This is a genomic window from Enterococcus sp. 4G2_DIV0659 (assembly GCF_002140715.2).
Classification (GTDB): Bacteria; Bacillota; Bacilli; order Lactobacillales; family Enterococcaceae; genus Enterococcus_L; species Enterococcus_L mansonii.
This window is the reverse complement of sequence record NZ_NGLE02000001.1, coordinates 809,044-922,500: the sequence shown is the minus strand read 5'-3', so window position 1 is coordinate 922,500 and position 113,457 is coordinate 809,044. Positions and strand designations below refer to the sequence as shown.

Below are 113,457 nucleotides of genomic sequence, written 5' to 3'. Positions count from 1 at the left end.
TTCGTTCTTTTTTGTTTTGTCTTAAGTAAAGAATACTTTATTATTTGATAGAATGAACAAAAGATGGAATAATAAGTATAAACGGAATTAAGTATCTCTATCTAACAGTTTTGTCACGTAATGAATCTATTTTATAGAACGATGGTTTTTTAAGATTATTATTTGATATAATATTTGTAAGTTGTTCGAACTAGGTCTTTAGATTGAGGGAGTTATCTTGTACCTGTGTTATAATAGTTTAAAGAGTTGGAGGAGACGCACCGTGAAAGTTTTATTGTATTTTGAAGGTGAGAAAATATTAGCTAAGTCTGGGATAGGTCGAGCATTAGATCACCAAAAGCGGGCACTTTCTGAAGTTGGAATTGAATACACATTAGATGCTACTTGTACAGATTATGATATTTTACATATTAATACATATGGGATCAATAGCCATAGCATGGTGAAAAAGGCAAAAAAAATGGGGAAAAAAGTTATCTATCATGCACACTCAACAGAAGAAGATTTTAGAAATTCCTTTATTGGATCGAATCAGGTGTCTCCGTTAGTTAAAAAATACTTAGTTAGCTTGTATTCTAAAGCAGATTATTTGATTACACCTACACCATATTCAAAAGATTTATTAGAAGGATATGGGATAAAGGTTCCAATTGTTTCAATTTCAAATGGAATTGATTTATCACGCTTTAAACACTCTGACGAAAAAGAAAAAAAATTTAGAGCGCATTTTAATATTCAGGAAAATGAAAAAGTTATTATTTGCGTAGGATTGTATTTTGAAAGAAAAGGGATTATTGATTTTGTTGAGATAGCTAGAAAGTTCCCTGAATATCGTTTCATTTGGTTTGGTCATACACCAATGTATTCAATACCCAAAGTGATTCGTACGATTGTTAAAGAAGAGCATCCTGAAAATGTAGAATTTCCTGGGTATATAAAAGGAGACATTATTGAAGGGGCATATTCTGCAGCAAATCTGTTTTTCTTTCCATCTTATGAAGAAACTGAAGGAATAGTCATCTTGGAAGCTTTAGCCAGCAAACAACAGGTTTTGGTGAGAGACATTCCCGTATATAAAGGTTGGCTCGAAAATAAAGTGAATTGTTACATGGGAAATACTAATGACGAATTTGCTTATTTGATCGAAACCTTAATTGAAGAAAAAACTCCAAATACTCGCGAAAATGGGTATGTAGTTGCAGAGCAAAAAAGTATCGAGCGAATTGGTCAGGAGTTAAAACAAGTCTATGATAAAGTAATGACTAATGAATATAGTGAGCGGAAAGAAAAGTCTGTTTAATAAAATTAGAGAAAATTGGAGGGAACATCGTGAAATTTGGTTTTTTTACAGATACATATTTTCCTCAAGTGAGTGGTGTTGCTACGTCTATTAAGACGCTTAAAGAAGAATTAGAGCAAAAAGGACATCAAGTGTATATTTTTACGACAACTGATCCTAATGCACAAGAATTTGAAGAAGATGTTATTCGAATGCCTAGTGTTCCTTTTGTGTCCTTTAAAGATAGAAGAATTGTAGTAAGAGGAATGTGGTATGCTTATTTAATAGCAAAAGAGCTCGATTTAGATTTGATCCATACCCATACAGAATTTGGGGCAGGTCTTTTAGGGAAAATGGTTGGTAAAAAACTTAAAATTCCTGTTATTCATACATATCATACAATGTATGAAGATTATCTTCATTATATTGCCAAGGGGAAGGTAGTACGTCCATCTCATGTGAAGTATTTTTCTCGTTTTTTTGCAAATCATACGACTGGGGTTGTTTGTCCAAGTGAACGTGTGATTGATAAATTAAAAGATTATGGTGTAACATCACCCATGCGAATTATCCCTACAGGAATTGATATTAAAAAATTTGAAAGACCTGATATTACTAAAGAGATGAAAAAAGATCTTCGTAGTAAATTAGATTTAACTGATGAACATATTATGCTATTATCGTTAAGCCGTATTTCTTATGAAAAAAATATTCAAGCAATTGTAAAAGGCTTACCTAAAATTATTGAAAAACTACCAAATGCGCGTTTAGTCATCGTTGGAGACGGACCTTATGTAGACAAGCTTCGTATGTTAGCAGATGAACTGAACGTAAGTGACAAGCTTCAATTTACTGGTGAAGTACCAAATGAAAAAGTAGCCATTTATTATAAAGCAGCAGATTATTTTGTAAGTGCATCAACATCTGAAACCCAAGGCTTAACATATACCGAAGCTATGGCTTCAGGCGTTCCTTGTATTGTTGAAGGAAATGCATATCTAAATAATTTATTCAATCATGAATCATTGGGTAAAACATTTGAAACAGATGATGATTTTACTTCAGCTTTTATTGAATACGTTGACTCAGAAATTGCTCCAGATGAGTCGATCTTAAAGGAAAAACTTTACGAAATATCGGCAACTCATTTTGGAAACGTCATGATTGAATTTTATGAAGAGATGATTGAATATTATGATCAACTTTTAGCAGAAAAAGAAGCTGCTGCATCTATAGAGAGAATCAAGGTTAAATTTACCTCATTAAGAAAATAAATGTAAAACTTCTATTCTTGGTTTATACTGATAGTAGAAGTTTTTTTGTATCGATAATAAATATAGGAGGTTAGATAAAATGCCGCAAATAGGATTTATTGGGACAGGTGTGATGGGAGCTGCCATCGTCAGAAATATGATGAAAAATGAGCTGAAAGTAAATGTGTACAATCGCACGAAGAGCAAGACGGATGAATTAGTTGCTCAAGGAGCGCTTTGGAATGAGACGCCAGCACAAGTGACTGCAAACAGTGATATTATTTTTACAATGGTTGGATTTCCAACGGATGTAGAAGAAATTTATTTTGGTGACAATGGTATTTTTGCAGAAAGTCTTTCAGGTAAAATACTTGTCGATTTAACGACAAGTACACCAACTTTGGCAGAAAAAATAGCGTTAAAGGCAAGTCAATTAGGAGGCATGGCCTTGGATGCACCGGTCTCAGGAGGGGATTTAGGCGCTGTAAATGGTACTTTGACGATTATGGTTGGTGGAGATCAAACAGCTTATAATGAAGTTCTACCTATCTTGAAGACATTCGGTAAAACTTTTGCCTTACATGGTTCTGCTGGAAAAGGACAACATACGAAAATGGCTAACCAGATCATGATTGCTGGAACAATGACTGGGATGACAGAAATGATGGTTTACGCTAATCAAGCTGGCTTGGACATAGATAAAGTTATTGAGACCTTATCAGGGGGAAGTGCAGCTAACTGGTCATTAAGTAATTACAGTCCAAGAATATTGAAGGAAAATTATTCTCCAGGCTTTTTTGTAAAGCATTTTATAAAAGATTTAAAAATTGCCTTAGACGAAGCTGAGAAGATGTCCCTTGAATTACCAGCGACTAAATTGGCTACAGATCTTTATGAAAAGCTTGCAGATAAAGGGTTTGAGAGCGATGGAACCCAAGCTTTGATCAAGTTATGGTGGGCAGATGGCAAGAGGCCAGATGTCAAAAATTAAAGAACAGCAAAAAAATATAAAAAAATGACAAAAAATCATGCAAGAAAGACAATGTTTTGATACAATGGTACAGAACTAGTTTGTAAAGGGAGGCCCATTTATGAAACATTCACAACTTGTGGCGATTATTAAACGACTTGAAGCAATGACTGAAGCAACAGACAATGAAATTCAAGTTCGTCGTTTTGAACGTGAAGGCGTAGAAAAATGCATCGTGAATTATGATAAATCTACTGAGACATTTGAGTTAACAGAATCTGATTCGCAACAAAGTTATCAATTTGATAATATTGATATTGTTGCAATGGAAATTTATGATTTAATTCAATAATTAGAAAAATTCGGTAAGTATTTAACAAATTTAATGACAATAATCAAAAATCCTGTGGCGTACATTTGTGTACGCCACAGGATTTTTTTATTTATATGACGGTCAATTTATCAAAAACGAGTAACAACTTTGACAGTTGGTCATTCTCTTGTTCGGCATGCATTTGCACTAGCAAATACTAACGCATCTTAGTTACTGCATCTTATAGCGATTGGATAATGCACTGAGTATTTTTTTAGAGCACTGTCTATAAACTAAAGGGAATGGCTTATTTTTGAGAGATTGATAGAATTTTTTTTATGGCTTGTCTTTTAAAGTTTCAGATATAGTAATAACATTGATAGTATGGAATTTAAAGCCTTTAGGTGTGTCGTATTGTTCCATAAAAATGAGTGGAATATTTTGCTTAAAAGTAATAGTTTTCATAATATCTTTTTCGTCCGTAGAGATTCTTCGAATAGTTAGCAGATTTTAGTAGTGGCTAAAATACCGATCTCTTCTTTTAGGAGACTGCCCTAGCTAAATTTGTTTGTCTAGCAGGCTTTTTAGGGGGGGAGGAACTTTTGCTACAAATAGTTCTATTTTAAAGATGTGCTTCTAGTTCTTCGTAAGTAAAAATCAAAAATTGTTTGATTTCCAAACTAAAGTAAATGATAGTGAATTCAGCCTAAACTGTCAAATGTTTTCTTGAAACTATGCCTAGAAAATATTTTTTTCACGGTAAAACGTTGATTGTTAAAGGTTTCTTATTTAAGAAAAATTAAAAAGTGAATATTTTACTTGCATTCTTTTTTCATATACGATATAGTTTGAACATCAAATGATTTGATAATCAAAGTATATGGATGGTGCACACACATGGAACCTAATTTAGAAACAGTCAATGATTATCTTGTTAGCGTCTTTAATGATATTTTGACCATTGAAGAATCTGAGCTAAAGAAATCACAATTCAACGACTTATCCATTACTGAAATGCATACAATTGAGGCTATTGGCATGTATCGAAAAAAGACTTCTTCTGAGGTAGCAAAAGAATTATCAATCACTGTAGGTACATTAACTGTAGCAATCAACAATCTAGTAAAAAAAGGATATGTTGAGCGAATACGCAGTGAAGATGATCGTCGTGTAGTCAAATTAGGCTTGACTAAAAAGGGGAAATTACTTTTTCGTGTCCATCAGCACTTCCATAAAGAAATGGTTAAGAATATCTTAAACGGAATGGAAAAAACGGAAGAGCAGGCATTACTTAAAGCATTAAAAAATCTTCATGATTTCTTGAAGGAATATAAATAAAAAGTGAGGATTAACATGGAACAACATGCAAAAATACTCTGTACTAGCCGATATGTTCCTGAAAATAAAGTATCAAATCAACTTCTTTCAACTATGATGGATACTTCTGATGAATGGATCTCTAGCCGGACTGGTATTCAGTCAAGAAATATTGTTATTGACGAAAATACGTCTGATTTATGTATCAAGGTTGCAGAAAAACTATTAGAGAAATCGGACAGAAAAGCAGAAGAGTTGGATTTTATTATAGTGGCAACAATGACACCAGATTATGGAACACCTTCAGTTGCTTGCTTAGTACAAGGAGGTATTTCAGCGACTCAGGCTTTTGCTTTTGACATAAGTGCTGCTTGCAGTGGTTTTGTCTATGCTTTAAGTTTGGGAGAGAAGTTGATTCGTACAGGAAAACGCTTAGGCATGATCATTGGCGGGGAAACTTTGTCAAAAGTCATTGATTGGCAGGATCGAAGTACGGCTGTATTGTTTGGTGATGGAGCAGCAGGTGTCTTATTGGAAACAAGCAATGAACCGCATTTTCTAAATGAAAAACTGCAAGCGGATGGTCAAAGGGCTAAATCATTGACTTCTGGTTATTTGGAGAATAAAAGTCCATTTTATAAAGGAGCTTCAGAAAGCTCAGGTTATTTACAGATGGCCGGTAGGGATATCTATGATTTTTCATTAAACGATGTGACGAATAACATTCAAGAAATTATAGAAGAGGATGTTGATTACTTGTTGTTGCATCAGGCCAACAAGCGCATCATTGAAAAAATTTCAAAAAAAATCAATGTTCCAAGAGAGAAGTTTTTAACGAATATGGAACATAATGGCAATACCTCTGCTGCAAGTATCCCTTTATTATTGGATGAATCAGTAGAACAAGGAGTGCTTCAATTAGGCTCCAAACAAAAAATTGTGTTAACAGGTTATGGCGGTGGTTTAACGTGGGGATCGATCCTCTTAACGCTGTAAATTCTGTAACTATATAAACTAAAAAAGAAAATTATTGGAGGAATATACACATGGTATTCGAGAAAATTCAAGCAATTATTGTAGAAGAATTAGGGAAAGAGCCTGAAGAAGTAAAATTAACAACAAACATTCAAGAAGAATTAGATGCAGATAGCTTGGACTTATTCCAAATCATCAACGAAATCGAAGATGCTTTTGATATAAAAATTGAATCTGAAGATGGTATCACTACTGTTCAAGATTTAGTAACATATGTAGAAAAACAAAAAGCAGAATAATCAAAGCGATTAGGTACAATCAAAGTTGGAGGAGCAAGGCTCTATGTGATTTTCAACAATTGCTGAAGGGTCTAGCTTTTTTACACCGTTCGTTGGAATTAAAAAGGCTGGTACTAAACTTATAGAGTTTTGTTCCAGTCCTTTTTTAGTTAATTATTTTATTTAATTTGAAGGATGTCGTTTATGCAATCAAAGATATGTGAGCTACTTGGAATTGAATACCCGATTTTTCAAGGAGGAATGGCTTGGATTGCTGATGCTTCTCTAGCTGGGGCTGTGTCTGAAGCTGGCGGACTTGGAATTATCGCAGGTGGCAGTGCGCCTAAAGAAGTTGTTCAGGCTGAAATTAGAAAGATCAAAGAAATTACAGACAAGCCATTTGGAGTGAATATTATGCTTCTTTCTCCGTTTGCTGAAGATATTGTAGATTTAGTTTGTGAAGAAAATGTTCCTGTAGTCACGACTGGAGCTGGGAACCCTGGCAAATATATGGCACGCTTTAAAGAACATAACATTAAAGTAATTCCAGTCATCCCTTCTGTTGCATTAGGTACTCGTATGGAGAAAATCGGAGCAGATGCAGTCGTTGTTGAAGGAATGGAAGCCGGAGGACATATTGGCAAACTGACAACGATGAGTATGGTGCCTCAAGTTGTAGATGCTTTGACGATTCCAGTGATAGCTGCAGGAGGTATTGGAGATGGTCGGGGTATGGCGGCGGCATTGATGTTAGGCGCTTCTGGTGTTCAAATTGGTACACGTTTTTTGGTTGCGAAAGAATGTACAGTGCATGATCAGTACAAAGCGAGGATTATTAAAGCAAGAGATGTTGATACAACGGTTACTTGTCAGCATTTTGGACATCCAGTTCGCGCAATCAAGAATAAGTTGACCAATGAGTATGATCGATTAGAAAAAATTGAACTAAGAAAAGAGAATCCTGATCTTGAAGAATTTGATCGATTAGGACAAGGTGCTTTGCGTAAGGCTGTTATAGAAGGCGATATAGATCACGGATCAATTATGGCAGGGCAAATCGCAGGACTTGTGAAAAAAGAAGAAACGGCGAAAGAAATTATTGAATCATATATTATTGAAACGAAAGAAATCATGACAGCGCGATGTACTCAATGGTTATAAAATGAATGCTTCTGTTATTGATTTTAAATATATAGTGCTGAATAGTCAGTTTTCGGAAAAAATAGACTTATTCAGCGTTTAAATCTACCTAGTTTTATGAGCGAACTCTTTGAAAAAAGTAGACTCGTTTAACTTTTAGAGTAAGGAGTAAAACAATGAAAACAGCTTTTGTATTTAGTGGACAAGGTGCTCAGTATATTGGGATGGGCAAGGAGTTATTTGATCGGGAAAAGATTGTTCGAGAGGTATTTCAAGAGGCAAGTGATGTGTTAGGTTATGATATGGCAGAGCTTTGTTTTACTGAAAATGATCGATTAAGTGAAACGATGTATACCCAACCAGCGATTTTGACAGTCAGCATTGCTATCTACCGTCTGTTACAATCAAAAGGCTATCAGCCAGATGTTGTTGCCGGTCTTAGCTTAGGGGAGTATAGTGCGCTTGTTGCTAGTGGAGCCATTTCATTTCAAGAGGCGGTTCAATTAGTCGCTAAACGTGGAAAGTTCATGTCAGAAGCTGCTCCAACTGGAACAGGAAAAATGGTTGCAGTAATGAATGCGGAGCGTTCTTTGATCGAAGAATGCTGCCAAAAAGCCAGTGAGCTGGGCATTGTTTCACCAGCAAATTACAATACACCTCAACAAATCGTGATTGGGGGCGAAACAGAAGCTGTGGATAAAGCGGTAGAATTATTAACAGAGGCTGGTGTTAAACGAATGATTCCGTTAAATGTTAGTGGACCTTTCCACACGGCGTTGTTAAAACCAGCTTCAGAAAAGTTAGCCGTTGAATTGGAGAAAATAGATTTCGCAGAAATGACGATTCCTGTGATTAGTAATACGACAGCACAAGTAATGGAACAATCGGCAATCAAAGAGTTACTAGAGCAACAAGTGATGTCTGCTGTTCGTTTTGCTGACAGTATTGAAACAATTAAAAAAATGAATGTTGATGCAATTATAGAAGTTGGACCAGGCAAAACATTGACTGGTTTTATTAAAAAGATCGATAAAGAAATTAAAACAGCTCGAGTAGAAGATGAAAAAACATTATCTGAAACCGAAGCATTATTACACGGGAGGTAAGAAATGGATTTAAAAGGAAAAAACGTATTTGTCACTGGAAGTACAAGAGGAATTGGAAAAGCTGTTGCTTTGGCTTTTGCTAAAGAAGGCGCAAATGTCGCCCTGAATGGACGTGGTGAAATCAGTTCTGAACAAATCAAAGAAATAGAATATTTCGGTGTGAAATGTATTGGTGTTTCAGGTGATATCGCCAGTTTTGATTCTGCAGGCGAAATGATTCAAGCTGTTGTAGACGGTTTAGGATCGATTGATATTTTAGTAAATAATGCCGGAATCACGAATGATAAATTATTGTTGAGAATGTCGGAAGATGATTTTACTCGTTGTCTTCAAATTAATTTAACAGGAACGTTCAATATGACCCAACACGCAGTTAAACGAATGATGAAACAGCGTAGTGGGAATATTATCAATATGTCCAGTGTCGTTGGTTTGACAGGGAATATTGGTCAAGCCAATTATGCAGCAAGTAAAGCTGGAGTGATCGGTTTAACAAAATCAGTCGCAAGAGAAGTTGCTGCACGTGGGATTACTTGTAATGCGATTGCACCAGGATTTATTGAAACGGAAATGACAGATGTTTTGTCTGATAAAATAAAAGAACAAATGAACCAGCAAATTCCATTGCAACGTTTTGGTCAAGTAGAAGATGTAGCGAACGCAGCAATCTTTTTGGCTAAAAGTCCATACATCACAGGTCAAGTTATAAATGTGGATGGTGGTTTAGTAATGCAAGGCTAATCAACAAGCTTGAAAGGAGCGATAGAAATGAATCGCGTAGTTATCACAGGTTATGGTGTAGCATCTCCAATTGGAAATGATGCTGAAACATTTTTAGAAAGTTTACAAACAGGAAAAAACGGGATTGGACCAATTACTAAATTTGCTGCAAATGAAACAGGTATTGCATTAGCAGCAGAAGTAAAGGATTTTCCTTTTGATAAATACTTTGTAAAAAAAGACGGAAAACGAATGGATTTATTTTCTCTTTTCGGTATTTACGCAGCATTAGAAGCAATGGAAATGAGTCGTTTGAATGTTGAAGAAATTGATGCCGATCGTTTTGGTGTGATGGTCGGTTCTGGTATCGGTGGACTCCAAACAATTCAAGATCAAGTAATCCGAATGCATGATAAAGGTCCTCAAAGAGTGGCACCTTTATTCATCCCAATGGCTATTGGAAATATGGCAGCAGGAAATATTGCTTTACGTGTAGGTGCAAGGGGAATTTGTTCTGCTACAGTGACAGCTTGTGCTACAGCGAATAACTCTATTGGCGAAGCTTTTAGAAATATTAAACATGGTTATTCAGATGTGCTATTAGCTGGAGGAACTGAAGCATCTATTACTGAAATAGGAATTGCAGGATTTGCTTCATTGACAGCTGTAACGTCAGCAGAAGACCCAAATAGAGCATCCATTCCTTTTGATAAAAACCGTAGTGGATTTGTAATGGGTGAAGGTGCAGGGATTTTAGTCTTAGAATCACTAGAGCATGCTCAAAAAAGAGGGGCTAATATTTTAGGAGAAATCGTTGGTTATGGTGCAAACTGTGATGCATATCATATGACCTCGCCTAGACCAGATGGAAGTGGGGCTGCTAAAGCAATGCAATTAGCTATTGAAGAAGCATCCATTGCTCCTGAAAAAATAGGCTATATTAACGCGCATGGAACAAGTACACCGTCAAACGATGTAGCAGAAACTAAAGCCATTCAAACAGCATTGGGAGAGGCCTCTAAAAATGTTCGTGTCAGCAGTACGAAAAGTATGACAGGACACGCATTAGGAGCAACGGGAGGCATTGAGGCTATTGCTACATTAAACGCTTTACAACATCAATTTATTCCACCGACCATCAATATTGAGCAACTTGATGAGGCTATTGAAATCGATATTGTCACAAATGAAAGTCAAAAACATGTCTTTGATTATGCATTAACGAATTCATTTGGTTTTGGTGGTCATAATGCGGTACTTTGTTTAAAACGTTGGGAGGATTAAAATGAATATCAATGAAGTGAAAGATTTACTAGCACAATTTGATCAATCAACATTAACTGAATTTGATCTTAAAGAAGGCTCATTTGGTCTTTATATGAATAAAAATAAAGTGTCTCAAAAAACAGTATCTAACGAACCAAAACAAGCAGTGGGCACGAATAGTGTAACGGTTCAAGAATCACCTAAAGAAACTGTTAGCCAAACTGTAGAAGTAAAAGAAACTGCACCACAAGCAGAAATCAAACCAGAAAACACCGAAGAAATCATTTCGCCGATTGTTGGTGTCGTGTATTTGAAACCAGCACCTGATAAAGAAAGTTTTAAACAAGTCGGCGACCCAGTTAAAAAAGGTGAGGTTGTTTGTATTGTTGAGGCAATGAAATTGATGAATGAAATTACTTCAACAGTAGATGGTGTGATTACTGAAATCTTGATACAAAATGAAGATGTTGTTGAGTTTAATCAACCTTTATTCCGCGTATCAAAAGGGGTGTAGCTATGAATATTGAAGAGATTAAAGCAATTATTCCTCATCGCTATCCCTTTTTGTTGTTAGATACAGTTGAAGAAATCGTTGTGGGAGAAAAAGTGATCGCAAAGAAAAATGTTACGATCAATGAACCATTTTTTCAAGGACATTTTCCAGGAGAGCCTGTTATGCCAGGTGTATTGATTCTTGAGGCATTAGCGCAAGCAGGTGCTGTAGCATTATTATCTATGCCTGATTTTAAAGGTAAAACAGCTTATTTTGGCGGTATTGACAAAGCCAAGTTTAGACAAAAAGTTGTTCCAGGAGATACGTTGATGTTAGAAGTAGAAATTATGAAAGTAAAAAAAATAGCCGGCATCGGCAAAGGGATTGCGACTGTGAACGGGAAAAAAGTAGCGGAAGCAGAATTGACCTTTATGATTGGATAGGTGAGCTATGTTTTCAAAAGTTTTAATTGCAAATAGAGGAGAAATTGCTGTTCGGATTATTCGGGCATGTCGCGAATTGGGAGTACAGACGGTAGCTGTCTACTCTGAAGCAGATAAAGAAGCATTACACACGCAGCTTGCTGATGAGGCTATTTGTATTGGTCCAGCGAAAGCTGCTGATTCATATTTAAATGTTCAAAGTGTATTAAGTGCAGCGATTGTAACAAATGCAGAAGCAATTCATCCTGGTTTTGGTTTCTTATCAGAAAATAGTCAATTTGCTGCGATGTGTGAAGAATGCAATATCACATTTATTGGTCCAAAAGCTGAAACGATTGATGCAATGGGAAATAAAATCAATGCACGTGAGTTAATGCAAAAAGCGAACGTTCCGGTAATTCCAGGAAGTACTGGTGTTATTAATTCTGTTGAAGAAGCGTTAGCGATTGCTGATAGTATTGGTTATCCTGTCATGCTTAAAGCGGCTGCTGGTGGTGGTGGTAAAGGGATTCGTAAAGTGTTAACTAAAGAAGAACTGCCACAGCATTTTACCTCAGCTCAACAAGAAGCAAAAGCCGCATTCGGCAATGATGATATGTATTTAGAAAAAATTATTTACCCAGCTCGTCACATTGAAGTACAAATTTTGGGTGATCATTATGGTCATGTTATTCATTTAGGTGAACGAGATTGCTCATTGCAAAGAAATAATCAAAAAGTTCTTGAAGAATCACCTTCGATCGCTATTTCACCAGAAAAACGCCAATTATTAGGAGAAACAGCTGTACGAGCTGCTAAAGCTGTTCATTATGAAAATGCTGGAACAATTGAATTTTTAATGGATCAATCAGGTGAATTTTATTTTATGGAAATGAACACCCGCATTCAAGTAGAGCATCCTGTGACAGAAATGGTCACAGGAATCGATCTTGTTAAAGCACAATTAAAGATTGCTTCAGGGGAAGAGTTATCATATACGCAAGAAGATGTGACGATTAAAGGTCATGCGATCGAGTGTCGAATCAACGCTGAAAATCCTGCGTTTAATTTTGCACCTTCTCCAGGGAAAATCAAAAACTTACTACTTCCAAGCGGCGGTATGGGCTTACGAGTGGATAGTGCGATGTATTCAGGATACACGATTCCACCTTATTATGATTCGATGATTGCGAAAGTAATCGTTCACGGGGATGATCGTATGGATGCTTTGATGAAGATGCAGCGGGCGTTAAATGAGATTGTGACAGAAGGAATTATTACAAACTCAGAATTTCAACTGGATTTGATCACGCATGAAAATGTGCTGGCTGGTGAATATGATACAAGTTTTTTACAAGAAACATTTTTACCAAATTGGGAACCAGACAGCGATAATTAAAAAGGAGCAGGTGTATGGCTTTATTTAAGAAGAAAAACTACATTCGAATCAATCCGAATCGCCCAAGCGACCAATCCTCAGCAAAAAAACCTGCAGTTCCGGATAACATGTGGGCAAAATGTCCTTGTTGCAAACGTACGCTTTATACAAAAGATATGGGGGCAGAAAAAGTCTGTCCTTATTGCGGTTATAGTTTTAGAATTGGTGCTTGGGAACGACTTGCATTGACTGTCGATGAAAAGAGTTTTGAAGAATGGGATACGGGTTTAGTAACGGAAGATCCATTAAATTTTCCAGGCTATCTAGACAAAATTGCCAAAATGCAGGAAAAGACTGAACTGCATGAGGCGGTTTTAACAGGGAAAGCTAAAATTGACGGGCAACCAATTGGTATCGGTGTGATGGATGCTAATTTTATTATGGGAAGCATGGGAACTGTTGTAGGGGAGAAAATTACTCGCTTATTTGAACGAGCAACAGAACAGCAGTTGCCAGTGATTATTTTTACTGCATCTGGTGGAGCGAGAATGCAAGAAGGCATTTTTTCTCTAATGCAAATGGCGAAAATCTCTGGCGCGGTTAAGCGTCATAGTAACGCTGGTTTACTTTATTTGACTGTTTTGACTGATCCAACAACTGGCGGAGTCACAGCAAGCTTTGCTATGGATGGAGATATTATTTTAGCGGAGCCGCAGAGTTTGATTGGTTTTGCTGGGCGTCGGGTTATCGAGCAGACGATTCGCCAAGAATTACCAGATGATTTTCAAAAAGCTGAATTTTTATTAGATCATGGCTTTGTCGACCAAATTGTGCCGCGAAACCAATTGCGGGAATCACTCAGTAATCTAATTAGACTGCATACAATGAAAGGGTGGAGATAGATATGGAGAAAACAGCCAATGATATTGTCACCCTAGCAAGAGCGCAGGATCGTTTTACAACATTAGAATATATTGATTCTATCTTTAGCGACTTTATGGAATTTCATGGTGACCGCTATTTCGGTGATGATTTAGCTGTTGTTGGTGGAATTGCGACATTAGATGAAAAACCAGTAACAGTTGTCGGGATTCAAAAAGGGCGCAATTTGCCTGAAAATATTGAACGTAACTTTGGGGCTCCTCATCCAGAAGGGTATCGCAAAGCGTTGCGTTTGATGAAGCAAGCTGAAAAATTTGGTCGTCCAGTGATTACGTTTATTAATACAGCGGGAGCTTATTGCGGTATTGAAGCGGAAGAACGTGGTGAAGGTGAAGCCATTGCTAGAAACCTGCTTGAAATGTCTGACCTACAGGTGCCAATTATTGCAATCATCATTGGTGAAGGCGGAAGTGGTGGTGCATTGGCGCTTGCAGTAGCTGATGAAGTTTGGATGCTGGAGCATACCATTTATGCTGTGTTATCACCAGAAGGTTTTGCTTCGATTTTATGGAAAGATGGTAGTCGTGCAAAAGAAGCGGCTGAATTAATGAAAATTACAGCGACTGAATTAAAGGAACTGACCATTATTGATCGTGTGATTCCAGAAGAAATGAATGGTGAAGCATTGGAACAATCGAAAATCAATAGGATGATCCAAAAAGCGCTTATCAGTCAATTATCTGAACTATCTAAATGTGAGATGGAAGAGCTAGTGGAAAAACGTTATCAGAGATTCCGAAAATTTTAAAGTGAATCAAAAATTACTTATAAAATCAATAAAAACATGGAACGGACAGAGGATTGTCTCGTTCCTTTTTTTATTGATTCTTAGTTGAGATTAAAAATGGGACATTATTATAAATATAACAAATATTTTAAGACCTGAAATACAATAAAATCAAAAGAAAAAATAGTTATAAATTTCATACCTTTTTAAGGGTTTAAACTACTGTTACAAAGAGCGAGTAAGGCTTTTTTTATTAATTCTATTTGATATTATAGATTTAGTTTAGTATAACTTACCAGATGTTAATAATGTAATAGAGAAAGAGAAGTAAGCGATGAAAAAGTTAGTTATTTTAGGCAGTGTAATGGGTGTATTATTATTTGGTGCATTTACTCAAGGAACACCTGGGGAAGCAACGACTGTAAATCAACCAGTAAAAAGTAAAATGATTTTTCTTAAGTCTGATATTCCTGAATTTCCGAAAAAAGATATTCAACAAACAAATGCATTAAAAAACTATAAAGGGGATTTAATCATTCTGGCTTCAATCAATCCAAATCCAAAGTATGAATTGAAAATTGGTGAAGTTGATATCAACGGGACAGGTTTTTACAATGTACAGCCTGTAACACTGAATAAAATTGATTCTAATCTTTCTTTGATTAATGTCTCAAAAAACTTAGGTGAAAGTGCGCTTATCATGTTCTACGTAGAAAAATCAAATCCTAATGTTACGGTGGATTATTTCTTTGTTAATGGAAGCATGATTAAATAGTTAAGGAAGAGAAGAGGAAAAAGTTATCGACAGATAATTTTTTCCTCTTTTTTCAGCTCTTAATTTAGTAGAGAAAGTTTTTAGTTGTGATTATGAGTGTCAGACGAATAAAAAGATGAAATTTTATTAAAAATAGCGTATAATCAAGAAGCGAATAACAAAATGGGGAGCCTGTATGTTGCTCCTCTTTTACTATTAAGGAGATAATATGTTTTCAAAATATAAACCAACGTGGATGGTTGATGCGATTTACAAAATCACACCGAACCAACTAAAAAAATTAGGAATCAAAGCTGTACTGACTGATTTAGATAATACCTTGATTGCTTGGGATAATCCAGATGGAACAGAAGAATTATTGACATGGATTTTAGAAATGAAAAATGCTGGAATTCCAGTCGTTGTGGTATCAAATAATAAGTCTAGTCGCATTAAGCGGGCAGTTGAAAAATTTGAATTAGACTATGTATCTAGAGCATTAAAACCATCAACTAGAGGGTTTAAAGAAGCACAAAAGAAACTAAATATGAAACCAGAAGAACTAGTGATGGTCGGTGATCAGATCATGACTGATATTCGTGGAGCGAATGCTGCAGGGATTAGAAATATCTTAGTTCGTCCAATCGTAGATACAGATGGATGGAATACAAGAATTAATCGTTTTTTTGAGCGAAAAATTATGAAACATTTGGCAAAGAAACATCCAGATATGATATGGAAAGGCGGACTAGAATGAGTGAACACGAAGCAATTCAATGTATTGGCTGCGGTGCAGTCATTCAAACAGAGCATAAAGAGGAATTAGGCTATACGCCAAAGGCTGCGTTTGAAAAAGGGATGGAGACAGGGGAGGTTTATTGCCAACGCTGTTTTCGTTTGAGACATTATAATGACATTCAAGATGTTCAATTGACGGACGATGACTTTTTACGTTTGTTGAATGAATTAGGAAAAGAAGATGCCTTGATTGTAAATGTTATTGATATTTTTGATTTCAACGGTTCATTGATTCCGGGATTGCATCGTTTTATCGGAAATAACCCTGTTTTGATGGTAGGAAATAAAGTCGACATTTTACCTAAATCATTAAAGAAACCTAAAATGATTCAATGGATGAAAGAACGTGCGCACGAAGAAGGTTTACGTCCAGTTGATGTATTATTGACTAGTGCCAAGAAACCTCAAGAAATGGAAGCTTTGCTTGATACCATCGAAAAGTATCGCGAAGGTAAAGATGTTTATGTAGTAGGTGTAACAAATGTTGGTAAATCAACACTAATCAATCAAATCATTAAACAAACGGCTGGCGTTCAAGATGTAATTACAACTTCCCAATTTCCTGGAACAACATTGGATAAAATTGAAATTCCGCTAGATGATGGTCACTTCTTGATTGATACACCAGGGATTATTCATCGTCATCAGATGGCACATTATCTTGGAAAAAAAGATTTAAAGATCATAGCACCTCAAAAAGAAATCAAGCCGAAAGTTTATCAGTTAAATCCTGAGCAAACATTGTTTTTAGGTGGGTTGGCGCGTTTTGATTTTATACAAGGAGAGCGCAGCTCGTTTATCGCATATGTATCAAATGATTTAATGATTCATCGAACAAAATTAGCTACAGCTGATGCATTTTATGAAAAACATGTTGGAGGTTTGTTGCAGCCACCTCGTCCAGATGAAGTAGCTGAATTTCCAGAACTTGTCCGATTTGAGTTTTCAATCAAGGAAAAGACAGATATTGTGTTTGCTGGACTTGGCTGGATTACTGTAACTGATCCATGTGTCGTTGCTGGATGGGCGCCAAAAGGTGTAGATGTTTTGAAAAGAAAAGCGTTGATTTAATTATAAGCGATAAGAGAGAAGGAAAATTAGTGGAATTAAGAGGAAAACAAAAGCGTTATTTACGTAGTCAAGCACACCATCTACAACCGATTTTTCAAATTGGAAAAGGTGGTTTGAATGCTGCGATGATCGTTCAAATCAATGAAGCGTTGGAAAAACGCGAATTGATTAAAGTCACATTACTACAAAATACCGATGAAATTGCAGAAGATGTAGCTGACGCACTGAAGGCCGAAATTCATTGTGATATCGTTCAAATTATCGGTCGTGTGTTGGTTTTATTTAAACCATCATCAAAAGAAAAATACCAAAAGATCTCTAAAGAAGTTAAAGCAATTTAAAACTTGGAGGTAAGAAAAAATGAGGACAAATACGAATGCTGCATTAAAAGCACAAGTAATTGTTGAAGAAGCTAAGCTTTTTCAAAAGCGTAAACAGGTAGGGATATTAGGCGGTAATTTTAATCCGGTTCATTTGGCGCATTTAGTCATGGCTGACCAAGTGCAACAGCAACTTGGCCTTGATAAAGTCTATTTGATGCCTACTTATTTACCGCCTCATGTAGATGAAAAAAAGACCATTGATAGTGAGCACCGTTTAGCAATGTTAGAATTAGCGATTGCTGATAATAGACATTTGGCGGTAGAGCCAATTGAATTGTTACGAAAAGGGAAAAGTTATACCTATGACACAATGAAAACATTAACTCAAAATAATCCTGATACCGATTACTATTTTATCATCGGCGGAGATATGGTAGAATATTTGCCAAAGTGGTATAAAATAGATGAGTTGCTGACCTTAACAAGCTTTGTAGGTATTCGCCGTCCAAACTATGGAACAATTACACCTTACCCAATTATTTGGGTGGACGTTCCACAAATGGATATCAGCTCAACAATGATTCGGCAAAAAGTCAAAAATGGTTGCTCAACGCGCTACTTACTGCCTGATAGTGTGATACACTATATAGAAGAAAAGGAGCTGTATGTAGATGGATTTTAGCGGAAAATACACCACGTTTAAACGGGAAGAATTAATGCAGAAAGTTCAGATGCATATGAGTGAACGGCGATTTAAGCATGTTTTAGGGGTAGAGGAAATGGCGATAGCACTTGCTGCTAAATATGGTGCTTCTGAAGAAAAGGCAAGTATTGCAGCACTAACTCATGATTATGCCAAAGAACGCCCCGATGAAGAATTTGAATTGATCATCAAACGAGATGGGTATGATCCAGAGTTACTAAATTATGGCAATGCGATTTGGCACGGTTTAGTGGGTGCTAGTATGGTTCAAAGAGAACTTAAAATTGATGATGAAGAAATTTTACAAGCAATTCGTCTTCATACAACTGGTGCTGCCAAGATGAGTCTACTGGATAAAATTATCTACGTTGCTGATTATATTGAACCAGGAAGACATTTTCCAGGTGTAAAAGAAGCCCGTGACATTGCATTAGTTGATTTAGATGAGGCTGTTGCTTATGAAACAAAACATACATTGATGCATCTTATTGAACAAGAACAAAAAATTTACCCTAAAACGATTGAAACATATAATTATTGGGTAGTAGGAAAGAACTGATAAAGCCTGTTGAGCTTTTAAAATTAGGAGGAAACGATCATAGATAGTCAAAAGATTTTAGAAATCGCTGTAAAAGCAGCTGATTCCAAACGAGCAGAAGAAATTGTCGCTTTAGATGTGCATGAGATATCACTTTTAGCTGATTACTTCATGATTTGCCAAGCAACGAGTGAACGTCAAATCAATGCCATTGTGGATGAAATTATTGAAAAAGAAGAAGAAGCAAAAGTAGAAGTGAAAAGAGTAGAAGGAAAAGATGGCGGTAAGTGGATATTGATCGATTTAGGAGATGTCATCGTTCATGTATTTCAATCGTCTGAACGTTCATTCTATAACTTAGAAAAACTTTGGTCAGACGCACCAATGGTTGATCTTCACGCTTGGGTCGAGTAATATGGCATACGAAACATTTGCTTTTGTTTATGATGAAGTCATGGATGATAGCTTGTATGATCAATGGTTAGAATTTTCAAAGCGTCATTTGCCAAAAGGAAAAATGGACGTTTTAGAAATGGCTTGTGGAACTGGGGCGTTAGCAGTTAATTTTGCTAAGGCAGGTTTTACTGTTACTGCATTGGATTTATCCGAAGAAATGCTGATGATGGCAAGTAAACGTGCCGCTGAAGAAGAGGTGCATGTGCAGTTTGTTCAAGGGAATATGATGGACTTATCTGAAATGGGTCAATATCATGCAATTACATGTTTTTCTGATTCATTATGCTACATGGCGAATCGCCAGGAAGTCCAACAAGTATTTGATGATGTGTATCAAGCATTAGAGGATGACGGTGTCTTTATTTTTGATGTACACTCGATTTATCAAGTAGATAAAGTATTTCCAGAATACAGCTATCATTATCAGACAGAAGAATTTGCCTTTTTGTGGGATAGCTATCCTGGCGAAAAAGAACATAGTATTGAGCATTTTCTGACATTCTTTGTGAAAGAACATGAAAAAGATGATGTGTTTATTCGTCAAGATGAATTGCATCAAGAACGAACGTATACGATGGAAAATTACTTAATGATGTTGGAAAGTGCTGGTTTTATGGATGTTGAAGTTTATGCAGATTTCACAGATGAAGCACCGACAGAAGAAAGCAAACGCTGGTTTTTTGTTTGTAAGAAGTAACCAAAAATAGGAAGCAAAAATGAGTGGAGGATGGGACAGAAGTGTTTAATCCCGAGAAATAAGAAGGAATTAACGAAAATTGCTCTTCAAATTTTTGTGAATTTCAGCTTATTTCCGAAGGGATTGCTTCTGCTCCCACCGTTTATTCGGATTTCACGTGGGTGGGATATGACTCGAAGAGTTATGTCCCACCCACTTTTTTTGTTTAGAATATGGTAGAATTTAAATAGAAACGTTACATCTAAAGGAGAATGAGTATGAAAAGCTGTGGCATTATTGTTGAATACAATCCTTTTCATAATGGCCATCAGTACCATGCCAAAATGGCACGAGAATTAAGTGGTGCAGAAGTTGTTATTGCTGTGATGAGCGGGAATTTTTTACAGCGAGGAGAACCAGCTATTATTGATAAATGGACACGGGCAAAAGAAGCATTGAATCATGGTGTTGATGTAGTGATTGAACTACCGTTTGCTTATTCAGTGCAATCGGCCGATTATTTCGCTAAAGGCGGGATTAAATTACTGCAAGCGTTACAGTGTAATTCGTTGTGTTTTGGAACAGATCATCAAGCAGATACGTCCTATGAAGCGTTTGGTAAATTTGTGTATCAACATCAGTCAGAAATTGATCAAGCCTATCAAATGATCAAAAATAATGGCATGAGTTACCCGCAACAAATGACCGAAGTTTTTCGCCAAATTTATCCAGAGACAAGCTTTGATTTTTCTTCGCCAAATCATATTTTAGGTCTGAGCTATGCCAAAGAGAACGCCTCTTATGAAAGACCCATGAGTTTGTATCCTTTAAAAAGAGAACAAGCAGGTTATCACGATCCAAAAATACATAAAGAATTTGCAAGTGCAACGGCTATCAGACAAGCTGTTTTTTCAAATGAGATGGAGTCCATTTCCTCAGTTTTACCACAGCAAGTGCTTTTGGATTTAACAAATACGGCATTAGTAAGTTGGTCGGATTATTGGCCTTTATTGAAATACAAATTAATCAGTAGTTCAATCGCAGAATTGCAAGAAATTTATCAAATGAAAGAAGGTATCGAATATCGCTTGCAAGAAGCAGCGAAAAGCTCGGATTCCTTTTTATCATTTATGGAAAAAGCAAAAACCAAACGTTATACATGGACTCGATTGCAGCGTCTGGCAACATATAGTTTAAATAATGTACGACAAGTAGATATAGAAAATACTTGGAATCAAAGCTATCTAAGCGTTCTAGGATTTACAGAAAAAGGACAACAATTTCTGAGTAAAGAGAAAAAAAACTTTCAGTTGCCATTGATAACGAAGGTATCTAAAGATTTACAGTCGCAGTTAGCCTTGGACATTCGTAGCGATCAAATCTACCAATTAGGTAATAAAGACATTTCTGAACAAAGATTCGGTCGTTTTCCGATTCGTCTACCGTAAAAGCAAAAAACACTTAACAAAAGTTCAATTGCCAAGTATAATAAGAAAGGCACTACAATCAAAAATAAAAATGGATGAAAGCGAAGTGAGAATATGGGTCGTAAGTGGGCAAATATTAAAGAGAAAAAAGCTGCCAAGGACGCAAATAACAGCCGAGTATATGCAAAATTCGGTATTGAAATTTACGTAGCAGCAAAATCGGGTGATCCTGACCCTCAAGCAAACCAAAAGCTACGGTTTGTTATCGAGCGCGCAAAAACATATAATGTACCAAAACATATTATCGACCGAGCAATCGAAAAAGCAAAAGGTTCAGGAGATGAGCAATACTCTGAATTACGCTATGAAGGATTTGGACCGAATGGCTCAATGGTCATCGTCGATGCTTTAACAAACAACGTAAACCGTACAGCGTCTGATGTTCGTGCTGCCTTTGGTAAGAATGGTGGAAATATGGGTGTCAGCGGTGCTGTGGCATATATGTTTGATCATACAGGTGTGATTGGTTTTGCAGGCGATGATGCAGATGACATTCTTGAATATTTAATGGAAAAAGACATTGATGTTCGCGATGTTACAGAAGAAGACGGTCAAATTATCGTCTATACGGAACCAGAAGATTTACATGCAGTACAAGAGGCGTTAAGAGAAAAAGGTATCGAAGAATTTTCAGTAGCAGAATTAGAGATGATTGCGCAAAATGATGTAGAATTAACAGGTGAAGATTTAGAAAAATTTGAAAAAATGATTGATGTTTTAGAAGACCTTGATGACGTTCAAAAAGTGTACCACAATGTCGATTTAGGTGAATAGGACTATCAACGAATAAAATAGTATGCAAAGTCTAGTGGGAGTTCCTCTAGGCTTTTTTGTGTTGGCCGAAAATCTATGTTTGAATGTGAGTGCATTCTAGATAAGAAGCCGAAATGATAACAGTAGAAATCTATCTAATGATATAAAAAACCCTTCATACACACACTATATGAAGGGAAACACAATATGAAAAAACTAAGAACAAGTATATATTAGCACTTTTGAATTAAATTCTCAAATATTTCGCATTTTCTTTAAAAAAATGAGAAAACGAGTGTTGCTATGAATAAATACAGCGCCTAAAGGAGAAATAGATTAAACCTGTAAAATATATTAATTTTATTATTTGATATTTATACTAGGTGATTCTAATTACTAATTAAATGTATTGGGTTTTAATAACTTATTTATTAAAAAATACATTAGTTATTTATATGTATTATATGTATTGATGGATTTTATTATTTATAGTGGGAAAACCAAATGAAAACCAATGTAAATAAGTGTTTAGTTTGGATTTTTTTTATTTTTCATAAATCAATAGTATTTTTTATCATTAATTATAATTGTATTTTTATCTGCATGATATTTATTTTTTTCAATTTTTTTCTAAAATAGTTAAAAAAGTGAAAAATATATTAGCGTAATATAGTGTAAAATGGTATACGTGCAAATAGGTTTATTATCGAAATAACATTCATTATATGGCTGAAAGCCAGAGTTAATTACATATATTTAGAAATGAGTGTTTATCTGTTATTCGAGAACTAGACTTATTTGTTGAGCATAGTGAATCACTCTGCTTTTTTGTTATGTATTTGAATAGTAGGAGGTGTTTTGGTGAATCGACGGATTTTTTTTAGATGGACAAAAGTGATAATATTTTTATTTAGTTTGATAATTATACTCTCAGCTTGTCAAAGTAAAAAAGAGAAGACAAACGAAAGTACATCAAAAAAAACAATAGAGACCACAATAGAGACAAAATCTAATGAAGCAACGATTATTGTTGAAGATTCTTCAAATTAAAGGTAGAAGGAAAGAAGGATGTATGAGGTGAACCAAAAACAAAAAGTTAAATTAGTAGAAAAGATAGCTACTTGGTTTATGTTACTAATTTTAATAACTCAAGTAATCACGTCTAGTTTATTTGGTGTTGTCGCGCATGCTGAATCATCAGTCGGAGATCTATTGTTAATAGATGAACAAGGTGTTCCAGTTACGAATATGACACTAGAAAAAGGGGAAGTAAAAGTTATTGGTGTGAAAACAACGAATAAAGAAGATACTTCCGTCCAAGTAAACCTTAATGGGTTACATTTAAACCAAGAACAAACAAATGAAAGAAATACAGGAAATCCAGTTTCAATCGCATATAGTGAAGAAGCATCAAATGTGATTGTTAGCTGGCAGACAAAGGCCTCTGTTGAATCAAAAGAAACATCTGCTGATGAACAGAGTACTGCAGACAGTGAACCAAGTGAATCGCTACCGGTACTGGAAGATCCAGTCACACAATTTGTAGATAATCAAGCTTGGTTAGTAATAGAAGCGACAGAAGCTGGAAGCTATCACGTGCAGGCAAGTTCTTCTAGAACGACTGGAGTTGGGGTGTCAGAACCGCTTGTTGTTACGGTTTCCGAGTTAAAAGAAAATGAAGCAGAAGTAATAAACAAAAGTTCAGAATCTCAAAACGAAAGAGATGTTGGTAAAAGTAATGATAATCTAAAAAAACAGATTATAGGTGATGAAGCTATATTTGCTTCTACAAATACCACTTTTGAAATATGGAATGAGACTACTCAAACTTGGTCAACTCAAGCAGAAGAAATCACTGATTCCTCACAATACAGTAAAGGTCTTAAATATCGCATTACTTGGGAAAACGATACTCTTGATAGGACTACATTCGTTCTAGGTTCAGATTGGGGAGAGGTAAGTAAAGCAGATACTACAGTAAAAGATCAAAATGATGTTGCTCAACTTAATACGACTAATATAAAACAAATTGTAATTCAACCGTCTAAAGTTGGAACAATATATACCATCGAAACTAAAGTCAATTTTAAATCAAGTGCTACAGACACTGCTTTTGAAAGTAGTTTTCAAGCTGCTGGGGATGGACAGTCAAATCTGTTTAAGCAACCACTGGAAATCAAAGTAGGAGCAAATAGTATTTATCAAAGTTCAATAGACACTAGAGCTGTTTTTCCTAATCCTGTTCCAATTGCTTTTTATGATACAACAGAAGGTTCAGCTTCTCATTTGAAAGGAAAAGATATTAAGTTTACGGTAACTTCTGGAAGTGGAGTCGTTCAAAATTACAGTCTTCTGGATGATGGTGATGAGAATGGCGTTGTGTTTCTAAATTTAGGTAAATTAGGTGAAGTATATACAATTAGGGTAACAGAAGCATTTGGTTTCTTAACTTCAGACGATGAGACGAGTAACTATAATTTTACGGTAGGATCTATTGGAAATTGGTACAATCCGGACGGAACAGCACCGCTTATAACTAGTTTTGGATTGAAAAAGATTGTTCCACAAGTTAAGACGGATATACACTATCAAGATAGTCAAGGCAATATTGTCAAAAAAGCTCATTTTAATGATATAATCACATCTCACCAAACGATTATTTATACAGAGGGAAGCCAGCCAGAAAAATTTAATTTTAGCTCAAACTCAACGAGCAAAAATATGGAACTTGTGGGAGATGTGTCGATCTACAAACTTGTAGACGGAAAGAAAGAAGCTCTGGTAAAGAAAGAGGCAAGTGAGATTTGGACAGGCAATAGTAAAACTGGTTATACTCTTTCTTATAACTATCAACTAGATAGCCCTTTGCTCACTGGGGAACAGGTTGTGATGGAAACAACTTGGAAAGTATTAGAACCATCGATTGGTGCTGGAAATCGTATTGGTAATTATGATATAGGTGTAAGTGTAGTGGGGGTAGATAATAAAGGTGTACCATCCAATTCAGTTATAGCTCAGAGCCAATTACAAGCTTTTCCTTATGCGGCAACTGCTTCAAAAATTACAAAGGAAGTATTTAGAAATGGTATAAGTATTCCGAACGAAGTAGTTCATGTTGGAGAGAATCTGACTTATCGCATTACTTTTGAAGTAACAGGTGGAGAAGAAACAGCTCAATTGAGAGTCACTCATTTTGAAGACATATTACCCGAGGGATTAACAGTTGATAAACTTGATCTATCAGCTGTTAAGATATTTACTAGTAAAGATGGAGAATTCAATCTATGGTCTGATTATCATTATCATATTGACGATAAAGGACATTTAACCGTCGATTTTGCTGATCCTGATGATCCGTTATTTGAACCTGATAACATTTTATATATTTCTTCTCAAAATGTAGATGCAAGAAAATTAATCATAGAAATTAAAACAACTGTGGATAAAATTGCTAGTGGAGGTTTAGTGAATAATGCAACGATAACAAGTCAGACAAGAACAAACGACTTTGATACAGAGAGTTGGGGAGCTCCCAATAAGCAATCTGATTCTGTATCTAATACAGTTGCACCAGAAGTTCAACTAAAAAAACATGTTTACGCTGAAGATCCAAGTATCACAATGAATCAAGAAGACGCACAAGTTCTATACACAGATAAATCATTCTTCTATTCCATCGACGCAAATTTAACACCTGAGTCTGGTGCTATGCACAATGGTATGATTGAAGATGCAATCCCGGATGAATTAATTATTCAAAATAAGTATTCACTTATAATCAATAATACTCCAGTGGACTTGCCTGAAGGTGCTGTTGAAGTGAATGGACAAAAAGTAAAGCTAAACTTTTCAAAAATCCCTGAACTAAGTCCAATGACAAATAATCAAAAAGTTCAATTTATTATTGAAGTTAAAGCAGATTCCACTAAAGTAAAAATTGGTGAAAATATACCGAATACTGCAACAATTACAGGAACAGACAAACAAGAAAATAACAAGACAGATGCTTCATCAACAGTTGGCGTACATTTTGTTTATCCTCCTGGAGAATTATCGATTGAAAAAAGTGTTGGGAAGATGGCAAATAACCAATTTGAACAACTTGAAAACAAAAGTCCAGTAAAGGTAGGAGATACAGTCACATATAAACTGATTGTAAAAAATACTGCTGCTGTAGGCACGATTGTTAGAGCTGTTCATGCCAAAGATGATGTGCCAAAAGGATTAGAAATCGATCAAAATTCTATCAAAGTAAAGATTTTTAAAGAGAATGAAGAACGAGAAAGCCAAGGCACGAATTTAGGAACTGGTCAAAACTTGGATGTATTGATTGGTGATTTAATGGGAGGCGAATGGGCTGAGGTCACATTCAATGTAGTAGTAACAAAAAATGCGTCTGGAGAATTAAAAAATATTGCTTCTGCATCTGGAAAGATAGACGAAGTTCCAAATGGTCCAGATATTGATAAAGAAGCAGAACAAAAACCATCAACAGAGCTAGGGATTACACCAAATCCTGAACTGAGTAAAACTGTCAGTCAGAAAAAAGCTTATAAAGGTCAAATACTTACGTACACTATAGTTGCGAAAAATGAAAATGGTGCACCAATCATCAACGGAAAAATCAGTGATAGACTTCCTGATGAAGTGAAGTATGTTCGAGACACAACCGTTGTTAACGGAGTGAAGATGGATGATACCTTATTTGGTTGGGTAACAGACGTAAATAATAAAGATTCTTTCGAATACAGCGGACTAACTATTGACGCTGAAAAAACCATTACCATTACCTTTGACGTGGAAGTAATAACAAATGAAATAAAAACAGATATTACAAACACAGCTAAACTCAATGGTGATTATCAAGTCAATAAGGATACTACAGAAACAATCGAGGAAAAAACAGCTTCAGACGATTTTGAAACAGTCCGAAATGCTGGGAAGTTATCGATTAAAAAAGAAGTTTCAGAAGTCTTAGAAGGCTCGAAAGATTCAGTAGATAAACATGATAAAGTTGTAAAAGTTGGCGATATTATCGAATATAAACTCATCGTCGAGAATACTGTCAAAGAACCTTCTATCATTTACAATGTTAAAGTGACGGACACGATTCCTAAAGGTTTAATCTATCAGGATAATACATTAAAAGTTAATGGGGAAGTCCCAACGAATGGAAGTAAAGTTGAAGGAAATTCATTACTAGTAATAATCGGTGAAGTGACTGAAAAGACGGAACCAATAGTCATTACTTTTGATGTAAAAGTAACGGAAACAGCGTTAGCTATTACAAAAAATAAAGCAATGGCATTAGGAGAAACATTAGAAGATCCTACTAATCCTGATTCAAATAAGATTCCGCAAACACCTACTTCTAATGAAGTTCTTGTACACAAACAACCCGATCCAATTATTAAAAAAGAGGTAATTGATCCAACGAACGGAAATGTTTTCAATGGAGATGAAATTTTATATCAAATTAGTATTGCTAATGGCACGAAAGAAAATAAAGCTCTAAATGGTGATTTGCTAAATGCAAAAGTGACGGACGATTTAGATCCAAATCTGGAATACGTTGCTGATTCAACGACTGTTGGCGGAACAAAAATTTCTGATACAGGAGTTTGGACGAAGGGAAGGAACTTCTCCTATACATTCAACGAAGCCATACCAGCAGGTGAAACAAGAATTATCACATTTAAAGTTCGAGTAAGTGAAGATGCAAAAGGAAAAATCAACAATACTGCTACAGTTATTGGAGAAGACAAAGATAAAAATGAACTTCCTAAGAAAGATGATACTGTTGATGTCACTGTCTATCCAAAACCCGGAAATCTAGAAATCAAAAAATCCGTTTTAAACAGCAATAAAAAAGAAATTCCAAACGGAGTGGTCGCCGAAGACAGTATAATTACTTACCAACTAGTGATAAAGAACACTGTACCAGGTAATTCAGAAGTACTAAATGCATCTATTGAAGATAAAATCCCAGCAGGCTTAATTTACCAAAAAGACACGCTACGCGTTGTGGATAAACCAGATAGTGTTAATGTAAAAGAACTAAGTATTTCCAAAGCACCAGAAACAGTAAAAGCTGTTTTAGATAAATTAACTGGTGGTCAAGAGGTAAGAATTGAGTTTCAAGCACAAGTTACAAAAACAGCGGAAGCGATTATCGACAATAAAGGAATTGCGAATGGACAAATAGTTCAAACACCAGGAGGAGAACCATCTGCTCTAGATCCTGTTGCTGATAAAGTGACCGTCTACAAAGCGCCAGATCCGCAAATTACGAAAAAAGTAATTGAACCTGTAAGTAAAGATGTTATCAAAGGCAGCCGAGTAACGTATGAATTAGTAATAACCAATGGTGACGCTAATACAGGAGAGTTATTGAATGGTAAGGTAAAAGACGAGCTGCCAGATGGATTGATTTATATTCCAGGTACAACGAAAATCAATGGACAACCTGCAACACCAGCGCAAGAAGCTAGCTGGTCAGCAGATAAGAAAACATTTGATTACGACTTGCCATCCCCTTATTTAGGTGGGACAAAAACAACGATCACCTTTACTGTTGAAGTAACTAAAGGTGATAAACTAGAAGAGATCGGAAAACCAATTCCTAATAATGCGTTTTTAACTGGTGAAGACAAAGATAAAACAAGCTACACACCAGAAAAAGGGACCGATACGATTACACCTGTTTTAAAAGACGGGAAATTAGAAATTGAAAAATCTGTATTTAAAGATACAGAAAATATGCATAACAAAGTGGTCTCAGTAAACGACATTATTGAATATCAACTTGTTGTGAAAAATACAGAAGAACTTCCTTCAGAAGTCAAAAACGTAGTTGTTACAGATAACATTCCAACTGGTTTAGAATATCAAGAAGGGACACTAGAATTCGTTGGAGAAAATATTTCTGCTACAGGTCAAGTTGTGGATAATATTTTAACAGCGGAGTTAAATACACTGACACAAGGACAAGTTGTAACAATCAAGTTTAAAGTAAAAGTAACAGAAAAAGCAAAAGGAACAATTGAAAATGTTGCTTCTGCTAAAGGTAAGGTCACACCTGTCGACGGAGAGTCACCAATTGATATAACAGATAATGCTGATGAGCATATCAATAAAGCCCCAGCTCCAAAAATCGAAAAATCTATTGTTACACCAACTAAACCAATTGTAACGAAAGGAGATCAAATAACTTATCGTCTTGTTGTTACAAATGGGGATGAAAATACAGGTGTCTTAAAAAATGGAATTGTTACAGACGCTTTAGTGCCAGGTCTAAAACACGTACCAAATACAACAACCATGGACGGTCAACCTGTAGAAGAATCAAGTTGGACAGAGGAAACGTTAACTGTTCATTTACCGACAGTTATTAAAGGTGGCGCAGAGGCCATTACAATTGAGTTCAAAGTAGTTGTAGATAGCAATGAATTAGGAACAGTGCCAAATACAGCTTATGTTTCCGGACAAGACATCACCGAGAGCGGAAGCTATACGGATGAAGGAAACGCCAATATTGAAGTTGTTCCTAAAGCCGGCGAATTGAACTTGAAGAAGTCCGTTTCTAAAGGAAATGAAGATGTCCATGATAAGATCATTCATGTAGGAGATATCGTCACTTATACTATTGTTGTTGAAAATCCAGTCACAGATCCTTCAGAAGTGAGAGACATCATTCTTAAAGACACAATACCAGAAGGACTTGTCTATCAAGTAGGAACGTTAAAAGTGAATGGAACACAAAAATCAGATAGTCACGTAACAGATCAAAATGTAACCATCAATCTTGGTCTATTGAAAGAAAAAGAACAAGTAGTCGTAACGTTTGATGTAAAAGTGACAGAAGTGGCTAAAGGTAAAATTACCAATATTGCTTCCGTATCAGGTACAGTAACCCCCCCTGGGCAGCCGGAAGAGACGTTACCAGAAATCGAAGATACAGTCGAAAACAGTAAAATACCTGATCCTAAAATCCAAAAAACAGTAGTTGATGATGGGAACAACCCGATTGACCAATTAAAAGTAATCAAAGGGCAAGAAGTTACCTATCAATTAGTTGTGACTAACGGAACAGAAACAACAGGTATTTTATATGATGGTGTTGTAACAGATACGTTAGATTCAGGTTTAGAGTACGTTTCCGGAAGTACAACAATCAATGGTGAAAAAGTAACCGATGAAATAGCTGGCTGGACAGGTAATCAATTAACCCATAAGTTACCTAAAGAATTTGCTGGCGGAAATAAATATATCATTACATTTAAAGTTAAAGTAACAAGATCTGAATTAGGTTTAATTGCGAATACAGGTTATGTTACTGGTAAAGATAGCGAAAAATCTCCAACGATTGATTACGACCATTCAAATAAAGTGGATATTGAAGTAATTAGAGGAACGGCTGATCCGTCAATTTCTAAGGAAGTACGATCAGAAGATGGCATTGACGATTTGAATGATACAACAGTTAAGGCAGAAACAACGATTCAATATAATTTAATTGTTGAAAATAAAAACCAAGAGCCATCTGAAATTCGAAATACGATTGTTACAGATACGATTCCAGTAGGTTTAACTTATATACCTGGTTCATTGACGCTAGATAATGTGTCTGTTGGTGATGAACATGTCGTTGGGCAGCAATTGACCCTTGATGTAGGAACGCTTATAGAGGGACAAAAGAAAATAATCAGCTTTAAAGTTGTTGTCACAGACGAGGCAAAAGGTATCAGTCAGAATATTGCTTATGTTTCTGGAAAAACAACAGATACAACAGGATCAGATAAAGAATTATCTAATATCCCTTCAAATCCAGTTACTATTCATAAACCAGCCGCTCCTGACATTAAAAAGTCAATTGTCGGTAAAACAGAAGTAACGCTTGGCAGTGATATTGTGTATAAACTTGAAGTAAGCAATGGAACGCAAGAAAATGGTGAGTTATTAGAAGGTGTTGTATCCGATGAACTTCCTGTTGGGTTGACCTATAAAGCAGGAACTACCAAAGTTGATCAAAATCCAGTAAGTGATAAGGATATATGGAAAGAAAATAAATTAAGTTATCGTTTATCTCCAAATTACAAAGGTGGTTCTGTAACGATTATTGAATTTGTAGCTACAGTGAAGGAATTGGGAACAATTAATAACACAGCCACTGTGAGCGGAACCGATTTTAGCAAGTCTTCTTATAATGAGGTAGGAACTGCCACAGTCACAGTGACAGCCAAACCAGATCCTTCTATTGAAAAAAGTGTTAAACGACTAGATGATCAGGATTTTGTTACTTCACCTAATGAAACAGAAGTAAAAGTAAATGACCATTTGGTTTATCGCTTAATTGTAAAAAATGGAACGGCAGATGCAGGGACATTATTTGATCCAAAAGTTGAAGACCAATTACCAAAAGGGCTTGTTTATGTTCCAAATTCAACAACAATCAATGGCACAACTAGATTATTAGATGCCGATCACTGGAAAGACAACACATTCACCTATACTCGACCAAGTATGGCGCCAGGAGAAGTTTGGACGATTGAATTTGAAGTCAAGGTAATTGAAGCTACGGATAAGCAACAAATTAAAAATTCGGCAACACTTACTGGAACGGACATAGGAACGATGACATACAATGATCAATCAGAAGTGTCTGTCATAGCTAAAGTCGATCCTTCCGTGGATCCTCCAATTGAAGAAAACAAAGATGGCTTAATCGATGATCCAATTAAAGAAGCTAACGATCCAACAATTGGACAAAAATTACCAAACACATCAAGTAAGACGAAAAATACCAAAAGATATCCTAATACTGGAGAACTGAATGAACAGCTTTCTTGGTTAGGTTATGTACTAGTTATTAATTTGCTAATATATTATCTTTTTAGAAGAAAAGAACAAGATCAACTATTGTAATAAAACATTTTAAGTTAAAAAAATAGTTTGATAACAATAATAGGTGGCTGGGATACGACTCGTGGAGTTATGTCCCAGTCACTTTTTTTGATTGCTCAATTAAATAAGAAAGGATGACTTTAGGAAAAGTGAACGCTTGATAAGCATATATTGGATTATACTTTTGGAAAAAAATGTATAAGTGTAAATTTCCGCGTATTTTAAAAAACGATTGCAAATATTTTACTTTATTTTAACCACAGTATAAAATTAACGTAATGATATAAAGTATTTGTAACTTTTTTTAATTTTCAATATTTTTCAAATTATATATTTTTATTAATGAAAACAATCTGTTGATTAATAGTTATGTACAATCAAGGGGGCATTAGGGGTGAATAGAAAATGGCTGTTTTTATTTCTAGTGGGATTTTTGTTAAGTGCTCTATGGTTTGGTAATTGCCGAGTTTTTGCGGAAGATGAGATAGTTAGTCAACAATCCGAGTTTAGTGATATGCCGCAAGGGCGTTTGGTTACTGCTGGATCGGGTGCTCTTAGCGGTACTTATGTTACAGGAAGCTCTGGGCAGTCGATTATCACGATGTCTTACACATATACTCCAACGTTGGATCTTTCTTTAGGGGGAAAACCAGTTATTATTCTTCAACTACCGCCGGAAATAGCGGCTCAGATCAATGGGAGTGTAACAAAACAGCAAGCCTTTTTGTCCATACTTACAGGTACAGTAACACTTCCTAACGGATTGATTGGCAATAAATCCTATAATATTCATGACACAGCAAATGGGATTTTTTTAGATTATAGTAGCGCATATAATTCTGTGTATGTAACATTTCCTGCAAATACTTTAGGTTTGTTAGGACTTAGTCGCTGGGCAGTGACATTTAGTTTTGATGTTTCAACATTGTATCTAAATGGGATAACGATTCCACCAGCAAGTAATGGTATAAATTACCCGATCAAAGGAACATTCGGTTCATCAAATGATGGTCTGGATATTATAAATTTAGTTTTAGGGAATGTATCAAAATCAGGTGTAATTAATATGCCATCAATGTCAATAGGGACCAGCGTGCCCAATGTTACACCACCAGTTATTAATAGCCCTCTTTTGAATTTACAAACAGCCGTAAGTGGGAATATTCAACAAGTACAAAATAGCAATTATAATTATTTAGTCCAATTGACTATTATACACTCTGATGGTACCCCATCGCCTACTGTTATTAGTAATATTCCAGTGGATGGTTCTGGTAATTTTAGTACAAATTTAGCTTCTGCTTTGCAATATGGAGATACTGTTTCAGCTCTGATCATTGCACAGTCAAAAACAACAAGTAATTATATTCAAAGTCAATCCTCAACTTTACAAGCAGTTAGTTGGCCGATCCAACCCGTTACATCGATTTCAGCAACCCCAGGAACTACTCAGCTTTCAGGAACCGCGGTACAAACGAATGCAGGTACGTATCAAGTAGTACTTCAAATTAATGGTGGAACCGTTTATACTACGGCATTAAATGTAAATGGTACGTTTCAATTTTCCAATTTGCCGATGTTTAAAGGTGGAGAAAATGTGAGTTTATCAGTTCAAGGGTTAAGCAATCGAACGGGGACGGTTCTAGTAACGAGTAGTAGTTTTAATCAAGTAACTTCTTATTTGGCCCCAACAATCTCTGTTGTACAAACAATTGAACGGTTGAATGGGCAAGGCAATTGGGAAGCTGCACCTTCTGTAGTTACTGGCCAAACAGTGAGATATACATTAACAACAACTTTACTGAATCAACCGGCAACTTGGGGGAGTCAAACGCTAAAAGCCTACGTGCCAAATGGACTAACGCAGTTAAGTCCAGTAACCTTAATTCAAACATCGAGTACGGGGATACAAACCCCTGTTTTGGGAACACAGCTTTTAACAGATTCTAATTCAAATACACAATATTGGTATTATCAAAACATGTTGGCGATAAATAATTTTACTCAGCCGAATACTAGTTATAAGCTTCAATATACAGGCGTAGCGGCTCAAAACATGACGGGTCAGACTTTAGCTTTTTCTAGTAATATTGGCGGTGTTGATGGTGGCGGAACAGCAATTGCTCCTCAAAATAACGCAATTTCGATTCCAGTAGAAAATGGTACGTTGCGGTTTGTTCAATCTCCTACGAAAATTTCATTCAAAAATATTCCAGTTCCATCGAAGACAAAAACATACAGTCCCACAGGAGTAGACACATCGTTAATCATTGCGGATGGCCGGATAGCTAAAAGCCAGTGGAATTTATATGTTAGAGAAAATCAAGCGATGCAATCCACAACAACCAGTAAAACCATTAACCAAGCTTTTGTCTATCGAATCAATGGTCAAGACAATTCTATCAATACATTGGCTTCTCAAGTTTACACGTATACATCACCAGATAATAATAATGTGGTGATTTCGTGGAATCAGCAAAATGGTGTGTTTTTAAAACTAAGTCCGAGTGTGAATATTAATGTAAATGAATCGTATACCGCACAATTACAATGGATTTTATCAGATGCACCTTTATAATTAAGGGTTTAGCTTCTAAAAATAAGAAGTTAAAATAAAAAAAGAAAGAAGGAAGTAAAATGAAGAAGATTCTAAGTTCTTTATCTACTGTAGCGGCACTTGTTTCACTTGGTTTTGTTGGAGGCGTTGTTGGAGAAGCTGTTAGTGTAGGGTCTTTAACGTCTAATGCAGATATTACTTTTTCTCAAGATACGACAATAACATCTCCAGTTAACCCGCTTGATCCAACTGAGCCTGTGACACCTAATCCAGATGATCCTCATCAAACAGGAACGGGAGGGCCATTGAGTTTGGATTACATTTCTAATTTTCACTTTGGTACCAAAGTGATTCAAACAGATGATGTGACCTATTATGCACAAATGGATCAAGTTCAAAATTCACTGTCAACATTGATCAGCGTTCCAAACTATGCACAGGTAACAGATAAACGAGGGTTAAATCTAGGGTGGAAACTAACGGTGAAACAAAATGGTCAATTTAAAACAGCAGACACAACCCCAGCGGTATTAGATAATGCTGAAATGAGTTTTGTCGCAGCAACACCGAATTCAACTGAATTAATTTCTCTTGCACCTACTACCGTACCAGTGACTTTAGACCCGACTGGAGCGAGTTCTTCACCAGTTGCTACAGCACTTTTATCTAAAGGGATGGGCACTTGGACGCTTGCATTTGGAACAGGCGCTAATGCTTCTCAAGGTGTAAAATTGATGGTGCCTAATGCTACAGCAAAAGTAGCAAATAGCCAATATAAAACGACACTTACATGGACATTGAACGATAGTCCTTTATAGAGTTAGACAATTAAACGTATTAAATGATTCAATGGATTATGATTGAAAAATTGAAATAAAATTTGTGGTAGGAGCGTATGGCTTCCAGAGATAAAAAAATTCACGAAGATTCCTTTTTTAAATTTTTTGTGAATGTCAGTTTATTTCTGAAGAGTTGCTTTTGCTCCTACTACTTAGTTGGATTAGGTGTGACTTAAAGAGCAAGAACTCTCACGCTTTTCAGTATAAAAGGGATTATTTTTTATTATTAAAGGAGTTAAAAAGGAGTTTGTAGAGATGAAAAAACGTGTGCAAAAAATAGAAATAGCAATCATTTTTTTATTCTTATCGTTGATGATCGGAATCACTGCTCAAGCAAGTGAAATCAATTTTACAGTTAAAGCAATTTTACCAGAGAATCAACGTAGCAAGACGGTCAGCTATTTTGATTTGCGAGTGACTCCTAATGAGACGCAAACACTAAGTGTAGAGTTAACAAATGATACAGATGAAGATATCACTGTCTCTGCCTCAGCAAATTCAGCAATTACAAATGATAACGGAGTAGTTGATTATTCCTATAAAGATACAAAAAAGGATTCATCAGCGGTTATTACATTTAGTGAAATTGCCTCAATGCCTAAAGATATAAAATTACCAAAAAAATCAAAAAAAATAGTTGAATGTGTAGTTAATATTCCAAAAGAGTCTTTTAATGGATATATTTTGGGTGGTCTTTATTTTGAACAAAAAGAAAATGGTCAATCTGAAACAAAAGAGCAGGGCGCTTTAGCAGTTGGGAATCGTTTCTCCTATGTTGTTGGGGTTTTATTGAGCGAGACTGATCAAGAAGTTAGGCCTGAATTAGCATTGAATGAAGTAAAAGCAACACAAGTAAATGGAAATAATGCGGTCATTATGAATATTCAAAATAAAAAAGCTGCAATGATCAAAAAGTTGCAAGTGGATGCTAAACTATATTACGAAAAAGAAAAGAAGCCTCGTTATGAAAATCATCAAGAATCTTTGACGATGGCACCAAATACGAATTTTAACTACAAAATTGATTTAAAGGAACAACCCTTTGTAGCAGGGAATTACACGGTGAAAATCAAAGCAAATGATGGATTTAGAGACTGGACCTGGGAAAGAACGTTCAAAATAAAAGAAAAAGAAGCAAAAAAATATAATGCTACGGCAGTAAACTTGCCGCCAGAGCAGAAAAAACAATTTCCTTGGCTGTTGATTATGTTGATAGTTTTAGGAATACTGGCGATAATTTCAGGAATTATCTATTATTTTAAACAAAAAATAAAAAAAGAACGAGAATTACAACAACAGAAATATGAAGAACTTAAAAAAAATATAGATCAATCAGATGGAACGACTGAATAATAGTAGACCATTCAAAGTTTAATGTGAATAAGTGTGACGCATACTCTAGTTTTTGATTTGAGTATGCGTCACATTTAATAATCAAAGGATGTGAGAGCGATCAATGGTCAAAAAGTAAACCATATCCCAAAGCGCAAATTTCTCTCATGTATGTTTTGAAAGTGGCAGAAGATTTTGAGACAGCAGGAAGTCCGCTGATGTCCAAAACGCCTAATCGTTTTGCTAATAATTTTGAACGATACATATGGAAATCACTTGTAACGATTACGGTGTTGCCAAGCGGTTGTTTTTTTTGTGCATTAGTAATATTTTCTTTTGTTCGAGTCGAAGTGTCCTCTTTGAGAATTTGTTTTTCCGAAATGCCTTTTTTCATCAAATAATCAGCCATTACAGATGCTTCGCTATCTGGTTCGTCAGAGCCTTGACCACCACAGACGATGGCAGTTGCCTTTGGATATTTTTTTAAGTATGGGACTGCTGCATCTAGTCGTTCTTTTAACACAGTACTAGGATAAGCGTCCTCTTTTGAAGAACCTTTTACTTGCGCTCCTAAAATTAAAACTGTATCAGGTGAAGTTGTTGGTTGATTTTTTGTCCCACTTAAAATCAAAAAAAGAACTAGACCAGCATAACTGACACCTAAAGCTACTATAATAAACACCATTCGTTTTACCCATTTCATAACACCACAACCTTTCTTATCTAGTGTAGTAGATAATTGAAATGAATAATGTTAAGTCTTTCTTTTTTAATGTTTTTTTAACGTTTTTAAGAGAAAGTATAACATAGACCTTTGATTTGTCCTATAATCTAGGTAAATACTTGAAGGAGAGGAAATGATATGCGCACGGAAAAAGAAATGTTTCAGTTAATTTTGGATCAAGCAGAAAAGGATTCAAGAGTTTTAGCTGTTGGAATGAATGGGTCTCGAACGAATAACCAAGCGCCAAATGATCAATTTCAAGACTATGATATTGTTTATATCGTTGATTCTATTGAAGAGTTTATAAACGATACGACTTGGATAGATGTCTTTGGTCCACGTTTGATCATGCAAATGCCAGAGGATATGGTGTTGTTTCCACCAGAAAGAAATGGGCGATTTACGTATTTAATGCTATTTGAAGATGGAAATCGTATCGATTTAATACTTTGCCCGAAAGAACAAGCTGAAATTTGGAACGAAAGGGATCGACTAGCCAAAATATTATTGGATAAGAGCGATTTATTACCCAAGCTACCAGAAGCAACTGATGAGGAATATTGGATTAAAAAGCCCAGCGAAAAAGAATTTTTGGACTGCTGTAATCAATTTTGGTGGGTTAGTACTTATGTAGTCAAGGGGTTGTGCCGAAACGAGCTATTTTATGCGGCAGATCATTTAAACGAATACTGTCGGCTTGAATTATTACGATTACTGTCTTGGCAAGTAGGAGAAAATCAGGGGTATCATTTTAGTATTGGCAAAAATTACAAATACTTGCCAAACTATTTAACGAAAAAACAATATGAGAAGCTCAGAGAGACTATGGACGTTTCAAGTATATCTACTACCTGGAAAGCCTTAATGTCCTTGCAAAAACAGTTTAGCTACTATGCTCAGAAATTTTCACAAGAGAAGGACTGGAGCTATGACCAAAAAACGGCTAAAAAGGTAATGGATTACACGAGGAATTTAAGTCAACATTCTTTTTTTTATAAATAAATTAGAATCTAATACGTCAATTTAAAGTTTATTATAAATAAATATGGATTTAGAGCAATTTATTGCTAAATGGTCTTTTTTCCTACCCGTTATCTGTGTTAGAATAGTAGATACGCTGTATATAAAATTTACACGTTTGGAGAAAAAGTAAAAAAGTGAATGATTACATAAAAAGGTACATTTTTTCTCGTAGTGTAAGCAAAATAATTGAAGATTATAAGGAACTTGACTACACTTGCGTAAACCTGTTTTATTCTAACGGATATTAATTGAAACAGGACTGATGTAAAGAATAAAAGAACTAAAGGAAGAGCGGCTTCCTTTTGATCTATGTAGAGAAGGAATCACTCGATAGTCTTCATGAGGTCAAACAAAATATATCATAATAGAAGGAAGATAGCTCAATGGAAAATGAAGAATCAGTTAGTCGCTCTGCTAAAAATGCACGAGCATCGCAAAATAATCATCAACCAAATAAAAAGAAAAAAAGATGGTTAGTTCCAGTAGTTGGTTTGTTAATTTGTTTGTCATTGGTATTTGCTGGTGGACTTGTTTATTTCCAATCTCATTTTTTTATAACTGCTAAAGCCAATGGTGTTGATATCAGTTTGTTAAGTGTTAAAGCAGCAAAAGACAAATTAGAAAAATTAAACCAATCTGAAAATGTAATCATTAAAGTTAATGGCAAGGAAGAAAAAATTGAATTGCCTGAAAAATATGAAATCACAGAAGGTTACTTGAAAGAAAATATTGGTGATCGATCGCTTAAATTACCAATCAACGAAAATTACAAAGTAGAATTACAAAATAAATTAAATGCACTTGAATTTGAAGCGGGAACGCCAAGCCAAGATGCACGAATCGAAAAAGTTGATGGTACGTATCAAATCATACCAGAACAAATAGGAACAACGGTAGATAAAGCAGCTTTGATGAGCCAGGTCTTAAAAGATGTTGAAGCAAACAAAGGCAGCTATGTGTATGAAGCAAAAGAGTTCTATCAAAAACCTGCCTTAACGAAAGATGATAAAGGCTTGCAAGACAAACTAGCGATGCTATCCAAAAAAGAAAACAAAACAATCACATTGGATATCAATGGTGAAAAATTAGCACTTACTAAAGAAGAGATTCAATCATTTATGGATACATCGGGTAATGTTGATCCAACTAAAGTATATGCATGGGTAGAACAAACGAATCAAAAATATGGCTCTATTTTTAAGCCGATTATCTTTAAAAATGTCCATGGCGTAACAACTAAATATAAAAATAATGGCAGCTATGGTTGGGATATCAATATGCCTCAAACAAGAGATTTACTTGTTAATGCGATAAATAGTGATAAAGATACTGAAACAATCACAGTCCCAATTGATGGAGATGTCACTCAATCATCTACAGTTGATAAAGATTATGTGGAGATCGATTTAAATGATCAAAAAATGTACTTCTTTAAAGGCGGCGCTAAGGTGGTTGAAACAGACGTCATCACGGGGCGTTATAATAAAGGAACAGCAACAGTTCCTGGTTTTCACACGATTTTGTATAAAGATACAGATACAAAATTAGAAGGCGAAATGCTGGATGGCTCAAAATATAGTGTACCAGTTAAATACTGGATGCCGCTGAAGAGTTTCGGTGGTGTGGTCACACAAATCGGGATTCACGATGCAGATTATAAAGCAGAGTATTTCGGTAATAAAGAAGCCTATAAAACAAACTTCGGTAGTAACGGTTGTATCAATACACCAGGAGCTGCAGTTGCACAAATTTTTAATGGTGCTTATGCAGGAATGCCAGTGATTGTGTATGGTCATATCTATGACAGTGCACCTGGAGAGTTTGATAAACCTGTAGATTATGGTGAACCAGCTTAAAAAAGTAATAAAAAGAAGTCCAATTGGGCTTCTTTTTTAATAATGCAGATTTATTGATTGTGGTGTAGAAAAAAAATAAAAAAATTGAACGGAGGAAAAGATATGCCATTTATTCATGTCGAATTAATCGAAGGTCGTAGCGAAGAACAATTGACAAATATGGTCAAAGAGATCACGGAAGTTGTATCCAAAAATACAGGGGCACCAAAAGAGAAGATCCATGTATTTGTTAACGAGATGAAAAAAGATCGTTATGCTCAAGGTGGAGAATGGAAAAAATAATCCATTCGAATAAACACTTGCTTTTTATTGAAATAAATGTTTAAATTAACACATAAATGATTGATGAAAAAGACAACTGAACTTGCAAGCAGTCTTTTAGAGAGGAAAATCTTGGCTGAAAATTTTCCAGACCCGCACAAGGAATGACCACTTTTTCCAACCTTTGTCGAAGCAAAGGCGGTCGTACCGTTAACACGTTGAGGAATATAGTTATTTGCTGTATTTAAAAATAGGTGGAACCACGAACTTTTCGTCCTAGTATCTGAGCATTGTCGGATACTAGGTTTTTTTGTATTTAATTAAAAGTTCGACAGTGGATCATTATAAAAAAGTATCTTTTCAATCATAAACATTCTTAAGGAGGAAACAAAAATGTCAATTAAAATCACATTCCCAGATGGCGCTGTCAAAGAATTTGAGGCAGGTTCATCAACTTTAGACATCGCTAAAAGTATCAGCAATAGTTTGGCTAAAAAAGCGTTAGCAGGAAAATTCAATGGTACGTTAATAGATTTAGATCGTCCAATCGAAGAAGATGGAAGGATTGAAATTGTTACACCAGATCATGAGGATGCGTTGCAAATTTTACGTCATTCAACAGCTCACTTAATGGCTAACGCTTTGCGCCGTCTATTTCCTAAAATCAAGTTTGGTGTAGGTCCAGCTATTGATTCTGGTTTTTATTACGATACAGACAATGGCGAGAATGCTGTGACTGCGGAAGATTTACCAGCAATCGAAGCTGAAATGATGAAAATCGTGAAAGAAAATAACCCAATTGTTCGTAAAGTTGTTTCAAAAGAAGAAGCATTAGAGTTGTTTGCGGACGATCCATATAAAGTAGAGTTAATTACTGATCTTCCTGCTGATGAAGAAATAACAGTTTATGATCAAGGCGATTTCGTTGATTTGTGCCGCGGGGTTCACGTGCCATCGACAGGCCGTATCCAAGTCTTCCAATTATTGTCTGTAGCTGGTGCGTACTGGAGAGGGAATTCTGATAATCAAATGATGCAACGTATTTATGGTACAGCATTTTTCGATAAAAAAGAGTTAAAAGAATTTATTAGAATGCGTGAAGAGGCAAAAGAACGTGATCACCGTAAATTAGGTAAAGAACTTGATTTATTTATGATTTCTCAAGAAGTAGGCTCTGGGTTGCCATTTTGGTTGCCAAAAGGTGCGACAATTCGTCGTACAATCGAACGTTACATTACAGATAAAGAAATCAGCTTGGGCTACCAACATGTGTATACTCCGATTATGGCAGATGTTAATTTATACAAAACTTCTGGTCACTGGGATCATTATCATGAAGATATGTTCCCGCCAATGGACATGGGAGATGGGGAAATGCTTGTTCTTCGTCCAATGAACTGCCCACATCATATGATGGTGTATAAAAATGATATTCATAGTTACCGTGAATTACCAATCAGAATCGCTGAACTTGGTATGATGCATCGTTATGAAAAATCAGGTGCATTATCTGGTTTACAACGTGTGCGTGAAATGACCTTGAATGACGGCCATACATTTGTTCGTCCAGATCAAATCAAAGAAGAATTTAAACGTACATTAGAGTTAATGGTTGCCGTTTACAAAGATTTTAATATCGATGATTATCGTTTCCGCTTAAGCTATCGTGATCCGAATAATACAGATAAATACTTTGATGATGATGCAATGTGGGAAAAAGCGCAAGAGATGTTAAAAGCTGCAATGGATGAAATGGAACTAGATTATTTTGAAGCAGAAGGTGAAGCAGCCTTTTATGGTCCTAAACTAGATGTTCAAGTAAAAACAGCTTTAGGGATGGAAGAAACATTATCAACTATTCAATTAGATTTCTTATTACCGGAACGTTTTGATTTAACTTATGTAGGGGAAGACGGAGAAAATAATCATCGCCCAGTCGTTATCCATCGCGGAATCGTTTCAACTATGGAACGTTTTGTTGCTTACTTAACTGAAGTGTACAAAGGAGCTTTCCCGACATGGTTGGCGCCAATTCAAGCAACAATTATTCCTGTTTCTGTTGAAGCTCATGCCGATTATGCCTATGAAGTCAAAAAACGTCTGCAAGAACAAGGCTTACGGATCGAAGTAGATGATCGTAATGAAAAAATGGGTTATAAGATCCGTGCGTCTCAAACACAAAAAATTCCGTATCAAATTGTTGTAGGAGATAAAGAGATGGATGAAGCAACAGTGAATATTCGTCGCTATGGAAGTAAAGAAACAGACGTAATCGATCTAAATATCTTTGTAGAGAGCATGGTCGCTGATGTATCAAATTATAGCCGGAAATAAGTAGTAAAAAGGTACATTTATCACCTAATTATGTTTAAAGGTCTGGAAAGAAGCTCTTTGAGTGATTTTCCAGATCTTTAAACATTAAATATTTTCTTAGTAGGAGGATTCCCTCTATTTTTTTTTGCATTTTTTAGTTACAATAGAGAAGCAAGACTTTTCTTATAAGGAAGGACTAGGATAAATGAAAAAAATGAGCTTTTTAGATAAATTAAAAAAAGAAAACGTAGAACCAATGACACAAAATAGCAAAAAATCCCATATTCCATTTCGATTGAATTTGCTGTTTTTTGTTATATTTGGTTTGTTTGTCGCTTTGATCGTAAGATTGGGTTATTTACAGATTGCAGAAGGACAACAATTTGCTCAAAAAGTAGATGAAAATTCGACATTGAAAATCAAAAGCAATGCACCACGGGGACAAATCTATGATGCTGCTGGTAATTTATTAGTCGGAAATAAATCAAATCTGGCGATCACTTATACCCGAGGAAAAAAAGTTCAAACGGAAGATTTATTAGATATTGCTTATAAGGTAAACGATCTGATTCATGTACCCGCTGATGAATTAACTGAACGAGATAAAAAAGATTTTTGGTTAGCGAATCCTGATAATTTAAAAGCTGCTCAAAAACGTTTGACAGATAAGGATATGTTAGATGAAAAAGGGAATAAAATCACAGATCAAGGAACATTATATGTGCTGACTGTGGAAAAAGTAAAACCAGAAGAAATCAATTTTGATGAACGTACGATGCAAGCAGCAACAATTTTTAAACGAATGAATGCTGTATCTGAGCTGAATACTGCTTTTATTAAAAATGAGGATGTCACTCAAGATGAAATTGCTATAATCGGCGAGCACACTTCGGAAATTTCTGGTGTGTCCACAGGAATGGATTGGGATCGTGAATATCCACAAGACATGGCTCTAAAAAGTATTTTAGGAAAAGTTTCCTCAGAAAAAGCAGGATTACCCGCTGAAGAAGCAGATGAGTATCTAGCAAAAGGTTACGAACGAAATGACCGTGTAGGAACGAGTTACTTAGAAAAACAATACGAAGATATTCTTCAAGGGAAAAAAGCTATATCAGAAGTAACTTTGGACAGTAACGGGAAAATTGTTACGCAAAAGCCAATATCAGAAGGTCAGAAAGGTTCTAACCTAAAATTGACCATTGATTTAGGGTTTCAAGCAAAAATTGAAGAAGTTGTTCGAGCGCAATATCAACAGTTGTTAGCGACAGGAAATGCGAACTACTCAGATGGCGCCTATGTAGTCGTTATGAACCCTAAGACAGGCGCTGTGATGGCGATGGTTGCTTTAGATCGAGATCTTGCAACTAACGAGTTAACGTCTAATCCTTTAGCTACAATCAACAAAGCGTTTGAACCTGGTTCAGTAGTCAAAGGAGCAACTATTTCAGCAGGTTATGAACAAGGTGTGATTTCTGGTAATGATGTGTTGATCGATGAACCGATTAAGATTTTTGGAAGTGACCCAAAAGCTTCTGTATTTAATAAGTATCCTGGTGTTCCAATGTCTCTTAGTGCAGAGCAAGCCCTAGAATATTCATCCAATGTTTACATGATGAAATTGGTCTTGAAAATGATGAAAACTGATTACCAATACAATATGAAGTTACCTTATGAAACCGGAGACTCAACGTTATTTGATGTGTTACGTAAAACATTTGGTGAATATGGTATGGGTGTATCGACTGGGATTGATTTACCAGGTGAGTCTACAGGACTATCAAATACTGCATTTGATGACCCTGAGTTTGCTCCAATGCCAGGGCATTTACTCGATTTGTCGTTCGGGCAATATGATACGTATACTGCAATGCAATTAGCTCAGTATGCTGCTACAGTTGCAAATGGCGGAACTCGACTTGCGCCTCATTTGGTTCAAGGTATTTATAATAATAATCCAGATGGCACAATTGGTGATTTAAAAGAAGAAATTACACCAAAAGAGTTGAACAAAGTAGATATTAGTCCAGGTCAAATGGATATCATTAAACAAGGGTTTTATGATGTTGTGCACGGTGCTGGTGCCTTTACCACAGGGCAATATATGCAAGGCGCAAAATTGGATATGGCAGCAAAAACTGGTACAGCGGAAACAAATGTTGGTGAACATACTACAGTCAATAGTAACGTGGTTGCTTATGCCCCTTATAATGATCCTGAAATTGCTGTTAGCGTGATCTTACCTCACTTGACAAGTGAAAGTACCAGACCAAACCAACTGATGGCTAAAGCCATCGTAGATGCTTATGCAGATTATAAGCAACAATAAAATTTGTAAAGTAGTTTTCCTTTACAAATTTCAGTAAAAGGGTAGAAATTCATGAACAAACATGATATGATATTTGAGGCTAAGAAATATCTTAGAAAATACGAAATCAGATATAGGAGGGAAAACACATGCGCGTAAACATCACTTTAGAATGCACTTCTTGTAAAGAGCGTAACTACCTTACAAGCAAAAATAAACGTAACAATCCTGATCGTTTGGAAAAACAAAAATATTGCCCACGTGAAAGAAAAGTTACTTTACACCGTGAAACAAAATAATAATTTTGATAAAAGCGCAAAATCCTTAAGAGTAAGGGTTTTGAGCTTTTTTATTTTTAATACATATATTGCAAAAATAGTGATTAATGAGCTCAGAAAATAGTTTTAAAATTATATGAATAATAGTTTGAAGTGGTTGTTAAAGTTTGAATGTTAAATATTAAGAAAATAAAACCTATTTCTTTTTGTTTATTGTATATCGTTTTGTTGTCGTGAGGAGTTTTAAGGGAGTTTATTTTATGAAAAAGTTTGTGTTGTTTTTTAGTTTAATAGTCATTCTTTTTCCTGCTATGTGTTACGCTAGTGAAGGAAAAGAAAATTTATTGAAATCGAAGTTTGATTCTGAAAGTGATTTAACGAGACATTTTACTCGTAAACAAGTTTTAAATGGCAGTACTACAAAGAAAAAAAAGATAAAAGAGGAGATTTATCTAACTTTTCCTTTTGAGAATAGTCCGTATATGTTTTTTGCGAATTTTGTATTAAACGGTCCAGTCAATAACTATAGTGGGTTTATCGAAACTATTTACTATCGAGACAACATTAAAATCAAAGATATGTACTATGAAAATAGACCTGTAAAAACAGATAAAATCGGTATTTATTCCACTGATTTATGTTTTACATCTGAAGAGGGTGTGATCTATCACTATAAAAATGTACCTTATTTAGTCAGCAGTGATCGACCTACTATATTTTTTTCAGAAATAAATTATGACAAAGAGAATGCCCGTATATCTGGAAAAATAAACATGCCGAAGCAAAAAAATACGTTTCAAGTCGAATTATTTTATACAGACAATGAAGAGTATCATTATCAAGAAGCGGTTGCTGATAAAAAAGGTCGATTCAATATGAAATTGACTAGGGATGGACAAGTGGGAAAAATGTATCTTAGAGTGACGGATGGTCTGGGAAATTATGCTGATGCCTACGATATCTTACATTCAGGAATTAGTTATCCAGAAACATCAGCAAATACACAAGACGTAGTCGAATATATTCAAAAACAAAAGCGATATAAGGCATCTTTTGGGTTGTTACTTCGAACAATAGCAGTTAATATTTTGCTTGTATTAGCCATGATTCTGTCGATTTTACGTCTAAGAGTTATTGTAAAAAGGAAACGTAGGAGAAAATTTTTTTAGATAGTATTTTATTGTAGAGTTGAGCAAAAAAAGTGATGTATACTCCTTAATGTGTATAATAAAGCCAATAAGAATAGTTTATTAAGGAGATCCTAAAATGAAAATAAGTGTTCGACACCGTTTGATTAAAGAAATTCCAGTATTAGAAGTCGTTTCTGAGCAGGATAAAAATAACTCTTTGCCTCTAGTGATTTATTACCATGGTTGGCAAACGGCTAAAGAGTTGTCATTGACTCAAGCAAGAAAACTGGCTAAAAAAGGCATAAGAGTCATTTTACCAGATGCAATGAATCACGGTGAGCGAAAAACGGGTGGGGTGTCGCCAATTCCCTCTGTGACATTTTGGTCTAGTATTCAATATAATATTATTGAATTTTCTCAATTAGTTCGACATTTTGATAAACAAGGTTTGATTATGGAGGACAAGATTGGTGTTGGTGGTGTGTCGATGGGAGGTATTACAACCTGTGCATTGTTAACGCAACACCCTGAGATCAAAGCAGCCGTTTGTATGATGGGAACACCATCTCCATTGCGTTATATTGATCGAGTAATGACACGTGCGGCTGAAATGGATATTTTTGTGCCAAAGGATTTACCATTATTATTAAGCTGGGTGGCACATTACGATTTATCTAAACAGCCTGAAAAAATAGCAAAACGTCCTGTATTGTTTTGGCATGGAACAGAAGATCCCAAAATACCTTATAGTGATGTGTCTGATTTTTATGAAGGAATTAAAGATAAGCCATTTGCGGAAAATAGCCAGTTTATGACGGGAATGGAGGAAGGACATCTGGTTAAAGGTGAGATGATGGATGTTGTAGCTGAGTGGTTTGAAAGGGAACTGTAGTAAGAATGGTCACATAAAACCAGAAAAATGAAGAAATCAAAAATAGCTTTTTGACTTTTTAGAGTGAACTAGATACGTATAAGATTTTAGGCGTGCACCAATAAAGAAGAAGTTCTTTGGTTGCACGCCTATTTGCATAGATGATTGTTTATTTCAATTTAAATTTAACTTGTGAGTTATCAGTAAATTGTCCTTGGAATTGGAATTGTTTGTAGCTTGATCCTTTACCAAGTTTGTTTAAAATGTGTGAAGTAATTTCTTTTTCACTACCATTTTTTAGGTTTAGACCAGCGATGATTCCTTCAATTTTTTCTTCAGCAGCACTACCTTGTAATTGTACTTTATTTGATTTGTCTTGGTATTGTGCTTTGATAGTTCCATTTGCATTCACTTGATATTGGAATTGTACTTGTGTACCATTTGTGTAATTTACTTGTACTTCTAATTTTTTTAAGTCTGATTTTTCAGCAGGTACTTCCACTTCAGGAGTCTCAGTTTCTGGTGTCTCTACTTCAGGTACTTCTACTTCTGGCACTTCCACTTCAGGAACTTCAACCTCAGGTGCTTCAGTTTCTGGCACATAGTATGATTGTAAACCGAATTCTGCTTTTACATATCCTTTAGTAATTAGGATAACTTTAAGATGTAAATCTTTTTGATACGTCATTTTTTGTAGTAAACTTACTGATTTGTAGTAATTTTTACTGAAATCTCTGGCGATCACAGTCGCTTGTGATTTACTGTATCCAGCAGCTTCCCATGTACTTGTTTTCGCTAATTCATTGTAAACAGATGATACATTTGAACTTGTTAATGATAACCCTGTGTGTGCTAAGATATCTGCTTTATTGAATAAAGTGACTGTCTTGTTGTAATTTGATTCTACGACTGTTGCTGCGTTTGCATGGCTTGATACCATTCCTAAACTTGCCGAACATAAACTAATTGTTAAAACTGCAACCATCATACCTTTAAAAAATTTCATAAAAAATTCCTCCTCTTATTTACTACTGTTTTATAAATAGTAGCTTGCCTATATTATTATCTGAAAAAAATATAAAGTAAATACATATTAGTGATTTCTAATAATTTTAAATATATTTTAATTATATTTATATGTTATGTAGTACAGTTATGTTTATTTTTCTATCTTATTTTAGGATAATATTTGATATAATAAAGTGAATGAACTAGATGTTTGGAAAGGATTTGTAAGCATGAAAGCAGTAAAAATTGCGAAAAAGGTCAACTTATTAGATGGAGGGTGTAATGCATGTGGAATCATCGAAGATGTGAGCTATACATTAACGTATGATGAACAAGCCATTCCATTAGATGAGTTGAACGTTAATACATTAGTTACGGCGATTGTCTTAAAAAATGGATTTAAACGTGAATATGAATCTGATGTTTTAGATGATTATATTTTATATAAAAAAGATAATCATCAAATTAGACTCAAAGAAGAATATGACTATTTGATTTATTCAACTGCTCAAACAAAGCTTGAAACAAAAGATCAAATAATTGATAATAAAGTGCTAGTAAAAAAAGTAAATGAAATTCTTACAACTATTTTTGTGTTGGATGAGGTTTCATTTAGCTTTATTTAAGGTGGAATGGTATGGGACCTTATGCAGAATTTGGTATTATTGAAGCATTTGATAAAAAGAACATGTACCATAAATATGAACCAGAGAAGTATCACTGTATCAAAATCCCTGATGATGCAATTAACCGATAGTGGGCTGATTTGTCATTAATTGAAACCTATTTTTGCGTATCCAACCAAAAAGAGAGAGGACTGGATCGCTGGGGAATAACGATAATTTCACCAGCATCCGTGCCTGCTTTTTATGATGTGATTATAAAAGATAAGAAAAACTATGACCAATTTTATATAACGGAATTGTCTAAGTTGCTTCTTAAAGCAATCGATGAAAATAAATATCTGATTCATTATGGTGTATGACAAAAGAATCAGGACACTCTTTTTTATTATAGTTGAAAAAGCTCAGAAGTCGTTATTTTTTCAAAACGTTCTTCTGAATCAGAGGGTTCTTCATTGTGATCGTAAACGAACAACTTAAATGCCTCTGTTTTTGGAATTCGCTGAAAGGTTTCACTGGTTGTAAAAAGAACGAGTTGTTCACAAAGCCAGTCAAGAGTGGTCTGGATGTCTTCGTCTTCTTCAACCCAATCATCAAATAAATGGATTGAAGCAAAACGTTGCTCCTCGTCCCAATCTTTCGAATGATACTTCATTTCAGCTAATTGTTGTTCTTTGTAGCCTTTGTCAGCGTAGTAGTTTGTAGTCTCTTCCCAGCGCTCTGTGGTATTCAAGCAAAGGTTGATTTCACCTTCTTGGTAAATAGTGCAATCTAAAGCAAACGCATAAAATGTTTCATCAGAATGATCCAATAAAAAATTATCAATACGATCGATTAGAAAATTAAAAAAGAATTCTTGTTGAATTTCTAAAAAATTTTTCATAAATACCTCCTCCAACTATTTGGTCTTCTACACATTGAAACAGATATGCTAAAAAAAGTCCATCTAAAGTTTTTAATGCTAGTAGAAGATGTATAAACAACTTGTTTATTTAAGAAATACTAAAGATTACCATACCCATTTAATTGTCTAATTTCATCCAGTAATGCGAATATAATGATAATTCTTTTAATAATCTGTTTTTTATCTAGCGCAATTTAGGCAAAATTTAATTTGACTTTATTATGCTTATTGCTTATAGTGTAAAATGAATTAAATACTTGTTAGGTGAGGCTCCTATATAAACACAGGCTACTGCTCAGAAATGTCGAAAGACAGGCACGGGTAGGACAAAAATCGTCGAATTAAGGCGGTTTTCAAAGTAGCTAAAAGCAGACGCTTTTTACGTTATATAGTGCTAAAACTCAACGAAGAGAAGAACTAGGTAAGTCGAAAACAAGTGATAGTTATCACAGTTCTGATACCCAGTAATCTAATCCCTTCGCTGAGTCATCTTGGTGAAGGGATTTTCTTGTACAAGTATACATTTGCGTTTTGGAAAGGAATTCACAATGAAAAAATCGTCAAAAATAATTACTATTACCCTGTTATCGATTCTTCTTGTGGTAGTTAGTATTGGGTGCTATGCGGCAATCTCATTTCAACAAGCAAAAGAAAAAAGTGAGTCACAATTGTCTAATAAAAATCAAAATTTTACTGGAGATGAACAAACGAGTGACAAAGAATTAACGGTGATGGTCATCGGGAATGATTCTAGAGACGATGATGAAGATCAAGGTCGTTCGGATACATTGATGGTGGCTCATTATGATGGGAAAATGAAGCAGCCTAGATTGATTTCTATTATGCGAGATAGTTACGTAACGATTCCTAATTATGGTTTAGACAAGATAAATGCGGCTTATGCTTACGGTGGCGCACAATTGACAAAAGAAGTGTTAAATACAAGCTTTGGGTTACCGATTAATTATTATCTAGTCATGGATTTTAAAGAATTTAGTGCAATCATCGACGAACTCTATCCAAAAGGTGTAACAATTGATGCTGAAAAAGATATCAATTTAGATGGTGTGGATATTACTAAGGGAAAACAAACGCTTCATGGAAATAGCCTATTGCAATATGCTCGTTTCAGAATGGATGAAGAGGGTGATTTTGGTCGTATCAGACGTCAGCAACAAGTGATGGACGCATTGATCAATCAGTCGAAAGATTTGATCCCAATCTGGGAATTACCTCAAGTTGCCGGAAAACTAGTAGGAAAAATCGATACGAATGTACCTACGAGCTTACTGATTGATTTAGCAAAAGATTTCTTGTCAGGCAAAGTCAAATCATTAGAATCACTTTCAGTTCCTGTACAAGGCTCTTGGGACTTTAATGATAATACGGAATCAGGAAGTGTTCTTGAAATCGACGAGCAAAAAAATGCTGAAGCAATTCAAGCATTTATGAAAAGTAAATAAAGTTGGAAAATAGATTTCATCCTAAGTTGATCAGACTTAGTTAGATGAGTCTATTTTTTTTGAAAAGGCGAAAGGATGAATTTCCTTATTGATTATGCTATTCTTGAAGAAAACGTTTTATATAATTGGAAAGAAGGCTTAATTATGAAAGTTGTGATTATCGGGGCTTCTTTTGCTGGGGTGTCAGCGGCTTTGGCAATAAGAAAAAAACATCCTGCAGCGGAAATTCATTTAATTGAGAAACAATCGACAATCGGCTATTTACCAGGCGGAATCAATCTTTATTTCAATAAAACGATTGGCCCAATCGAAGAAGCACAATTTATTTCAGAGCAACAATTAAAAAAGTGCACTATTCAATTATTATTAGCTGCAACAGTCGTTAAGATAGATTCAAAGCGACAGATGGTAATATATGAAAAACAAGCGGAGGACTTTTGTATTTCATTCGATAAATTGATTTTAGCTACCGGCGCAAGTCAGTGGTCTCAAAAAATTTTAGGTAGTGATTCGGAGAAAGTGTTAAAATATAAATTTTTACCTGGCGTTTTAAAAGCAATCGAACAACTCAAAAATAGCCAAAAAGTGGCCTTGATCGGTGGTGGTCAGATAGGGGCTGAGGCAGCAGATATGCTGTTAAAACAAGGCAAAGAGGTTCATCTTTTCGAGCAAATGGATTATTTATTATTTAAGTATTTTGATCGGGAAATGATCCGGCCTGTCCAAGAGGAAATGGCGCTAAAAGGGATTATTTTTCACTTTGAAGAGACCGTCGAAAAGATTGTTGATAGCGATCAAGGACTAAGAATTGAAAGTAAAATGACTAAGCTAGACTGTGATAGTGCTGTGTTTGCTATGAATGTTCGACCGGATTTAGCCTATCTAGACGAGCATATCCAAGTACATACTGATCGAACGGTTTATGTGAATGAGTATTTACAAACATCACAGGCGAATATTTTTGCAATTGGTGATTGTATTCAAGTACCTTACAGTTTATCTAACGAATCTTTTTATATTCCTTTAGTGAATAATGCTGTTCGAACAGGTCTTGTGGTGGCGCAAAACCTTGTGGAAAATACAACACCGTTTGTTGGGGCAATTCGAACGATTGGTACCAAGCTTGTCGATTATTATGTAGCAAGTACGGGGTTGACTGAGGCTGAGGGACTATTTTATGATCAACCGATCGGTGTTTCTCATGTGGAACAAAAAAGTGCCCTCTTTTTAGGTGGTGAGATAATTTATGGAAAAATTATTTTTGAAAAAGAAAGCCATCGAATCTTAGGTGCACAATTGGTTTCCAAAGCGAATATTTTAGAAAAAATCAATACACTTGCCTTAAGTATTCAAATGGGGCAAACATTAGAAGAATTATATCAGAAAGATTATTTATATCATCCGTATTTTTCAACAATTTTGGATATCACAAATCAATTAGGGTTTGAAGGATTGTGGAGTGAAGCAAATGAAAATTGAAGAGTTACTGGATAAAAAAGAAGCGCGGGAAGTGAGTATTTTAAAAAAAGTGATTCTAGCTGGCGGTCGGATTGAAGACAGTGATTTATTAGCCTATTTAGGTGTCTCAAAGGCTTCGTTTGAGAGTGATTTAAAAGGATTAAGTTATTATTTAAAACCATATGAGAAGGAGTGCTCGTTGTTTTATGACGGTCAGTGGGTAGCAATCCATATGTCAGATCACTTTTCAATTAGCAAAGTGCTAGAAGATTATGTGCGTGCCTCGATAAAATTTCAGGTAATCGATTATTTGTTTCAAAATCGGGAGTTTACAATTGCTCAGTTAACGACTAAGTTTGTCATCAGTGAATCATCTTTGTTTCGGAAAATTAAAGAATTGAATCAGTTGTTACATGAATTTGAACTTAAAATCCGCAATGGTCAGCTAAAAGGAGAGGAGCTGCAAATTCGCTATTTTTATTTCCAGATGTATTGGTTTTTAACACCGTATGAAGTGCATCAGAAAAAAACACTGACGATTCAAAATCTACGTATTATTGAAGGGCTTGAAAAGGGATTGTCGCTTACTTTTGAAGAGCACAGCAAGTTAAAGTTAAGTTTATGGCTGACCATTAGTAAAAAACGAATCATTGTTCAACCAAAAATGTATAAAGATCTACATCAAAAAAGCAAAATTTATGAGCAAGATCCTTTTTATAAAACAGTGCGCTCTTTTGTTTTACGTTTTTTTAGTCGCTATCCCTTAGAAATCGATGAAGAAGAAAGTATGTTACATTTTATTTTTCTTATGAGCATGTCTGTTTTAACTGAGTCAGATTTTGATCGGTATAGCTTGATTCGAGGACGTAGAACGCCAACATCATTGGCGGATACTTTTGTATTAGAGCATGTGATTTTATATTATCGTCCGAAGAAATTTTTTCCTGCGTTAGAAAAAAAGATTTTTTATTATTTTTCTCAGATCCATAGTCGCTTGTATTTTTTTAAAGGGGAATTGGAGTTATTTGACCGAGAAAATATTTGGCAAAAAGAGCAACAGCTCTCCAGTCACCAATTAGCAGATTTTTCTCAGGTTCTTTTGACGAAGAGTTTGGAGTATTTTGATGAAAGTTACAGTAAGGGAAATAGTTTGCATGAGTGGTCTCTAGTAAAGTATTTGAGTGTATTGGCGATTATTGATTTTGAAATTGTTGGAGAGACAAGAATTGGGATTCATTTGGAAATGGATCGATTGTATAAAGAAGTGATGACCCAAGTGTTAGTTTTAAGTTTAAAGAATCTCAATGGCTTGACGATCGAACCCTACGATTCAAAGCATACATATGATCTTATTGTGACAAATGTGATGAATCCGTCCATTTATCGATCCGTTAAAGAAGTGTATGTATTGTCTGAATTGGGTTCGACTTATGATATCAATCAAATCAGAATGAAAATTAGAGCGCTTCATGGAAACAAACAAGAAAAATAAATGGATTTTTTGGAAAAAAGACTTTTTATGAGTGCTTAGAGCATTATTTTAAGTCTTTTTTCAGCTTTATCTCAAGTTTTTAGTAAAAAACTTTCATTTATTTTAAAAACAAAAAAAAATCTGACGTTTTTGTTAAGTGATTTGGTATTATTATATGTTCATAAAAGAGAAAGCGGTTTCGTCCGAGAGGGACTCGTTTCGAAAAAGATAAAATCAATGTGTGACAAAAAGCGTCACAAATGGATTTTTCTATTTTTCAGATAGGGCTAAACGAGCCCACTCAGCTTTTAAATTTAAGGAGGAATTTACAATGGCAGAACAAAAGTACATCATGGCGATCGATCAGGGAACAACAAGTTCACGAGCAATTATTTTTGATAAGAAAGGCACTAATGTTGGTAGTTCTCAAAAAGAATTTACTCAGTATTTTCCAAAAGCTGGTTGGGTAGAGCATAATGCGAATGAAATTTGGAATTCTGTACAATCAGTGATTGCGGGTGCTTTGATTGAGTCGGGTGTGAAACCTTCGGATATTGTTGGAATCGGTATTACTAACCAACGTGAAACAACGGTCGTCTGGGATAAATTAACAGGTTTACCCATTTATAATGCAATCGTTTGGCAATCCCGTCAATCTTCACCAATTGCCGACCAATTAAAAGAAGACGGACATGGAGAAATGATTCATGAAAAAACGGGTTTGATCGTGGATGCTTATTTTTCAGCAACTAAAATTCGTTGGATTTTAGATCATGTGGAAGGTGCACAAGAAAGAGCTGAAAAAGGCGAGTTATTATTTGGAACCATTGATTCTTGGCTAGTTTGGAAGTTGACGGGTGGAGATACTCACGTAACTGATTATTCAAATGCTAGTCGTACAATGCTTTATAACATACATGATTTAGATTGGGATCAAGATATTTTAGATATTCTAAACATTCCTCGTGTGATGTTGCCAAAAGCTACATCAAATTCAGAAGTGTATGGGCTGACGAAAAATTATCATTTTTATGGCAGTGAAATTCCGATTTCAGGTATGGCTGGTGACCAACAGGCAGCACTGTTCGGGCAAATGGCGTTTGAGCCTGGAATGGTCAAAAATACCTATGGAACAGGTTCATTTATCGTAATGAATACTGGTGAAAAACCTCAGCTTTCCGATAATAATTTACTAACAACGATCGGTTATGGTATCAACGGTAAAGTCTATTATGCATTAGAAGGAAGTATTTTTGTGGCTGGTTCGGCTATTCAATGGCTGCGTGACGGATTGAAAATGATTCAAACAGCAGCAGAATCTGAAGCCGTAGCAAAAGAATCACATAATAAAAATGAAGTTTACGTTGTTCCAGCGTTTACAGGATTAGGGGCTCCATATTGGGATTCTGATGCCAGAGGTGCAGTTTTTGGTTTAACTAGAGGAACAACCAGAGAAGATTTTGTTAAAGCGACGTTACAGGCTGTTGCTTATCAAGTTCGCGATATTATCGATACCATGAAAAATGATACAGGAATTGATATCCCAATCTTAAAAGTAGATGGTGGCGCTGCTAATAATGACTTACTGATGCAGTTTCAAGCAGATATTTTAAATACGTCTGTTCAACGAGCTCAAAATCTAGAAACGACAGCACTTGGCGCAGCCTTTTTAGCTGGTTTAGCGGTTGGCTTTTGGAAGGATTTAGAGGAATTACAAGCGTTTTATGAAGAAGGACAAATATTTGAAGCAAAAATGCCTGACGAAGAACGTGACGATTTATATGAAGGGTGGCAACAAGCTGTTGCAGCAACTCAAATGTTTAAGCATAAATCAAAATAAAGGAAGAAGTGAAAAGGCATGACATTTTCAATGAAAACCAGACAGATAGCGATTGAAAAAATGAAACAAGAAACGTTGGATTTATTGATTATTGGCGGAGGCATCACGGGAGCTGGTGTTGCTTTGCAGGCAAGTGCTTCTGGGATGAAAACCGGTTTGATCGAAATGCAGGATTTTGCAGAAGGAACGTCTTCCCGTTCGACTAAGCTCGTTCATGGCGGTATTCGTTATTTGAAGAATTTTGACGTAGAAGTTGTCGCTGATACGGTACAAGAGCGAGCAGTTGTTCAAGCAATTGCTCCTCATATTCCTAAACCAGACCCCATGCTATTACCGATTTATGATGAGCCAAAAGCCACATTCAATATGTTTTCTGTCAAAGTGGCGATGGATTTATATGATCGCTTAGCAAATGTAATTGGAACGAAGTATGAAAATTATACGTTATCAAAAGAAGAAGTGTTAGAAAGAGAACCTCAATTGAAAAGTGAGGGATTACAAGGTGGAGGCGTTTATCTCGATTTTAGAAATAATGACGCACGCCTTGTTATCGAAAATATTAAGCAAGCAGCTGATGATGGTGGCTTGATGGTCAGTAAAGTAAAAGCAGTTGGTTTTATCTTTAATAGTCAAGGAAAAATTATAGGTGTTAAAGCCAAAGATTTACTCACGGGAGAGTTATTTGAAATCAAAGCGAAGGTCTTGATTAATACAACAGGACCGTGGTCAGACAAAGTGCGTGGCTTAGATACAAATAAAAAGCTAGTTCCTCAAATGCGTCCGACAAAAGGCGTTCATTTAGTGGTAGATAGTAGTAAATTATTTGTTCCGCAGCCGACTTATTTTGATACAGGAAAACATGATGGACGGATGGTCTTCGTTGTTCCCAGAGAAAAGAAAACGTATTTTGGCACGACTGATACTGATTATACAGGAGACTATGAACATCCAAGAGTTACACAAGAAGATGTGGATTATTTACTGGAAATCGTCAATAATCGCTATCCTAAAGCGAATATAACCATTAATGATATTGAAGCAAGTTGGGCAGGATTACGTCCGTTGATTTCTGAAAATGGCGGTTCTGATTACAATGGCGGCAATAACGGTAAAATTTCAGATAAAAGTTTTGATCAAGTCGTCGACATTATAGAGAAATATCAAAAACAAGAAGTTTCTCGTTACGATGTGGAAAATGTGTTAAATCATTTAGAGGATTCTTTGGTAGAAAATAAAGAAAACCCCTCAGCTGTTTCAAGAGGTAGTCTGCTTGAGCGGTCTGAGGATGGATTATTGACCTTATCTGGTGGAAAGATCACCGATTATCGTAAAATGGCTGAAGGAGCATTGAAAGAAATCCAACGAATTTTAACAGAAGAATTCAATGCTAGTTTCCAATTGATTGATTCTAAAAAGTATCCTGTTTCGGGTGGAAAAATCGATCCTGCAAATGCAGAAAAAGAATTGGAAGCGTTAGCAAAAATGGGGATCGAAAAAGGATTGACACAAGAAGAAGCAGAACATCTCGCTCATTTATATGGTTCTAATGTATCGCTGCTTTTTGAAAAAATCGATACGACAGAGCCAGCAGGTGGGTTAAGTTTAGCAGAAACAATTGCATTGCATTATTCGTTAGAAAATGAAATGACCTTGACGCCGGCAGATTATCTTGTCCGTAGAACCAATCATTTATTATTTATGAGGGATACACTAGATGAAGTGAAACAAGGTGTTATTTCTGAAATGAGTCGTTATTATGACTGGTCAAATGAGCAAAAAGAACAGTACACACAAGAATTGAACGAATTGATTACAGAGTCTGATTTAAGCCAATTAAAAGAAGGAGCGAAGTAAAATGGATACTTCCAACATGACGCAGATTTTCAGTGAATTTTTAGGAACAATGATTTTGATTCTTTTAGGTGATGGTGTGTGTGCTGCGGTTAATTTAAAAAAGAGTAAGGCAGAAGCTTCGGGCTGGATCGTAATTGCCTTTGGTTGGGCGATGGCTGTAACGATTGCTGTGTATGTTGCAGGTTACATGGGTCCTGCGCATTTAAATCCAGCGGTAACGATTGCGATGGCCATGACAGGTAGTTTTGCTTGGAGCATGGTTGTACCATTTATCATCGCTCAAGTACTTGGAGCACTTGTAGGAGCTGTTTTAGTTTGGTTAGCTTATTTGCCTCATTGGCAAGCGACAGAGGATCAAGGAGCGATTTTAGGTACGTTTGCTACAGGTCCTGCAATTCGTAATTATCCAGCGAATATGGTGACTGAGGTAATTGGCACATTTGTTTTAGTGTTAGGCTTACTTTCATTTTCGCAACATGCGTTTACCGACGGATTGAATCCATTAGTTGTTGGTGCGTTGATTTTATCAATTGGTTTATCTTTAGGTGGTCCTACAGGCTATGCGATTAATCCGGCTCGTGACTTTGGACCTCGTTTGGCTCATCAATTATTACCGATTTCAACGAAAGGAGAGTCGGATTGGGCGTATTCTTGGGTGCCGATTGTGGGTCCGGTCATTGGTGCTGTAGTAGCATCAGGTGTTTACATGATGATGGTTTGATCAAGTTGAAAATCTTCAAAAAAGAGTTGGAAGACTAGTTCTTTCAGCTCTTTTTTGGAGATTAATTGTTGTTCATAATACATAGGTTTCAAAAAATTTAGTGAGAAATTTTAATAGTTATTTACAAAGAGAATATTTTTCTGTACTCTTAAAAGTAGTTGGTGTTTTGATTGATTATCATAAACTAGTGTTTAAAAATATAATAGAAAAAAAGTGTTGAAAGCGAATGTTCCTATTTTAAGTTGAGTGAAGAACGTTCTATGATGTTTTTATTATAAGGAGGATCAGTTATTGTGTCTTATCAAGAAATATTGTTTCCGTTTCTAGGAGGCCTGGGAATTTTTTTGTTTGGTATGAAGTATATGGGAGATGGCTTGCAAAAGTCTGCAGGTGATTCTTTACGGGAAATTTTAAATACATTTACTTCTACACCTTTACGATCTGTTTTAGCAGGTTTAATTGTAACGGCGATCATTCAAAGTAGTTCTGGAACGACGGTTCTAACTGTCGGTTTGGTAAGTGTTGGGTTTATGTCTTTACGCCAGGCGATTGGTGTAATTATGGGTGCTAATGTAGGAACAACCGTAACCGCTTTTATTATTGGATTTAATTTAAGTTCCTATGCTTTGCCCATTATTGGTGTAGGCTCGATTTTATTGTTTTTCTCAAAAAAAGAAACAGTGAATAATATAGGGCAGATTTTATTTGGGTTTGGTTGTTTATTTTATGGGTTAAAATTAATGGGAGAAGGAATGGCGCCTTTAAGCGAGTTGCCACAGTTTTCTGAATTAATGGTGAATGTGTCACACCATCCAATTTTAGGGGTTGGTATTGGGACATTATTGACGATGGTTTTACAAAGTTCTAGTGCAACGATTGGGATTTTACAACAATTGTATAGTCAAGGTAGTTTAGCGATTGAAGCTGTTTTACCGATTCTTTTTGGTGATAATATTGGGACAACGATTACAGCAGTCATAGCAGCTTTAGGAGTTAGTGTCGCCGCTAAACGAACAGCAGCATCTCATGTGATTTTTAATTTGGTTGGTGCGATTATATTTACAACATTGTTAACACCCTTTACGGCAGTAGTTGTTGCTGTTTCTAGTAGCTTGCAGTTGAAACCAGCCATGCAGATTGCGGTTGCACATGGATTATTCAATGTGTCTAATTTGCTAATCCAGTTTTGGTTTATTGATAAAATTGAATGGATCGTACGTAAGATTATACCAGGCAAAGATCGAAGTATTGAGTTTAAGCCATCGAATTTAAACGAATCAATCATTCAAAACTCAGCGGCTTTAGCACTAAATCAAGCTAAGATAGAGCTACTTCAAATGGGGGAATATGTATTAGGTGCATTTGAAGCAACGAAAGCTTTTTATGAAAAACAAGACATGGTCGACAAAGAAAATGCAGATCAATATGAAACGGCGATCAATGATACAGACAATCGTTTAACGGAATATTTGGTTCAGCTTTCTGCCACAGAACTGTCGATTTCTGAAAGTCATGAACAAACGATGATGTTGGAATTAACAAAAGATTTAGAACGAATTGGGGATCATTGCCGCAATATCATCCAAAATCTTACGGAAGCAATCCAACTAGAAAAGAAACAAAAAGCCAAAGATAAAAAAGCAGGAAAAGTTTCTGAACGAGACACGTTGATTTTAAACGATGAAGACTTAATTGATTTATTTAAAAAAGTATCGAAAAATATTCGGGATTCATTAATCGCATTTGAAAATGATGACAAAGAAATGGCTGCACATATGCTAGATAGAGAAGAGCAAATTGATCAAATGGTCAAATTATTGCGCAAAAAATATATTTCGATCATGAATAGCGGTAAAGGACGGGCTGCGGATGGTGTGTTGTTTATTGATACAGCGTCTAATTTAGAGCGAATGAGTGATCGGACGATCCATATTGCAAAATATGTTTTAGGTGAGCGATATGGAACCGAAGAAATTACTGTGGATCAATCGGTCAATCCGATGATTACAGTACAATAATAAACGTAAGAATAACTCTAAGGCTTAGGATTTGTAGCTTTTAGAGTTTTTTTACTAAATTTAAGAGGCTTTTTATCAATTATTATTAGTTCTAGAGAAGAATTTTTTTGTGGCTTCTTATTTTCTCAATCTACAGAAAGTGGGGCGTATTTGCGATATTATTCAGGTGAAGATTTTGCGGTGGTTGATACTGTGCGACAAGACAAACGAACTTTTTCAGGAAACCTTAGTTATGATCATAAGGAATAAAAATTTAAACAATAATATACAACTGATACAAAAAAATATGTTTCCCATTTTAGAAAATGACTAGGAATGATTTTATGGTGTGCTATTTTAGTGAAAAATGGAAAATAGCACACCAACAAAATAATGATAAGATAGGTGCGATAATTCACGAGAAGTGTGAGTTACTTGCACCTATTTTAATTCTCATTTTTTTAGAAAGCTTATACTTAGGGATAATGTTGAGAACTTATAACATATTAGTTTATTTTTGATAGAAGCGAATAAAAAGTAAAATTTAGCTTAATCAGTTACAAAAATTCGGCTTATCATTGAACTCATTAGGTATAAAACTACTTTTTTCTCCTAATATGCTTTGCATAGTTATGCTCTAGTATGAACAGAAATATATAAAGGGTTAAAGTTGTGCTAAAATGTTACCACATAAAAAAGTGATATCAATACTAATTAGTGAGGCAAATGGAAAAAAGGATGGTTAGTCTGTAAAGATAGTTATGGAACTAAAAAGTATTGATGACACTGTCTGAAATATATGATAAAATATCACAGTAATATTGAAAAAAGTTTTAATGCTACTTCATACTTTTAACTTCCCCAAGATTTAAGTATGAGGTAGTGGGTATTTTGTTAAACTGCCACCATAAATTGGTAGAGTCCAACCATACTAAACACAGCCAGTGCAAACATAAATTCTCAACCTCCCTTGTAAAAATTTATGAAAGAAGAGAATATACAACTTTCATAAGGTTAAGTATATCAAATAAAAAGATTTAAATAAATGAGTGTTTTTCAATATTCCCTTATGAGGGATATTTTTAGGAAAAAATCTTTTATTTTGCATATATTATAATTTTTTTACATATGAAAAACTATATAAGGGATTTAGGAGGGAAATTGATGGATGTAGGAAAAACAATTCGTTTTTTTAGAAAACAGTTAAATTTTAGACAAAAAGAATTGGTTAGTAAGCACATGGAAACTTCTTCAATATCACGTATTGAAAAAGGAGAACAATCTCTTAAAGTAGAGGCATTAGTTGAAATTTTGAATACAATGTCTTTAACCACAGAAGAGTTTTTTGCAAAGTGCTTGATGGATGATTCCCGAGATAAGTGGAGAGTTCTCTTTTACAGCTGTACGGAAAATCCAAAAGATGGTGTAGCAAAGAGAGAATTGTTAGAATACTATGAAGCTATAAAAACAAAAGCTAAAGCACGGACTTTGAAAGAGTTATCAAACTATTTTAGTATTAAACTGTATTTTTCCAGAATTTGGGCAGAAGTTGATTCTATTACAGAGCAAGAACTAGATGATACATTCAACTATTTATTAGCTAAAAAGTATTATCAACAGTACGATTATATGATAATAAATAATATAATTTTACTTATGAAGGATGACCAACAGGAGTATTTGATTTCTAAAATAATTCCTATTAAAGATGAAGAATTTAGAAATACTGAAGTAAAAAGATATGCGCGTAGTACCCTTGTAAATATAATAACCTCAAAAATATATAAAAAAGATTTTATTCAAGCAAAAGAATATTTGAGTAAAGCAGAAAATTTCGATAAATCTAGTGCTGATTACAGCTTTACATTAAATATTGAGTATCTGAAAAATTTACTGGGGTATCTGATAACAGGTGAAGCAGTTTATATGAAAAATATTCATACTTATATTTATATGCTTGAGTTTGTTGGAGATAGACAAACACTGGAAGCTGTAAAAAAGAAGTGAAAAGTTTAACTTATAGTAGTGGCAATTCTATAGATGTAAAAGATAATGATTTTCCATTAGGAGTGTTAAAGTAAGTGATAGCTCACGGAATCCTTTGTATATGACATTAACAATTGTATAGTTGAAAAAATTATTTTTAATTGTATAACATGAATAAATTGAAAAAGATGCTATTTCAGAAATGGGGAGATAGGTCTTTTTTTATTATTTGTTATTTTCGCAAAAAAAAAAGGATTTTTCTTGTCAATATCCAACTTTTCCGCATAACAATAATAATTTGTCCCGATTTTCGCAAATTATAAAAAAATAGATGTATTAAGTTATTTTTTTTTGATAATATGAATATGGTTGTAACTAAAAAGTATTCATTTTTTTAGATTAGGAGGGATTTATTTATGAAAAACGAAAATAAGGTGCAAGAAGTTAGAAGTCAAAAAAATATTTCTCAAAAAGAGCTTGCTGATAGAGTAAATGTTTCTATTCAAACCATTCAAAGCATAGAGAAGGGAAAGTATAAACCATCGGACTCTTTAGCTCTGAATATTGCCAGTTCACTTGATAAGCAGGTCACGGATATTTTTCGATAAAAGATTTTTAGTTCTAGTGAAAGGGTGAAAAAATGGCTAAAATAGCTTCGGATATTGGATCAGCCTCAGGAGCAGTTTCAGGAATTAACGCTGTATCTGTCAATAAAGGCTCACAAGTAAGCTTAGGTAAAAGCAACATCAGTAGTATGAAAAAAGGAGCAGAAGTAACGAATCAATTACTATCAGATTTATCGCAGTTAATCGATTGCGTGAAAGAGCAGGGGCAAAAATTTCCCAAGATAGCTAAAATCATGGCGATCGAAGATAGTAAGATCAAGTTTTAAGGAGAATGTTGTGGAGAATAAAAATGAACAAGAACGAGCAACGTATAATCGTTTGATTATCGAGAAGGAAAACCGTGTTGATGACTTAAAAAATGACCAACGAAAAATAGAAACGACTTTGCAACAGCTACAAGAAGATTTACAAAGAGGGTATCGTACCCTAAGTATGCTAAACGATGAAGAGTTTCGTGAAAATCCAGAAAGCCTGCGACTACAAAGAAAAAACGAAGAACAAGAGCACGTGTTTAAACGTCAACTAAGAGAAGCTGAGGAGGAACTCTCCGAAAGGTATACGCAACAAAGAAAAGTCCTCGACGCTGAAGCAGAAGAGCTCTATAGAAAAAGAGGTGAAATTTCTTGGGATTAATTTATTCTAGCTCAGACTCAGCACAATTAATCAGCGCCTTAAAAAAGAACCTCCAAAGTGGAAAAGAAGCTTCTGAACAATTAAAAGCTGGCAGTCAAAAAGTGATTGCAGCCGTAGATGGGAAAACCCTCTCTGGTGCTGCTTATACCGCAGGAAAAGGCCTTTTTAGTGAGTTAGTTTTACCAACAATCAGCAAAGTAACGTCAGCGATGAGCACTATCGAACAAGAGCTACAAACATATACAAGCGCTGATCAGAACATATCAAGTGAAGGAACATTGGATGAAGATAAACTGAATCAACAAATTGCTACAAAAAAAGCAATGAAAGCGTCCGTTGATGCTTCTGCAGCAGTAGTTAGATCGTTGTCGAGAAATAATCCTGTTGCGAAAGTCTTAGATGGCTTATTAGACGTTCAAAACAAACTGAATCGTATGTCCAATACGTTTGAAGAGGATATCCGAGAATTACAAAAGAAGCTAGAAAAACTCCATCAATTCTTTTCACAAACCAACAGTCTATTTGCCAGTAGCTTAAATGATATGAAGATTGCCATGCAGGGTGTCATGGTACTAAATAATACAGTCGTCAATAGTGATGGTACGTATCAATTACCTGCAGGAGTTGATAGTAGCTGGTTTAATCAATTAAAAGAAAAGAAGCAACTTGATGCGCTTAATGAGGATAAACAACCAGATGTAGGCGATCGAGAATACAAACTAATTGATTTAGGATATGGTAAAATGTGGCTATGGGTGGAAAAAGGAAAGAATTTCGCCACCGCAGCAGATATCGATGTCACCTTAGCCTATAATAAGTGGCTTAGTCAAATGATTGATAAATATGGCTTAAGTTTCATTCAAGGCGATCGTCCAAAAGGGATAGACGAATTATTCTATGAACAAAATGCGACCCTGATAAAAGAATTAAAAACGGGAATTGATAGTGTAACAGGAAAGAAATTAACAACAATGGAAATGATTGGAAAAGCTTCCTTGTTAGCGAATGGCATGATTACGATCGGTGTGATGGCCAAAGGTGTAGTGAATGTAGGGAAAGTCAAAAATGCGACGCCTAGAAATGCTGGTAAGAAAGCTGGTGGGGCTAATCAAAAAGTTATTTCTGAACTTGAGAGTCCTGTGTTAGATGGTCAACGAGTAGGAAGTGGAGCAAAAGTTGATGATGTAAAACCAATTTGGGGAAAAGACTCAAAAGGAAAACCAGTAATAGAAAAAGAATTTCCGCATGTTCCAAAAGAACATGGATTTCCTGATATTGTTGATAATTATCCAAGTGGTGCAAATGAGTTTCCTTTGGTTGGTGGAGATGGAGTTAATAGACGATTTTTCCAAATTGAAGGAAGTCACAATGGAAAAACAGGTGTTTTTGAATGGATTATTGAGCCTAATGGTAATATAAGCCATCGAAGGTTTATAGATGGTGGAGTGTTAACTGGGAAACCAAATCAAGTACCTAAAAAATAGAAGGAGAAAATAATGAATTTAACAAGTTTTAAAGAAAAAAAAGTGAATTATAATTGGAAAACTATCTATGTTGGAGTCATTCAAAAATTTTTTGAGCCAAAAGTAATTTCTGATTATGCAATAGAACTAATGGAGCTTGGAAGTGATGATGATTTTATTAGTGAATTGGCTTGGGGAGTAGAAGCTGATGATTTACAACAAATATTATTTGAATTAAAAAGTAGATACTTTCCTAATTTAGAAGAAGACAGTAATGATTATAAATTAGAAGAAGAAAAACTTAGATTTATTTATCTATCTAAATTAAATGATACTATCAGTGATAAAGATGATTTGTTAAATGGAATTGCAGAGTTCTATAGTGATAATGGTTATCCAGAAGATATGGCTGGATTTATAAATTATATGCCTCAAGAAATTCCTACTACAAAAAAAGGATTGATAGAAAGATTTCATGACTTCTTAGATTCAGAAAATGATAAAATTAAAGAAAAATAAAAAAGACACTTTATCACAAGACTGGTAATCAAGTGATAAAGCCTTGACTAGTAAGCAGTCACTCACTAATCAAGTTGCCAATAGCTAACAAAAAGCTAGCTGTATTTATTCTTCAAAACGTCAAGGGACTTTCCTAGTCTTTTCGGATGTTTATTTTAATTGCAGTAATTCAGATAGAAAATGTGAAGTAAATGAAACGGTATTAGTAAGGAACCAACTACTGATACCGTTTTTTCGTACATCAAAATAAAAAAGTCTTAGATGGCTTATTAGACGTTCAAAACAAACTGAATCGTATGTCCAATACGTTTGAAGAGGATATCCGAGAATTACAAAAGAAGCTAGAAAAACTCCATCAATTCTCTTCACAAACCAACAGTCTATTTGCTAGTAGCTTAAACGATATGAAGATTGCCATGCAAGGTGTCATGGTACTAAATAATACAGTCGTCAATAGTGATGGTACGTATCAATTACCTGCAGGCGTTGATAGTAGCTGGTTTAATCAATTAAAAGAAAAGAAGCAACTTGACGCACTCAATGAGGATAAACAACCAGATGTAGGCGATCGAGAATATAAACTAATTGATTTGGGATATGGTAAAATGTGGCTATGGGTGGAAAAAGGAAAGAATTTCGCCACCGCAGCAGATATCGATGTCACCTTAGCCTATAATAAGTGGCTTAGTCAAATGATTGATAAATATGGCTTAAGTTTCATTCAAGGCGATCGTCCAAAAGGGATAGACGAATTATTCTATGAACAAAATGCGACCCTGATAAAAGAATTAAAAACGGGAATTGACAGTGTAACAGGAAAGAAATTAACTCAAGCGGAAATGCTTGGAAAAGCTTCCTTGTTGGCGAATGGCATGATTACGCTCGGTGTGATGGCCAAAGGTGTAGTTAATGTAGGGAAAGTCAAAAACGCGACGCCTAGAAATGCTGGTGAGAAAGCTGGTGGGGCTGAATCTGTAAAACAGCCAAATGATTTTGCTACAGAACCGTTCTTACCAGAAGAGTATTATAAGAACAATAGACTACCTAGCAGAGTTGAACCTGGAACTAGTTCATTAGATAAATTTGATGACCTAGGTAATTTAAAACAAACTAAATTTTATGATCAATATGGAAGAGAAAAAGGGTGGGTCGATTACACAGATCATGGAAGACCTGATTCACATAGTGCTCCTCATTGGCATGAATACATTTATGATGCTGAATTTCCTCTAGGAAAAAAAGTTGATCATAAGTTTGATATCAATCCACCATTTTCAAAATAGGAGAGAAAGTATGCTAAAAAAAATTGATTGTACGTATAATGATGCAAACTATAATGCTGAATTTTTAATTGAAATTTTAAAGTCTATGGAAGAGAGTACAGGAATTGAGAAATTTTCTATTGGAACAATTAATGCAGTTCCAAATGACCAAGAAAGATTTTCCGAAGAAAAAGGTCTATTTAGTGAGAAGGTTTTTGATTTTAATAATTTAGTAAAAGATGCACATGGTATAAAAATAGACTTTAATGAAATAATTAATATTTTGAAACAGTGCAGAACTGTATGGGAATTAAGCATTGCAGTGGTTTTATGTGGTAGTGAATTTATCCCTAGTTTAGGAGATATAGAAGAAAACATTAATGACAGTGTATTAATTGAATTTAATCTTATAGAAGGTGACTTGTTTACTCTTTTCTATAGAGATAGTATAGATAGCAACAATTTTTTTAAAGTTTTAGATGACAATAAAATTACTATTGAGTAAGTCTTGGAAAAGAAATAAAAAAGGCACTCTATAACACGAGGGGAATCAAGAAGATAGAGCCTTGACTAGTAAGAGTGAACTCACTAATCAAGTTGCCAACAGTTAATTGTACAAAATCTCAAGAGACTTTTCTAATATTGGGAGGATTCCTTGACATGTTATCAGCTAGAAATTGATCTCTTTGTCAACTAATGTTGGTAAAGAAAATCGAAAGAATTAAATCGAATTTATGAAACCTAGAGGAAAATGCTTCTAGGTTTTTCTATGTGATTGAGATAGAGTCATATTAAAGCATAGAGAAATTCTTAGTTTAAAATTATAGAAGTTATATGTATTAATCAATTAAAAATAAAGAAGCAACTTGACGTGCTCAATGAGGATAAACAACCGGATGTAGGCGGTCGAGAATATAAACTAATTGATTTAGGCTATGGTAAAATGTGGCTATGGGTGGAAAAAGGAAAGAATTTCGCCACCGCAGCAGATATCGATGTCACTTTAGCCTATAATAAATGGCTTAGTCGAATGATTGATGAATACGGCTTAAGTTTCATTCAAGGCGATCGTCCAAAAGGGATAGACGAATTATTCTATGAACAAAATGCGACCCTGATAAAAGAATTAAAAACGGGAATTGACAGTGTAACAGGAAAGAAATTAACAACAATGGAAATGATTGGAAAAGCTTCCTTGTTGGCGAATGGCATGATTACGCTCGGTGTGATGGCCAAAGGTGTAATTAATGTAGGGAAAGTCAAAAATGCGACGCCTAGAAATGCTGGTGAGGTTAACCCCTCTAAAACAGATTTCGGTGCGGAGAATCCTGTATCTGGAAAAGATTGGAATAATTATTTTAAAGATAAATATGGAGCTGGGAATGTTCAGTGGAAAAATCCAGTTAATTCAATAGATGACATAATAAATACACCTAGTTCTTTGACTAATGTTAATCCTACAGATATTGTTGATTTTGTAAAGAAAGAGGGATGGATAGTAACTCCTTTGAAAAAAGGTGGGAATGCGGGCATTCCTTATGAACAAGGTGGAGGATTTAGCATGAATCCTCCAGCAGGAACTAGTGGAAGCTCAAGATATATTCAATATCATCCTGGTGGTGGTCATCATGGCGAGTTGCCATATTACAAAGTATCTTCCCCAGAACATGGAATTACTAGAATTTATACGAATGGAAAGGTTGTGAAAGAATGACTGAAGACATAGAAAAATTGACAATGTTATATAACAGAGTTGTCGAAAATCTTCAAGAATTTTCAATGCCAGCAGAGGAACAAATAAAAAAATTAAAAGGTTTTCCAGTTGCTGATGAAATAGCTTCAGATTTTTCTGATATTACATTAAATTATGCAAAAGAATTATTTGAAAATGATTGGATAACTTTAGTCCAGTATCAGAAATTTTTAGTTATTGATGAAAAATTAAATGATATGAGTAAGGATAAGTCACTTTGGTGTGAAGAAGCATTAAGAAATGCTAATGAATGGAAAAAATGTAGAGAAGCTGGAACAGAACTTCTAATATCTTTGGGATATTAAAAAAATTTATGTTTTAGTGTATGGATGCAATAATAAGATAAAAAGGCATTCTATCACGAAATTGGTAATCAAGTGATAAAGCCTCGACTAGTAAACAGTCACTCACTAATCAAGTTGCCAACAGATGATTGTAAAAAAATCAAGGGACTTTTCTAATCTTGGGATGATTTTTTGAAGTAGTATCAGCTAAAAAAATGCTCTCTTTGTCGATTAATGTTAGCAAAGAAAATCGAAAGAATTAAATCGAATTTATGAAGCCTAGAGGAAAATACCTCTAGTTTTTTCTATGTGATTGAAACAGAGCCCTATCAAAGCATAGAGAAATTCTTAGTTTAAAATGATAGAAGTTCTGGAGAAGTCATACGTATTAATCAATTAAAAATAAAGAAGCAACTTGACGCGCTCAATGAGGATAAACAACCTGATGTAGACAATCGTCCAAAAGGGATAGACGGATTATTCTATGAACAAAATGCGACCTTTTTTTTGGATACCTCTTTGAAGTAGATTAGTCTAAAAACTATTTTTAGTGCAGTTACGATTAAAAAAATCGTGATTTTTTGTCTAAAGATATATAAAAGAGATACTTTTATCTCCGTTTTTTTTGAAATCAGTGAATGTTCGTCAATTTATCACTAGTGCTCATATAACCTATTAATAAAAAAATGAATCTAAACCAATATCTTCTATAATTACCTTCTTAAATATAATCGTGAAAGTAAAATAAAAAAAATGCTCATTTCACTATTTCATTTACTAAGAATACTTTATAATAAAAACTATCAATCGAGAAGAGGGATGAAAATGAACCACCAGACTTTTTTATCAGCAGATCAAGAGACGGAGAGCCATTTTATTTGCTGGTCAACAAAAAAAACGCCAATCGCTGTCGTTCAAATTATTCATGGAATGGCTGAATATATTGAACGATATGATAATTTTGCGCGCTATTTAAATCAATTAGGATATATTGTAGTCGGACACGATCATCTAGGACATGGAGAGTCAGTCGCAAAAGACAACCCGAGACATGGATATTTCGGTAAAGGTGATTCAGTCAGCTTTGTGTTAGAAGATATTCATTTTGTAAAAGAATGGATTACAGAGAATTATCCGCAACTTCCTCATTTTATGTTAGGTCATAGCATGGGTTCGTTTGCGTTGAGAAATTATTTACAACTTTACAAACCGGAGATAAACGGAGCGATTTTTATGGGGACAGGTAAAAAGGCTTCGATGCTTCCGCTGGCGCTTTCTGTAACTCAAGGATTGAACAAAACAGCCCCTGAAAAAGTAAATAAATGGATAGACAAGTTAGCTTTCGGCTCTTTCAGTAAACAATTTCCAGAACCTAGTCCGTTTAACTGGTTAAGTAAAGATCAAAAAAATGTTAGAGAGTATGAAGAACATCCGCTTACTGGTTTTACATTTACGAATAATGGTTTTTATACATTATTCCGATTAGTTGATGGAGCAAATCGCAAGGGATGGGCTTGTAATATAGAGAATACATTACCGATATTAGTTATTAGTGGAGAACAAGATCCAGTTGGAGATTTTGGTAAAGGTCCTAGACAAGTAGCCAAAGAGTTAGATAAGGCAGAAGTACAGGATGTTTCTTTAGTTTTGTTTTCTGAATTACGTCATGAAATTTTGTTAGAAGAGGAAAAGCTTTCGGTTTATAAAGCAATTAGTAGCTGGTTAGAAAAATGTTTGGCTATCTCCTCTAAAGAATAGAAATCAGTTTGCTATTTAGACGGTTTTTCTATAAACTACAGAGTAAGGATAAAAAGGAAAAATTGTACGTTAAAGGGGACATTTTAATTCTAATTTTTAGGAGGGATTGGATGGAAAAAGTGCGTTTAAGAAAACTTGGGTTAGAAAATTTGAAATGGCTTCATGCACATCCGTCTCTTAAAATAGAAAAAGAACATTGTATCAGTCAGGCACTTTTTGCCGATCAATCTTGGCAGAATGCTCAAATAATAGCCATTACAAAATCTATGTCTTTTGAATTTAATACCCAGCTTTTATGTGAAAAAGGCTGGGAAGAAGGCAAACAGATGTTAATGCCGACAACAGGGACAAATGGCACATTGCAGTTTCATAAAGTAGTGCCGGAAACCCTCTTTCAAAAGACCACATTTGGCGTGGAAGAGCCAGTAGGTGAACCAAGTGTATCTGTTAAAACAATCGATTTGTTGATTGTACCAGGTATTGTGTTTACACGAGAGGGATTTCGGATTGGTTTTGGGGGAGGCTATTATGATCGTTTTCTTCAAAAGTATCAGGGGGAAACATGTAGTTTGGTATTCAGTGAACAGATTCAAGAAAATTGGCAGGTAGAGCCTTTTGATTTACCTGTAAAACAATTATTTATCAGCTAGGAGGAAGCTATGAATTATCAAACACAAATGAAAGTAAAACGCCTATTGAAACAACCATTGATTACCTATATTTTATTAGGGATTACGACAATTGTTTTTTTAGGAATGGAACTATCAGGTGGTTCAGAGAATAGTATGAACTTAATTCGTTGGGGCGCAATGTCTCGCGGAGAAATCCTTAATCTACAGGAGTATTGGCGTTTCTTTACACCAATGTTTTTACATATTGGCTGGTTGCATTTTGTTGTAAACATGGTAACACTTTATTATGTGGGGACACAAGTTGAGAGTATTTATGGTCATTGGCGTTATCTTGTTATTTATTTGTTGAGCGGAATTGCTGGTAATATTGTTAGCTTTACTTTTGGCTCACCTCTTAGTATTTCGGCAGGAGCAAGCACCTCCTTATTCGGGTTGTTTGGAGCGTTTGTGATTTTAGGACGTCATTTTAGAAATAATCCAGCAATCTCCTTTATGGTTCAACGCTATGCAACATTTATTGGAATCAACTTAATTTTTAACTTGTTCAGCAGTTCAGTAGATATTATGGGACATATCGGTGGTTTGATCGGTGGACTTTTAGTGGCTTCGGCATTGGCTGTACCAGATCGAGCAGAAGAGTTCAATATTCACGAACGAATCATCTCAGGGATTATTTTTGTATTTATATTAGCAGTTTGTTTGGCCTTGGGTTTTAAAAAATTCGGTTTACTTGTATAATAAGGAAGTGCATTCAAATGGAAACGTTATACGATGTACAGCAGTTATTTAAACAATTCGGCATTTACATTTATGTAGGTGCCAGAATTTATGATATCGAGTTGATGATGATTGAATTAAAAAATATTTATGAAGGTCACTTGATTGATAGAGACACCTATCTCCACGCAAGAAGTGTTTTGCAACGAGAGCATCGAATTGAAGAAAGCAGAGCAACTGAGAAAGGAACCGAGTAAATGGATAAGAAATTGATTGGGATTGATTTAGGCGGAACAACGATTAAGTTTGCAATTTTAACAAAAAATGGAGATGTTCAGCAAAAATGGAGCATTGAAACCAATGTTTCAGACGAAGGTCGTTATATTGTGCCGGACATCATTGAGTCAATCAATCATCGTCTTTCTCTTTATGAGATGAAACATGAAGATTTTATCGGAATCGGCATGGGAACACCAGGCAGCGTAGATATTGAAAAAGGCACAGTGGTTGGTGCCTATAATCTTAACTGGACGAAAAAACAAAAGGTAAAAGCTCAAATTGAAGAGGCAACAGGCATTCCGTTTGTTTTGGATAATGATGCCAATGTAGCAGCTTTAGGTGAACGCTGGAAAGGTGCGGGTGAAAATAATCCTGACGTTGTGTTTATCACACTTGGTACAGGCGTTGGCGGTGGTATTATCGCAGAAGGAAACTTATTGCATGGCGTAAATGGCTGTGCAGGCGAGATTGGGCATGTCACAGTAGATCCTGGGGGTTTTGAATGTACGTGTGGCAAACGCGGCTGTCTGGAAACTATTTCAAGCGCAACAGGTGTTGTTCGAGTGGCTCGTCATATGTCAGAAGAATATGCAGGTGATTCTAAATTGAAACAAGCGATCGATGACGGTCAGGATGTTTCGAGTAAAGATATCTTTGAATCTGCTCAAGCAGATGATCCATTTGCTTTGATGGTTGTTGAGCGCGTATGCTATTTTTTAGGATTAGCAGTTGGAAATATTGGTAATACACTGAATCCGTCAAGCATCGTAATAGGTGGTGGCGTATCGGCGGCAGGCGAATTTTTGCGTAGCCGTGTTCAAAAATATTTTGAAGAATTTACTTTCCCAGAAGTTCGTAACAGCACACAGATCAAACTGGCTCAACTAGGAAACGAAGCTGGTGTGATCGGTGCTGCATCACTAGCATTACAATTTATGGAGAAAGAGTAAGAAAGGGATTTTGGAATGAACGTTTTATGGACGATTAACATTATTTTATTAGCAATTTTATTAGCAATGGGGGCAAATGAGCTATATCTTCGCATTATGGCAAAACGTTCGGCTAAGGTAATCACAGAGGACGAATTTAAAGAAGGCATGCGAAAAGCTCAAATTATTGACGTTCGCGAAAAAGACTCTTTTGATGCAGGTCACATTCTTGGTGCGCGCAATATGCCGTACACAACAATTAAAACGACCTTGAATTCTATTCGTAAAGATCAGCCGGTTTACCTTTATGATCAAAAAAAATCATTAAGTATTCGTACGGCAAATCAATTACGCAAAAATGGCTACAAAGATCTTTATATCCTAAAAGGTGGATATGATGGTTGGACTGGTAAGACGAAAAAGAAAAACATGTAACTAATGGAGCGCAGAGATAAACGATGGTTCAACTATTGAACAACGTTTACTTCTCTGTGCTTTTTTGTTTCTAATTAACAACCTTAATGGTTCCATTTTTTTGTAAGTGCGGTAAACTATAGATGAAATGACAGAAATGATTTAACGGTTGGAAGAGATTGGAAAAATGAATGAATTGGATAAAAAATCATATTAAGGAGGGGACAAGATGAAAATTGCGATTGTTGGCGGCGGACCTAGAGGACTTTCGGTATTAGAGCGTATCGTTGAATGGTCTAGGGATGAACAAGTAGTACAAATTACCATGTTTGATCCCTTTGGACCAGGAGGTAAAGTTTGGCGGGAAGATCAATCGATGTCATTACTGATGAATTCAGTAGCTTCACACGTCACTTTATTCACAGACGAAACATTAAGTACAAAAGGACCGATCGCTAAAGGCCCTAACTTATACGAATGGTCACAAAATGAAGCCATCCCTTTTATCAAAAAAAGCAATGTTGAAAATCGTTTCCCCTTTTTAATTGAATGTGGAAAACTAGGACCGAATGATCATTGTTCCAGAGCATTATATGGGTTATACCAAAAATGGTTTTACGAATATATTCAGACACGTATGACAGAACAAACATCGGTCAAATTTTTCAAAGATACTGTACGGGCAGTGAAAAAACATGATAATAAGTTTCTTGTTTATACGAAAGCAGTAGAAATAACGGTTGATAAAGTAGTTTTAGCCTTAGGGCATCAAGAGAATGAATTGACTGGACAAGAAAAAGAGTTAGCTGCATATGCAAGTGAACATCGATTGTTTTATTCATCACCCAAAAATGCGGCAGATGCCTATTTGGAAGCAATTACGGAACAATCATCAGTTATCATTCGAGGGCTTGGGCTTGTCTTTTTTGATTACCTTACGTTACTGACCCGTGAGCGTGGCGGGGCTTTTGAAAATAAGAATGGTGCATTAGTTTATCATCCTTCCGGAAAAGAGCCTAAAATCTTTGCTGGTTCAGGACGAGGATTTCCTTATCATGCTAGAGGAGCGAATCAAAAAGGATATGGTGAAGAATATCAGCCTCGTTTTTTGAAAGAAAAATGGTTGAACAGAATAAAAAGAAAAGAGCATTTTTCTGCTGAACAGTTCTTCACTGTTTTAAAAAAGGAAATTGAATTTGCTTATTATTTCGCCTTGGTTAAAGAGCGCTATCCTAAAATCAATCAAGTGCGTTTTAGTGAAGAGTTTATACGAACCAAAGGAGATACCAGCGTTTTAGCTAAATATGGAATCAAGGAAACAGAGTATTGGGATTGGTCAATTGTTCAAAATCCAGACCAAGAAGTAGACGATAATGAATCCTTTCAATCATTTATTAGTGACTATTTAAAATGGGATTTTAAAGAAGCAGAAAAAGGGAACTTATTGGGGCCTTTTAGTGCAGCTTTAGACAGCTTAAAAGATTTGCGTGATGAAGTCCGTTTTACGTTAGAACAAAAATTATTTTCTGATGAGGAATATAAAGAATGGTTGTGGGACTGGTTCACCCCATTAAATGCTTTCTTATCAATTGGTCCCCCGTTGGAGCGAACGGCTGAATTAATTGCATTGATAAATGCTGGTGTTATAACCTTGATTGGATCAGAGATGAGTATTGACACACAATCAGGAGTATTTCTTGCATACTCGAAAAAAAATCCTTCTAAAAAATATCAGGGTCATTTTTTGATTGAAGCAAGATTATCTAAAGTGGCGAATCAATTTAGCTTAAATCCGTTAACTCAGCAACTTTTACGAGATGGCCTAGCTGAGTTGCATCAGTTGGCATTAGCTTCAGGGGAATACTATCAAACAGGGGCTTTATTAGTTGACCAAAAAACAAATCAACTCCAAACAAAACAGGGAAAGAAAAGCAATGGATTATTTTGTTATGGAATTCCAACAGAAGGAGTTCATTGGCTAACGGCAGCTACTGCTAGACCAGGAACAGATCCGTGGAATTTACGTCAAGCAGATTTGATTGCTCGAACTATTTTTGACGATTGAAAAGTAAGTGTATTTATTAATTGGAAATAATAAAATAAAAACTCCTTGATTGTGTTTATTACAACAGACACAATCAGGAGTTTTTCATTTTCATCAGAGCAGAACGGCTCATTTTTCTTTTTTTATTATCTTGAAATGCGTTTGCGCATTGCTTTTTTACGGTTTTCCTCGATCATATCTTCTTTTTCTTCGATTGGATCAAGAACCGTTTTTTTGATTGTAGCGGCAAAGCCGACAACAGCTGCACATGTAACGGCTGTTCCTACAAGCATACCTGAAATAAATTTTTTCATATCTAGCTCTCCTCTCAGTTATTTACACCTTTCTATTATGACCTAAAGTTAGAAAAAAAGCCACTACATTGAAAAATTGTAAACGTTTCACTGATCTCCTTGTAAAAATTTAGTAAATATTTTATAATAAGTTTACTAAAAAGTTTAAGAGGTGAATGGTTATGGAAAATAAGTTAAAAAGTTTATTTCACTCTGTTTTTGGAACATCTGCAAACGATATTTATTTTGCACCAGGAAGAATTAACTTAATTGGTGAGCACACGGATTATAATGGTGGTTCTGTTTTTCCAGCAGCAATTACAATTGGAACATACGGTGTGGCAAAAAAACGTGAGGATCAATTAATTCGTCTGTATTCTGAAAATTTTTCTGATTTGGGGATTATTGAATTTTCTTTGGCAGATTTGACATACAGAAAAGAGGACGATTGGACTAATTACCCTAAAGGAATGCTTCATTATTTAATAGAAGACGGCTATTCGATTGACCAAGGAATGGATATTCTTTTTTATGGAAATATTCCAAATGGGGCGGGGCTGTCGTCTTCAGCTTCAATCGAGCTGTTAACAGGTGTCATTCTACAAGATCTCTTTGATTTAAACATACAAATGTTGGATTTGGTGCTATTAGGTAAACGTGTTGAAAATCAATTTATTGGTGTAAATTCTGGTATCATGGATCAATTTGCCATTGGTATGGGGAAAAAAGATCATGCTATTTTGCTTGATACAAACACGTTAAAGTATGAATTAGTTCCAGCCGTTTTCGGTGAGCATGTGATTGCCATTATGAACACGAATAAACGAAGAGAACTAGCTGATTCTAAATACAATGAACGTCGAGCAGAATGCGAGCAGGCATTGAAAGATTTACAAACTGTACTACCAATCAACTCGCTAGGAGAATTGACAGAGGAACAATTTGAACAACACAAACAGGTTATTTCAGATGATACCTTAATCAAACGAGCAAAACATGCAGTAACAGAAAATCAACGAACCATTAAAGCCAAAAAAGCGTTGGTAGAAAATGACCTACAAACATTTGGTCAATTATTAAACGCGTCTCATGCGTCATTAAAAGAAGATTATGAAGTGACAGGAGTCGAATTAGATACATTAGTAAGTGCTGCCCAAGTCCAACCTGGTGTTTTAGGTGCTAGAATGACAGGCGCTGGTTTTGGCGGTTGCGGGATTGCCTTAGTAAAAGAAACAAATCTAGACGAATTTATTGAACAAGTCGGTCAAACCTACCAAGAAGAAATTGGGTATTCTGCCGATTTTTATATAGCAAACATTGATGATGGTGCTAGAAAACTGTACAATGAAGAGTAGGATTAAAAGAACATTACTCAAGGAGGCAACAACATGTCAATTTTAGTTTTAGGTGGGGCTGGCTACATTGGTTCTCATGCAGTTGATCAATTAATCAATAAAGGATACGAAGTTATTGTTATAGATAATCTACAAACAGGGCACAAGCAAGCTATTCACCAACAAGCAACGTTTTATCAAGGTGATATCCGTGATAAGGCATTTATGCAAGAGGTGTTTAAAAAAGAAACTATTGATGGTGTGATTCATTTCGCTGCAAGCTCTCTTGTAGGTGAGTCAGTTGAACAACCTTTAAAGTATTTTAATAACAACGTTTATGGCACACAAATTACGTTAGAAGTCATGGAAGAATTTGGTGTTAAACACATTGTCTTCTCTTCAACTGCAGCGACTTATGGAGAACCAAAGGAAATGCCGATTGTGGAAACAATGCCGACAAATCCAGAAAATCCCTACGGTGAAAGTAAATTAATGATGGAAAAAATGATGAAATGGTGTGACAATGCATACGGCATAAAATATGTAGCTCTTCGCTACTTTAATGTGGCAGGTGCAAAATCAGATGCTTCTATCGGTGAAGATCATGATCCAGAAACACATTTAATTCCAATTATTTTACAAGCAGCTTTAGGACAAAGAGAATACTTAGGCATTTACGGTGATGACTACGACACACCAGATGGTACATGTATTCGCGATTATGTCTATATTGAAGATTTGATTGCTGCTCATATTTCTGCTTTAGAGTATTTAAAAAAAGGAAATGACAGCAATGTATTCAATTTAGGCAGCAATACAGGTTACTCAGTTAAAGAAATGCTGGAAGCGGCAAGAGCTGTAACTGGCAAAGAGATTCCGGCAAAAGTTATGCCAAGAAGAGCAGGAGATCCAAGTAAACTTGTGGCTTCAAGTGAAAAGGCAAAATCAATTTTAGGTTGGCAGCCTCAAGTTACGGATATTAAGCAAATCATTAAAACGGCTTGGGACTGGCATGTGAATCATCCAAAAGGGTATGATTCTATTTAGTTTGTATGGCTAGGCTTTTAGGGAAAATCTGTTTACGATAAAAAATATTGTTACCAGATTTTTTCTATTTTTTAATTAACGCTAATCAGACCAACCATATCTTCAAATATAGGAGGAAATAATGTGTCAATTAGTCAAACTGTTACAGATTTCGTTACATTAGCTATCAAAGCTGGCGGTTGGATGGAACTAGATCGTCTCTATTTACAAAATCGGGTAAGTGCAATGATCGGCATGGAGTCTTTAGAAAAAAAATTGCCGACGAAGGTTGCTAAAACATCATTAGAATTATTGGACGAGTTGGTACTCCAGGCTAAAAGAAATGGAGTTATTGATGATTCTATCGCCGAGTTAGAGATATTAGAAGCGCAGTTAATGGATTTTCTGACGCCGCCGCCTTCAGTTGTTAACGCCTTTTTTGCTCAACATTATGAAAAAGACCCAAAAGACGCGACGGACTACTTTTATAAATTGAGTCAAGAAAATGATTATATAAAAACAAGAGCGATTGCTAAAAATATTATTTTTCCAGTAGAAACAGAATATGGATCGTTAGAAATCACCATCAATTTATCAAAACCAGAAAAAGATCCAAAACAGATTGCGGCAGATAAACAGACAGCAAAGAGTGAATACCCAAAATGCTTATTATGTATGGAAAATGAAGGTTATAAAGGACGAGGAAACTATCCAGCAAGAACCAATCATCGAATTATTCGGATGAATTTAGACGGAGAAAGTTGGGGATTTCAGTATTCGCCATATGCTTACTACAAGGAGCATGGGATTATTTTATCAGAAGAACATCGACCAATGACTATATCAAAGGCGACCTTTCGCCGATTGATTAGAATCACGGAAGTGTTGCCGCATTATTTTGTCGGGTCCAATGCAGATCTGCCAATCGTTGGGGGCTCAATTTTATCTCACGATCATTACCAAGCAGGATGCCATTCCTTCCCAATGGAGAAAGCTGAAATTGAACAATATTTTGAGTTGAAGGATTTTCCTTTAATGAATGCTGGAATTGTCAAATGGCCAATGTCTGTGATTCGACTACAAAGTCCTAACGCGGATGATTTGATTGAAGCTGGTGCTTTGATTTTAGAAAAATGGCGTCAGTATTCAGATGAGTCTGTTTCCATCCAAGCATTTTCAGCAGACGGTACACCTCATCATACAATTACGCCTATTGCTCGACGGAAAGGTCAACTGTTTGAATTAGATTTAGTGCTACGTGATAATAATGTATCAGAAGACTATCCTGATGGTATTTTCCATCCCCATCAAGAGCTTCAACATATTAAGAAAGAAAATATCGGTTTAATTGAAGTGATGGGACTAGCGATTTTACCTCCTCGCTTGGATAAAGAACTAAAAGAAGTAGAGCAATATGTATTAGGCAATGAAAACCAAATTGCTGAGTCACACAAACCATGGGCTGATCAAATGAAAGAGACCTACTCATTTAATGAAACCAACGTGAAAGAAATCGTTCAAAATGAAGTAGGACAGATATTCGTGCAAGTTTTAGCCGATGCAGGGGTCTATAAGCGGACAGATGAAGGCAAAGCAGCATTTAAACGGTTTATTGATAGTTTGTAAAAGCAGGTGAAAAAATGGCAACAATTAAAGATATTGCAACATTAGCAGGTGTTTCGCCAGCCACTGTTTCAAGGGTGTTAAATTATGATCCTGAACTTTCTGTCGGGGTCGAAACCAAAAAGAAAATCTTTGAGGCAGCAGAAGAGTTAAACTATACTAAGCACAAGAAAAATCATAAAACAACTAAAGCTAGAATTATTTTGGTTCAATGGTACAACGAAATAGAAGAATTGGAAGATATTTATTATTTATCGATTCGTTTGGGTATCGAAAAAAGAGCGGAAGAGTTAGGCATTGAATTACTCAAACGATCTTTGGAAGAGTTGATCGATGAAAAAGCTGATGGACTCTTAGCTTTAGGAAAGTTTGATAAAAAACAAGCGGATTTTCTCTTTGAAATAAACGAAACGCTTTTATTCGTCGATTTTGATGCCTTAGCATTAGGCTATAATTCCTTAGTTGTCGATTTTCAGCAAAGTGTTTCTTCTGTTTTATCTTACTTTAGTCAACACGGTCATCAAGAAATTGGAATGCTTGCTGGGATAGAGTATGCTCAAGGAAGTCATGAACCTTTGGAAGACAAACGTTTAACCGTGTTTAAGGAAACCTTAGCCCAAAAAGGACAACTGTATGAAAAGTACATTTTACAAGCACTTTTTACGGTAAATAGTGGCTATGAAGTAATGAAAAACTTTTTAACGGAACATTCTACTGATGTTCCAAGTGCGTTTTTTGCGTCTAGTGATGCATTGGCTATAGGTGCTTTAAAGGCAATTCAAGAGGTTGGTTATCAGGTTCCAGAGGATATTTCGATTATTGGTTTTAATGACATTAGTGTGGCAAAATACGTTAGTCCAGCATTAACAACAGTAAAAATCCATACAGAGTGGATGGGTGGAGTAGCTGTGGAAACACTTGTTTCTCTTATTGATGAACAAGCACCTGTTGCAAGAAAGATCACGATTGCAACTGAATTAATCGAAAGAGCATCCACGAAATAAGTTATTATTTCATGGATGCTCTTTTATTTATTATTTATAAGCAATGACAAATAGGTTGATATTATCGTTGATACAGCTTTGAAGTGTGATCCTTTCTCCGCCACCAGTGCCAACTGTTAAATCCCAATAATTGGTTCCAGTACCGACTTCTGTACCGTAATCGTCTAATTGTAAAAGAGTACGTACAGTATAAGTTGTTGGTGTGCCATTAGCATCTGTTACAACTATTTGACTACCAACACCTAAAGAAAAGACAATAGAGAAGGCTCCTGGATTATGGCCTATAAAATGAGTGTTTTGGTTGTCATCTCCTGATTGAACAGCTGCACCGCCCCAAGTAGAGGCAACCCCTCCAGGATTTGAGTCAATGATACTTTGACCACTACCTTGACCACCATTTTGATAAGGAATTGTTTGACCGCTCATTGTCATCGTCATTGGTGCATAAGCTGGTGCTGCCGTAACTGCAGGCGCGCTTTCAGGTGCTGTAGCTGCTACAGTAGTAGGTTCTGGTTGTGGCGCAGCAACTGGTTCAGCTTGAGGAGCTTCTTGGTTTTTAGCAGCAATCACATGAATGATTCGATCTGCGGCTCCAGTATTGCCACTATTATCTGTCGCTGTAAAGCGAACGGTATAATCTCCTGGGATAGAAGTATCTAGCGTTTGAGAAGCAACCAGTTTATTTGTAAGATCGCCATCTTTTGTATCAGTGGCTGTCACCCCAGCGTAGACATCTACAGGGGTATTTTGTTCAATTGTTTCTTCTGGCGCATTGATTGTAGGAGCTGTTGTATCTTTTACTACATTGACTGCTACAATTTTCGCTTTTGGTTGTGTTTTTTTAGTAATTACTTTTTTGTCTAATGCTTTTTCCGTAGGAACATTTTTTAACAATGTTACTTTTTCTTTTTTTGGCTCAGTATCTGTTTTTGTTCGGCTGATCAAGTCCGTTCCAATATAGCCACTAATGAATAGAGCAATACCTAAGATACTGATGAAACCAATGATAATCGTCTGTTTAATTGTGTGTGTTTTCATGTAGAATCCCTCCAATAATGTGGTGAGATTTTCCATTTATCGATAAATTTTAAATCTTTTATTTTTATATTTTTATAATAAAAGCTATAAAAAAAAAAACCAATTGAGTTGCGTTTGACATTAATACAAAAAAAGGGGATATGATGCTATAATTACTGATATATGGGGATTTCTTCAATAAATTCTTAACTACTGGAAAATTTTGAAGAAAATATAATTAATTTGAAAAGAGGAGATAAAATGGAGAGACTGCTGTCACCGTCTATGGATCGAAGAGTATTGTTACTGAATTTATTGAATGGACCAAACAGTTGGGTCACCTCTGATTATTTAGCGGAGACAATTGATTGTTCCAAAAAAACAATTATGCAGGACTGTCAGTATATAGAAGATCGTTGGTCTGATTATTTGACTATAGAAACATCTAGAAAATATGGCGTTCGGCTGATTGCCTCACCTCATCGATCCATTCATGAAATTTATATAGAAATTATCCAAGAATCAAATGCGTTTTCTTTATTAGAATCTATGTTCTTTGAACCAATGAAAACTGCGGCTTATTGGGAGAAAAAATTATTTTTGAGTAATTCTAGTTTGTATCGCTTATCTAATTTAATTGCCTCTGCATTAAAAGAGCGGAATATCCAAATGAGCCGATCACCGTATTTTGTTCATGGAAAAGATGAGCGTCAGGTACGTTATTTCTTTACTTGTTATTTTATAGAAGTTTATGGTATCCGCGAATGGCCTTTTCCTTTAGACCGAGAACAAATATTTAAATTATCCAATAAAATCAATCAAAAATTCAAATTAGAGTTAAATGATAGTCAAATCGTTCATCTTGCTTATTCTATTTCGGTGACGATTATCAGAGAGAGACAAGGATTTTTGATTCAATCAAGAAGAGACCCAATCAATAGTTTTGTAAAAAAGGCGATTGATATTAGAGAATTTGAAGAGGAAATAGAAGCAATCATAGAACCATTACATGTCGTTCTTCCCGAAAATTGGTATGAAGATTTTTGTTATTCTATTTTCTGGTGGGAGTTTGGTTGGGATAATGAACAGGAGAAGACGAATGTTATTTATCAAGCGGAAGGCTTAGTAAATACGATTAAAGATGCGCTATCTATATCGATTTCAGAGCAGAGTAAAATTAGTATTGTTCGTTTGCTCGAATATATTTATGCTAAACATAAGATGTTCCCTTATAAGAAATTTATGGTCTACGACCGTTATTTATATTCCAGTAGAGCAATCAAACAAAATTTTGTGGTGTTTACAGCAGTTGTGGATAAGGCCTTAGGAACACTTGAAGCAAAAATGAAATTTCCGTGGAAAACGATGTATTTGAACGGTATTCTTCATGAAATGGCTATTCGTTGGGAAAACTTAAGCCGACTGACTGATGAAAGAAGGCATCAATTATCTGTTTTGGTATTAAGTGATTTGGGGAAAGAACATGCTCAGTTGCTTAGCTCTGTTTTAAAAGAAAACTTTCATAATAAAGTGGAACTATCCATTCAGGAAAGTCATTTTTATGAACGACCGACAGATTTTTCTGATCAGCAATATGATCTTTATGTATCAAACTACGTTGTTGAAGCAGTAGATGAAAAGGTTAATATGATCGTAGAAGATATCCCATCATTTAAAAATCTAATGGATTTACGAAAATACATTGATAAAAGACGACTTGTTTTGCCGAAAGATATTGCCTATCTCAATGTTTAAGTTGTTTATCTATTTTTTTTAAAAATTAAAATAAGGATTGTCATTTTATAAAAATAATGATATACTTAAAAAGTTATTATTATTATCTAAAGGAGAGTATTATGAAAAAGAAAGCATATAGAAACACACCTGCATTTGTTTTTCTAAGTTGGGGATCATTTGCCTTTTTTGCGGCGTTGATGTTGATTGGGTTGTACACATTAAAAGAACCATTAATGGTTAAAGGCTATTATTTGATGGGATCAGTTGGATTGATTTCTTCATCATTCACACTGTCTAAAGTAATCAGAGATAATCAAGAAGATGAAGAGCGCTACAATCAAATGTTCCGTGCAATGGATGGACCGATTAAAAAAGACGATACAGAAACACACATTTAAGCTGTTTGCATTTATAGAGCGAAACAAAACTAATTTTTAGTTTTGTTTCGCTCTTTTCTTTTTATTTGATACAATCAGTAGCTGGTTAGTTTATTTCATACAGTTTTTTTTACAAAGAACCCTTCATTAATATTTTTTTAATGCCTTATCTGCCAAAATCACGTATAATAGAAGATAGTGAAATTTCGAGGGAGGGGTAAATTATGGCTTATCAAGCTTTGTATCGCGTCTGGCGTTCCCAGCGTTTCGAGGATGTTGTGGGACAAAAAGCGATTACGCAAACATTAAAAAATGCGATCATACAAAAGAAAACCTCGCATGCCTATCTGTTTACCGGCCCAAGAGGAACAGGGAAGACAAGTGCGGCGAAAATTTTTTCTAAAGCCATCAATTGTAAGCACAGTGTGGATGGTGAGCCATGTAATGAGTGTGAAACATGCGTGGCAATTACTGAAGGCCGTTTGAACGATGTAATCGAAATCGATGCGGCTAGTAATAATGGTGTAGAAGAGATTCGTGATATCCGTGACAAAGCAAAGTATGCACCCACTCAGGCTGAATATAAAGTGTATATTATTGATGAAGTACACATGTTGTCCACAGGTGCGTTTAATGCGTTATTAAAAACCTTGGAGGAACCACCGCAAAATGTTATTTTTATCTTAGCGACAACGGAGCCACATAAGATTCCACTAACAATTATTTCAAGGACACAGCGTTTCGATTTTAAACGAATCAACACCCAAGATATCGTTGATCATATGGGCTATATTTTAAAGCAAATCAATGTAGAATTTGAAGAACAAGCTTTATATGTGATCGGTCGAGCAGCAGAAGGTGGGATGCGGGATGCCTTGAGTATTCTGGATCAAACGATTTCTTTCAGTGATGAGAAAGTTACGCTGCAAGACGCAATGCAAGTCACAGGTAGTTTAACCTACGAGATGATGGATCAATATATTTCTTGTTGTGTCACAGGAGATGTAGAACAAGCGTTAGAGACGTTAGAAAATATCTTAAGTTCTGGAAAAGAAGCCCGTAGGTTTTTAGAAGATCTGTTGTTATATTGTCGAGATTTACTTATGTTTCAACAAGCACCGAATTTACTAGCTGAAAAGGTAGGAAATTTGACTGAAAAATTCAAAGAACTAGCCAATCAAACCGCCGCTGAAAAAATTTACCAAATGATTCAACTCTTAAGCGACACTCAAAATGATATTCGTTTCACCAATAATGCCAATATCTATCTTGAAGTGGCCACAGTCAAATTGGCAAAATCTGTTAAGAAACCAGCTGTTATTTCTGAAGAGATACAACCAATGGCAACAGAAGAGCTTACTGCCTTACAACAGCAAATTGAGCACTTACAAAAAGAATTAACAGAACTAAAGAAAAATGGTGTAGCTGCTAAAGAAGCAGAACCTGTTAAAACAACAAGGGTGACCAGCAATAAAAATGCATTACGACTGCCTACTGAACTGGTCTATAAAGTGCTGAAAGAAGCAACCAAAGATCACTTAATGAATGTAAAAAATGTCTGGGATGATCTATTGCAGATGATGTCAGTAACTCAAAGAGCGATGCTCAAAGCAAGTGAGCCAGTTGCGGCTGGACCTAAAGGATTAGTCATTGCTTTTGATTACGAAATTGTTTGCGGTCGAGCAATGGATGATGAAGAACTGCAGTTAGCTGTCCATAATAATTTAAGTCGTTTAATCAATTATGCGCCAGATATGGTTTGCATTACAAAAGAAAGCTGGCCAAAACTTCGCCAATCGTTTATCAGTCAAAATAAAGAAACCATTGGTGAGCAAAATGATGGTGCTTCAGCAATGAATGAAGAGAATCACTTATTAGCTGAAGAAGAACCCGTAACACAAGTGAACAATCAAGTAGTAGACGAAGCCATCGCCATGTTCGGCACAGAGCTCGTTGAAGTAATAAATGATTAAGAGGAGAGATCGATATGATGAGAGGCATGGGTAATATGCAAGGGATGATGAAACAAGTCCAAAAAATGCAAAAAGATATGGAAAAAGCGCAGGCTGAATTGAATGAAAGAGAATTTGTAGGAGCTGCGACTAATGAATTAGTAACCGCAACGTTCACTGGAGATCGTAAAATGAAAGATATCTCAATTAAAGAAGAAGTTGTAGATCCAGAAGATGTTGATATGTTACAAGACCTAGTCATTATGGCTGTGAATGATGCATTGACAAAAGTTGAAAAAGAAACAGAAGCCACTATGGGTAAATATACAAAAGGAATTCCTGGATTTTAAGTTGAAAAAAATTAATAGACAATCATCAGAGAAAATGATGATTGTCTATTTTTTCAATTCATAAGTTAAGAAAAATGTTGTTGCCATGCTATTAGGAATTTTTATTAAGTAACATGTTCGATTTCCTTTTAGTGTCAGTAAAAAAATCTATAAAGAGTTGACCAATTCTTCATTTTGTTTCACAATAATCTAAGCGTAAAAATAGATCACAGTCTATTCCTATTGGAGATTGAGGTCGAAAAAGTAAGGAGCAATCAAAGATGAATCTACAAGATGCTTGGCAAAAATACCACACAGACAACGTTTTCAACTTTTCTGATATCTCCGACTATATTAGTGATAAAGGTCGCACAATCATATACAAATCTGGTCAATCCATTGTTGAAAAAGGGGATTTTCCACTGTATATCTATTTTATCATCGATGGAATCGCGATTGGCAAGCGACATTATGAAGATGGAAATGAATACAATTATTTTCAAGTGGATAAACAAAATGGAAACATCGGCTTGTTAGAAATATTAGGTAAAAAAGAACAATATGTTGCAACGATCACTTGCCTTACCAATGTAGAAGTGTTCCGTATTGAATCGGCCATTGTTTATGATATTTTGATGAACCATCTTCCATTATTAAGAAAATGTACTTTTTTATTAGCAGACGACCTCTACAATAGATCAGGCAATGATGGTATCTATTACTACTACACAGGAATTGACCGCATCCGATTGTTTTTAATGAATTATTTTGAACAGCATTATAGTCATTACGATCTTCCAATAGAAATGAGCTATGAAAAAATTGCTAATCAAATTGGGGTAAGTGTCCGCACAGTTGGTAGGAGTATCAAGGTATTGAAGGAGACCAACGAAGTAACGGTTCAGTCCAAAAAAATGATGATGTCAAAGAGACAATATGAAAAAATGAAAGTTAAACTAGCTAAAGAAGAAAAATAGGACGAGCTTTTTTGTTTATCCGGACACTTGTCCTTTTCTAACTGTTTGTGTCTTCCTATAATGAAAAAAGAGGTATTAGATATGTATCTAAAAAAATGAAAGCGGTTCAGGAAAGGAAGGATTTTACGTGAAAAGAGGAATAAAATATGATTTTCCACTCATAGCATTGCTACTGATTCCTGTTGGGGTTTCTTTAAATGTAGTGGGGTATCAGTTATCATCAATTTTAAAATTACCTGTTTTTATTGACATGATTGGAACAATTATGGTCTCAATGATTGCAGGTCCTTGGGTTGGTGCTCTAACTGGTTTGTTAGGAAATGTGGTCAGTGGGATGCTTAATCCAATTTCTATTGCGTATGGGATTGTATCTATGCTTGTCGGCTTTATTTCAGGCTATCTTTCAAGATGGAAATTGTACACAACTATTTTTGGCATTATTATTTCTTGTATTATCTTATCTGTTGTTTCAGCTGCCGCTGCTGCGGTAGTAACCGTTTTTATGTTTGGCGGCGTTACAGGTGCAGGTACAGACTTAATCACGGCTACGTTCCTTGCAGCAGGAAAAGAGTTGTGGAATTCAGTTTTATCCACAAATCTAATTTCAGGTACAATCAACACCATTATTAATTTTTCCATTAGTTGGCTGATTGTTAGAAGAATACCAGATAGATTTTTAGTGAAGCTCAACTATGGGCTGCCTTATGTTCATAAGGAGGGACACATCAATGGATAGCAAAATCGGTAAACTGTATCCCGCAACTAAATTTGGCTGTGTATTGTTACTCATTGTTTTGTGCATGTTTTTGCCAGGGTATTGGTTTCAATATGCAGTGTTGCCTTTCACGATGATACTCAGTTTGTTTTCTCATACTTTTAGAAAATTCTTTTCTGTATTTATGAAATCAATTTTTTTAGTTGTTCTATTTATTTTCGTTATACAAGTCTTTATCGTTAAAAATGATGATTCCCAACCTCTTTGGTGGATTTTTAGCTTTTCTCAAATGGGGCTTGAAAATAGCCTAAGTATGACCTCTAAAATTGTTGGGATTAGCTCAAGTATTATTTATTTTTTTCAAGTAACAAGTACAAAAGATATTCACTATAATTTAGAAAAATCAGGGGCGCCTAAAAAACTAACCTTTGTTGTCGCTTCAACAATTCAGTTGATTCCACAAATGTCCAACTTATCAAAAACGATTACAGACGCACAAAAATCAAGGGGAATCGAAACAGAAGGTTCTTTATGGATCAGAATGAAATCCTTTGTCCCGATGATCGGCCCATTAGTTTTATCTTCTATTCAACAAACAGAAGAAAGAGTTCTTACTTTAGAATCTCGCGCATTTTCATCTAAAAATAAAAAAACGTCTATCTATGAACTACCTAAAAGAAAAATTGATTATCTGATTACGATTGTTTGTTGGCTGATTTTTGCAAGCTTTATCATTTGGAGGGTAATGAAATGACGATATTGTCTTTAAAAAATATTCACTATACGTATCCTTTGGAACAACAAGAAACAATAAAAAATCTTTCCTTTGATTTTGAAAAAGGAAAAGTATATGGGGTACTTGGCGCCAATGAATCAGGGAAAACAACCTTATGTAATATTATTCGTGGATTTATTCCTGCTGTCTATAAAGGGAATCTGAAAGGTGAAATTCTTGTGAATCATCAAAGCATAGAAACAGTTGATGACGGTGACTTAGCTTCAATCATTGGTTACTCTTTTCAAAACCCTTTTACTCAAATTTCAGGTGTCAAAGAGACTGTTTACGAAGAAATTGCTTACGGAATGGAGAATTTAGGTTTTCCTCGAGAGCGGATGATACAGAAAGTAGAAGAGTTGATTAAAATGTTTAAGCTAGAAGAACTGAGAAACAAAAATCCTTTTGAGTTATCAGGTGGACAAAAGCAACGTGTGGCTTTAGCGTCGATTGTGGCGTTAGATCCTGAAATCATGATTTTAGATGAACCAACTTCTCAATTGGATCCTCAGAGTACCGAAGAGATTTTTGGGATTGTAGACTTATTAAGAAAACAAGGAAAGACAGTTATTTTGGTCGAACATAAAGTAGATTTGCTTGCAGAGTATTGCGACGAAATTTTACTGATGGATAGTGGAAAAATCGTTTTAGCTGGCAACGTTGAAGAAGTCTTATCAAATCCTGAAGTTTTAACTTATGGCGGACAGCTTCCACAAGTGGTTTTATTTTTTCTTCAAGGAATCAAAGAAGGAAAAATATCTGTATGTAAAAACATTCCATTGACCATCAAGGAGGCATATTCAGTGCTGAGAGAGGATGTGAAGTAAATGAGTTATTTAGAGCTGCATGACGTTTCTTACACCTATCCAAATGGTTATGAAGCAGTGAAAAATATCAACTTACGTTTTGAGCTTGGTGAGTCTGTTGCAATTATTGGTCAAAATGGTGCAGGGAAAACAACTACTGTTAAATTGATGAATGGCTTATTGACTCCGACGAAAGGGGATATCTTAGTTGCAGGTGTTTCTACTAAAGTAACAACAACCGCTCAAACATCTCAGCAAGTTGGTTATGTCTTTCAAAATCCTGATGACCAAATTTTTCAAGAGACGATTTTTAAAGAAATTGCCTATGGCTTAAAGCGTAAAAAATTAGATGATACAACGATTCAGCAACGTGTGAAAGAAGCTGCAACTTTGTGTGGTTTGGAAGATATGCTTGATGAACATCCGTATAATTTACCCTATTCTAAAAGAAAATTTGTCACAATTGCTGCGGTCATTGCAATGGATACACAAGTAATCATTTTAGATGAACCAACCGCAGGACAAGACTTAGCATCAACTGAAAGACTAGGAATGCTTATCCATAAGCTTTCAGAACAAAATAAAACAGTGATTACGATTACTCATGATATGGAATTTGTTGCAAAAGAATTTACACGTGTGATTGTCTTTTCTGAGAAAGAAAAAAGAATGGATGCCACACCAGAAAAAATATTTTGGAATGAATCTTTATTAACTATGGCAAATCTAAAACAACCTTATATCTGTCAGTTGGCTAAATTGATGGGGTATACCAATATCATGACAATAGATGCATTATTAGAAAGGAATTTTGGATGAAAAAGATTTTAATTGATTGTGATCCAGGGCATGATGATGCATTAGCTATTTTAACGGCGCTTGCACATGAGGATGAGTTATCCATTCTGGGAATTACAACAATAGGTGGAAATCAAACCCTAGAGAAAGTGACGAAGAATGCGCAAAATGTGTTGGCTTTTGTTGATGCCGAGGTTCCGTTGGTAACAGGACAAAAAGGTCCTCTAGTGAAACCATTAGAACCTTCAGAGGAAGCTCATGGTGCAAGTGGTATGGATGGTCCTTACTTTAACCAACGTGATTACCCAATTTCTTCTGCCAATGCTGTTGAATTTATGGTTGAGACAATTAACTCAGTGGATGAACAAGTGATTCTAGTCGGTTTAGGTCCTTTAACAAACATTGCGTTATTATTGAAGAGTCATCCCGAGATTCACGACAAAATTGCTTATATCAGCTTAATGGGTGGCGGCATCGATCATGGCAATATTACGGCGCTTGCAGAATTCAATATCTATGTGGATCCAGAAGCAGCACATATTGTGTTTAATTCAGGGCTACCTATTGTGATGGCAGGATTAGACGTGACTGAAAAAGCTGAAATAACAGTGGCTGAAATAGCTACCTTGAAAAATAAAGGGCGTGTGAATCATTTAGCTTATGAACTGTTACATTTTTATAACCAATCTGGTCATCAATTTGGCTTTATTAATAGCCCCATTCATGATTTATGCGCGATTGCTTACTTATTAAGCCCAGAAATTTTCACGGGTACACAGTATTATGTGGGTGTTGTGACAAATGAGGGTGTGAGTAGAGGGCAAACCTTTGCAGATAAGCGGTTTGTAACAGAGCAGGAAAAAAATACGTTGGTACTTGAGACGGTTAACCGAGAAAAATTTGTTGAGCTGTTAATATTAGCGTTAGATAAGTTAGATAAAAAAAGCGTGACAAGATAATTGAGTTCGTTATATTTGGCAGTTTAAATATCGTGACAAGCAGTAGATTTTCTGAGATAGCTGGAAAAATCACGCTTGGCAATTGTAAACATATTGGGGATAACCACCAGAAGCTATTCTGCACGTTATCCCCAATGTGTTTATTTATAATTTTCTAAATAGCCTGAAATTTGTTTTAAATGCTCAATCAACTCAATGAAACTTGCTGTTCCGTCTTGCTGTTGTATATAACTTTCAGTAGTCGCAATAGCTTCTTTCATTTCCTTTACTAACTTTTCACCAGATTCACTAAGAAATAAATTGTAAGAACTTTTCTTTTGCTGACTTTGTTTTTTTATAATATAGCCTTTTTCACAATATTTTTTTACAATTCTAGCAACTAAACCTTTGTCGACCATTCTTTTTTCAGCAAGAAAATTTTGCGTACAACCAGGATATTCTTCGATTGTCAGAAAATAATTATAATCAGCAGGACTAATGTCAAACTGCTCGATTTTTCTTTTATTAATTTGTAAAAGTTGGCGATAAATACGGTCTACCCATTTGCCAAGTATAAGATCATTATTCATTAGAAATACCTCTTTTCGATTAAGCGATTCCTTTTTGTTTTTCAAACGCTTTAAAAGCGTCTTCTATACCAAAAATCACCTCTTTTATTTTAAAGTAGCTTTCAGTGTATAAGTTAGTATCGCGAATTTCTTCCCACATAAAATGGTAAGCAGCTAAATCTGTTGTTTCACAAATCGCAAAATCAGTAAAATTTGCGCCTGGAAAAGCTTCTGCATCAAAGAAACGGACAGAAACAGAAGGATACTTATCGATAATATCGAGAAGGCTCTTTCCCCGTTTATTTCGCTCTTCCCGAGAAAGTTGCAACCATTTGGGGTAAAATTCCAATAAAACGATAAATGTATGATTCATAAAAATCATCCTCTCAAGTTTGTTTAAATAATTAAAACACATTCAGTTGACTTTGTCAACTGAACGATTTTTTAAAAGTAACTTAAAAAAGAGTAGATTCCTTTTTAGAAAGTTAAAAGCTATTTTTTATAGAATCATCCATAAAAAATGGTATAATCAATTTTAGTCTTCTAAGGAATACATAGTTTGAAACCAGCCAAGAATGTCTGTGTTTGAAAGGATTTGAAAGTAATGCATTATCCAGAACCCATAGCAAAATTAGTCGAAAGTTATATGAAATTACCAGGTATTGGCCAAAAAACAGCCGTACGTTTGGCTTTTTATACACTTGATATGAAAGAAGAAGATGTCAACGCTTTTGCGAAAGCCTTGATTAGTGTGAAACGTGATCTGCATTTTTGTAGTATTTGTGGCAATATCACTGAAGAGGATCCTTGTGAAATTTGTCAGGATAAAACGAGAGATCGCAGTATTATTTTAGTTGTAGAAGAGCCGAAAGATGTGATGGCAATGGAGAAAATGCGTGAATATCACGGTTTATATCATGTGCTTCACGGTGTACTTTCACCTATGGAAGGAACAGGACCAGAAGATATCAATATTGCTCCATTGATTCAACGTCTGCATGATGATGAGGTAAAAGAAGTCATTATAGCCACAAATGCAACAACAGAAGGAGAAGCAACAGCGATGTATCTTTCTCGATTGATCAAACCTGCTGGAATCATCGTGACCAGATTAGCTCATGGATTATCTGTCGGCAGTGATATTGAATATGCAGATGAAGTGACGTTATTAAAAGCTGTAGAAGGAAGACGAGAGCTTTAAGAAATCAAAATAATAGTGGAAATTCAATCATTTGCTTTAAAGGCATCAAATTTTAAATGCTTAAAATTTGATGCCTTTAAAAGATGTATGTTTAGTGAGTATTCTCTTAATTATTAATAAATCATACCAAGGGAAGAGTTGAAGTTTCCCATGCCTATTTAGCTTTCTTTTTCAACAATACTCAGTGTAAAACCATCGTATCCTTTTACCCCAACTGTTTCAATCGCAGTCGAAGTCACGATAGATGAAGTCGATAAATCATCAACAAAAGAACGAACACCTAAGATTCTACTATCAGAACTCTCTGAATCGATGATCCCGCCATCACGTACAACATTATCACCAATAATGATTGTTCCTTCCTGTGCTAATTTTAAAGCATACTTTAGATAAGCCGAATTATTTTCTTTATCTGCATCAATAAAGATCAAATCAAAAGGAGCAACCTGCTCTTGAACTAATTGTTCCAGACTATCAGAAGCTGCGCCAACCATAATCGTAGTTTTATTTGAAATACCAGCAAAAACGAAATTTTCAGCGGCAACTTCTGCATGTTTTTTATCATATTCTAGTGTCACAATTTGCCCATCATCAGCAAGAGCTTTAGCAAACCATAATGTGCTGTAACCACCTAGCGTTCCAATTTCTAAAATTCGTTTAGCACCTTTGATTCGTGCTAACAGATAAAGCAATTTTCCTTGAGAAGGAGAAACATCGTGAGGCGGTAAGTGATGGTTCTTGTTGTTTGTTAGGATTTGTTCAAAAACGGGGTCGTTGTCTACTAGTTTTTCGATAAAATAATGATCGACGGCTGAAAATAATTTTTCCAAATCATTCACTCCCTAGTTAGTATTGTGCGAATGTGTCTATGCTTATTATACTTCTATTTTGAAAGAATTACGTCAAAACAGTATTGAGTGGCATTTTTGTTTAGCGAGTTAAATTTCTTTTCAGAGTTAATGAATTCAATTAGACTGATTGTGCTAGATAAAGTATAATAGCTATAAGGAATCAAAGTAAGTAAGGGGATTAGTAAAGTGCAAGGTATTTTTATAACAATCGAAGGCCCAGATGGAGCTGGAAAAACAAGTGTATTGAATGAGTTATATCCAAGGCTGGATTTGGCGGCTGAAAGAAGTATTATCAAGACAAGAGAACCTGGCGGCATTCCCATTGCTGAGAAGATTCGTCAAATCATTTTAGATCCAAAAAATCAGGAAATGGATGAACGGACAGAAGCGTTGCTTTATGCAGCAGCTAGACGTCAACATTTAATGGAGAAAGTGTTACCTGCATTAGAAGAGGGAAAAATTGTTTTATGTGATCGTTTTGTGGATAGTTCACTTGCTTATCAAGGAGCGGGAAGACGTATTGGTGTTGAAGCGATTGCCGCGATCAATGAATTTGCGATCGAAGGAACAAAGCCTAATTTCACTATTTATCTTGATGTCGACTCGGATACAGGTCTAAATCGAATTAGAAATCATCGTCAACAGCAAATTGATCGATTAGATTCAGAAGGGCTTGAGTTTCACCAACGGGTTCGCCACGAGTATTTAAAATTGGTAGAAGAAAATCCAGAAAGAATTACTAAAATTGATGCCAGAATGAGTTTGGAAGATGTTGTTGAAGCAACCTTCCAAGCAATCGTAACTCGTTATCCAGAATATTTTAGAAACTAGGAAGGTGACCGAATATGAAAATTATTTTAGCAATTGTCCAAGATAAAGATAGTAACCGTTTAGCCAATGAATTTATTGATGCTAATATTCGTGCAACTAAACTTTCATCAACTGGCGGTTTTTTAAAAGCAGGAAATAGTACGTTTATTGTCGGAATTGATGATGACCGAGTGGAAGAAGCATTGGAATTGATCAAACAAACGTGTCAATCTCGTAAGCAATATGTATCAACTCCTGTAACGTTAGATATTACGATGGATGGACAAGTACCTTATCCTGTAGAGGTAGAGGTCGGTGGAGCCACTGTTTTCGTCCTTCCAGTTGAAGGTTTCCATCAATATTAAAATGAATGAAGCACAACTATTAAGTGAACAGCAACCGCTGCTTTATCAGCAGCTTCAAAAAAGTTTCGAGCATGGTCGTCTTGCCCATGCTTATCTTTTTGAAGGCGATACAGGAACTGGTAAACAAGAGTACGGTTTATGGATGGCAAAGCATCTGTTTTGTTCAAACTTAACGAATAACAATCCTTGCAATCAATGTAATAATTGTTTGCGTATCAATGAAAATGAGCATCCAGATGTGATGCGAGTTGTTCCAGATGGACAAACCATTAAAGTCGATCAAATCAGATCACTCAAAGCAGAATTCAGTAAAAGCGGAGTAGAAACTGCTCAAAAAGTTTTTCTGATTGAACAAGCAGATAAGATGAATGTTGGTGCTGCTAATAGTTTATTAAAATTTTTAGAAGAACCCGATGGAAAAATTTTAGCGATCTTAGAAACAACTTCTTTAGCGAAAATTTTACCAACAATCCAATCGAGATGTCAGGTTCTTCATTTCCAGCCATTAGATAAGGAAAAACTTGTTCATACTTTAGTAGATTCTGGAATCAATAAAAATACGGCTAATCTTTTAGTAGAACTTACAAATAGTTTTGACAAAGCAGTTGAAATCTCTCAAGATGAATGGTTTAATGAATCTAGGGAAATCACACAACAATGGTTTGATTATTTGATAAAAGATGATTTACAAGCTTTTGTTTATGTTCAAAAGAAGATGATCAAAGTTTTTAAAGAAAAAGAACAACAAGCCATGAGTTTTGACTTATTACTTGCCTTTTACCGTAAAGAGCTGAATGAAAGTGTTAAAACTGAACAGCTCAAGCGAGTGATAGAAAAACAAGCGCAACGAATCGAACTAATTTTACAAGCTCGTCAAAAGTGGGGGGCCAATGTCAGTTGGCAGAGTGTTTGTGAACAGTTAGTAATAAGGATGGTTCACCCTAAAACATAAATAGGAGGATGAAAATGGTAGAAGTAGTAGGAGTTCGTTTCCGTGAAGCTGGTCATATCTATTATTTTGCTCCTGGAAAATCAGAGTATTTTTACAACGATAAAGTTTTGGTAGAATCGCAGCAATCGAAACAACTTGCCACCGTTGCAATACCGAAAAAAACCATCGATCCAGAAGACTTACCAGAGGAATTAAAACCGATTTTAAATAAAGCATCAGAAACAGATTTAGAAAAAGAACAAAAAAATATAGATGATGCCAATGCGGCACTAAGTGTGGCTAAAGAAAAAATTCGCGCTCATGAATTAGAAATGAAGCTGATTCGTGTAGAATATACTTTTGACCGCAGTAAAATGGTTTTTTATTTTACAGCGGATGGACGTATTGATTTTCGTGAATTGGTCAAAGATTTGGCAGCTATTTTCCGTACTCGGATTGAGTTGCGTCAAATCGGTGTCAGAGATGAAGCGAAAATTTTGGGTGGAATCGGTCCATGTGGCAGACAATTATGTTGCTCAACATTCTTAGGTGATTTTATGCCAGTGTCGATTAAGATGGCAAAAGATCAGGGCCTATCTTTAAATCCTGTGAAAATTTCGGGGTTATGCGGACGTTTGATGTGCTGTTTAAAATATGAAAATGATGAATATGAAGCAGCAAAGAAAGAGTTACCTGATTATGGTAAAGAAGTGATTACACCAGATGGTAAAGGACGTGTAGTTGGTTTGAATCTCTTAAGTCGAATCATCAAAGTTCGTTTAGTTGGACGTGAAACTGCTGTGGAATATGACTATGAAGAGATCAAAGAAGCAACAGAAAAAGCACAAGCCGAAAAAGGTGATCAGAATGGATAAACGCTCTTTATATGACGGGTTGAGCTCCCTAGAAACTGATTTGCAAGGAACGTTGGGTCAATTATCAGAGATTAAAGAGGCGCTACATGAGTTAGTCGAAAAAAATACAACACTTGAAATCGAAAATCAACGATTGAGGGAACATTTGCAAGAGTTAACGAAATTAGCTAGTGACCCGAATGATCCAGCGAAGCAAGAATTGTCTAAATCGCGAATGAACTTAGAAAAATTATATGAAGAAGGCTTTCATGTCTGTAATATTTTATATGGTTCCCGCCGTGAAAATGATGAAGAATGTGCTTTTTGTTTAGATGTAATCTATGGAGAACGTAGTAGATAAGCTTGAGCTGGCTATTTTTCATAATCATCCGATGAAGTATATGAGAAAATGTCGCATAGACTTACATTATTAGATTAAAAGAGTCGAGAGCGAAAGCAGTCTACTTCAAAGAATAGGTCGAAACTCATAAATGTATGTGTCACATTTTATGAGTTTCAGTTTATTTACGAAAAAACTGCTTTCGTTTTGTTGTTTATTCATCTTTTTAGTGTCTGGGGGATAACTCAAAGAGTTATGGTCCAGACACTTTTGTGACGTGAGTGGGACATAACTCTTCGAGTCATATCCCATCCTCTTTTTACACGTAAACTAGAGAAAAAGGAGCTATTATGCAAATACAAAAAAGTTATACCACATCCGTTAGCGGTCAGCTCTACCTAGTTCCAACCCCTATAGGAAATTTAGAGGATATGAGTTTTCGCTGTATTCGTAGTCTGAAAGAAGCAACAATCATTGCCAGTGAAGATACTAGAAATACACAAAAATTACTGAATCATTTTGAAATTACAACGCCTCAAGTTAGTTTTCATGAACATAACTATAAAGAGCGGATTCCACAATTTATAGAAAGGCTTGAATCAGGAGAAACTATTGCTCAAGTAAGTGATGCAGGAATGCCTTCTATTAGTGATCCTGGACACGAATTAGTAGAAGCGTGTATTGAACGTGGTATCAAAGTGATTGCATTACCTGGACCAACTGCTGGAATTACGGCTCTAATCGCCTCAGGATTATCGCCACAACCATTCACTTTTTATGGATTTTTACCAAGGAAGAAAAAAGAGCAGTTGGAAACATTAGAGACACTAAAATCAATGAGACCAACACAAATTTTTTATGAATCTCCACATAGAATTGGAACAACCATTAAACATCTTTCAGAAGTATTTGGAGAAAATCGGCAAGCAGTTATTTGTCGAGAATTAACGAAACTTCATGAAGAATATCTTCGTGGAACGTTGTCTGAATTAGCAGAATATCTAGCAGATCATACGCTAAAAGGGGAGTGCTGTCTTTTGGTGGAAGGATTTTCTGGAGAGGAAGCAATTGATGATGAAGACTTAGCTCTTTCGATCAACGAACATGTAGAGCTCTTAATTAATGCAGGAAACTCTTCAAAAGAAGCAATCAAAGAAGTGGCTAAATTACGTGGTTTAAAAAAACAAGAAGTGTATAAGGAATATCATGTAGAATGAACGTCCTTAAATGAAAAAGAGGTTGAGATAAAAGTCGATTAGGTTCGAGCAATTGGAGTAAAAATCGAACAATACGCTTCTTGTATTGCTCGGTTTTTGCGAAATTGCCGAAGAACCTGACTTTTGTCCACCGTTTATTAGGAATTAGAGTGTGAAACAAAACTGATTTTTAGTTTTGTCACGCACTCTTTTTTTGTGTAAATTGGTTTCTGTACATTGCTAACATATTCAAAGGAAACGCTCCATTGGTATAGATGTCATATTTTGTAACTTTAATTGTCAGAAAAATCAAATTATTTTGAGGAACTACGGTTTTTTGTTGTGATTATTGAAAAAATGCTGTTAAAATAACTGACATAGCTAAATGAAGGTTGGCTTATATTTGATATTGGAGGGATTTAGTATGGAAACGGGAAATATTGCTTTTATCATGATTTGCTCTGCGATGATTTTTTTGATGACCCCCGCTTTAGCATTCTTTTATGGCGGTTTGGAAAGAAGAAAAAATATTCTTAATACCATGATGATGGTCATCTGTGTGATGGGACTTGCTTCTGTACTTTGGGTTGCAGTTGGCTACACATTGTCTTTTAGTGGCGGAAACTCATTTATAGGAAATGTCAATAAATTATTTTTTAATCATGTTTCAATGACTGAAGGAAAAACGATACCAGAAGCTTTATTCGCTGGTTTTCAAATGATGTTTGCCATAATTACGACAGCGATTATTACAGGAGCAGTTGTTGGAAGGATGCGTTTTTCTGCTATTTTTTTATTTATCGGGATTTGGTCTTTAGTTGTTTATTATCCTATGGCTCATATGGTTTGGGGTGGTGGCTTTTTAGAAGAGATCGGTTCCATTGATTTTGCTGGCGGCAATGTTGTTCACATTAGTTCAGGAATTTCCGGTCTAGTTTTAGCGATTGTGTTAGGACATCGACGAGAGTATAAGCAAACCGAATACCGACCGCATAATATTCCTTTTGTTGTGCTGGGCACAGGTCTTCTTTGGTTCGGTTGGTTTGGCTTTAATGCAGGTTCAGCTTTAGCGGCGGATGGCTTGGCGATTCATGCACTGTTGACAACCAATACAGCTGCAGCGAGTGGAATGCTTTCATGGATGCTAATTGAAAAATTGGCAATTGGGAAACCGACTGTAGTTGGAGCTTGTACTGGAGCTGTTGTAGGATTGGTCGCAATTACACCAGGTGCAGGATTTGTTTCTCTTTGGAGCTCCTTTGTTTTAGGCGCTTTGGTTAGTCCGTTTTGTTATTATTTTATTTCATCTGTTAAACATAAATTTGGTTATGATGATGCGCTGGATGCTTTTGGCTGTCATGGTGTTGGCGGTATATTTGGCGGAGTGATGACAGGTATTTTTGCTGATCCATCTATTGGCGGAAAAACTGGTTTGCTTTATGGAAGTAGTGAATTATTTATAGCACAAGTTGCTAGCATCATCTTTACTGTTGTTTTTGCAGGAGTTGCGAGTTTTATTATCATTAAAGGCATCCAATTATTTATGCCTATTCGTGTTTCAGCAAAAGAAGAAGCGTTAGGAATGGATCGAATTGAGCATGATGAAACAGCATATCCAACGTTTATGGGATTGGATTCATAGGAGGGAACGGCATGAAAAAAGTAGAAGCAATCATTCAACAAGAGAAATTAGAAGAATTGAAAGCGATGATGGATAAAGGCTTTGAAGCAACTGGGATGACGGTGACTCAAGTATTAGGAGTTGGCAACCAAAAAGGATTAAAAGAATATGTTCGAGGACAAGAAATTATTACGACATTACTGCCGAAAGTTGAAGTTAGTTTTGTTGTTTTAGATAAAGATGTCGAGTCTGTCATTTCATTGATTCTGGCTATTTGCCAAACTGAAGAAGTAGGAGATGGAAAGATATTTGTTTATAATGTAGAAGAAGCCATCCGAATTCGAACTGGAGAACGGGGAAAAGCCGCAATATAAGTAGCGTAGAGAAATGAAAATACAAGAATAAAACAAAGCGAGTAGTTGTTTTGTTTTATTCTTTTTTGTTTAAATGATATTTTTTCTCAATAATTTTTGATTTTTTCTATAAAAATGGTAAAAATATCGATGTTTTTATATTAAAGTAATAAAGTGAACTTATTCTATCATTTTAATAACATAAATTAGTTAAAAACGATAGATTAGGTCCATAATTATTAAGACAGGGATTATCAAGTGGAGTGGGGAAAAGGAGAAATTAATGAGTAGAAAAAGAATGTTAATCTGTTTGTTTATGTTATTGGTATTTTTGGGTTGGCAAGAGACAGCAGATGCTGCCAAACCAGATTTTTCCATTAATACAATTTCTGGTGTCGTTTATCGAGATATGAATGAAAATGGTATTATGGAATTGAAAAATTTAGAAATTGCTGCACCAAAACAACAAATTGGTTTGTATTCTTCAGTTGAAGATGCACAGAATGACCAAAATTCGCTCAAGAAAACAACTAGTAATAGTGTTGGGTTATTTAGTTTTACGAGACTAAAACGGGGAACGTATTATTTACGTTATAATTTTGACGCTACGTATCGTCCGATTTTATTTGAAGGAAATGCTGTTGATGGAAATAATCAACAACTTGGCGGGATTGTCAAGATTGACGCAACTAGTCCTTCAAAATTTTTGTACACAAAAAATTTACCATTAAAGAAAATCACTTCGTTAGATATTTTACCGTTTGAGGACAAAAACTGGAATGGTTTGATGGATGAAGAAGAAAGTATCATGAATGGTAAAACAATGATGATTTTGAATCTTCGTCGCTTAGCGGAAGTCGTAAAAAATGGTGAATTAAAATCGCTGGATGTGCCTAGTTTAGTGCTGGGTTCATTAAATGGAAATGTAGATATTGCGGATGCAATTTATCTACGTACAACTAAAAATGGACAATTAATTAATATTCCAGATGTAAAATCGGATTTATACATCATTGTTCGTTCACCATTTAATTTAACTATTTCAGATATGGTAACAAATATTAGTAAAGTTAAAGCAATTATAGAAATTGTTTTAGGTGGAGACCTGACAGGTATTTTGAATAATCCTGAGCTTATATCTACAGGTGATATTGATACCAATTCAGATAATGACTATATCAAATTATTGGCTTCTATTTTGCCTAAAATCGCTGATGAGGCAGATAAATTAGATTACAGCAAATTGTTAGGGGAAGAAACGGCTACTTCAATTACTAAAACAATCAATCAAATTCGTCAATTAGGTACATTGATTGACCATATCCCAGCGACTCGTTTTGCTAAAGTCGATTATTTTGGCAATTCATATGATTTAACAGGGTTGAAATTTAAAAAGACGAATCAATTCTTCTTTGGTATCAAGCAATATGCTTCTATTTCGGGTTATGTGTTCAATGATTCTAACTTAAATGGTCAAAAAGATACCTTTGAAACATTAAAATCCGTTGATTTAACTGCTTATGATGAAAATGGTAATATTTTAACTTCGGTCAAAACACCAACGACATTTGGGGAATTTAAAATTAGTCAATTATCTTATGGACAAAATATATATTTAGGGATTTCAAGTGATGCGCCAGTAGCTCCTGAAATGATAGATGGAAAACCAGCTGCATTGGCAGATAAAAAAATTATCGCTTGTTATTATTTTGAAAAAACATCTGCAATAACAACGATTAAACAAAATATTGGCATAGCGAATGTATCGGATATTGGGATACGAGTAAAAAAAGCAGATCCTGCAACTAATTCTGCAATTGTTACTTTTAGTAATAAAAATTCAATTCCTTTAACCGTTTCCTACTCATTGAATGAACAAGAAACCACTAGTTTTGGTATTAAGGCTAAAGGCATCTTTTCAAAAGAAAGTGTTCAAGATGTTTCATTAACAGATTTATTTGAACCAGGAATGAATAAGATAACAGGGAACTGGACAAATGGGGTTTATACAGGTCCAAAAATGGAATTTACGTTTTAAAGGAATCACTAAAACTATTTAAATAGGAAAGCTACTCTACTTGGTATTCTCAGTCTTGAATCGTTCGGTATGAAGGAAGTAAAATAGAGCCTTTTGAAGCTCTATTTACTTCTTTTTTGTGTATAATGAAATAAGTTGAAAATGAACAAACGTTCGTATATAATAGGGACAAGAGATATTAAAGATAAAGGAGTAAGGTTAATGCTTGTGACAGATGTTTTGTATGGTTCTTATGAAGTTGAAGAAGTGCTTAAAGCATTGATTTTATCTGATGAAGTGCAGCGCTTAAAAGACGTGCATATGGCTGGACCAGCTTTTTTGATGAATCCACTGTGGAATGAGACTAGATATGAGCATTCACTTGGTGTTATGCTATTGATCAGAAAATTAGGTGGGTCGATAGAGGAGCAAATCGCCGGTTTACTTCACGACATTTCCCATACAGCATTTTCTCATGTCATCGATTTGGCATTATCTAATGAAGCAGATGATTATCATGAAAAAATCAAAGAAGAATTAATTGAATCTTCAAGCATTCCTAGCGTGCTAAAACAGTACGGTTTTGACTATCAACAGATAGTATTTAATGACAAACAATGGACCTTGTTAGAACAATCGGCACCCTTACTTTGCTGTGATCGAATCGATTATACGTTAAGAGAAGTACACCGTTATTTTTCTGTCCCTATTCAAGAAATTCATTCATTTTTGAGAGAATTGAAAATTATTGAAGACAGAATCGTTCTAATGTCAACACAATGGGCGCTTTGGTTTATTGATCAATACCGAAAAGTAGTCATTGATTTCTTTTATGATCCTCAAAATATTTGCAGCTATGAGTGGTTTGCTAAAGCAATTACTATTGGACTGAAGAATAACTTATTGACATTAGACGATTTATTAGTGACGGATTCACTCTTTTTAACGAAATTAAACGCAGCGAAATCGTCTGAAATTAATGAGCTTTTAGCAAAAATTACTTCTTCTAGGCCATTAAATTACAAGATTTGCTCCAGTGAAGAGTCGTATGACATTTTTCAAAAGAAAAAAACGCGAATCGTAGATCCTTTAGTAGTAGTTGCTGATAAAGTCACAGCCGTTTCAGTCATTTCATCTGAAGCGAGAGCCAAAATCGAGCGATTGCTTTTAGACAGTGAGCAAGGGATTTATCTCAAATTTAATTAAAAGAACATATGCAGAAACACGAGGAGTTTTATCCCTTCGTTTCAATCTGAAATGTAAAGGAGGAGAACGATTATGATTAATGAGCTGCGTTTCCCTTTAAAAAAAGATATTTCTCGTAAAATTATTCATATTGATATGGATGCATTTTTTGCTTCTGTAGAAGAAAGAGACCATCCAGAATTAGTCGGACATCCTTTGGTAATTGCTCGTCATCCTAGTGACACAGGAGGCAAAGGCGTTGTGACTACAGCTAACTACGAGGCTAGAAAGTTTGGTATTCATTCAGCAATGAGTGCCCAAAAAGCGTATGAATTATGTCCAGAAGCCATTTTTAAAGCTGGAGATTACCAAAAATATTCTGATATTTCTAAAGAAATCCGAGAAATTTTTCACCGTTATACAGATATTATCGAGCCAGTTTCGATTGATGAAGCGTATCTAGATGTGACAACGAATAAAGTTAATAGTAAATCAGCAATCAAAATTGCTAAGTTGATCCAATATGACATATGGAACGAGTTACAACTAACTTGTTCAGCAGGTGTTAGTTACAACAAATTTTTGGCAAAATTAGCTTCCGATTTCCAAAAGCCTAAAGGATTAACGGTTGTCATGCCTGATGAAGCAGAAGCTTTTTTAAAAGCATTACCGATTGAAAAGTTTCATGGCGTTGGGAAAAAAACGGTTCCTAAGATGAATGACTTAGGGATATTTAATGGCGAAGATCTTTATAACAGAGATGAGATGGAGCTCATTCGTTATTTTGGTAAAATGGGTTATTCTCTGTATCGAAAAGTTCGAGGCATCCATGATTCTCCTGTAAATATCACTAGAGATCGCAAATCAGTGGGAAAAGAGCATACATATGGCACGCCTTTAACGACAGAAGCACAAGTAACAGCTCAATTAAGGCAGTTAGCTGCCAGAGTGGAAGAATCCCTAGAAAGGGTTCAAAAGCATGGGAAAACAGTTGTTTTAAAAGTTCGTTATGCTGATTATACGACGGTGACCAAGCGCCAAACACTCCCAGAATATATTTCTAAAAAAGAAGAACTATACTATCAAGCCAATTTGATTTGGGAAGAGATTCTAGGATTAGAACAAGGCATTCGTTTATTAGGGATTACATTGACTAATCTAGATCCGATGACCTATGAGAATATTGTGTTGCCATTATGGGACAAAGAAGAAAATAAGTATTCATAAAAATAACAGCAAAGTAAAAGGCGCCGAAAAATAAAGTGATTTAAATTACATGTTAGTATTCGTTAGAAACGTCTTTCTGTGCTACGATTGACATATAATAAGAGGTTAGGAAGGAATAAATATGGGAAAAACGATTATGTGGTTTCGAAAAGATCTACGCTTCGATGATAATACGGCCTTTAATAAAATGTTGGAGAATAGCCCAGAATCAGATGAACGGATTTGTCTATTCCAATTAAATCCAGCGCAGTTTTTGAAAGGAAGTTATAATCATGATGCGTTTTTCTCTAGTTTGAGAACTTTCTATAGGGCTGCCAAAGCTAAAGATATAGACATTCATTTTTTATATGGAGATACAGAAGAAAATTTTTTAGCTTTAAAGAAAGCATATAGTGATTGGGATACAATCTATTTTAATAAAGATGAACGAGGTTTTGGCAGACAACGTGATCAAAAAATGTCAGCTTTTTTTAAACAAAACCACATTAAAGAATATTCATTTCAAGATAGTCACTTACATGGAGTGGAGGAAATTAAGAAGCCTACGGGAGAAAGCTATAAGGTATTTACCCCTTATTTTAGAAAATGGTCAACAATGCCCAAACGACCTTACGAAAGAAACAAAAGCTTGAGCCGCACGTTTACTCAGCTATCTCATCCTTTATTTAACGAAGGCCAAAAACAATTTGAAACGCTCGTTGAAAAAATAGAATTACCATTTGAATACGAGTGTGGCGAAGAAATCGCTGAAAATTATTTAAAAGACTTCGTAAAAAATCATTTACATAACTATCAAGAAAATAGAGATTATCCATCCTTAAATCAAACAAGCCAACTTTCAAGATTTTTAAGAACAGGGGAAATATCGATTCGTAAAGTATGGCATGCGATGAATGCTGAACCTGATTCGGATGGACGTCACACGTTTATTTCTGAACTTTGCTGGAGAGATTTTTACAATATGATTTACTTTGAAAATCCTAAGCAAAGAACGCAAGAAATCAAAGAACAATATCGACAACTAAAATGGAGCTATAATCAAGAGCTATTTGATAGCTGGGCGAGGGGAAATACAGGGTATCCAATTGTGGATGCAGGAATGAGACAATTGAATCAAACGGGCTGGATGCATAACCGCTTACGAATGATTGTTGCTTCTTTTTTAACGAAAGATTTAATGATTGATTGGCGAATGGGGGAAGAATATTTTCAAGAAAAATTGATTGATTATGACTCAGCAAGTAATATTGGCGGGTGGCAATGGGCTGCTTCTACAGGAACTGATGCAGTTCCTTATTTTAGAATCTTTAATCCAACAACACAAGGAGAAAAATTTGATTCTAAGGGAGATTTTATTAGAGCGTTTGTTCCAGAATTACGTATTGTACCTAATGATTCTATTCATGAACCGCATAAAATGTCATTAGAACGTCAAAAAGCTGTTGGTTGCTATATTGGAAAAGATTATCCAGCTCCGATTGTTGATCATAGCAAGATGCGCCCTGAAATTCTTTCATTTTTTAAAAATGGTTCTTCTTAAAAAATGAAGGTCGGAAAAGAAGTGGAGCATTTGTTTTTTGTTCTTACCATTTATTCGATAAAGTCTTTGTATAAAATGGCAAAAGCCATATTCATTTTTAAACTAAATGAATGTGGCTTTTTTTATTTGCTCGTATGCTTGATCTGCGTCATGGCATTTTTCCCAAATAACAGCTTGTTTACAAGCTAAAGATTTTTTTACATCAATAATTCGTTGATTACTACTACCTCTGAATTGAAGATTTAAATTTTTTTTAGATAATTCAAAACGGCCATCTACTAAGATATCTATTTTGTTTAATAATTCAAGTTTGTCATCGGATTCTAATAGCAACTCTTCAAACGTATAACCAGACCAAGACCAGATATCTTTTTTTTCACCGAATTCTTGATGGATTCGATCCACAACGCTTAGGCATACCTCTGTATTCAAAAAAGGTTCTCCACCTAATAAAGTTAAGCCTTGCACGTAATCATGAGATAAATCCTCGATGATTTTGTCTTCTAATTCTTTTGTAAAAGGTTTGCCGTAATGAAAATTCTGCACAGCTTTATTAAAACATCCCTCACAAGCAAATAAACACCCGCTGACATAAAGACTGTTTCTTACACCTTCACCATCAACAAAGTTAAATGCTTTGTAATCAGCAATGTAATTTTGACTAAGATTATCTGCTAACCATTCTTGTGGTTTAGGATTATTCATATTTAATCATCCTTTCAAATAAAAACGATGCCTGTAAAAGAGTGCATAAGCCAGCTCTCTCAATAATAAGGAGTAAAAATCCGCGATAAAAAGCATCGCTATATTTTTCTTTCTTATTATTCGAGAGCTAAACGACTTATTCCGCTTTTTATCTAATCTAGCTGTACGAACCAGATCTCTCAATAAATAGATAAAATGCTGTAAAGATAAAAACATCTTCACATCATTTTCCTAATTTGTTCGAGATCTAACCAGTTCGTTCCGCTTTTTATTTAATCTAGCTGTACGAACCAGATCTCTCAACAAATAGATAAAATGCTGTAAAGATAAAAAACATCTTCACATCATTTTCCTAATTTGTTCGAGATCTAACCAGTTCGTTCCGCTTTTTATTTAATCTAGCTGTACGAACCAGATCTCTCAACAAATAGATAAAATGCTGTAAAGATAAAAAACATCTTCACATCATTTTCCTAATTTGTTCGAGATCTAACCGGTTCGTTCCGCTTTTTATTTCATATGTTTCACTCGAGAAGAGATTTCTTTATGTCTTCCGTGAACCATCGGTCTAGCTTGGGGATTACCAAGATAACCACAAGTTCGTTTTACCACATCACATGATTTTGGATCATGATTGCCGCATTGGGGGCATTCAAAGCCACGTTCTGTTGGATGGAAATCTCCTTCAAAACCGCATTCGTAACAATGATCGATCGGTGTGTTTGTTCCTAGATAGCCAACGCGATCATACGCATAATCCCAAACAGACTCTAATGCTTTAGGATTTTGCTGTAAAACAGGATATTCACAATAATGGATAAAACCGCCAGAGCAATATTGTGGATAATCTTTTTCAAAGTCTAATTTTTCAAAAGGTGTTGGATTTTTGCGAACATCATAGTGGAAGCTATTTGTGTAGTAATCTTTGTCTGTGATATTTTCTACTATACCAAATTTTTCAGTATCTAAACGACAGAAACGGTCAGTTAAACTTTCACTTGGTGTTGAATACACACTAAAGTGATAGCCATAATCGTTCCCCCATTTATCTGCATGAGTTTTCAAATCTTTTAAAATCGCAATCGTAAAGTCTTTGGCTTCAGGATTTTCTTCCCAATCGCCACCATAGAAGGCTGAGGCCACTTCATATAAACCAATATATCCTAATGAAACCGTGGCACGTTTATTTTTAAAGAGTTCGTTGACAGAATCTTTTCTATCCAGGCGTTTTCCAAAAGCACCATACATATAAAGAATCGGTGCGTTTGCTGGAGTTGCTTCTTTACAGCGTTCAACACGATAGACTAAAGCATCTTTCATCGTTTCTAAGCGTTCTTCTAGCAGTGTCCAGAACTTCTCAACATCTCCTTGAGCTTCCATTGCGATTCTAGGGAGATTTAAGGTGACAACACCTAAATTCATACGTCCGACGTTGATTTCTTCACCATGCTCATCTTTCCAACCTTGTAAGAACGAACGGCAACCCATTGGCACTTTAAAACTACCAGTTAATTCGACTAATTTATCATAGTTTAAAATATCTGGATACATGCGTTTAGTCGCACATTCTAATGCAAGTTGTTTTACATCGTAGTTTGGATCGTTTTCGTTCAAGTTCACTCCACGTTTCAAAGTGAAAATCAACTTAGGAAAAATCGCTGTCCGTTGCTCACTTCCTAAACCATTAATTCGAATTTGTAAAATTGCTCGTTGAATTTCACGTTCAAACCAATTTAATCCTAAACCAAAACCTAAAGAGGTAAAGGGCGTTTGACCGTTAGAGGTAAAAAGTGTATTGATCTCATATTCTAAACTTTGCATCGCATCATAAATGTCTTTTTGTGTTTTGGATTTAGCATATTCCTCTTGACGTTCAGCGCCCTCAATCCATTCTTTAGCATCTGCTAAATGTTTTTGATAATTTAATTCAGCAAATGGCGCTAATAATTCATCCACACGATCCGCAGAACAGCCGCCATACTGGCTAGAAGCAACATTTGCAATAATTTGTGAGATTTGGGCTGTTGCAGTTTGAATTGATTTTGGAGACTCAACATCGGCATTGCCAATTTTAAAACCATTATTTAGCATCCCTTTAAAATCGATTAAGCAGCAGTTGGTCATTGGTGTATATGGATGATAATCCAAGTCATGATAATGAATATCGCCTTTTTGATGGGCATTCGCCACATGAGGAGGAAGTAGTTTCAATCCAATCGATTTTCCTACGATTCCAGCAGTTAAATCACGTTGGGTGTTAAAAACATCACTATCTTTATTGGCATTTTCATTGACAACACTTTGGTCTTTATTGATTAATTTGCTAATCGTAAAATTAATATCCGTTGCCTTACTACGTTCAAAGTCACGACGGGTACGGTAATTGATATATTCTTCAGCCAGCTCATATTCATTTCTAGCTAACAAAATATGTTCAACAATATTTTGAATTTCATAAATTTTTACGTTCTCATTAAAACGGTCTGAAATTTCTTGATCGATTCGTTCCACGATGTCTTTAATTCGTTCATGGGCAAGCGGATCCAACGAACCACGAATTTTTTGTTCAGCTTTGATCAAGGCGTCATAAATTTTTTGATCATCAAAATCGACCAAGCGCCCATCTCTTTTAACGATTTTCATCGTGTGTAAGGCTGAATTCGTAGAGTTTACTTCATTATTAGCTTGCTTTATTTCCATCATTGCTACCCATCTCCTCATAGATTTATTCCTTTCTAATCATAAATCAATTCAATGAATCTTTCAACTATATATAGTGTGACATTTAAAAATAATATTGGTTTTGTAACTATATGTAGTGTTTATTAGAAATGAAAACCTGTGAAAACAATTGCCTAAAAGATTTGTAGAAATTATCACAACATTCTTTTGAGAAAAATAAAAGAATCCTAATTTTTTTTAGTATTACTTAATTGTAAGTAGAAACGATGTTCAGCCACATAAAATATTGGTAGAATGAAGACAATGAATAAACTGGAGCGAATACTATGAAAAAAATTTTAGAAGTAAACCATTTGAGTAAGTCTTATGGTTATCGAAATAACAAAGTACAAATATTGAATAACGTTTCTTTTTCAGTTGATCAAGGTGAATTTGTCGGTATTATGGGACCTAGTGGAGCTGGAAAATCAACCTTACTGAATACGATCTCAACCATCACACTACCAACAACAGGTAGTGTTCGAATTGCTGGTCAAGATATATTAAAGATGCGAGACAATCAGGTCAGTGATTTTAGACGTAAAGAATTAGGATTTATTTTTCAAGATTTTAACTTAATGGACACGTTAAATGTCAAAGATAATATTATGTTGCCTTTAGCTGTTGATCGAATGCCGTTAAAAGAAATTGAACAACGTTTATCTCATGTTGCAGATGTATTAGGCATTGATCAAATTCTAACTGCGTACCCAACTACGATATCTGTTGGACAAAAACAACGAGTTGCTGCTGCTAGAGCGTTAATCACAAGACCTAAGATTATTTTTGCTGATGAACCGACAGGCTCCCTGGATTCTAAATCAGCAGCAGAATTGCTTCAGTATATGACAAATATGAACATACAAGATGATGCAACGATTATGATGGTTACGCATGATCCTTACACAGCTAGTTATTGTAATCGGATTTTATTTATAAAAGATGGTGTTATATTTTCAGAAGTTGTCCGTCAAGGTTCTCGAAAAGAATTTTTTAATCGAGTGATTGATATGCAAGCAACGATTGGCGGAGGTGGCCGTGTCAATGATTTTTAGATTGTCATGGAAAAATTTCAAAGGGCAATTCCTTAACTATTTGGTCTATTTTGTTAGTATGACATTTGCTGTAGTTGTTTATTACTGTTTTAGCGCTATTACATATAATAGAAGTTTGATTAGCAGAGCAGGTCAAGAAGTCCATATCAATAATGCTATGAGCTTAGGCGGCGGCTTGGTCGTTATCATGATTTTAGGCTTCATGTTTGCTGCGAATCATTTTTTCCTATTAAAAAGGCAAAGAGAAATAGGGCTCTATCATTTAATTGGTATGCGTAAAGGACAAATATCCTTTTTATTTTTTATTGAAACGTTAATTTTAGGTGCTGTTTCTTTGGTAACTGGGCTTATTTTAGGCATTGTTTTTTCCAAACTTTTCTCAATGATACTTGCAAAAGCGATGTTTTTACATGTAGAAAGTCTTTTTTTTATTTCAATTCCTTCGATGATTCAAACAAGCATTGCTTTTGTTTTTATGCTTTTAGTGGTATCGATTAGAAGTACTTGGTTAATTTATCGTTATCGAGTATCCAAGCTATTCCAATTGCTAAAAAAAAGCAATAAAGACCTAAATAAATTGTCTATCATAAGCGTTGGTTTAGGCATACTAGGTATTCTATTTATAGGAGCAGGCTATTATTTATCTTATCAAGTTGTCTCTTTTGCGACCTTTTTGATGGGAACGAAAATTGGTTCGGCAGGTTTTTTATTAGCACCGCTGTTCATTATGGCTATTTGTATTTTGGGGACGTATTTATTTTTTAAGCATACAATTTATTTGGTTGTTTATTTACTGGGAAAAGATAAATCCAATTATTATCGAAATTTAAACATGCTGGCACTAGGAAATACGAAAATTCATATCCGTAGAGGGAGTAATACCTTGTCTTCTGTTACTGTTTTCATTGCGATTGCATTGGGAATGATAGGTGGAGCAGCATCGGCCTATACGATTGGAATGAATTCAGTCAATGTGACAGCACCAACAGATTTTATTGTGGCTGAGGACAGCTTTAAAAAAGTAGAGCAAATAATTAAAAAGGAACCGGATACAACTATCGATTCGGTAGTTAAATTAAGATATAAGTTGACGGGCAGTCAATTTCATCTTAAAATTGGACAGGAACAAAATCAACCTACGCTAAGTCCAATCAATTTATTGGCGCTATCAAATTATCGTGAATTTCAAAAAATAAATCCTTATTTAAAAAATCTTGAGCTAAAAAACAAGAATGATATAGTTATTTTAGATAGTATCCAGAATGTGTTAGGCGGCTTTGTTCGTTATGATTCCAAGTTTCGTATTCAAGGTGGCTTAACTTTTCATGTATCTGAAATACGATCCGATTATTTGGGTCAAGATTTATTGCGTTATACTTTTCCAACAGTAATTATTTCTGATGAACAGTTTCAAAAAATAAACACAGGTCTTGATTACACGTTAATGGCTTTTAATGTTAATACAAAAGATGAAGAGTCACTAGCAAATACATTAGCTGATGCAGTGAAACCGCAATGGATATCACCTGTGTATTATGATTATAAACTGATCAATAATCAAATAGAAGGCTACACAACGAAGACAACTCAACAAGTTGATGATAAAAATTCTGATGAGTTTAAAGAAAATAACGAACAAGAATTTTGGCAGCTAAATTATACGAATCGTTTTTCGGAATCACGATATCAACGAAGAGCAATGGGCGTCTTTATTTACGTTGCCATGTTCTTGGGTATTTTAGCATTGATTATTACTGGAAGTATCTTGATGTTACAACAGTTTTCAGAAGCTGAAAGAGAGAAAGAAAGTTATGATTTGTTAAAGAAAATCGGTATTCCTAAAAAAGAAATCACCAAACTTGTTTATCAGCAAAATAGTATCATTTTCTTCCCACCGATGATTATTGGTGTTTTACATGCAACTTTTGCAGTGTATGTATTTAGCAAAATTATTACAAGTTCTGGCTATTGGTTGGCATATCTTGCTTGCGGGATCTTGATTTTAATTTATTTAGCTTATTATTTTTTAACATCAGCGATTTATTCT

General features: G+C 35.3%; 104 protein-coding genes, 1 pseudogene and 1 riboswitch (1 of these 106 only partly in view). Of the genes and pseudogenes, 95 read left to right on the top strand and 10 right to left on the bottom strand.

Going from position 1 to position 113,457, the window contains the following annotated elements; genetic code table 11:
- The first annotated feature begins 262 nt into the window (after window positions 1-262).
- The 32 genes and pseudogenes from A5880_RS04325 to A5880_RS04170 all read left to right on the top strand — a co-directional run bounded on the left by A5880_RS04325 (window position 263) and on the right by A5880_RS04170 (window position 36,790).
- A complete protein-coding gene (locus tag A5880_RS04325; protein ID WP_086331967.1) occupies window positions 263-1,300 on the top strand; it encodes an LTA glycolipid anchor biosynthesis glycosyltransferase, IagA/BgsA family in 1,038 nt (345 codons plus the stop codon).
- Between the two features lie 29 nt (window positions 1,301-1,329).
- Complete coding sequence (locus tag A5880_RS04320) at window positions 1,330-2,553, top strand: glycosyltransferase family 4 protein (RefSeq protein WP_086331966.1); 1,224 nt, start codon at window positions 1,330-1,332, stop codon at window positions 2,551-2,553.
- A 79-nt stretch (window positions 2,554-2,632) separates the two neighbouring features.
- On the top strand, window positions 2,633-3,523 hold the full coding sequence (locus A5880_RS04315) for an NAD(P)-dependent oxidoreductase (RefSeq protein WP_086331965.1): 891 nt from the start codon (window positions 2,633-2,635) through the stop codon (window positions 3,521-3,523).
- Window positions 3,524-3,623: 100 nt separating this feature from the next.
- Complete coding sequence (locus A5880_RS04310; RefSeq protein WP_069635996.1) at window positions 3,624-3,854, top strand: YkuJ family protein; 231 nt, start codon at window positions 3,624-3,626, stop codon at window positions 3,852-3,854.
- Window positions 3,855-4,712: 858 nt separating this feature from the next.
- Window positions 4,713-5,153, top strand: coding sequence for a fatty acid biosynthesis transcriptional regulator FabT (gene fabT, locus A5880_RS04305; RefSeq protein WP_086331964.1), 441 nt, complete (start codon window positions 4,713-4,715; stop codon window positions 5,151-5,153).
- Window positions 5,154-5,168: 15 nt separating this feature from the next.
- Entirely contained in the window at window positions 5,169-6,128 is a 960-nt protein-coding gene (locus tag A5880_RS04300) for a beta-ketoacyl-ACP synthase III (protein WP_086331963.1), read from the top strand.
- Between the two features lie 50 nt (window positions 6,129-6,178).
- A complete protein-coding gene (locus A5880_RS04295) occupies window positions 6,179-6,406 on the top strand; it encodes an acyl carrier protein (protein WP_025873142.1) in 228 nt (75 codons plus the stop codon).
- Between the two features lie 183 nt (window positions 6,407-6,589).
- Window positions 6,590-7,546 (top strand): enoyl-[acyl-carrier-protein] reductase FabK, encoded by a 957-nt coding sequence (gene fabK, locus A5880_RS04290; RefSeq protein ID WP_086331962.1) that lies wholly within the window; start codon window positions 6,590-6,592, stop codon window positions 7,544-7,546.
- A 155-nt stretch (window positions 7,547-7,701) separates the two neighbouring features.
- Complete coding sequence (fabD, locus tag A5880_RS04285; protein WP_086331961.1) at window positions 7,702-8,631, top strand: ACP S-malonyltransferase; 930 nt, start codon at window positions 7,702-7,704, stop codon at window positions 8,629-8,631.
- 3 nt (window positions 8,632-8,634) lie between these two features.
- A complete protein-coding gene (gene fabG, locus A5880_RS04280) occupies window positions 8,635-9,372 on the top strand; it encodes a 3-oxoacyl-[acyl-carrier-protein] reductase (RefSeq protein WP_086331960.1) in 738 nt (245 codons plus the stop codon).
- Window positions 9,373-9,399: 27 nt separating this feature from the next.
- Window positions 9,400-10,635 carry a beta-ketoacyl-ACP synthase II gene (gene fabF / locus A5880_RS04275; RefSeq protein WP_086331959.1) on the top strand — a complete coding sequence of 412 codons (1,236 nt, stop codon included), beginning with the start codon at window positions 9,400-9,402 and terminating at the stop codon, window positions 10,633-10,635.
- A gap of 1 nt (window position 10,636) precedes the next feature.
- Entirely contained in the window at window positions 10,637-11,131 is a 495-nt protein-coding gene (gene accB, locus A5880_RS04270) for an acetyl-CoA carboxylase biotin carboxyl carrier protein (RefSeq protein WP_086331958.1), read from the top strand.
- Window positions 11,132-11,133: 2 nt separating this feature from the next.
- Window positions 11,134-11,553, top strand: a complete 420-nt coding sequence (fabZ, locus tag A5880_RS04265) for a 3-hydroxyacyl-ACP dehydratase FabZ (RefSeq protein ID WP_086331957.1) — start codon at window positions 11,134-11,136, stop codon at window positions 11,551-11,553.
- Between the two features lie 7 nt (window positions 11,554-11,560).
- Window positions 11,561-12,931 carry an acetyl-CoA carboxylase biotin carboxylase subunit gene (locus A5880_RS04260; RefSeq protein ID WP_086331956.1) on the top strand — a complete coding sequence of 457 codons (1,371 nt, stop codon included), beginning with the start codon at window positions 11,561-11,563 and terminating at the stop codon, window positions 12,929-12,931.
- 14 nt (window positions 12,932-12,945) lie between these two features.
- On the top strand, window positions 12,946-13,812 hold the full coding sequence (gene accD, locus A5880_RS04255; protein ID WP_086331955.1) for an acetyl-CoA carboxylase, carboxyltransferase subunit beta: 867 nt from the start codon (window positions 12,946-12,948) through the stop codon (window positions 13,810-13,812).
- A gap of 2 nt (window positions 13,813-13,814) precedes the next feature.
- Window positions 13,815-14,600, top strand: a complete 786-nt coding sequence (locus tag A5880_RS04250) for an acetyl-CoA carboxylase carboxyl transferase subunit alpha (RefSeq protein ID WP_086331954.1) — start codon at window positions 13,815-13,817, stop codon at window positions 14,598-14,600.
- Window positions 14,601-14,913: 313 nt separating this feature from the next.
- Window positions 14,914-15,354, top strand: a complete 441-nt coding sequence (locus tag A5880_RS04245; protein WP_086331953.1) for a hypothetical protein — start codon at window positions 14,914-14,916, stop codon at window positions 15,352-15,354.
- Between the two features lie 208 nt (window positions 15,355-15,562).
- Window positions 15,563-16,090 carry a YqeG family HAD IIIA-type phosphatase gene (locus A5880_RS04240; RefSeq protein ID WP_086331952.1) on the top strand — a complete coding sequence of 176 codons (528 nt, stop codon included), beginning with the start codon at window positions 15,563-15,565 and terminating at the stop codon, window positions 16,088-16,090.
- The gene (yqeH, locus tag A5880_RS04235) at window positions 16,087-17,202 is read left to right on the top strand and encodes a ribosome biogenesis GTPase YqeH (RefSeq protein WP_086331951.1); all 1,116 of its coding nucleotides are present in this window, start codon (window positions 16,087-16,089) and stop codon (window positions 17,200-17,202) included. Before A5880_RS04240 ends, yqeH begins: the two co-directional genes overlap by 4 nt.
- Window positions 17,203-17,231: 29 nt before the next feature.
- Window positions 17,232-17,543 (top strand): ribosome assembly RNA-binding protein YhbY, encoded by a 312-nt coding sequence (gene yhbY, locus A5880_RS04230; RefSeq protein ID WP_086331950.1) that lies wholly within the window; start codon window positions 17,232-17,234, stop codon window positions 17,541-17,543.
- Between the two features lie 19 nt (window positions 17,544-17,562).
- Entirely contained in the window at window positions 17,563-18,207 is a 645-nt protein-coding gene (locus A5880_RS04225) for a nicotinate-nucleotide adenylyltransferase (protein ID WP_086331949.1), read from the top strand.
- A complete protein-coding gene (gene yqeK / locus A5880_RS04220) occupies window positions 18,197-18,787 on the top strand; it encodes a bis(5'-nucleosyl)-tetraphosphatase (symmetrical) YqeK (protein WP_086331948.1) in 591 nt (196 codons plus the stop codon). Before A5880_RS04225 ends, yqeK begins: the two co-directional genes overlap by 11 nt.
- A 54-nt stretch (window positions 18,788-18,841) precedes the next feature.
- Window positions 18,842-19,180: a ribosome silencing factor gene (gene rsfS, locus A5880_RS04215; protein WP_086331947.1), complete on the top strand. Its 339-nt coding sequence runs from the start codon at window positions 18,842-18,844 to the stop codon at window positions 19,178-19,180.
- A 1-nt stretch (window position 19,181) separates the two neighbouring features.
- Window positions 19,182-19,919: a class I SAM-dependent DNA methyltransferase gene (locus tag A5880_RS04210; RefSeq protein ID WP_086331946.1), complete on the top strand. Its 738-nt coding sequence runs from the start codon at window positions 19,182-19,184 to the stop codon at window positions 19,917-19,919.
- Window positions 19,920-19,949: 30 nt separating this feature from the next.
- A pseudogene (locus A5880_RS04205) lies at window positions 19,950-20,072 on the top strand (DUF3788 family protein); the annotation flags it as partial.
- A gap of 104 nt (window positions 20,073-20,176) precedes the next feature.
- The gene (locus A5880_RS04200; RefSeq protein ID WP_086331945.1) at window positions 20,177-21,346 is read left to right on the top strand and encodes a nucleotidyltransferase; all 1,170 of its coding nucleotides are present in this window, start codon (window positions 20,177-20,179) and stop codon (window positions 21,344-21,346) included.
- 93 nt (window positions 21,347-21,439) lie between these two features.
- Window positions 21,440-22,159: a YebC/PmpR family DNA-binding transcriptional regulator gene (locus A5880_RS04195; RefSeq protein WP_086331944.1), complete on the top strand. Its 720-nt coding sequence runs from the start codon at window positions 21,440-21,442 to the stop codon at window positions 22,157-22,159.
- 840 nt (window positions 22,160-22,999) lie between these two features.
- Window positions 23,000-23,188, top strand: a complete 189-nt coding sequence (locus A5880_RS04190; RefSeq protein WP_086331943.1) for a hypothetical protein — start codon at window positions 23,000-23,002, stop codon at window positions 23,186-23,188.
- A gap of 27 nt (window positions 23,189-23,215) precedes the next feature.
- On the top strand, window positions 23,216-32,062 hold the full coding sequence (locus A5880_RS04185; protein ID WP_179190498.1) for an isopeptide-forming domain-containing fimbrial protein: 8,847 nt from the start codon (window positions 23,216-23,218) through the stop codon (window positions 32,060-32,062).
- A gap of 373 nt (window positions 32,063-32,435) precedes the next feature.
- A complete protein-coding gene (locus tag A5880_RS04180) occupies window positions 32,436-34,619 on the top strand; it encodes a hypothetical protein (protein ID WP_086331941.1) in 2,184 nt (727 codons plus the stop codon).
- Window positions 34,620-34,678: 59 nt separating this feature from the next.
- Window positions 34,679-35,416 carry a WxL domain-containing protein gene (locus A5880_RS04175; protein ID WP_086331940.1) on the top strand — a complete coding sequence of 246 codons (738 nt, stop codon included), beginning with the start codon at window positions 34,679-34,681 and terminating at the stop codon, window positions 35,414-35,416.
- 276 nt (window positions 35,417-35,692) lie between these two features.
- A complete protein-coding gene (locus A5880_RS04170; RefSeq protein WP_086331939.1) occupies window positions 35,693-36,790 on the top strand; it encodes a WxLIP family cell surface protein in 1,098 nt (365 codons plus the stop codon).
- Between the two features lie 100 nt (window positions 36,791-36,890).
- On the opposite strand, the gene A5880_RS04165 is transcribed toward A5880_RS04170, so the two are convergent.
- Window positions 36,891-37,472, bottom strand: a complete 582-nt coding sequence (locus tag A5880_RS04165) for a YdcF family protein (RefSeq protein WP_086331938.1) — start codon at window positions 37,470-37,472, stop codon at window positions 36,891-36,893.
- 159 nt (window positions 37,473-37,631) lie between these two features.
- Between A5880_RS04165 and A5880_RS04160 the strand changes: the two genes are divergently transcribed.
- The 8 genes from A5880_RS04160 to A5880_RS04125 all read left to right on the top strand — a co-directional run bounded on the left by A5880_RS04160 (window position 37,632) and on the right by A5880_RS04125 (window position 47,551).
- A complete protein-coding gene (locus A5880_RS04160) occupies window positions 37,632-38,495 on the top strand; it encodes an aminoglycoside 6-adenylyltransferase (protein ID WP_086331937.1) in 864 nt (287 codons plus the stop codon).
- 404 nt (window positions 38,496-38,899) lie between these two features.
- Window positions 38,900-40,372, top strand: a complete 1,473-nt coding sequence (locus A5880_RS04155; RefSeq protein WP_086331936.1) for a L,D-transpeptidase family protein — start codon at window positions 38,900-38,902, stop codon at window positions 40,370-40,372.
- 102 nt (window positions 40,373-40,474) lie between these two features.
- Window positions 40,475-40,654, top strand: a complete 180-nt coding sequence (locus tag A5880_RS04150; protein WP_086331935.1) for a 2-hydroxymuconate tautomerase — start codon at window positions 40,475-40,477, stop codon at window positions 40,652-40,654.
- Window positions 40,655-41,026: 372 nt separating this feature from the next.
- Window positions 41,027-42,967, top strand: coding sequence for a threonine--tRNA ligase (gene thrS, locus A5880_RS04145; RefSeq protein WP_086331934.1), 1,941 nt, complete (start codon window positions 41,027-41,029; stop codon window positions 42,965-42,967).
- Window positions 42,968-43,151: 184 nt separating this feature from the next.
- On the top strand, window positions 43,152-45,272 hold the full coding sequence (locus A5880_RS04140; protein WP_086331933.1) for a penicillin-binding transpeptidase domain-containing protein: 2,121 nt from the start codon (window positions 43,152-43,154) through the stop codon (window positions 45,270-45,272).
- Window positions 45,273-45,400: 128 nt separating this feature from the next.
- Window positions 45,401-45,550: a 50S ribosomal protein L33 gene (gene rpmG / locus A5880_RS04135; protein WP_002296119.1), complete on the top strand. Its 150-nt coding sequence runs from the start codon at window positions 45,401-45,403 to the stop codon at window positions 45,548-45,550.
- A 239-nt stretch (window positions 45,551-45,789) separates the two neighbouring features.
- Window positions 45,790-46,698, top strand: a complete 909-nt coding sequence (locus tag A5880_RS04130) for a hypothetical protein (RefSeq protein ID WP_086331932.1) — start codon at window positions 45,790-45,792, stop codon at window positions 46,696-46,698.
- A gap of 97 nt (window positions 46,699-46,795) precedes the next feature.
- The gene (locus A5880_RS04125) at window positions 46,796-47,551 is read left to right on the top strand and encodes an alpha/beta fold hydrolase (RefSeq protein ID WP_086331931.1); all 756 of its coding nucleotides are present in this window, start codon (window positions 46,796-46,798) and stop codon (window positions 47,549-47,551) included.
- Window positions 47,552-47,699: 148 nt separating this feature from the next.
- Here the strand turns inward: A5880_RS04125 and A5880_RS04120 are convergent, their stop codons facing one another.
- Complete coding sequence (locus A5880_RS04120; protein WP_086331930.1) at window positions 47,700-48,536, bottom strand: YusW family protein; 837 nt, start codon at window positions 48,534-48,536, stop codon at window positions 47,700-47,702.
- A 232-nt stretch (window positions 48,537-48,768) separates the two neighbouring features.
- Here A5880_RS04120 and A5880_RS04115 point away from each other — a divergent pair, with 232 nt between their 5' ends.
- Together A5880_RS04115 and A5880_RS04110 are read left to right on the top strand one after the other, a co-directional pair.
- The gene (locus tag A5880_RS04115) at window positions 48,769-49,164 is read left to right on the top strand and encodes a DUF4809 family protein (protein WP_336576964.1); all 396 of its coding nucleotides are present in this window, start codon (window positions 48,769-48,771) and stop codon (window positions 49,162-49,164) included.
- A gap of 140 nt (window positions 49,165-49,304) precedes the next feature.
- Complete coding sequence (locus A5880_RS04110) at window positions 49,305-49,523, top strand: hypothetical protein (protein WP_143353674.1); 219 nt, start codon at window positions 49,305-49,307, stop codon at window positions 49,521-49,523.
- Window positions 49,524-49,549: 26 nt separating this feature from the next.
- Here A5880_RS04110 and A5880_RS04105 read toward each other — a convergent pair whose 3' ends face one another.
- Entirely contained in the window at window positions 49,550-50,044 is a 495-nt protein-coding gene (locus A5880_RS04105; RefSeq protein ID WP_086331929.1) for a DUF4303 domain-containing protein, read from the bottom strand.
- A gap of 270 nt (window positions 50,045-50,314) precedes the next feature.
- Window positions 50,315-50,484, top strand: a riboswitch (M-box (ykoK) riboswitch).
- Between the two features lie 129 nt (window positions 50,485-50,613).
- On the opposite strand from A5880_RS04105, the gene A5880_RS04100 reads away from it, so the two are divergent.
- The 24 genes from A5880_RS04100 (at window position 50,614) to A5880_RS03985 (ending at window position 76,189) form a co-directional block, all read left to right on the top strand.
- Entirely contained in the window at window positions 50,614-51,528 is a 915-nt protein-coding gene (locus A5880_RS04100) for an LCP family protein (protein ID WP_086331928.1), read from the top strand.
- Between the two features lie 144 nt (window positions 51,529-51,672).
- Window positions 51,673-53,007 carry an FAD-dependent oxidoreductase gene (locus A5880_RS04095; RefSeq protein ID WP_086331985.1) on the top strand — a complete coding sequence of 445 codons (1,335 nt, stop codon included), beginning with the start codon at window positions 51,673-51,675 and terminating at the stop codon, window positions 53,005-53,007.
- Window positions 52,997-54,478, top strand: coding sequence for a helix-turn-helix domain-containing protein (locus A5880_RS04090; RefSeq protein WP_086331927.1), 1,482 nt, complete (start codon window positions 52,997-52,999; stop codon window positions 54,476-54,478). Before A5880_RS04095 ends, A5880_RS04090 begins: the two co-directional genes overlap by 11 nt.
- A 310-nt stretch (window positions 54,479-54,788) precedes the next feature.
- Entirely contained in the window at window positions 54,789-56,297 is a 1,509-nt protein-coding gene (glpK, locus tag A5880_RS04085) for a glycerol kinase GlpK (protein WP_086331926.1), read from the top strand.
- Window positions 56,298-56,315: 18 nt separating this feature from the next.
- Window positions 56,316-58,151 (top strand): type 1 glycerol-3-phosphate oxidase, encoded by a 1,836-nt coding sequence (gene glpO / locus A5880_RS04080; protein ID WP_086331925.1) that lies wholly within the window; start codon window positions 56,316-56,318, stop codon window positions 58,149-58,151.
- Window position 58,152: 1 nt separating this feature from the next.
- Entirely contained in the window at window positions 58,153-58,872 is a 720-nt protein-coding gene (locus A5880_RS04075; RefSeq protein ID WP_086331924.1) for an MIP/aquaporin family protein, read from the top strand.
- A 293-nt stretch (window positions 58,873-59,165) separates the two neighbouring features.
- Complete coding sequence (locus A5880_RS04070) at window positions 59,166-60,890, top strand: Na/Pi cotransporter family protein (RefSeq protein WP_086331923.1); 1,725 nt, start codon at window positions 59,166-59,168, stop codon at window positions 60,888-60,890.
- A 1,143-nt stretch (window positions 60,891-62,033) separates the two neighbouring features.
- A complete protein-coding gene (locus A5880_RS04065; RefSeq protein ID WP_336576963.1) occupies window positions 62,034-62,876 on the top strand; it encodes a helix-turn-helix domain-containing protein in 843 nt (280 codons plus the stop codon).
- 395 nt (window positions 62,877-63,271) lie between these two features.
- Window positions 63,272-63,463, top strand: a complete 192-nt coding sequence (locus A5880_RS04060) for a helix-turn-helix transcriptional regulator (protein WP_086331921.1) — start codon at window positions 63,272-63,274, stop codon at window positions 63,461-63,463.
- A gap of 32 nt (window positions 63,464-63,495) precedes the next feature.
- Window positions 63,496-63,747 carry a hypothetical protein gene (locus tag A5880_RS04055; RefSeq protein ID WP_086331920.1) on the top strand — a complete coding sequence of 84 codons (252 nt, stop codon included), beginning with the start codon at window positions 63,496-63,498 and terminating at the stop codon, window positions 63,745-63,747.
- Window positions 63,748-63,757: 10 nt separating this feature from the next.
- The gene (locus A5880_RS04050) at window positions 63,758-64,114 is read left to right on the top strand and encodes a hypothetical protein (protein ID WP_086331919.1); all 357 of its coding nucleotides are present in this window, start codon (window positions 63,758-63,760) and stop codon (window positions 64,112-64,114) included.
- Window positions 64,105-65,598, top strand: coding sequence for a T7SS effector LXG polymorphic toxin (locus A5880_RS04045; protein WP_336576962.1), 1,494 nt, complete (start codon window positions 64,105-64,107; stop codon window positions 65,596-65,598). The genes A5880_RS04050 and A5880_RS04045 overlap by 10 nt, the downstream gene beginning before the upstream one ends.
- A 12-nt stretch (window positions 65,599-65,610) precedes the next feature.
- Window positions 65,611-66,096, top strand: coding sequence for a DUF2247 family protein (locus tag A5880_RS04040; RefSeq protein ID WP_336576961.1), 486 nt, complete (start codon window positions 65,611-65,613; stop codon window positions 66,094-66,096).
- 296 nt (window positions 66,097-66,392) lie between these two features.
- A complete protein-coding gene (locus A5880_RS04035) occupies window positions 66,393-67,379 on the top strand; it encodes a hypothetical protein (RefSeq protein WP_336576960.1) in 987 nt (328 codons plus the stop codon).
- Window positions 67,380-67,389: 10 nt separating this feature from the next.
- Window positions 67,390-67,863: a hypothetical protein gene (locus A5880_RS04030; RefSeq protein WP_086331917.1), complete on the top strand. Its 474-nt coding sequence runs from the start codon at window positions 67,390-67,392 to the stop codon at window positions 67,861-67,863.
- 366 nt (window positions 67,864-68,229) lie between these two features.
- Window positions 68,230-69,072: a hypothetical protein gene (locus A5880_RS04025; RefSeq protein ID WP_336576959.1), complete on the top strand. Its 843-nt coding sequence runs from the start codon at window positions 68,230-68,232 to the stop codon at window positions 69,070-69,072.
- Window positions 69,069-69,416, top strand: coding sequence for a hypothetical protein (locus tag A5880_RS04020; RefSeq protein ID WP_179190496.1), 348 nt, complete (start codon window positions 69,069-69,071; stop codon window positions 69,414-69,416). Before A5880_RS04025 ends, A5880_RS04020 begins: the two co-directional genes overlap by 4 nt.
- Before the next feature lie 804 nt (window positions 69,417-70,220).
- Window positions 70,221-71,153, top strand: coding sequence for an alpha/beta fold hydrolase (locus A5880_RS04015; RefSeq protein ID WP_086331916.1), 933 nt, complete (start codon window positions 70,221-70,223; stop codon window positions 71,151-71,153).
- Window positions 71,154-71,263: 110 nt separating this feature from the next.
- On the top strand, window positions 71,264-71,803 hold the full coding sequence (locus A5880_RS04010) for a 5-formyltetrahydrofolate cyclo-ligase (protein ID WP_086331915.1): 540 nt from the start codon (window positions 71,264-71,266) through the stop codon (window positions 71,801-71,803).
- A gap of 9 nt (window positions 71,804-71,812) precedes the next feature.
- Complete coding sequence (locus A5880_RS04005; RefSeq protein WP_086331914.1) at window positions 71,813-72,523, top strand: rhomboid family intramembrane serine protease; 711 nt, start codon at window positions 71,813-71,815, stop codon at window positions 72,521-72,523.
- A 17-nt stretch (window positions 72,524-72,540) separates the two neighbouring features.
- The gene (locus tag A5880_RS04000) at window positions 72,541-72,759 is read left to right on the top strand and encodes a YqgQ family protein (protein ID WP_010760500.1); all 219 of its coding nucleotides are present in this window, start codon (window positions 72,541-72,543) and stop codon (window positions 72,757-72,759) included.
- The gene (locus tag A5880_RS03995) at window positions 72,760-73,731 is read left to right on the top strand and encodes an ROK family glucokinase (protein ID WP_086331913.1); all 972 of its coding nucleotides are present in this window, start codon (window positions 72,760-72,762) and stop codon (window positions 73,729-73,731) included. It abuts the gene before it with no gap.
- A gap of 15 nt (window positions 73,732-73,746) precedes the next feature.
- On the top strand, window positions 73,747-74,145 hold the full coding sequence (locus A5880_RS03990) for a rhodanese-like domain-containing protein (protein ID WP_086331912.1): 399 nt from the start codon (window positions 73,747-73,749) through the stop codon (window positions 74,143-74,145).
- A gap of 208 nt (window positions 74,146-74,353) precedes the next feature.
- Window positions 74,354-76,189: an FAD/NAD(P)-binding protein gene (locus tag A5880_RS03985; protein ID WP_086331911.1), complete on the top strand. Its 1,836-nt coding sequence runs from the start codon at window positions 74,354-74,356 to the stop codon at window positions 76,187-76,189.
- 125 nt (window positions 76,190-76,314) lie between these two features.
- Here the strand turns inward: A5880_RS03985 and A5880_RS03980 are convergent, their stop codons facing one another.
- Window positions 76,315-76,482, bottom strand: coding sequence for a DUF3042 family protein (locus A5880_RS03980; RefSeq protein WP_010760505.1), 168 nt, complete (start codon window positions 76,480-76,482; stop codon window positions 76,315-76,317).
- A gap of 161 nt (window positions 76,483-76,643) precedes the next feature.
- Between A5880_RS03980 and A5880_RS03975 the strand changes: the two genes are divergently transcribed.
- The 4 genes from A5880_RS03975 (at window position 76,644) to A5880_RS03960 (ending at window position 81,448) form a co-directional block, all read left to right on the top strand.
- Window positions 76,644-77,816 carry a galactokinase gene (locus A5880_RS03975; protein WP_086331910.1) on the top strand — a complete coding sequence of 391 codons (1,173 nt, stop codon included), beginning with the start codon at window positions 76,644-76,646 and terminating at the stop codon, window positions 77,814-77,816.
- 33 nt (window positions 77,817-77,849) lie between these two features.
- A complete protein-coding gene (gene galE, locus A5880_RS03970) occupies window positions 77,850-78,842 on the top strand; it encodes a UDP-glucose 4-epimerase GalE (RefSeq protein ID WP_086331909.1) in 993 nt (330 codons plus the stop codon).
- 123 nt (window positions 78,843-78,965) lie between these two features.
- A complete protein-coding gene (galT, locus tag A5880_RS03965) occupies window positions 78,966-80,447 on the top strand; it encodes a UDP-glucose--hexose-1-phosphate uridylyltransferase (RefSeq protein WP_086331908.1) in 1,482 nt (493 codons plus the stop codon).
- Between the two features lie 14 nt (window positions 80,448-80,461).
- Complete coding sequence (locus A5880_RS03960) at window positions 80,462-81,448, top strand: LacI family DNA-binding transcriptional regulator (RefSeq protein ID WP_086331907.1); 987 nt, start codon at window positions 80,462-80,464, stop codon at window positions 81,446-81,448.
- A 30-nt stretch (window positions 81,449-81,478) separates the two neighbouring features.
- Here A5880_RS03960 and A5880_RS03955 read toward each other — a convergent pair whose 3' ends face one another.
- Window positions 81,479-82,486 carry an immunoglobulin-like domain-containing protein gene (locus tag A5880_RS03955; protein WP_086331906.1) on the bottom strand — a complete coding sequence of 336 codons (1,008 nt, stop codon included), beginning with the start codon at window positions 82,484-82,486 and terminating at the stop codon, window positions 81,479-81,481.
- Window positions 82,487-82,726: 240 nt separating this feature from the next.
- Here A5880_RS03955 and A5880_RS03950 point away from each other — a divergent pair, with 240 nt between their 5' ends.
- The 10 genes from A5880_RS03950 (at window position 82,727) to A5880_RS03905 (ending at window position 91,890) form a co-directional block, all read left to right on the top strand.
- Window positions 82,727-84,220: an AcpB/EbpR/MafR family transcriptional regulator gene (locus A5880_RS03950; RefSeq protein ID WP_086331905.1), complete on the top strand. Its 1,494-nt coding sequence runs from the start codon at window positions 82,727-82,729 to the stop codon at window positions 84,218-84,220.
- 101 nt (window positions 84,221-84,321) lie between these two features.
- The gene (locus A5880_RS03945; protein ID WP_086331904.1) at window positions 84,322-84,600 is read left to right on the top strand and encodes a YiaA/YiaB family inner membrane protein; all 279 of its coding nucleotides are present in this window, start codon (window positions 84,322-84,324) and stop codon (window positions 84,598-84,600) included.
- 203 nt (window positions 84,601-84,803) lie between these two features.
- Complete coding sequence (dnaX, locus tag A5880_RS03940) at window positions 84,804-86,552, top strand: DNA polymerase III subunit gamma/tau (RefSeq protein WP_086331903.1); 1,749 nt, start codon at window positions 84,804-84,806, stop codon at window positions 86,550-86,552.
- 14 nt (window positions 86,553-86,566) lie between these two features.
- Window positions 86,567-86,881, top strand: coding sequence for a YbaB/EbfC family nucleoid-associated protein (locus tag A5880_RS03935; RefSeq protein WP_086331902.1), 315 nt, complete (start codon window positions 86,567-86,569; stop codon window positions 86,879-86,881).
- Between the two features lie 260 nt (window positions 86,882-87,141).
- Complete coding sequence (locus tag A5880_RS03930; protein WP_086331901.1) at window positions 87,142-87,837, top strand: Crp/Fnr family transcriptional regulator; 696 nt, start codon at window positions 87,142-87,144, stop codon at window positions 87,835-87,837.
- A gap of 127 nt (window positions 87,838-87,964) precedes the next feature.
- On the top strand, window positions 87,965-88,573 hold the full coding sequence (locus A5880_RS03925) for an ECF transporter S component (protein WP_086331900.1): 609 nt from the start codon (window positions 87,965-87,967) through the stop codon (window positions 88,571-88,573).
- A complete protein-coding gene (locus A5880_RS03920) occupies window positions 88,566-89,306 on the top strand; it encodes an energy-coupling factor transporter transmembrane component T (RefSeq protein WP_086331899.1) in 741 nt (246 codons plus the stop codon). The genes A5880_RS03925 and A5880_RS03920 overlap by 8 nt, the downstream gene beginning before the upstream one ends.
- Window positions 89,303-90,154, top strand: coding sequence for an energy-coupling factor ABC transporter ATP-binding protein (locus tag A5880_RS03915; protein WP_086331898.1), 852 nt, complete (start codon window positions 89,303-89,305; stop codon window positions 90,152-90,154). The genes A5880_RS03920 and A5880_RS03915 overlap by 4 nt, the downstream gene beginning before the upstream one ends.
- Complete coding sequence (locus A5880_RS03910; protein WP_086331897.1) at window positions 90,155-90,952, top strand: energy-coupling factor ABC transporter ATP-binding protein; 798 nt, start codon at window positions 90,155-90,157, stop codon at window positions 90,950-90,952. It abuts the gene before it with no gap.
- Complete coding sequence (locus A5880_RS03905) at window positions 90,949-91,890, top strand: nucleoside hydrolase (RefSeq protein ID WP_086331896.1); 942 nt, start codon at window positions 90,949-90,951, stop codon at window positions 91,888-91,890. The genes A5880_RS03910 and A5880_RS03905 overlap by 4 nt, the downstream gene beginning before the upstream one ends.
- A gap of 140 nt (window positions 91,891-92,030) precedes the next feature.
- On the opposite strand, the gene A5880_RS03900 is transcribed toward A5880_RS03905, so the two are convergent.
- Both A5880_RS03900 and A5880_RS03895 read right to left on the bottom strand, forming a co-directional pair.
- On the bottom strand, window positions 92,031-92,459 hold the full coding sequence (locus A5880_RS03900; RefSeq protein WP_086331895.1) for a MarR family winged helix-turn-helix transcriptional regulator: 429 nt from the start codon (window positions 92,457-92,459) through the stop codon (window positions 92,031-92,033).
- Between the two features lie 19 nt (window positions 92,460-92,478).
- The gene (locus A5880_RS03895; protein ID WP_086331894.1) at window positions 92,479-92,811 is read right to left on the bottom strand and encodes a darcynin family protein; all 333 of its coding nucleotides are present in this window, start codon (window positions 92,809-92,811) and stop codon (window positions 92,479-92,481) included.
- 231 nt (window positions 92,812-93,042) lie between these two features.
- Here A5880_RS03895 and recR point away from each other — a divergent pair, with 231 nt between their 5' ends.
- Window positions 93,043-93,639 carry a recombination mediator RecR gene (gene recR / locus A5880_RS03890; RefSeq protein WP_086331893.1) on the top strand — a complete coding sequence of 199 codons (597 nt, stop codon included), beginning with the start codon at window positions 93,043-93,045 and terminating at the stop codon, window positions 93,637-93,639.
- A gap of 158 nt (window positions 93,640-93,797) precedes the next feature.
- Here the strand turns inward: recR and A5880_RS03885 are convergent, their stop codons facing one another.
- Window positions 93,798-94,469, bottom strand: a complete 672-nt coding sequence (locus A5880_RS03885) for an O-methyltransferase (protein WP_086331892.1) — start codon at window positions 94,467-94,469, stop codon at window positions 93,798-93,800.
- Window positions 94,470-94,676: 207 nt separating this feature from the next.
- Here A5880_RS03885 and tmk point away from each other — a divergent pair, with 207 nt between their 5' ends.
- The 12 genes from tmk to A5880_RS03825 all read left to right on the top strand — a co-directional run bounded on the left by tmk (window position 94,677) and on the right by A5880_RS03825 (window position 106,929).
- Window positions 94,677-95,321, top strand: coding sequence for a dTMP kinase (gene tmk / locus A5880_RS03880; protein WP_086331891.1), 645 nt, complete (start codon window positions 94,677-94,679; stop codon window positions 95,319-95,321).
- Between the two features lie 14 nt (window positions 95,322-95,335).
- Entirely contained in the window at window positions 95,336-95,665 is a 330-nt protein-coding gene (locus tag A5880_RS03875; protein ID WP_086331890.1) for a cyclic-di-AMP receptor, read from the top strand.
- A 1-nt stretch (window position 95,666) separates the two neighbouring features.
- Entirely contained in the window at window positions 95,667-96,617 is a 951-nt protein-coding gene (gene holB / locus A5880_RS03870) for a DNA polymerase III subunit delta' (protein WP_086331889.1), read from the top strand.
- 14 nt (window positions 96,618-96,631) lie between these two features.
- Window positions 96,632-97,471 carry a PSP1 domain-containing protein gene (locus A5880_RS03865; RefSeq protein ID WP_086331888.1) on the top strand — a complete coding sequence of 280 codons (840 nt, stop codon included), beginning with the start codon at window positions 96,632-96,634 and terminating at the stop codon, window positions 97,469-97,471.
- On the top strand, window positions 97,464-97,811 hold the full coding sequence (locus A5880_RS03860; protein WP_086331887.1) for a DNA replication initiation control protein YabA: 348 nt from the start codon (window positions 97,464-97,466) through the stop codon (window positions 97,809-97,811). The genes A5880_RS03865 and A5880_RS03860 overlap by 8 nt, the downstream gene beginning before the upstream one ends.
- Window positions 97,812-98,140: 329 nt before the next feature.
- Window positions 98,141-99,007: a 16S rRNA (cytidine(1402)-2'-O)-methyltransferase gene (gene rsmI, locus A5880_RS03855; protein WP_086331886.1), complete on the top strand. Its 867-nt coding sequence runs from the start codon at window positions 98,141-98,143 to the stop codon at window positions 99,005-99,007.
- A gap of 403 nt (window positions 99,008-99,410) precedes the next feature.
- On the top strand, window positions 99,411-100,628 hold the full coding sequence (locus A5880_RS03850) for an ammonium transporter (RefSeq protein ID WP_086331885.1): 1,218 nt from the start codon (window positions 99,411-99,413) through the stop codon (window positions 100,626-100,628).
- Between the two features lie 11 nt (window positions 100,629-100,639).
- Complete coding sequence (locus A5880_RS03845) at window positions 100,640-100,981, top strand: P-II family nitrogen regulator (protein ID WP_086331884.1); 342 nt, start codon at window positions 100,640-100,642, stop codon at window positions 100,979-100,981.
- Window positions 100,982-101,243: 262 nt separating this feature from the next.
- On the top strand, window positions 101,244-102,998 hold the full coding sequence (locus A5880_RS03840; RefSeq protein WP_086331883.1) for a hypothetical protein: 1,755 nt from the start codon (window positions 101,244-101,246) through the stop codon (window positions 102,996-102,998).
- Window positions 102,999-103,199: 201 nt separating this feature from the next.
- Window positions 103,200-104,183 (top strand): HD domain-containing protein, encoded by a 984-nt coding sequence (locus tag A5880_RS03835; RefSeq protein WP_086331882.1) that lies wholly within the window; start codon window positions 103,200-103,202, stop codon window positions 104,181-104,183.
- A gap of 72 nt (window positions 104,184-104,255) precedes the next feature.
- Window positions 104,256-105,389: a DNA polymerase IV gene (dinB, locus tag A5880_RS03830; protein ID WP_086331881.1), complete on the top strand. Its 1,134-nt coding sequence runs from the start codon at window positions 104,256-104,258 to the stop codon at window positions 105,387-105,389.
- A 121-nt stretch (window positions 105,390-105,510) separates the two neighbouring features.
- On the top strand, window positions 105,511-106,929 hold the full coding sequence (locus A5880_RS03825; protein WP_086331880.1) for a cryptochrome/photolyase family protein: 1,419 nt from the start codon (window positions 105,511-105,513) through the stop codon (window positions 106,927-106,929).
- A gap of 102 nt (window positions 106,930-107,031) precedes the next feature.
- On the opposite strand, the gene nrdG is transcribed toward A5880_RS03825, so the two are convergent.
- Both nrdG and nrdD read right to left on the bottom strand, forming a co-directional pair.
- On the bottom strand, window positions 107,032-107,634 hold the full coding sequence (nrdG, locus tag A5880_RS03820) for an anaerobic ribonucleoside-triphosphate reductase activating protein (protein ID WP_086331879.1): 603 nt from the start codon (window positions 107,632-107,634) through the stop codon (window positions 107,032-107,034).
- A gap of 510 nt (window positions 107,635-108,144) precedes the next feature.
- A complete protein-coding gene (gene nrdD, locus A5880_RS03815; RefSeq protein WP_086331878.1) occupies window positions 108,145-110,337 on the bottom strand; it encodes an anaerobic ribonucleoside-triphosphate reductase in 2,193 nt (730 codons plus the stop codon).
- A 305-nt stretch (window positions 110,338-110,642) separates the two neighbouring features.
- On the opposite strand from nrdD, the gene A5880_RS03810 reads away from it, so the two are divergent.
- Both A5880_RS03810 and A5880_RS03805 read left to right on the top strand, forming a co-directional pair.
- Window positions 110,643-111,410, top strand: a complete 768-nt coding sequence (locus A5880_RS03810) for an ABC transporter ATP-binding protein (RefSeq protein WP_086331877.1) — start codon at window positions 110,643-110,645, stop codon at window positions 111,408-111,410.
- Window positions 111,400-113,457 carry the 5' portion of an ABC transporter permease gene (locus A5880_RS03805; protein WP_086331876.1) on the top strand. It continues 27 nt past the right edge of the window, so 2,058 of the gene's 2,085 nt are visible here — the first part of the coding sequence; it begins with the start codon at window positions 111,400-111,402; its stop codon lies off the right edge, out of view. The genes A5880_RS03810 and A5880_RS03805 overlap by 11 nt, the downstream gene beginning before the upstream one ends.

Bases quoted from the DNA above. Each gene is read 5' to 3' on its own strand.
- dinB (WP_086331881.1), top strand. From the start codon at position 104,256: ATGATTAATGAGCTGCGTTTCCCTTTAAAAAAAGATATTTCTCGTAAA.
- A5880_RS04095 (WP_086331985.1), top strand. From the start codon at position 51,673: ATGAAAGTTGTGATTATCGGGGCTTCTTTTGCTGGGGTGTCAGCGGCT.
- A5880_RS03935 (WP_086331902.1), top strand. From the start codon at position 86,567: ATGATGAGAGGCATGGGTAATATGCAAGGGATGATGAAACAAGTCCAA.
- A5880_RS03835 (WP_086331882.1), top strand. From the start codon at position 103,200: ATGCTTGTGACAGATGTTTTGTATGGTTCTTATGAAGTTGAAGAAGTG.
- nrdG (WP_086331879.1), bottom strand. From the start codon at position 107,634: ATGAATAATCCTAAACCACAAGAATGGTTAGCAGATAATCTTAGTCAA.
- A5880_RS03910 (WP_086331897.1), top strand. From the start codon at position 90,155: ATGAGTTATTTAGAGCTGCATGACGTTTCTTACACCTATCCAAATGGT.
- A5880_RS04170 (WP_086331939.1), top strand. From the start codon at position 35,693: ATGAAAAAACGTGTGCAAAAAATAGAAATAGCAATCATTTTTTTATTC.
- A5880_RS03955 (WP_086331906.1), bottom strand. From the start codon at position 82,486: ATGAAAACACACACAATTAAACAGACGATTATCATTGGTTTCATCAGT.
- dnaX (WP_086331903.1), top strand. From the start codon at position 84,804: ATGGCTTATCAAGCTTTGTATCGCGTCTGGCGTTCCCAGCGTTTCGAG.
- fabT (WP_086331964.1), top strand. From the start codon at position 4,713: ATGGAACCTAATTTAGAAACAGTCAATGATTATCTTGTTAGCGTCTTT.
- A5880_RS04245 (WP_086331953.1), top strand. From the start codon at position 14,914: ATGAAAAAGTTAGTTATTTTAGGCAGTGTAATGGGTGTATTATTATTT.
- A5880_RS03975 (WP_086331910.1), top strand. From the start codon at position 76,644: ATGGAAAATAAGTTAAAAAGTTTATTTCACTCTGTTTTTGGAACATCT.
- A5880_RS03960 (WP_086331907.1), top strand. From the start codon at position 80,462: ATGGCAACAATTAAAGATATTGCAACATTAGCAGGTGTTTCGCCAGCC.
- A5880_RS04120 (WP_086331930.1), bottom strand. From the start codon at position 48,536: ATGAAATTTTTTAAAGGTATGATGGTTGCAGTTTTAACAATTAGTTTA.
- A5880_RS03825 (WP_086331880.1), top strand. From the start codon at position 105,511: ATGGGAAAAACGATTATGTGGTTTCGAAAAGATCTACGCTTCGATGAT.
- yqeK (WP_086331948.1), top strand. From the start codon at position 18,197: ATGGATTTTAGCGGAAAATACACCACGTTTAAACGGGAAGAATTAATG.
- A5880_RS03920 (WP_086331899.1), top strand. From the start codon at position 88,566: ATGGATAGCAAAATCGGTAAACTGTATCCCGCAACTAAATTTGGCTGT.
- A5880_RS03865 (WP_086331888.1), top strand. From the start codon at position 96,632: ATGGTAGAAGTAGTAGGAGTTCGTTTCCGTGAAGCTGGTCATATCTAT.
- A5880_RS03900 (WP_086331895.1), bottom strand. From the start codon at position 92,459: ATGAATAATGATCTTATACTTGGCAAATGGGTAGACCGTATTTATCGC.
- A5880_RS04075 (WP_086331924.1), top strand. From the start codon at position 58,153: ATGGATACTTCCAACATGACGCAGATTTTCAGTGAATTTTTAGGAACA.
- A5880_RS04040 (WP_336576961.1), top strand. From the start codon at position 65,611: ATGAATTTAACAAGTTTTAAAGAAAAAAAAGTGAATTATAATTGGAAA.
- A5880_RS04005 (WP_086331914.1), top strand. From the start codon at position 71,813: ATGAATTATCAAACACAAATGAAAGTAAAACGCCTATTGAAACAACCA.
- rsmI (WP_086331886.1), top strand. From the start codon at position 98,141: ATGCAAATACAAAAAAGTTATACCACATCCGTTAGCGGTCAGCTCTAC.
- A5880_RS04155 (WP_086331936.1), top strand. From the start codon at position 38,900: ATGGAAAATGAAGAATCAGTTAGTCGCTCTGCTAAAAATGCACGAGCA.
- A5880_RS04240 (WP_086331952.1), top strand. From the start codon at position 15,563: ATGTTTTCAAAATATAAACCAACGTGGATGGTTGATGCGATTTACAAA.
- A5880_RS04115 (WP_336576964.1), top strand. From the start codon at position 48,769: ATGAAAGCAGTAAAAATTGCGAAAAAGGTCAACTTATTAGATGGAGGG.
- A5880_RS03980 (WP_010760505.1), bottom strand. From the start codon at position 76,482: ATGAAAAAATTTATTTCAGGTATGCTTGTAGGAACAGCCGTTACATGT.
- A5880_RS04195 (WP_086331944.1), top strand. From the start codon at position 21,440: ATGGGTCGTAAGTGGGCAAATATTAAAGAGAAAAAAGCTGCCAAGGAC.
- A5880_RS03850 (WP_086331885.1), top strand. From the start codon at position 99,411: ATGGAAACGGGAAATATTGCTTTTATCATGATTTGCTCTGCGATGATT.
- A5880_RS04315 (WP_086331965.1), top strand. From the start codon at position 2,633: ATGCCGCAAATAGGATTTATTGGGACAGGTGTGATGGGAGCTGCCATC.
- A5880_RS03930 (WP_086331901.1), top strand. From the start codon at position 87,142: ATGAATCTACAAGATGCTTGGCAAAAATACCACACAGACAACGTTTTC.
- glpO (WP_086331925.1), top strand. From the start codon at position 56,316: ATGACATTTTCAATGAAAACCAGACAGATAGCGATTGAAAAAATGAAA.
- fabG (WP_086331960.1), top strand. From the start codon at position 8,635: ATGGATTTAAAAGGAAAAAACGTATTTGTCACTGGAAGTACAAGAGGA.
- A5880_RS04060 (WP_086331921.1), top strand. From the start codon at position 63,272: ATGAAAAACGAAAATAAGGTGCAAGAAGTTAGAAGTCAAAAAAATATT.
- A5880_RS04000 (WP_010760500.1), top strand. From the start codon at position 72,541: ATGGAAACGTTATACGATGTACAGCAGTTATTTAAACAATTCGGCATT.
- A5880_RS04165 (WP_086331938.1), bottom strand. From the start codon at position 37,472: ATGAAATGGGTAAAACGAATGGTGTTTATTATAGTAGCTTTAGGTGTC.
- A5880_RS03875 (WP_086331890.1), top strand. From the start codon at position 95,336: ATGAAAATTATTTTAGCAATTGTCCAAGATAAAGATAGTAACCGTTTA.
- A5880_RS03860 (WP_086331887.1), top strand. From the start codon at position 97,464: ATGGATAAACGCTCTTTATATGACGGGTTGAGCTCCCTAGAAACTGAT.
- A5880_RS03915 (WP_086331898.1), top strand. From the start codon at position 89,303: ATGACGATATTGTCTTTAAAAAATATTCACTATACGTATCCTTTGGAA.
- A5880_RS04035 (WP_336576960.1), top strand. From the start codon at position 66,393: ATGTCCAATACGTTTGAAGAGGATATCCGAGAATTACAAAAGAAGCTA.
- A5880_RS04175 (WP_086331940.1), top strand. From the start codon at position 34,679: ATGAAGAAGATTCTAAGTTCTTTATCTACTGTAGCGGCACTTGTTTCA.
- A5880_RS04030 (WP_086331917.1), top strand. From the start codon at position 67,390: ATGCTAAAAAAAATTGATTGTACGTATAATGATGCAAACTATAATGCT.
- A5880_RS04100 (WP_086331928.1), top strand. From the start codon at position 50,614: ATGAAAAAATCGTCAAAAATAATTACTATTACCCTGTTATCGATTCTT.
- A5880_RS03995 (WP_086331913.1), top strand. From the start codon at position 72,760: ATGGATAAGAAATTGATTGGGATTGATTTAGGCGGAACAACGATTAAG.
- yqeH (WP_086331951.1), top strand. From the start codon at position 16,087: ATGAGTGAACACGAAGCAATTCAATGTATTGGCTGCGGTGCAGTCATT.
- A5880_RS03985 (WP_086331911.1), top strand. From the start codon at position 74,354: ATGAAAATTGCGATTGTTGGCGGCGGACCTAGAGGACTTTCGGTATTA.
- A5880_RS04210 (WP_086331946.1), top strand. From the start codon at position 19,182: ATGGCATACGAAACATTTGCTTTTGTTTATGATGAAGTCATGGATGAT.
- A5880_RS04015 (WP_086331916.1), top strand. From the start codon at position 70,221: ATGAACCACCAGACTTTTTTATCAGCAGATCAAGAGACGGAGAGCCAT.
- A5880_RS04020 (WP_179190496.1), top strand. From the start codon at position 69,069: ATGACTGAAGACATAGAAAAATTGACAATGTTATATAACAGAGTTGTC.
- A5880_RS03990 (WP_086331912.1), top strand. From the start codon at position 73,747: ATGAACGTTTTATGGACGATTAACATTATTTTATTAGCAATTTTATTA.
- rpmG (WP_002296119.1), top strand. From the start codon at position 45,401: ATGCGCGTAAACATCACTTTAGAATGCACTTCTTGTAAAGAGCGTAAC.
- A5880_RS03810 (WP_086331877.1), top strand. From the start codon at position 110,643: ATGAAAAAAATTTTAGAAGTAAACCATTTGAGTAAGTCTTATGGTTAT.
- fabZ (WP_086331957.1), top strand. From the start codon at position 11,134: ATGAATATTGAAGAGATTAAAGCAATTATTCCTCATCGCTATCCCTTT.
- thrS (WP_086331934.1), top strand. From the start codon at position 41,027: ATGTCAATTAAAATCACATTCCCAGATGGCGCTGTCAAAGAATTTGAG.
- accD (WP_086331955.1), top strand. From the start codon at position 12,946: ATGGCTTTATTTAAGAAGAAAAACTACATTCGAATCAATCCGAATCGC.
- A5880_RS03895 (WP_086331894.1), bottom strand. From the start codon at position 92,811: ATGAATCATACATTTATCGTTTTATTGGAATTTTACCCCAAATGGTTG.
- A5880_RS04260 (WP_086331956.1), top strand. From the start codon at position 11,561: ATGTTTTCAAAAGTTTTAATTGCAAATAGAGGAGAAATTGCTGTTCGG.
- A5880_RS04090 (WP_086331927.1), top strand. From the start codon at position 52,997: ATGAAAATTGAAGAGTTACTGGATAAAAAAGAAGCGCGGGAAGTGAGT.
- A5880_RS04250 (WP_086331954.1), top strand. From the start codon at position 13,815: ATGGAGAAAACAGCCAATGATATTGTCACCCTAGCAAGAGCGCAGGAT.
- holB (WP_086331889.1), top strand. From the start codon at position 95,667: ATGAATGAAGCACAACTATTAAGTGAACAGCAACCGCTGCTTTATCAG.
- A5880_RS04140 (WP_086331933.1), top strand. From the start codon at position 43,152: ATGAAAAAAATGAGCTTTTTAGATAAATTAAAAAAAGAAAACGTAGAA.
- A5880_RS04010 (WP_086331915.1), top strand. From the start codon at position 71,264: ATGGAAAAAGTGCGTTTAAGAAAACTTGGGTTAGAAAATTTGAAATGG.
- A5880_RS04300 (WP_086331963.1), top strand. From the start codon at position 5,169: ATGGAACAACATGCAAAAATACTCTGTACTAGCCGATATGTTCCTGAA.
- A5880_RS04105 (WP_086331929.1), bottom strand. From the start codon at position 50,044: ATGAAAAATTTTTTAGAAATTCAACAAGAATTCTTTTTTAATTTTCTA.
- A5880_RS04150 (WP_086331935.1), top strand. From the start codon at position 40,475: ATGCCATTTATTCATGTCGAATTAATCGAAGGTCGTAGCGAAGAACAA.
- A5880_RS04225 (WP_086331949.1), top strand. From the start codon at position 17,563: ATGAGGACAAATACGAATGCTGCATTAAAAGCACAAGTAATTGTTGAA.
- fabK (WP_086331962.1), top strand. From the start codon at position 6,590: ATGCAATCAAAGATATGTGAGCTACTTGGAATTGAATACCCGATTTTT.
- A5880_RS04065 (WP_336576963.1), top strand. From the start codon at position 62,034: ATGGATGTAGGAAAAACAATTCGTTTTTTTAGAAAACAGTTAAATTTT.
- recR (WP_086331893.1), top strand. From the start codon at position 93,043: ATGCATTATCCAGAACCCATAGCAAAATTAGTCGAAAGTTATATGAAA.
- A5880_RS04130 (WP_086331932.1), top strand. From the start codon at position 45,790: ATGAAAAAGTTTGTGTTGTTTTTTAGTTTAATAGTCATTCTTTTTCCT.
- accB (WP_086331958.1), top strand. From the start codon at position 10,637: ATGAATATCAATGAAGTGAAAGATTTACTAGCACAATTTGATCAATCA.
- A5880_RS03845 (WP_086331884.1), top strand. From the start codon at position 100,640: ATGAAAAAAGTAGAAGCAATCATTCAACAAGAGAAATTAGAAGAATTG.
- A5880_RS04200 (WP_086331945.1), top strand. From the start codon at position 20,177: ATGAAAAGCTGTGGCATTATTGTTGAATACAATCCTTTTCATAATGGC.
- A5880_RS04055 (WP_086331920.1), top strand. From the start codon at position 63,496: ATGGCTAAAATAGCTTCGGATATTGGATCAGCCTCAGGAGCAGTTTCA.
- galE (WP_086331909.1), top strand. From the start codon at position 77,850: ATGTCAATTTTAGTTTTAGGTGGGGCTGGCTACATTGGTTCTCATGCA.
- A5880_RS04310 (WP_069635996.1), top strand. From the start codon at position 3,624: ATGAAACATTCACAACTTGTGGCGATTATTAAACGACTTGAAGCAATG.
- A5880_RS04295 (WP_025873142.1), top strand. From the start codon at position 6,179: ATGGTATTCGAGAAAATTCAAGCAATTATTGTAGAAGAATTAGGGAAA.
- A5880_RS03950 (WP_086331905.1), top strand. From the start codon at position 82,727: ATGGAGAGACTGCTGTCACCGTCTATGGATCGAAGAGTATTGTTACTG.
- A5880_RS04160 (WP_086331937.1), top strand. From the start codon at position 37,632: ATGCGCACGGAAAAAGAAATGTTTCAGTTAATTTTGGATCAAGCAGAA.
- A5880_RS04125 (WP_086331931.1), top strand. From the start codon at position 46,796: ATGAAAATAAGTGTTCGACACCGTTTGATTAAAGAAATTCCAGTATTA.
- fabF (WP_086331959.1), top strand. From the start codon at position 9,400: ATGAATCGCGTAGTTATCACAGGTTATGGTGTAGCATCTCCAATTGGA.
- A5880_RS03905 (WP_086331896.1), top strand. From the start codon at position 90,949: ATGAAAAAGATTTTAATTGATTGTGATCCAGGGCATGATGATGCATTA.
- glpK (WP_086331926.1), top strand. From the start codon at position 54,789: ATGGCAGAACAAAAGTACATCATGGCGATCGATCAGGGAACAACAAGT.
- A5880_RS03840 (WP_086331883.1), top strand. From the start codon at position 101,244: ATGAGTAGAAAAAGAATGTTAATCTGTTTGTTTATGTTATTGGTATTT.
- fabD (WP_086331961.1), top strand. From the start codon at position 7,702: ATGAAAACAGCTTTTGTATTTAGTGGACAAGGTGCTCAGTATATTGGG.
- A5880_RS03945 (WP_086331904.1), top strand. From the start codon at position 84,322: ATGAAAAAGAAAGCATATAGAAACACACCTGCATTTGTTTTTCTAAGT.
- nrdD (WP_086331878.1), bottom strand. From the start codon at position 110,337: ATGATGGAAATAAAGCAAGCTAATAATGAAGTAAACTCTACGAATTCA.